Raw genomic sequence first — 111,697 nt, 5'->3', positions numbered from 1 at the left:
TGAACCACTTCAGCGCGTCACGCTCCAAAATGACAGCGAAGCGCCGTTCGGTATCTGAGTCAAACTTCTGGAGCGGGTAGCGATGACATCGGCCAGGGCACTCTTGCCGCTGCCCTTGTTGCCAATGATGGCGACAAGGTCCGGATTGAGCGGTAGATCGCAGCCGTGCAGCCAGTCGCCGATGCCAGCCTTGTTGCCCGTCTTGGCAACTTCGATCGACTCGATGAAGTGAGTCTTGCTTTTCTCCACGGCTTCGAGCTTGGGCGGTTTCACGCCAATGAATGACCGCTTGGCTGGCTCTAGGATGGCCTGTTTGAGCCCCTGAAAGCTACCCTCGGCCACTCTCGGCAAGCAAAGCATTTCAGCTTTCTGAAGCGCGATCGCTTCTTGGGCAAGAGTGGTGATCCCGCACGTCATTTCACAGGTATCTTGACATGGCAAGACGAGAGTACTGAGGCGCGGACGCTGGAAGTTCTTCCCACCGATGAAAAACAAGAACTGGTCAGATACATCCCCCAGAACTACTTCGAAGAGCTCTGCAACGATCACGTCTCTGGCAAGTCAGACGCCTTTGAGCAGGAATTGCGGTCTGTGATCTTTTCGCACACCAGCGAGGAGATGCGTCTTGGTGCCCTCGATTTCGATCAGCTTACTGAACAGCAGGAACAGGCGCTGAGAAACCGGCTGGGGGAGTTCCGCAAGGAGCTGAAGACACTCAACGGCAGGGTCGGACTTGATCCAAGTCTTCTTGTCGGACGGATAGTCTCCGTAGGAGCAGATGACGGGGCCAGACGCCCCCTGAAACGGATTTTGTTGGCCCTGTTTGCGGAAGGCGTTAAAGCTCTTGGCCTCTAGCAGGACGCAGTGCAGGTTGAACTTATCTTGCAGCTCCTGATGCCATTGCTTGCGCAGGTTGGCTGGCACAATGATCAGGATGCGACGGCGGCGCTCAGTCCAGCGCTGAAAGATCACCAGTCCAGCCTCAATGGTTTTTCCGAGGCCGACTTCGTCGGCCAGGATGACCCCGCGCGATAGCGGATTCGCGCAGGCGAATAAAGCCGCTTCAACTTGGTGCGGATTGAGATCAATCTGCGAGTCAACCAGGGTGGGGGCGAGTGACTCTACAGAATCGCCTGCCGCTCGGCGCGTCAACAGCCAAGCGTAGTAGAGGCGTTGATGCTGTGTTAGGAGCTGCTGCATTTACATCAAACCTGAAAACAGGTTTATGCCAACGATGTGGGAAAGAGCGTCAGGCACCCAAACGGAAACATCGAAAAGGCACCTTAGCTTCGCCTCCGGAGTGCTGACATTTTGGTAGGCCGTACAGGACTTGAACCTGTGACCAAAGGATTATGAGTCCTCTGCTCTAACCAACTGAGCTAACGGCCCCCGGGGGTAATCGCATATACGAACCCTGGCGGGTTCGTTGGTTCCGGCGTTGCACCGGAGGGGCGGATTGTAAGCATGCTTGCGTGCCGGCTTCACAAGCCGCCAAGCACCGCTACTTCTGCGACAACGCGTTGCTCACCATCCTCGACGTGATGTCGACGATCTCGATCATGCGGTCGTAGGCCATGCGGGTCGGGCCAATGACGCCCAGCGTCCCGACCACCTCGCCGTCGACCTCGTACGGCGCCGACACGATCGACAGCTCCTCGACGGGCACCACCTGGCTCTCCCCGCCGATGTAGATGCGCACGCCTTCCGCGCGCTCCGACACATCCAGCAGCCGCATCAGCTGCGTCTTCTGCTCGAACAGGTCGAACATCCTTCGCAGGCTCCCCATGTCGTGGCTGAAGTCCTGCACCGTCAGCAGGTTCCTCTCCCCAGAGAGGATCATCGGTTCGTGCTCCGTCACCCCCTGCTGCCCGACGTCCACCGCCGCGCTCATCAGCTTGGCGATCTCCCCGCGCAGCTGATCCACCTCCGACCTCAACCGATCCCGCACCACATCCAGGCTCAGCCCCGCGTAGTGCGCGTTCAGCCGGTTGCTGGCCTCCGTCAGGTCCGACTGGGTCAGGTCTTGCGCCGTGAACACGAGGCGGTTCTGCACATCCCCCGCCGGCGACACCATGATCACCAGCACCCGTCGATCCCCCAGACGCAGGAACTCGATGTGGTGGAACACCGCCGTCTTGCGCGGCGACGTGACCACGCCCACGAAACTCGACAGGCTGCTCAGCAGCTGCGCCGCGTTCGCGATCACCTTCTGCGGCTGGTCGGGCAACAACTGGCTCTCGAAACTGCCCGTGCCTTCGCGCAGGCCGCCCGGCTTGGCCGTGAGCAAGGTGTCCACGAACAGCCGGTACCCCCGCGCCGTCGGAATCCGCCCCGCGCTGGTGTGCGGGCTGGCGATCAGACCCAGCTCCTCCAGGTCCGCCATCACGTTGCGGATGGTCGCCGGACTCAGCTCCAGCCCCGACGCCTTGGACAGCGTGCGCGAGCCCACCGGCGAGCCATCCGCGATGTACCGCTCCACCAGAGCCTTCAGCAGTGTCTTCGCGCGATCGTCGAGCATGTTTTTCATTCTAAAGAACCCGGCGCCACACCCCCTGCGCACCCCCGGTCCCAGCACATCGCTGTGGTGTAATTCCCGCCATGTCCAAGCGCTTCCGCCACGTGGCCATCGTCGGAAAACCCCAGTCACGGGGCATCCGGCCCATCCTGGAAGAGATTGCCGATTTTGTCGCCTCCCAGGGATTGGATGTTTCCCTTGAACAGGCCACCGCCGACAGCACCGGCATCACCGCCCTCCCCGGCCTGTCCCACGCCGAACTGGGCACCCAGTGCGACCTGGCCATCGTCGTCGGCGGCGACGGCACCATGCTGGGCTTCGCCCGCCAGGTCGCCCGCTACAACCTCCCCCTCGTCGGCATCAACCAGGGACGCCTGGGCTTCATCACCGACATCTCCGCCGACCAGTTCAAGGAGTCCCTCGCCCCCATCCTCGCCGGCGACTTCGAGATCGAGCACCGCTCCCTGCTCGAAGGCGCCGTGATCCGCGACGGGGAACAGATCTTCTCCGGCGTCGCCCTGAACGACGTCGTCGTCTCCCGCGGCGCCACCGCCGCCATGGTCGAGCTGCGCGTGGACGTCGGCGACGAGTTCGTCGCCAACATGCGCGCCGACGGCGTCATCGTCGGCACCCCCACCGGCTCCACCGCCTACGCCCTGTCCGCCGGCGGACCCATCCTGCACCCCGGCATCGCCGGCTGGGTCCTGCTGCCCATCGCGTCCCACGCCCTCTCCAACCGCCCCATCGTGCTGCCCGACAACGGCGAGGTCCGCCTCACCATCGTCGCCGGCCGCGACGCGTCGGTGAACTTCGACATGCAATCCCTCGCCTCCCTCCTCCACGGCGACTGCATCACCGTGCGCCGCTCCCAGCACCGCGCCCCCTTCCTCCACCCCCGCGGCTGGTCCTACTACGCCACCCTGCGCCGCAAACTCCGCTGGAACGAAGGCAACACCTGATGCTGCGCCGCCTCGAACTCAAGGACTTCGTCATCGTCCCGGCGCTCGAGCTGGACTTCGTCGCCGGCTTCTCCGCCCTCACCGGTGAAACCGGCGCCGGCAAGTCCATCCTCATCGACGCCCTGCAGCTCGCCCTGGGCTCCCGCGGCGACGCCGCCGTCGTCCGCGAAGGCGCCGCCCGCGCCGAGATCTCCGCCGAATTCGACCGCCCCGCCGTCCTCGCCCCCTGGTTGGAAGAGGCCGGCTTCGAAGCCAGCGTGAACGGGTCCGAAGCGTCGCTGCTGCTGCGCCGCGTCATCGACGCCCAAGGCAAGAGCCGCGCGTGGATCAACGGCGGCACCGCCACCGTGGCCCAGCTGCGCGAACTCGCCGAGCACCTGCTCGACATCCACGGCCAGCACGCCTGGCAAGGCCTGACCCGCCCGGTCAGCGTGCGCGCGCTGCTCGACGACTTCGCCCAGATCGACGGCAAGCCGATGACCGCCGCCTTCACCGAGTGGCGCCAGGCCACCGAGGCGCTGGCCGCCGCGCAGGCTAAGCAGGCCGACCTCGCCCGCGAGCATGAGCGCCTGAGCTGGCAGATCGGCGAGCTCGGCCGCCTCGCGCCCGGCGCCGAAGAGTGGGACGAGCTGAACGCCGAGCACCAGCGCCTGTCGCATGCGCAGTCGCTGATGGACGCCGCCCGCGGCGCGCTCGAACGCATCGCCGAGGCCGAGATCAACGCCGAATCGCTGACCGACGAGGCGATCTCCGCGCTGCAGGACGTGCTGGGCTACGACGCCGGCTTGCAGGACACCGTCACCGCGCTGCTGGGCGCGCAGGCGCAGCTGCAGGACGCGGCGCACAGCCTGAGCTCCTACCTCAACGCCGCCGACCTCGACCCCGACCGGCTGCAGCAGCTCGACGAGCGCGTGTCCGCCTGGGTCACGCTCGCGCGCCGTTACCGCCGTCAGCCGGCGGAGATGGCGGCGCTGCTCGGCGAATGGAAGGCCGAGCTCGCGCAGCTCGACGCCGCCACCGACCTCGACGCGCTGCAGGCCAAGGTGGCCGCCGCGCTGAAGCGCTACCAGAAGGAAGCCAAGGCCGTCAGCGCGGCGCGCGCCAAGGCGGCGCCGACGCTGTCCGACGCCGTCTCGCAGGCGATGCAGCAGCTGGGCATGTCCGGCGGCCGCTTCGAGGTCGCGCTGCTGCCGCAGGACGAGCCGCAGAGCTTCGGCCTCGAGTCCGCCGAGTTCCTCGTCGCCGGCCATGCCGGCAGCACGCCGCGTCCGCTGGCCAAGGTCGCCTCCGGCGGCGAGCTGTCGCGCATCGCGCTGGCGATCGCCGTCACGACCAGCCAGCAGAACAGTGGGGCAGGCACCCTGATCTTCGACGAGATCGACGCCGGCGTCGGCGGTGCCGTCGCGGAGACTGTGGGCCGGCTGATGAAGCAGCTCGGCCAGCGCGCGCAGGTCCTCGCCGTCACCCACCTGCCCCAGGTCGCCGCTTGCGCGGACCATCACTTCCTCGTCGCCAAGGCGCTCAAGGACGGGAAGACCAACTCCGACGTCCGCCCCATCGCCGGCGAGGCCCGCACCGCCGAGATCGCCCGCATGCTGGGCGGCGAACGCCTGTCGTCGACCTCGCTCGCCCATGCGCAGGAAATGCTGGAGCTGTCCGCCAAGGGCGCGCCCTCCTCCAACAGAAAGGTGAAGCCGTGAGCGCCCCCAACACCGCTCCCGTGCCCCCCACGCAAGCCAAGCCCTCCGCCGGCTCCCCGCGTGGCGAGGTCGTGCTCGTCACCGGCATGTCCGGCGGGGGCAAGTCGATCGCGATGCATGCGCTCGAGGACGCGGGCTTCTTCTGCGTCGACAACCTGCCGCCCGAACTGCTGCCGCAGTTCCTCGACCTCGAACGCCAGCGCGGCTGGCGCCGCGTTGCGATCGCGGTGGACGTGCGCAGCGCCGGCTCGCTGCCACAGCTGCTGCTGCACATCAAGGCGATGCGCCAGGAAGGCGTCTCGCTGCGCGCCATCTTCCTGGACGCCGACGACGACACGCTGCTGCGCCGCTTCTCCGAGACCCGCCGCCCGCACCCGCTGCGCGTGGGCAACAGCGAGGCGGACACGCACCGCGCGCTGCAGGAGGCGATCGCACTGGAGCGCGAGCTGCTGACGCCGTTGCGCATGGAGTCCACCGTCATCGACAGCAGCCAGCTGCGCCCCGCGCAACTGCGCGCCTGGCTGCGGGACCTGGTGCATGTCAGCGGTTCATCGCTGACGCTGGTGTTCGAGTCTTTCGCGTTCAAGCACGGCGTGCCGAGCGACGCGGATTTCGTCTTCGACGTCCGCGTGCTGCCCAATCCGTATTACGACCGGGAGCTGCGTCCGCTCACCGGGCGCGATGAACCGGTCGCGTCCTACCTCGAAGTCCAGCCCGAGGTCCGGCTGATGCTCAGCCAGATCGGCGCGTTCATCGCGCAGTGGCTGCCGAACTTCGCGCAGGACCAGCGGAGCTACCTGACCGTCGCGATCGGCTGCACGGGGGGGCAACACCGCTCGGTCTACCTCGTCGAGACGCTGGCCAGGCAGTTCGCCTTCCATGGCCAGGTGTTGAAGCGGCATCGGGAACTCGACGCGCGCTGACTGCACGGCCGCTGGCCCTCACCCCTGCCCTCTCCCGCAAGCGGGAGAGGGAGTCAGCCGGTCTCAGGCCGCGCTGCCAGCGCCGCCTTCTTCCCGCGCCTGCTGTTCGATCTCCTGCACCTGGTTGAAGAGCAGGATGCCCAGCACCACCGAGGCGAAGGGCATCAGCACGACCATCAGGATCGTCCAGAGCACCGTGCTGCGCTCCGCGCGTCTGGCCGCGATGGCCATGTACACGAAGTGCGCGCACAGCCCCGCCGCCAGCCCGAGCGACAGCATCGTCAGCTTGGCCGGATCACCATCGTCGGACGCCTGGGTCTCGCTGATCAGGAACCACAGGCACACGCCGCTGGCGAGCAGCGCGATGAAGGCCGATTCCAGTGCGCTCTTGATGGCCGCGGCCCGGCCCGGCTTGACGTCGTTCGACATGGTGTCCCTGAATGGGGTTGAGACCTGCGCGGACCCGTGCGATCACGCAATCGCCCGAGCATACCGGCAGCGCGGCGCCCCGCCCACCGGCGGAACCCGATCGCCTCGCCCGTCCTTCAGTCCAGCAGCTTCTTCAGCGGCGCCGGCAGCGCGTACTCCGCCAGCCGCTCGCGGGCGACCCACACGCCCTCGCCGGCAGGCCGGGTCTCGCGCGGCAGCACCGCGCGCCGCGGGTGCAGCAACCAGTCGAAGTGCGTCAGCACGTGCTTGACCCGCGGCAGCGTCTCCGGCGCCGCGACACCCAGCGCCGCGCTCTGGGCCGTCAGCGCAGCCTCGTCGTCGAACAGCGGCAGCGTCCACAGCCCGCCCCAGACGCCCTCGGCCGGTCGCTGCTGCAGCCAGATGCGGCCCTCATGCTCCAGCCACAGCCACCAGTTCTCCCGCTGGCCGCGCTTGAGCTTCTTCGTCTTGATCGGGTAGCGCGTGGGATCGCCCTCCGCCAGCCCCGCGCACAGCGAAGCCACCGGGCACAGCAGGCATTGCGGACTGCGCGTCGCGCACAGACTCGCGCCCAGGTCCATCATCCCTTGCGTGTAGGCCGGCATGTCGTCGGGCGAGGCCGGCAACAGCGCCTCCGCCTGGCGCCACAGGCGCTTCTCCTGCGCCGCCGAGGACAGGTCACCGTCGAAGGCCAGCAGCCGGCCCAGCACGCGCTTGACGTTGCCGTCCAGGATGGCGACCCGCTCGCCGAAGCAGAACGACGAGATCGCCGCCGCCGTCGAGCGGCCGATGCCGGGCAGCTCCGCCAGCTCCGCCGCGCTGCGCGGGAACGCGCCGCCGTGGCGCTCGACCACCGCCTGCGCGCACTTGTGCAGGTTGCGCGCGCGGCTGTAGTAGCCGAGGCCGGCCCACGCGGCCATCACCTCGTCGTTGGGCGCGGCCGCCAGCGCGGCCACGTCGGGGAAACGCTCCAGGAAGCGCCGGTAGTAGCCCAGCACCGTCGTCACCTGCGTCTGCTGCAGCATGATCTCGGACAGCCACACCCGGTACGGATCGCGCGTGTTCTGCCAGGGCAGGTCGTGCCGGCCGTCGCGGCGCTGCCAGGCCAGCAGCCGGGGCGCGAAGTCGCCGCGCACCGCCTCGACACGGGCGCTCAGTTCGTCGTGGGTCATCGCTGGGGTCAGGTCTCTCAACACCGGATTCGGGGCGGGCTTCGGGGCTGGCTTCAACAAGGCGGTCATCGCGTCTTCATGGCCGCCTCAGCGCTTCTGGCAGCTCGGGCAGAAGAACGTCGACCGCTGTCCCTGCACGATGCGCCGGATCTTCGTGCCGCAGACGCGGCACGGTTCGCCCTCGCGCCCATAGACGCGCGCCTGCATCTGGAAGCTGCCCGCCACGCCGTGCGCGTCCTTGAAGTCGCGCAAGGTGCTGCCGCCGGCCTCGAGCGCCTCGCCCAGCACCTGCCGCAGCGCGCCCGCCAGCTTCGCCACGCGCGGCTTGCTGAGCTTGCCGGCCGCGGCGCGCGGATCGACACCCGCCATGAACAGCGCCTCGCACGCATAGATGTTGCCCGCGCCGACGACCACGTCGCCGGCCAGGATCGCCTGCTTCACCGCGACGCGACGGCCGCGGAAGCCTTCGTGCAGGTAGGGCCCGTCGAACTCGATGTCGAAGGGTTCCCGCCCGATGCGGGCGAGCAGCTTCGCCGCCGGCCCCACGTCCAGCCCGTCCGACCACACCACCGCGCCGAAACGTCGCGGATCGGTCAGCCGCAGCACGCCGCGGTCGGTGACCAGTTCGAAATGATCGTGCGGACCCGCCGCCGGAGGCTGCTCGCGGAACGCCAGCGATCCCGACATGCCGAGGTGCATCAGCAGCCCACCGTCTCCCTCGTCGGCATGGCCTGGCTGTTCACCCGTCGGCAGCAGCGGCAGCCAGATGTACTTGCCGCGCCGTTGGGCCTCGCCGACGCGGCGGCCCACCAGCCGTTCGGCCGCCACGCCCAGCGGCCAGCGCAGCGGCTTTCCCAGCCGCACGTCCAGCACGCGCGCCCCGGCGATGGCCGGCGCAAAACTTCGTCGTGTAACTTCAACTTCCGGTAACTCGGGCATCCCGGGATCATAGGCGCGGCCTCGTTCCAGGGTCCCTAGAATGGTCCGCGGCCCACGGTTTGCCCCGCGAGCCTTTCCCGCCCAGTTCAGGAGTCACGACATGCCCGCCCTTGTGCGCCACCGCTGGTGGCTCTCCGCCGCCCTCGCCCTGAGCTGCGCCGCCAACGCCCAGACCCTCCAGACCCCCCAGGCTCCCCCAACCGAGGCGCCGCCCGCGCTGGCCGCCGCCGACGCGCCCGCCTCCGCGGCCTCCGCGCCCGTGGCCAATTCCGACCTCGACGCGCCGATGTTCTATCAGCTGCTGATCGGCGAGATGGAACTCCAGGGCGGCGAACCCGGCGTCGCCTTCCAGGTGCTGCTCGACGCCGCCCGTCGCAGCGGCGACGAGGAACTCTTCCGCCGCGTCGTCCAGATCGCGCTGCAGTCGCGCGCCGGGGACCAGGCCGTCATCGCCGCCCGCGCCTGGCGCGACGCGGTCCCGACCTCGCTCGAGGCGCACCGCACGCAGATCCAGCTGCTCGCGCTGCTGAACCGCCCGGCTGAGATCCCGCCCATGCTGCGCTCGCTGATGGCGATGACGCCCGCCGACGGCCGCGGCGCGCTGATCGCGGCGCTGCCCGCGCTGTTCCAGCGCGCGCCGGAGCCGGTGCGCGTCCAGGAAGCCTTCGAGCCGATGCTGCGCGAGACCGCCGCGAAGCCCGAGACCCGCTTCGCCTCGCTGCTGGTGCTGGCCGAGTTCGCCAAGAAGGCCGAGCGCTACGAGACCGCGCTGATCCACGTCCGCGCCGCCGCCAAGGACTTCCCGGAACGCGAGGAGCCGCTGCTGCTGGCGCTGGAGCTGCTGCCGCACCGCCCCGAGGCCGAGGCGCTGATCACCGCCGAGCTGCAGGCCAAGCCCGACCGGCAGTCGCTGCGCCTGGCCTACGCCCGCGCGCTGGCCCGCGCGCAGCGCCCCGGCGACGCGGCGCGCGAGTTCCGCACGCTGACGCAGCAGTCGCCCGACGAGCCCGGCCACTGGCTGGCGCTGGGTTCGCTGGAGCTGGACCTGCAACATCCCGACGTCGCCGAGGCGGCGCTGCAGCGCTACATGAAGCTGGTCGAGCGGCCGGGCGTGTCGCCGCTGGCCGAGCGCGCGATCGCCGCCGCCGGCCTGGACAAGGCCGACCGGGAAGCGAAGCAGCAGGGTCAGTTGTTGCTGGCCCAGGCCGCGGAGATGCGCGGCGACTTCCAGACCGCCGAGAAGCGGCTGTCCGCGATCGACGCGGCGCCGGGCAACCTGGACATCGCCTACCGGCGCGCGTCGCTGCTGGCGCGCCAGGGCAAGCTCGAGGAAGGCCGCAAGCTGCTGCACCAGCTGCCCGCCGACCGCGAGCAGGACCGCCGCGCCCGCACGCTGGCCGAGTCGCAGCTGCTGCGCGACAACAAGCAGTGGCAGGCCGCCTATGACCTGCTCGGCCAGGCGATCACGCAGGCGCCCGAGGACGCCGACCTGATCTATGAACAGTCGATGATGGCCGAGAAGCTCGGCCGCGCGCAGGAGATGGAAGCGCTGCTGCAGAAGGTGATCCAGCTCAAGCCGCAGCACTACCACGCGTACAACGCGCTGGGCTACGCGCTGGCCGATCGCAACGAGCGGCTGCAGGAGGCGCGCGACCTGATCTCGAAGGCGCTGAGCTTCGCCCCGGGCGAGCCCTTCATCGTCGACAGCATGGGCTGGGTGGAGTTCAGACTGGGCCGCCTCGGCGAGGCCGAGCGGCTGCTGCGCCAGGCTTACGGCTCGCGCCCGGATCCCGAGATCGGCGCCCATCTGGGCGAGGTGCTCTGGGCCGCCGGCCAGCAGGACGAGGCGCGACGCATCTTCGCCGACGCCGCCCGCCGCGATCCGCGCAACGAGGCGCTGCAAGCGGCGATGCAACGCCTGCAGGTCCGCCCCTGATGCGGCGGCGGCAGTTCCATGCGGGCGCGCTCGCCGTCCTCGGCACGGCCGTGCTGGCCGGATGCAGCTCGCTGCCCAAGGCGACGGATGCCGCCGCGCTCGCCGACGCGCCACGGCTGACCGGCAAGTTCGGACTCATCGTGCCGGCCGGTGCCGGCGGTCAGCCGCGCGGGCAGAACGTCAACGCCAATTTCGAGCTGCTCGGCGATCCGCGCCGCGGTCAGCTCGAGATGAGCACCCCCCTCGGCAGCCTGGTGGCCCGCGTGACGTGGCAGCCCGGTTCGGCCTGGGTGAAGACGCCCGACGGCGACCGGGCCTACGACGACATCGACGCGTTGACGCAGGAGCTGCTCGGCGAGACGCTGCCGCTGCAGGCGCTCTTCGACTGGCTGCGCGGACGGCCATGGCCGCAGGCGCCGTCGCGGTCGGCCGGGGAGTCCGGCTTCCAGCAGCTCGGCTGGCAGGTCGACCTGCGGCGTTTCGACGTCCAGTTGATCTCCGCCCAACGGCTCAATCCGAACGGCCCCGAGCCGCTGGCGACGCTGCGCCTGAAACTCGACGCGCCGGCTTCGCCCTGAATGCTTCCGATTCCCCGTCCCACGTCCGCGACGTCCATGACCTCCTCCCTTTCCGCCTCGCCGATCCCTGCGCCCAAGGCGCTCAAGGCGCTCTACGACGTGCCGGCGCCGGCCAAGCTCAACCTGTTCCTGCACGTGGTGGGCAAGCGGCCGGACGGCTATCACCTGCTGCAGTCGCTGTTCGTGCTGATCGACTGGGCCGACACGCTGCACTTCGAGCGTCGCGACGACGGCGCCCTGCACCGCCATGACCGCGGCGACGCGCTGCCCGAGGACGACCTGTGCCTGCGCGCCGCGCGCGCGCTGCGGCAGGCCAGCGGCAGCGCGTTCGGCGCGGACATCCACATCGAGAAGCGGCTGCCCTCGGGCGCGGGCATGGGCGGAGGCTCGTCGGACGCGGCCAGCACGCTGCTGGCGCTCAACCGGCTGTGGGGCTTGAACTGGTCGCGCGAGCGTCTGCTGCCGATCGCGCTGAAGCTGGGGGCGGACGTGCCCTTCTTCGTCGGTGGTCGCAACGCCTTCGTCGAAGGCATCGGCGAAGTGCTGACCCCGCTGGAGGTGCCGGAGTTGCAGCTCGCGGTGGTCAAGCCGGGGGCGAGCATCGCCACCAAGGACATTTTTTCCAGCCCGCTGTTGCAAAGGTCTGAAAGCGTGGCTATAGTAGCGGGCTTTCCTGCAGCGAACGACGGACGCAGCAAAGAGGTTCTGGGAACAGAATCTCCGAGTAACGAAGTCAATAGCTGGGGTGGACGCAAAGGCAATATTGCCCGCGATCACCAAACGTCGGAAATACTCGTTCAGCAGTTGTTTGAAGGATGGGGCAGAAATGATCTGCAACCTCCCGCCGAAGCTGCCAGCCACGAAGTATCGAAGGCGCTTGAATGGTTGCAGAGCCGCTACGAAAATTCTCGTATGACAGGTTCAGGCAGTGCAGTTTTTGCTATAGTTCGACCCTCGCTGAATGCAACGCAAAACGCGAAGCAGACCGCAGCGGAAAAGATTGATGCAGTTTCCGGCCTGGAGAGCAATCTCAAGGCGACACCGGAAGGTGAGTTCGAAAAACTCCCCGAAGGTTGGGTCGGAAGAATGTGTCGCAGTCTGTCGGTTCACCCTTTGCGGGGCTGGGCCGAAGATTGAAGGTTGTAGGGTGCTGTTCCACGAACAGTGTCCGGTGTAGGGGAGTCGCCAAGTTGGTCAAGGCATCGGATTTTGATTCCGACATGCGAGGGTTCGAGTCCTTCCTCCCCTGCCAAATTTTCAGTTTCAATCCGGGACCCGCTGGGTTGGCCACCGGGCCATAAGTCTAAGGATGGCCCGCTGTGCTGCTCAATACCGTCCTCTTCACGGGTAACGCAAACCCGACCCTCTCCAAAGAAATCGCCACGCATCTGGGCCTCGAGCTCGGCAAGGCCGTGGTCGGTCGGTTCTCCGATGGCGAGGTGGCTGTTGAGATCCAGCAGAACGTCCGCGCCCGCGACGTGTTCATCGTCCAGCCCACCTGCGCGCCGACGAACGAGAACCTGATGGAACTGCTGATCATGGTCGATGCGATGAAGCGCGCCAGCGCGCGCCGCATCACCGCCGTGATCCCCTACTTCGGTTATGCGCGCCAGGATCGCCGCCCGCGGTCGACGCGCGTGCCGATCTCGGCCAAGGTCGTGGCCAACCTGCTGGAGACCGTCGGCGTCGAGCGCGTCCTGACGATGGACCTGCACGCGGACCAGATCCAGGGCTTCTTCGACATCCCGGTCGACAACATCTACGCCTCCCCGGTGCTGCTGTCGGACCTGAAGGCCCGCAACTACAGCGACCTGGTGGTGGTCAGCCCCGACGTCGGCGGCGTGGTCCGCGCGCGCGCGCTGGCCAAGCAGCTGGGCTGCGACCTGGCGATCATCGACAAGCGCCGTCCGTCGGCCAACGTCTCCGAGGTGATGCACGTCATCGGCGAGATCGACGGCCGCAACTGCGTGATCATGGACGACATGATCGACACGGCCGGCACGCTGGTGAAGGCGGCCGAAGTGCTGAAGGAACGTGGCGCCAGAAGCGTCTTCGCCTACTGCACGCACCCCATCCTGTCGGGCCCGGCGATCGAGCGCATCGCCGGTTCGATGCTGGACGAGGTCGTCATCACCAACACGATCCCGCTGTCGGAGACCGCCAAGGCCTGCGGCAAGATCCGCCAGCTGTCGGTCGCTTTCCTGTTCGCCGAGACCATCCGCCGCATTTCGGACGGCGAGTCGGTGACCTCCCTCTTTAGCGAGCAGAACAACAACTTCTGATCGCCCCCTGAGTTCCGGCCGCGGTCCGCAAGGACGGCGGCTGTTTCGCGAAGGCACCTGGTCGCGGGGCCTTCACCCGGAGCGTCAATCCTGGCGCTCCGTCCATTCTTGGAGATTGATATGAAATTCGTCGCTTTCGAGCGCAAGCTGCAGGGGACCGGAGCGAGCCGCCGCCTGCGCCACGCTGGCAAGGTTCCTGGCATCGTTTACGGTGCTGGCGAGCCGGCCGTCATCGAGCTGGATCACAACGCGCTGTTCCACGCCATGAAGAAGGAAGCTTTCCACAGCTCCATCCTCGACATGGAAGTGGAAGGCAAGACCACGCAAGTGCTGCTGCGTGACTTCCAGATGCACCCGTACAAACAGCAAGTCCTGCACGTGGACTTCCAGCGCGTCGACGCCACGACCAAGATCACCAAGAAGGTGCCGCTGCACTTCGTCGGTGAAGCCGAGTCGCCGGCCGTCAAGACCGACAAGGGCACCGTGAACCACGTGCTGACCCAGATCGAGATCACCTGCCTGGCGCAACAGCTGCCGGAGTTCATCGAAGTCGACCTGAGCGGTCTGACGATGGGTCACTCGATCCACGTGAACGACCTGAAGCTGGCCGATCACATCAAGATCGTCACGCACGGCAAGCCGAACCCGGTGGTCGCCACCCCGGTCCCGGCCGCGGCTGAAGAAGTCATCGTCGTGGCCGCCGCGCCGGTCGACGACAAGAAGAAGAAGAAGAAGTAATTTCTTCGTCTCCGGACGCGCGCCTGACGAGGATCGCGTCCGTTGTCTGGAATGCCCCCTTCGGGGTGGCATCTCCCCCCGAAGAAGGCCCCGCTCGCGGGGCCTTCTGCTTTTGCGCTCGGCACTGATAATCGCGCCCCATGATTCGTCTCTTTGTCGGCCTGGGCAATCCCGGCCCTGAATACGAGGACACCCGCCACAACGCGGGGTTCTGGTGGATCGATGCGCTCGCGCGCGGCCTGAAGGCGTCGCTGCAACTGGACACCAAGTACTCGGGCCTGGTCGCCCGGGTGAACGATGCGCCGGGCGCGCCCGGCCCGATCTGGCTGCTGCAGCCGATGACCTACATGAACCTCTCCGGCAAGTCGGTGGCGGCGCTGGCGCGCTTCTTCAAGATCGCGCCGGAGGAGATCCTCGCCATCCACGACGAGCTCGAGATCGCCCCCGGCGAGTTCAAGCTCAAGCAGGGCGGCGGCAACGCCGGCCACAACGGGCTGAAGGACATGCAGGCCCAGCTGGGCAGCGGGGACTTCTGGCGCCTGCGGCTGGGCATCGGCCATCCGGGCCACCGGGACGAGGTCGCCGGCTACGTGCTGCGCAAGCCGCCGCTGGCGGAGCGCCAGGCGGTCGAGGACAGCATCGGCAAGTCGCTCGAAGCCTTCAAGCTGATGACCGGCGGCGACATGGCCAAGGCCGTCGCGCTGCTGCACGCCAAGCCGCCGCGGCCCAAGCCGCCCAGACCGGCCCATCTGCCGCCCAAGCCGGGCGCCCCCGTTGCCGACTCGGCAACGCCTGCCCCCACGATTCCTCCTGCCCGACCCCCTTCCTCCGGAGACTGACATGTCCGCGCGCGCCGCCCTGATCCTGACGACTGCTGTTCTGGTCCTCATGTCTGGCGCGGCCCGCGCCCAGGACCGGCAGGAGGCGCCCAAGCCTGCGCCGGCGCAGGAGCGCACGCTCGGCTATTACCGTTGCGGCCCGGAAGGTCACGACTTGCGCGAGAGTCCCTGCCCCGACGGCCAGGGCCGGACGGCCGAGGTGGCCAAGGACAAGGTCGATCCCAAGGAGGCCGACGCCGCGCGCAAGCGCACGGCCGCCGAGACGCGCGACCTGGCCGCGCGCGAGCAGGCGCGTGAACGCCAGTCGGCGAAGGCGCCGTCCAAGGCGATCGGCATCGACGGCCGGCTGCCCGCGCAGCGTGCGACCAAACCGGTGAAACCCGCGGATCCGAAGAAGCCCAAGCCCAAGGACCCGAAGAAGCCGCCGAAGAAGAAGCCCAAGGCGCCCAAGACTCCCGATCCGGCCTTGCCGCCGACGCCGACCACGTCCTCGACGGGCACGAGCGCCGCACCTCGCTAGAATGCGCGCCGTTGGTGCTCGTGCGGACATTGCGTCCGTGCAGTTAAACGGGAATCAGGAAGTGGTCGCATCCCCGATGCGCGAACCAACCTGAGCTGTCCCCGCAACGGTAAGTGGCCGCCGGCCGCGCGCCCGGGATCCTGAGCAAGGACCACCGGGCGGCAGCCGGCACTGCCTGTCCCCATGTCCACTGGCGCCTGCGCGCTGGGAAGGACACAGGCAGCGGCCACCAGCCCGGATACCGGCCAACAGGTGGCGTCTCCAGCCGATCGCGACGCGTCCTGCGTGAGTCCTCTTCGAGTGCTCGCCAGGACGACCCGACGACGAGCCGGCGACGCCGTTTCTCAGAGGTCCTGCGGGTGAGCAGGCGTCTGAACTCCGTCGTTGGTCCGTTCCTCATGCTTCCGTTCGTTTCGCGCGCGCGCGCTGGTGCCCGCTCGCTGCCCGTCCTCACCCCGATGGCCGTCGCCCTGTCGACGCTCGTGGCGTTCGCGGGCTTCTCCTCGTCCGCGTCCGCGCAGTCCCTGCCCTCCCCCGCTTCCACTTCCGCATCCCCCGCGACAGCCCCCACGGGCTCCCCCGCCAACCGCCTCGACGATGTCACCGTCACCGGCACGCGCAGCCCGATGAAGCTGTCCGACGTCGCCGCCGACCTCACCGTCATCCACCGCGACACCATCGAACGCCAGGGCTTCGGCAACATCGCCACCCTGCTGCGCAATGTCGCCGGCCTGCAGATGGCCAGCAACGGCGGTCCGGGCAACTCGACCTCGGTCTTCGTGCGCGGCACCGAGACCCGCCACACCGTGGTCCTCATCGACGGCGTGCGCGTGGACGGCCAGTCCTCCGGCGGCGCCAGCTGGCACAACCTGCCGGTCTCGCAGATCGAGCGCATCGAGGTCCTCAAGGGCCCGGCCAGCGCGCTGTACGGCTCCGACGCGATCGGCGGCGTCGTGCAGATCTTCACCCGCAAGGGCGCGGGACGGACGCAGCTGGACCTCGGCATCGGCGGCGGCAACCTCGGCCAGGTGAAGGCCGATGTCGGCATCAGCGGCGGCACGGCGGACTTCGACTACGCCGGCTCGCTCGCGCTCGACCGCGGCACCGGCTTCAACGCCTACCTGAACACGACGGCCAGGAGCTACAACCCCGACGCCGACGGCTGGCGCAACTACAGCGGCAGCCTGCGCCTGGGCGGCCGCGTGGCCGAAGGCCAGCGCCTCGAGTTCCTCGGCCTGAAGAGCCGCAGCAACGCCGGCTACGACGCCGGCAAGAACGCCGACGACCGCGGCATCACCGAGACGCTGGCGGGCAAGCTCAGCCTGAACTCCACCTGGTCCCCGGCGCTGTCCACCCAGCTGTCGGCGGGCCAGTCCGAAGAGAACTACGAGACCAAGCCCAGTTCGCCCTACCTGACGAAGACGCGCATCCGCAGCGCCTCGCTGCAGGGCTCCTACCGGATCAACGAGCAGCACCAGCTCAACGGCCTGCTGGAGCGCCGCGAGGACCGCCTGGTCAACACCGACCTGGTCGGCGGCGGCCAGGGCACGCGCGACCAGAACGCGATCGGCCTGAGCTACCTCGGCACGCTGGGCGCCTTCAGCCTGCAGGCGCACGGCCGGCATGACGACGACAGCGAATTCGGCGGCATCGACACCGGCAGCCTCGCGGCCGGCTTCAAGCTCGGCGGCGGCTGGCGCGTGACGGCCTCGGCCGGCAACGCCTTCCGCGCGCCCACGCTGTACCAGCGCGGCAGCGTCTACGGTCCCGACACGACGAAGGCGGGCGTGGAGGAACTCCGCCCCGAGCGCGCGCAGAACCGCGAAGCCGGCCTGGCCTGGGCGCAAGGCAACTTCGACTTCGCGGTCACGACCTTCCACAACCGCGTCACCGACCTGATCGCCTTCGGCGCGGCCGGCAGCTGCCGCTCGACGACCGGCTGCTACAGCAACGTCGCCCGGGCGCTGCTCAAGGGCACCAGCCTGAAGGGCGGCGCGCAATTGGGTCCCCTGAACCTCAGCGCCACCGCGGACTTCCTGGATCCCACCGACGCCAACAGCGGCCGCCAGCTGCAACGCCGCGCCAAACGCTTCGGCACGCTGCGCGCGGAGACCGCGCTGCAGGCCTGGACGCTGGGCGCGAGCGTCGTCGGCTCCGGACAGCGCTTCGACGATGCCACCAACAGGACCCGGCTGGGCGGCTACGGGCTGCTCAACCTGGACGCGCAGTACGCGTTCGCCAAGGACTGGCGCCTGCAGCTGAACGTCGACAACGCGTTCAACCGCGACTACCAGACGGCCAATTTCTACCAGCAGGCGCCGCGCACCTGGTTCGTCACGCTGCGTTATTCGCCGTCGCTGTGATCCGAGGCGGCTGGCCTTGGCGCTAAGGTCTGCCCTTCGACAAACCCTGGAGATCCCGGATGTCCGCTCATCACCTGATCGTCGGCGGCCAGCGCAGCGGCAAGTCACGCCACGCGGAGCGCCTCGCGCTGCGCTGGGCGCGCACGCCGGGGCACCGCGTCACCGTCGTCGCGACCGCCGAGGCCCATGACGACGAGATGCGCGATCGCATCGCCCGCCATCGCGCCGACCGGCCCGCTGGCTTCGACACCGTCGAAGCGCCGCTGCGTCTGTGCGAGGCCTTGCGTGCCGCGTCCTCGCCGCAACGGCTGGTGGTCGTCGACTGCCTGACGCTGTGGCTGACGAACTGGCTGATGCCGATGGACGGCGCGCCGCGCCTCGAGGACTGGCGCGGCGAATGCGCCGACCTGCAGCGCCTGCTGCCGCAACTGGCCTCGCCGGTGGTCTTCGTCTCCAACGAGGTCGGTTGGGGCGTGATGCCGATGGGGCGCGAGGTGCGCGCGTATGTGGACGAACTCGGGTGGCTCAACCAGCTCATCGCGCGGCAGTGTGCCGAGCTCACCTTGATGGTGGCGGGACAGCCGTGGACCCGGGCGGTCGAGGCCCTGGACGACACCCACCGCGCTGCCGATGCGGCGAACGAAGCGAACGAGGAGAACAACGGATGACGCCGATGGAACGCTGGAAGCAAGGGGTGATCAAGGTCGCCGTCGGTGGCGCACTGCTGGGCGTGTTCGCTGCAACGGCGACCTTCTCGACGCGCGCCGTCGCCGCGCCCATCACGCTGAAGGACGACCGCGGCCACACGGTGACGCTGCCCGACGTCCCGCGCCGCATCGTCAGCCTGCTGCCCTCGCTCACCGAGACCATTTGCGAACTCGGCGACTGCGCCAAGGTGGTCGGCGTCGACCGTTTCTCCAACTTCCCGGTGAGCGTGCAGAAGCTGCCACGCCTGGGCGGTCTCGATGACACCAGCATCGAGGCGCTGGTCGCGCTCAAGCCCGACGTCGTCATGCTCGGCGTCTCCGCGCGCGTCATCGACCGCCTCGAAGGTCTTGGCCTGAAGGTCGTCGCGCTCGAGCCCAAGAGCATGAACGACGTCCAACGCGTGCTGGGCAAGGTGGGGCAGATCCTCGGCAAGGAGGACGAGGCGCGCCGGCTGTGGAACCGCATCGACGGCCACATCGCGCAGAGCGCCGCCACGCTGCCGCCCGGCGCGCGCGGCCTGAGCGTCTATTACGAGGTCGACGCCGGCCCCTACGGCGCGGGCACCGCGTCCTTCATGGGCGAGATCCTGACGCGGCTCGGCGCCAAGAACATCATCCCGGCCGAGCTCGGACCGTTCCCGAAACTGAATCCTGAATTCATCGTCCGCGCCGACCCGCAGGTCATCATGGTCGGCCAGCGCAACGCTGCCGGACTCCCGCAACGTCCGGGCTGGCCAGCGATCCGCGCGGTGAAGAACCAGCGCCTGTGCGTCTGGATCCCGTCGGAATCCGACGTCCTCGTGCGTCCCGGACCGCGCATGTCCGAGGCGGCCGCGCTGATGGCGCGCTGCCTGCGCGAGGCGGCGGCCGGTCCCGTGCCGCTGCCCACCGTGCCCTTCAACGCGCCGCCCGGGGGCATGCGGTGAGGCGGACCGCGGCGCAACTGACCGCGCTGCTGCTGCTCGGCGCCGTCCTGCTCGCGCTGGGCCTGGCCATCGGCAGCATGGGCTGGAGCCCGTGGACCGACGGCGGCGACACCATGCGCATGATCCTCTGGGACATCCGCGCGCCGCGCTCCCTCGGCGCCTGGCTCGCCGGCGCCCTGCTGGCGCTGGCCGGCGCCATCGCGCAGGGCCTGTTCCGCAATCCGCTCGCCGATCCCTATCTGCTCGGCTGCTCCGCGGGCGCCTCGCTCGGCGTCGCGGCGCTGCTCTTCGTCATGGGCGTCTCGCCCGCGGCGGCCGCGCTCGCGCTGCGCGTCGGCATGACCGGCGCCGCCTTCGCCGGTGCCATCGGCGCCGTGCTGCTCACCCTGGTGCTCGCGCGCGGCGTCACCCAGAGCCTGCGCCTGCTGCTGGCCGGCGTCGTCGTCGGCGTCGTGCTCGGCTCGGGCTCCGCGCTGCTCACGCTCATGAATCCGGACATCCTGCGCGCCATGCAGGCCTTCATGCTCGGCAGCACCGGCTACGTCGGCTGGAGCGCCGTGCAGGTCATGGTCGTCGCCATGGTGCTGTGCCTGCTGGTCGCGCTGGGCTGCAGCCGCACGCTCGATGCGCTGACGCTGGGCGAGGACACCGCCCGCTCCCTCGGACAACGGCTCACGCTCATCCGCCTGCTCCTCATCGCCGCCCTCTCGCTGGCCACCGGCGCGGCGGTCGCGCAGTGCGGCCTCATCGCCTTCGTCGGCCTCGTCGCACCGCACCTCGTGCGCAGCTGGGGACCGACGACGCACGGCGCCCTGCTCCTGCTGTCCGCGCTCACGGGCGGCGCGCTGCTGCTCGCCGCCGACATCGCCGCGCGCTGGGTCATCGCGCCACAGGAACTGCCGGTCGGCATCATCACCGCGCTACTCGGCGGCAGTTATCTGCTGTGGCTGATGCATCGACGCAAGGCGCATCTGGGCGGCACCGGAGGCGCGCGATGAGCGCCGCCGGAATCAACCAGGCCCTCCGACCCGCCGATCGCGCTGCGATCGACGGCAACGGCCCCCTGGCGCTCGGCCACGTCCCGTCGCTGCGCATCGACTTGACGTCGCTGTCGCTGGGCCATCGCCCGGTGCTGCACGCGTTGACGCTGGCGCCTACGCCGCGCGCATGGACGGCGATCGTCGGACCGAACGGCGCGGGCAAGTCGACCCTGCTGCGCGCGATCGCGGGCCTGCTGCCCTTCGACGGCACCTTGACCCTCGACGACAAGCCGTGGACCGCGTGGCCGGCGAAGCACCGCGCGCGGCAGATCGCCTGGCTCGGCCAGAACGAGAACGCGTCCGAAGACCTCACTGCCTACGACATCGCGATGCTCGGCCGTCTGCCGCATCAGCCGTGGCTGGCGCCGGCGAGCGCCGCCGATCACGAAGCGGTCGAGCACGCCATGCGCCAGACGCAGAGCTGGGACTGGAAGGATCGCGCGCTGGGCAGCCTCTCGGGCGGCGAGCGCCAGCGCGTCCTGCTGGCGCGCGCACTGGCCGTACGTGCCGGCGTGCTGCTGATGGACGAGCCACTCGCTCACCTCGACCCGCCGCACCAGAGCGACTGGGCGCGCATCGTGCGCGAGCGCGTCGCGGCGGGCGGTGCCGTCGTCAGCGTGCTGCATGAACTCAACGTCGCGCTGCAGGCCGACACGCTGGTGGTGATGGACGGTGGTCGCATCGTCCATGAAGGCGCGCCGCACGAACCGGCGACGCACGACGCGTTGCAGCGCGTCTTCCACGGCCGGCTATTGATTCTCCAAGTGCAAGGGCGCTGGATCGCGCTGAATGAATGAACTCCCGATGACTGCCTGCCCTACCTTCCTGATCAGTGCTCCCGCTTCCGGCCAGGGCAAGACGAGCGTCACCGCCGCGATCGCGCGCGCGGCGCGCCGGCGTGGCCTGCGGGTGCGTGTCTTCAAGACCGGGCCGGACTACCTGGACCCGATGGTGCTGGAGCGCGCGAGTGGCCACACGGTCTACCAGCTCGATCTGTTCATGGGCGGCGAAGCGCATTGCAGGCAACTGCTCGCGAAGGCGGCGTCCGAGGCGGATCTGGTCCTCGTTGAAGGGGTGATGGGTCTCTTCGACGGCAAGCCGAGCAGTGCGGATCTGGCGGCGACCTTCGGACTGCCGGTGATCGTGGTGATGGATGCGTCGGCGATGGCGCAGACCTTTGCGGCGTTGGCGAAGGGTCTGGCGCGATTCCGCGATGACATTCATGTTGCCGGAGTGATTGCCAATCGGGTGGGCAGCGATGCGCATGCGCGCATGGTCGGTGAAGGGTTGCCAAAGGAGCTTCCGTTGATTGCGGCGTTGAAGCGTGATGCGGCGCTCTCGCTCCCTGAACGGCATTTGGGGTTGGTGCAAGCCTTGGAGCTTCCGGACATCGACAAGCAGCTGGATGCGTGGGCGGACGCATGGGAGACCAACGCCCTGCTCGATCTTTTCCAGAGCGTTTCGGAGACCGCCGGGCGGTGGCCCCTTTTCGGAGGTCAAGGAGGGAATTCAGTTGCCGGCAGGCAACTGAAGGAGGGACACGGAGAAAAGGGGCCACCGCCCGGCGGTCTCGCGCTCGGTCGCCCGTTGGCGGGCAAGCGCATCGCCGTCGCCACTGACGCGTGTTTCTCCTTCATCTACCCGGCGAATCTCGACCTGCTTCGCGAGCTTGGGGCGGAGATCCGCGCGTTCAGCCCGATCGCGGGCGACGATGTCCCCGAGTGCGACGCCCTGTGGCTGCCGGGCGGTTATCCCGAGCTGCATGCGGAGGCGCTCCGCGAGCACCCGCGCTTCTTCGGCGCGCTGCGGGGTCACTTGGAAGCGGCCAAGCCGCTGCTGGCCGAATGCGGCGGCATGCTGGTGCTGCTTGATGAGCTGAGCGATGCCGAGGGTGGCGCGCAGGCGATGGCGGGGCTGATGCCGGGCCGCGCCTCGATGCAGAAGCGGCTGGCTGCGCTGGGCCTGCAGACGATCGTGTGGCCTGAGGGCGAGTTGCGCGGCCACACCTTCCATTACTCCGCGATGGAGACGCCGCTCTCTGCCATCGCCACCGCAACGAATCCGGACGCCGGCCGCGCCGCCGAGCGTCTGTACGACTTCGGCACGCTGCGCGCGAGCTACGTCCACCACTACTTCCCGTCGAACCCCGTCGCCATCGCGGCGTTCTTCGGCGGCGCCGATTCTTCTTCCAGGCATTGAGCCCAACGACCATGTTCCTCGAATCCGGATTCGCCCACATCGCGCAGGCCCTGCTGTGGCCCGTGCTGATCCTTGTTGCCTTCGGCTTCGTCTATGCACTGTGGACGGCGGGCGCCACCGTGATGGAGGCGGTGCAGCGCCGCCGCCCCGACTACCGCCGACTAAAGGTGCATGCGACCAGCACCCTGGAAACGCTGGAGCTGCAGATTGTCCGCAGCCTCGAAGCGCCTCGCCTGCTCGGGCGCGTCGCGCCGCTGCTGGGGCTGATCGCCACGATGGTCCCCCTCGGACCGGCGTTGCAGAGCGTCGCCGCCGGTCAGGGCCAAGCGGCGCTGGCGGTGTTCAGCTCGGCGTTCTCCGGCGTCGTGCTCGCGCTGGCCGCGGCGGCGATCGCGCTGGTCGTGTACTCGATCCGCCGTCGCTGGCTGCTCGCCGAGCTGCTGGTCATCAAGGCCGAACAGGGCTGGGCATGAGCGCCCGCCGCATTTCCATCCTCGCCGAGGAGGATGACGATCCGATGCTGTCCGCCGTCAACCTGGTGGACGTGTTCCTCGTGCTGGTCGTCGCGCTGCTCACCGCGGTCGCGCTGCAGCAGCAGTCGCACGCGGACGAGACGGTGATCCGCAATCCCGGCCAGCCCGGGATGGAAATCATCGTGCGCAAGGATGGCCAGGAGATCAAGTACCGCGGCAACGGCGGCAACGCCGAAGGCCAGGGCGAGCGTGCCGGCGTTGCGTACAAGATGAAGGATGGATCGATCATCTACGTGCCCGAGGCCGGGGAAGCACCCAAGCCATGAGGATCGCGCCCCTGATGGTTCGCGGCCTCGCGGTCGCGGCCTTGTGGCTGTGCGCGCCGATCGTCGCGAACGCGGCGAACGCGGCGAGCCCGGCGAACACGATGAACGCGGCGAACGCGGCCTCTCGCGTGCTGTTCCTCAGCGTCGACATCACGCCGGCCGCCAAGCATGCGCTGATGGCGCGCGAGGGCAAGGCCCTCGGCTTCGACGTGCGGCAGATCGAGTACCCGCTGCGCGGCGCACCGGTCGACAAGGATCCTGCGCTCGATCGCGCGCTGCGCGACGCGGACCTCGTGTGGATCGACATCCCGCACCCGACGGCGGAAGCGCGGCTGCATCAGATCGTCGACGCCGCGCTGCAGCGCGCCGCCCTGCCCGCCCAGCGGGTGTTGTGGATCCCCGCTGGCGAGCCTGCGGCGAGTGATCGCAGTCTGCGCGGCTATCTGCAGGCCGGCGGTCCCACCAACACGCGTACGGCGTTCGCGATCGCGCGGGCGCAGCTCGATGGGAAGCAGGCTCCGGACCTCGGCCCGCCGCAGTTGATCCCGCAGCGCGGCATCCACTATCCCGGCGCACCGAAGCTCTTCGCCGACGCGGCAGAGTTCCGCGCCTGGGCCGCGCAGCAGGGACTGCGCGGCGAGCCCGTCGCGATCCTGCTGCATCGCTATCACTTCGTCCAAGGCAACACCGCGTGGGTCGATCGTTGGCTGGCGATGTTCCGGCAGCAGGGGCTGCTCGCGTACGCCGCCTTCAGCGGTCAGCTCAGCGACAAGCCGCTGTCCGACCTGCTCGAGCGCGACGGACAGGTCCAAGCCCGCGTGATCGTCAACCACAGCCTGCTGCCGCAAGGCGCGACGCTGCAGCCGACCTTCGAGCGATGGGGCGTGCCGGTGCTGCAGACGCAGCCCTACCGCCAGGACGAGGCGGCCGTGTGGGAAGGCAGCGAGACCGGTCTCGCGCAGGTCGACATCCCGTTCTACTTCGCGCAGCCGGAGGCCGCCGGGCTCATCGATCCGGTCGTCGTCGTCGCGCATCCGAAGCGCGGCGAGCCCGAGCTCATCGAGCGTCAGGCCGCCAGCGTCGCCGGCAAGGCCGCGCGCTGGGTCGCGCTGCAGACCAAGGCGAACGCCGACAAGCGCCTGGTCGCCTTCGTCTACAACTACCCGCCCGGCGGCAGCAACTTCGGCGCGTCCTTCCTCAACGTGCCGCGCAGCCTGGCGCGCGTGAGCACCGGTCTGAGGGATGCGGGCTACGCCGTCACGCCGATCGCCGAGGCCGACTGGATCTCCGGCCTCAAGCCGATGCTGTCCGCGTACTACCCGGGCACCGACCTGCAGGCGCTGCTCGATGCCGACGAGGCCGAGGCCTTCCCGCTCGCGCGCTACACCGCGTGGTTCGACGCGCTGCCCAAGGCGGTGCGCGATCCCATCGTCGCGCGCTGGGGCACGCCCGCCAGCAGCCGCTACGTGCTGCGCGTGCGCGGCGAATCCGTCTTCGTGATCCCGCGACTGAAACTGGGCGCGCTCACCGTGCTGCCGCAGCCGCCACGCGAGGAGACGCTGCGCAACGGGCAGGACCCGTTCATGCATCGCAGCAAGACGCCGCTGTCGCACCACTACCTTGCCACCTACCTGTGGGCGCGGCAGGCCGACGCCATCATCCACTTCGGCACGCACGGCACGCAGGAATGGGCGCCGGGCAAGATCCGCGGGCCCGACGTCATGGACCCGGTGTGGCTGCCGCTCGGCGACACGCCGGTGATCTATCCCTACATCGTCGACAACCTCGGCGAGGCGCTCACCGCCAAGCGCCGCGGTCGCGCGCTGATGGTGAGCCATCGCACGCCGAGCTTCGCGCCGGCCGGATTCAACGCGCAGATGGCCCACATGCATGAGCTGATGCATGAGTGGGAGACCGTCGATCCCGGTCCGACGCGCCAGGGCCTGGAGCGGCAGATGATCCAGCAATTCGTCGAGCACAACCTGCATCGCGACCTGGGCTGGACCGCCGAGCAGATCGCGGCGAACTTCAGCGGGTATCTGGAACTGCTGCATCCCTACCTGGACCGGCTCGCGCAGAGCTCGCAGCCCAAGGGGCTGGCGGTGTTCGGCGTCGTGCCCGACGAGGACCAGCGCCGCGGGTCCATCCTGCAGCTGCTGCGCGTGCCGCTGATCGAGGCGCTCGGCGAGGACATCGACGAGGCCTTCCTCATCAACCATGAAGGCGTCGCGACGGCGCGGCCCGGGCGCTGGCTCGATGTTGCGCTGAAGGACGCGGAGGCCGCGAGCAAGCTGGACCTGCGGCCGTCGTCCGACATCGCGGCCTTCGTCCCCAACCGCGCCGCGCGCAAGCCGATCGACCAAGCCGCGCTGTACCAGCTCGCACTGCGCGCGCAGGAGATGTCGACACGCCTCTCGACCGAAGGCGAGATGCCGGGGCTGCTGCGCGCGCTCGACGGCCACTTCATCCCGGCGGCCTACGGCGGCGACCTGCTGCGCAATCCGGAGAGCCTCCCGACCGGCCGCAACCTCACGGGCCTCGATCCCAACCGGCTGCCGACGCGTCAGGCCTTCGAGGCCGCGCAGGCGCTGTTCAAGCGCTGGTACGAGGAGCAGGCCAAGGCCGGCACCGCGCCGCGGCGGCTCGCGCTGTCGCTGTGGGCCGGCGAGACGCTCCGCCATCAAGGGATCATGGAGGCGCAGGCGCTGGTGGCGCTCGGCGCGATGCCGGTGTGGGACGCGACCGGACGGCCGACCGCGATCAAGCTGCTCAGCCGCCAGGAGCTCGGCCGCCCGCGCGTGGACGTGCTGCTGTCGATCACCGGCTCCTATCGCGACCAGTTCCCGGCGCTGATGAAGCTGATCGACCAGGCGGTCGCCGCAGCCGGCGAGGCCGAGTCCGACAACGCCATCGCCAGCAACAACCGCGCGATCGCCGGCGAGCTGCGCAAGGCCGGGCTGAAGCCCGCGCAGGCGCAGGCCCTGGCGCAGGCGCGCGTGTTCGGCAACCCGGCCGGCGACTATGGCACCGGCATCGCCGACGCGGTGCAGGACAACGGCCTGAAGGGCCAGGACGGCAAGACCGACCCACGACTCGGTCAGCTGTTCCTGTCGACGATGAGCCAGCCCTACGTCGACGGCGAGCCGCTCAGCGTGCCGCCGGCGCAGGCGCAGCAGGCGCTCGGCGCGCACCTGCGCCACACCGACGCGGCGCTGATGTCGCGCAGCAGCCATCTTTACGCGATGGTCAGCAGCGACGACCCGTTCCAGTACCTCGGCGGCCTGGCCGCCGCGGCGAAGGTCGCGGGCAGCACGAAGGACATCGCGCTGCACGTCAGCCAGCTGCAGGACGCCGCCGAGCAGCACACCGAGACTGCCGCGCAGGCGATCGCGCTGGAGATGCAGAGCCGCTACCTCCACCCCGGCTGGCTGAAGGCGCAGCAGGCGGAGGGCTGGTCCGGCGCGCTGCAGGTGCTCAAGGCGGTGCAGTACAGCTTCGGCTGGCAGAGCATCGCGCCGGGCACGGTCCGCGCGGACCACTGGCAGAGTTTCTACGACGTGCTGGTCAAGGACAAGCACCAGCTTGGCGTGCCGGAATGGCTCAAGCAGAACCCGCAGGCGTATGCGCAGGCGCTGGAGCGCCTGGTGCAGGCCGAGCGCATGGGCTACTGGAAGCCGGACGCGCAGACGAAGCAGGAGATCGCGTCGCTGTACCGCGACCTGACGAAGGCGGCGCCGTTGAACAACGAGCTGGCGGCCGTGCGTCGCTGGACGGCGGATCAGCTGCCGCAGGACGTGCCGGCGGTGCAGCCGGCTTCGCCCGCCGCGCCGCGGCCCGCGGACAAGGCGCAGAAGCCGCCTGAACGACGCGCGCAGCCGGCCGTGCCGCCGGTGCCCACCGTGCGCGGCCTCGCGCTCCAACGCGTGCCGGAACCGACTAAGCCCAAACCGGCCACGCCAACGGCGCAGCGCCTCGAACAGGCGCTCGCCTGGATCGCGATGGCGCTGCTGATGTGCGGCGGCGCGATCTGGCAATCGCGTCGAGCGAACCCGCCGCATCGAGCGGGTCTGACTCTCCATAACGACAACAACTTGATCCCCCAGGGAACTGCATGAACTCGAAGAACGGCAAGCCCATGGCGTGGACCGCCATCGCCAGCGCGATGGCCCTGGCCGCCTGCGCCGCACAGGCGCAGAGCGCGCAGCAGGCGACCGCTCCGAACGCCTCCGCCGACGCCACGACCTCGCGCACGCTCGACACCGTCCGCATCAGCAGCCGCGCGCAGCTCGGCGAAGCGGAGAGCGCCTCCGAGGGCGAGGTCGGCGTCGAGCGCCTCGCGCTGCGTCCGCTGCTGCGTCCGGCCGAGCTGCTCGAAGCGATGCCCGGCATGACCGTCACGCAGCACAGCGGCGACGGCAAGGCCAACCAGTATTTCCTGCGCGGCTACAACCTCGACCACGGCAGCGACTTCGCGACCTTTGTGCTCGGCATGCCGGTGAACATGGCCAGCCATGCGCACGGGCAGGGCTACATGGATCTGAACTTCCTGATCCCGGAGTTGGTGGACAGCCTGCGCTACCGCAAGGGTGCGTTCAACGCCGAGGACGGCGACTTCGCGACCACGGGCGCCGCGCGCATCGGCTACATGAGCGAGATCGAGCGCCCCTTCGCGCAGGTGACGGCGGGCCCCTACGGGTATCGCCGCGCGCTGACGGCGGGCAGCACCAAGCTCGGTGGGGGCTGGTCGCTGCTGGGCGCGGCCGAGGGCAGCGTCTACGACGGCCCGTGGGACCAGGCCGAGGACCTGCATCGCCGCAACGCGGTGCTGCGCCTGACGCGCGGCGACGAGCGCAACGGCGCGCACGTCGACCTGCTGAGCTACAGCGCCGCCTGGCGCGCCAGCGAGCATGTGCCCGAGCGCGCCATCGACAGCGGCGAGATCGGTCGCTACGGCACGCTGGTGGCCAACGACGGCGGCCGCACGCACCGCCACAGCCTGAGCGGCGGCATCGCCTACAACCAGGGCAGCGGCAAGTGGACCGCCGACGCCTGGGTGGTGGACTACGCGCTGAACCTGTTCTCCGCGCCGTCGGGCTTCATCAACGGACCGGACGGCGATCAGCATGAGCAGGCGGACCATCGCAAGCTCTGGGGCGGCTCGCTGAAGCATCAGCTGCCGGCCGCGTGGCTGCCGGCCGATCAGCAGCTGACCTGGGGCCTGCAGTGGCGCCACGACAAGATCGGCACGCTCGGGCTGTACGACACCGTGGACCGCGTGCGCACGCACACCGTGCGCGAGGACCGTGTGAGCCAGGACAGCGCCGGCGTCTTCGTCGAGCTGGGCAGCCGCTGGACCGACTGGCTGCGCAGCACCGTGGGCGGGCGCTGGGACACGATGCGCGCGACGGTCTCGCCCACCGGCGGGGAATTCAACCTGGGCAACGGCGGCAAGGCCAGCCAGTCGCAGTTCAGCCCGAAGCTGGGCCTGATCGCGCGGGTCGCGGCGGATACCGAGCTCTATCTGCACTGGGCGCGCGCCTTCCGCTCGAACGATGCGCGCGGCGCGACGACCACGGTCAACCCCGCCGACGGCAGTCCGACCGACACGCTGCCGCTGCTGGCGCGCACCAAGAGCACCGAGCTGGGCCTGCGCACCAAGCCGGTGAAGGGATGGACCACCAGCCTGGCGCTGTGGCAGGCCAACCTGGCGTCGGAGCTGGTCTTCGTCGGCGACGAGGGCGTGACCGAGGCGCGCGGTGCGTCCAAGCGCGTGGGGCTGGAATGGTCCAACGACGTGCAGGTCGGTCGCGACTGGCTGATCGACGCGGACGTGGCCTGGTCGCGGGCGCGCTTCGTCGAGGCGACGGAGACGGAGTTCGGCAGCGGCAAGCGCGTGCCCAACGCGGTGCCGTGGTCCGCGTCGATGTCGGCGAACTGGGCGCCTGCGGGGCCGTGGTCGAGCGGCTTCAAGCTGCGGTACCTGGGCGCGTATGCGCTCGAGGAAACCGGCACGCAGAATTCCAAGGCGGTGTTCACCGCCAACTGGCGATTGGGCTACCAGCTCAGCGATCGCTGGCAGCTCGGCCTCGACGTGCTGAACCTCTTCGACACCAAGGCCAACGACATCGAGTACTGGGGCGCGGCCTGCACGCGCGCCGAAGGCGCGGGCTGCAACAGCGGCGAGGGCATCAACGGACGGCTCGTGCATCCGATGGAGCCGCGCACCTTCCGCCTCAGCCTGCGCGCGCGGATCTGAAGAGGATTCAGGACTTCCACCGCCGCTGGCCCTCACCCCTGCCCTCTCCCGCAAGCGGGAGAGGGAGCCAGAGGACCACAGCGCTTCTACTGCCGTAGACGCTTGACACGGTTGCTCTTCCGCAAGCGGGAGAGGGAGTAAGAAGGGAGCCGGTCGGACTCCCTCTCCCGCTTGCGGGAGAGGGTGGGGGTGAGGGCCAGCGGCCTCACGCCGTCAGCAGGTCAAAGTTTTCAAGGCACATCGCCGCTCTGGAGCACCGACATGGAAATCGAAAAACCGCCCGTCGACCGCGTGCGCATCATTCCCGACGGCGAACGCCGCGGGCTGGTGATCGTCCACACCGGCAACGGCAAGGGCAAGAGCACCGCCGCCTTCGGGCTGGCGCTGCGCGCGCACGGGCGCGGCAAGCAGGTCCACATCTACCAGTTCATGAAGGTGCCGAGCGCGCGCTTCGGCGAGCACCGGCTGTTCGAGCAGATCGGCGTGCCGATCGAAGGTCTGGGCGATGGCTTCTCGTGGAAGAGCAAGGACCTGGACCATTCGGCGCAGCTCGCACGCGACGGCTGGGAACGCGCGAAAGCCACGATCCTCGGCGGCGAGCACTTCCTCGTCGTGCTCGACGAGATCATGTATCCGCTGCGCTACGGCTGGCTGCCGCTGGAGCCGGTGCTGGAGACGCTGCGCGACCGGCCGGCGCATGTGCACGTCTGCCTGACGGGCCGCAATGCGCCGCAGGAATTGATGGATCTGGCAGACACGGTGACGGAAATGACAATGGTGAAACACCACTTCAAGGCAGGAGTGCCGGCCCAACGCGGAATTGAGGATTGACTTCTCTCCGATGGTCTTCTGACCGCTAAGCTGCGCGCCAGATTTCATCGCCGCCTTCTCCGTCACTCGACGTCCTTCCACGCCTCACGACGCTTCTCGTTGCTCATCTCATGAGTCCGATGTCCTGGCTGCTCGCCCTCGCGATCCCGATCGCCCTGCTGCTCGACCGCTGCTTCGGCGAGCCGCCTGCCGCCGTGCATCCGGTCGTGGGCATGGGGCGTTTCCTGGGGCTCTTCGGCGACCGGCTCTGCGGCATGTCGGCGAAGGCGGCGTTCATCGGCGGGGCGCTCGCGTGGAGCGCGGGCATCACGCTGTCCGCCGTCGCCGCCTGGGCGATCGAGCACGCGATCATCGCGGGGCTCGAGCCGTGGTTCGGCGGCTGGCGACTCGCAGTGGCGGCGCTGCTGCTGGGACTCGCGCTGAAGCCGATGCTCGCGTGGCGCATGCTGCGCGACGAGGTCGGCGCCGTCGAGACCGCGCTGTCTCGCTCGCTCGACGAGGGCCGCGCCCAGCTGTCCCGCCTGGTCAGCCGCGACACGACGCAGCTCTCCGCGCGCGACATCCGCGAGACCGCCATCGAGACGCTCGCCGAGAACCTCAACGATTCCGTCATCGCGCCGCTCTTCTGGTTCATGATCGCCGGCCTGCCGGGCGCGGCGGTCTACCGCTTCGCCAACACCGCGGACGCGATGTGGGGCTACCGCGGTCGTTGGGAATGGGCCGGCAAGTGGGCCGCACGCGCCGACGACGTGCTGTCGTGGATCCCGGCGCGGCTCACGGGACTGGCGCTCGTCGCGTGGCGGCCGGCGCTGCTCGCGCCGCTGCTGCGCGAGGCCGCGCGCACGCCCTCGCCCAACGGCGGCTGGCCGATGGGCGCGATGGCGCTGCGGCTGGGCCGCGTGCTGAGCAAGCCCGGCCACTACCGGCTCAATCCGTCCGGCGGCGACGTCGTCGCCGAGGACATGGTCACCGCGCAGCGCCTCGCCGCAGGGGCGATGCTGGGCCTGGCCGCGCTGCTGGTGCTGGGCGCCGCGGCGCTGCGCGGCGGCTTCGCGTTCGTCTTCGTGCTGGGGGTCGGCGGCATCGTCGACAGCATGGCCCCCGGCATTGCCGTCGGGCGCGCGCGATGAGCCGCTTCCAATCGCTCATGCACGGCGGCACCGACGCCGGGCCGCCGGTGCGCCACGACTTCTCGACCAACGCCCATCCGCTCGGGCCGCCGCCGGCCGCGCTCGACGCGGTGCTGCGCGCCGACCGGCTGTGTTATCCCGATCCCGCCTACGCCGCGTTGCGCGCCCGTCTGGGCGACTGGCATCGCGTCGAGCCCGACCGCGTGCTGCCGGCCTCCGGCGGCTCAGAAGCGATCCGCCGCCTGACGCTCGCCGCGATGCTGTCCGGCGTGACACGCGTCTGCGTGCCGCAGCCCGGCTTCGGCGACTACGCGGCCGCCGCGCACGCGCTCGGCCTGCAGGTGACCGGCTACGACGACGCCTTCGAGCTGGCCGACGCGCTGACCCTGCCCTCGCTGGTCTGGGTCTGCGATCCCAACAACCCGACCGGCGCGAGCTTCGGCCCCGCCGAATGGACGGCCGTGGCGCTCGCGCTCGGACAGAGCGGCTCGCAGCTCGTCGTCGACCAGGCCTACGACGCGCTGCGCCTGGCCGGCGCATGCGCGCTGCCGCAGCCGATCGCCGACGGCGCGTGGCGGCTGGTCTGCCCCAACAAGGCCTTCGGGCTCACCGGCGTGCGAGGCGCCTACCTCATCGGCCCCCGCGACGGACTCTGGATCGACCGCGTCGCGGAACTCGCGCCGAGCTGGGTCCTGTCGTCCGAGGGTCAGGCCTTGCTCGAGGCCTGGACCACGCCGTCGATCCGCAACGAACTTGAAGCCTCGCTCCCGCTGCTGCGCGAATGGCGCGCGGCGCAATGGGCGCGCATGGCGACAATGGGCTTCGACCAGATCGACGGCGGCGTCGCCAACTTCTGGCTCGCCGCCCTGCCGTCACCGTGGCACGGCGTGCCGGAAGCACTGCTCGAAGGCCTGCGCGCCCTCGGCATCAAGCTGCGCGACGCGAGCTCCTTCGGCCTGCCAGGGCTGGTCCGCGTGTCGGTGCAGTCGCCGGAAGCGGTCGACGCGCTGGCCACCGCGATGTCCACCTTCGGCGGACACACGCCGTTGCCATCGCCGCCGTCGCGCCATGGGGCGTTCGATACGACGCATCCTTCTGGAGAAACACTGTGAGCGGTCCTGGGTCGGATGATGTCGGCCGTGCGGCCAAGCGCGGGCTCTCCACGGGGCATGGGGGATCCCTCCAGGACCCCCAAGCCCCATTCCGGCCCCAGGGGGGCTCGCTGACTCCGGATCGGGCGTCGGGGCAGCGGCGGGGGCGGGCCGTGATGGTGCTGGGCACCACCAGCGGGGCGGGCAAGAGCTTCCTCACCACGGCGCTGTGCCGCTGGTACGCGCGTCAGGGCCTGCGCGTCGCGCCGTACAAGGCGCAGAACATGAGCAACAACGCGCGCGTCGTGCCGGGTCTCGACGGGCGTCAGGGCGAGATCGGCTCGGCGCAGTACTTCCAGGCGCTCGCCGCCCGCGCGCGGCCCGAGGTGCGCATGAACCCGGTGCTGCTGAAGCCGGAGAAGGACACCGCCTCGCAGGTCGTCGTGCTCGGCGAGGTCGACGAGGCGCTCAGCCGCGCGCCGTGGCGCGAGCGCAGCGAAGCGCTCTGGGCCCGCGCGCGCGGGGCGCTGCATGCGCTGCTCGACGAGAACGACGTCGTCGTCATCGAGGGCGCCGGCTCGCCCGCCGAGATCAACCTGCACAGCAGCGACTACGTGAACATGCGCACCGCGCGCGAGGCCGGCGCGGCCTGCCTGCTGGTCACCGACATCGACCGCGGCGGCGCCTTCGCCCATCTGTACGGCACGCACGCGCTGCTGCCGGCGGACGAGCGCGCGCTGATCCGGGGCTTCGTGCTAAACCGCTTCCGCGGCGACGCGGCGCTGCTGTCGCCCGGTCCGGAGATGCTGCAGCAGATGACCGGCGTGCCCACGCTCGCGACGCTGCCGATGTGGCGCGGGCACGGGCTGCCCGAGGAGGACGGCGTCTTCGACGACCGCACGACGGGCGGCCTCGGCACGGGCACGGGCACCGGCACTGACGACCGCGGACGCGCTCCGATCCGCGTGGCCGTGATCGCCTATCCGCGGCTGTCCAACCTCGACGAATTCCAGCCGCTGCGCAACCTGCCCGACGTGCGTCTGAGCTGGGCCCGCACGCCGGCCGAGCTCGACGGCGTCGACTGGATCATCCTGCCGGGATCGAAGGCGGTGGCGGCGGACCTGGCGTGGCTGCGCGCGCAGCGGCTGGACGTCGCGGTCGCGGCGCATGCCGCCGCCGGCCGGCGGGTGCTGGGCATCTGCGGCGGCCTGCAGATGCTGGGCGAGGCGCTGGTCGATCCGCACGGGCTCGACGGCAACGCGCCCGGCCTGGGCCTGCTGCCGCTGGTGACGCTGTTCGAGCGCGAGAAGCTGCTGCGCGAGGCCGAGTGCCGTTTCGCGCCGACGCTGGACGCGCCGTGGTCGTCGCTGAACGGGCAGGTGGCGCGCGGCTACGAGATCCACCACGGCCGCACGGCGCAGCATCCCGGCCTGCCCGCGGCGCGGCCGGTGCTGTTCGACGCCCTCGGCGAGCCGGTCGGCTGGCAGCACGGGCCGGTGCTCGGCCACTACCTGCACGGCCTGTTCGAGGACGACCGCGTGCTGGCCGCGCTGTTCGACCGTCCGGCCCGGCCGCTCGACCAGGTCTTCGACGAGTTGGCCGACTACATCGACCGCCACTTCGCGCCCGGCGTGCTGATGGGGCTGCTGTCGCCCGCCGCGACGCCGCCATCGCCATCGCCATCGCCGTTGCCGTAGCCCTCTTCGCAGGCCGCGCCGCTCCCCTTTCCCTTTGAAGTCCGAGAAGTCCCCATGACCAAGCAAGACCTGATTCCCGCGATTCCCTCGCTGCACGACGCGGCGCTGGCCGCGGCGCTGCAGCACCGCATCGATCGCAAGACCAAGCCGCTGGGCTCGCTGGGTCGGCTGGAGGGGCTGATGCTGCGCCTGGGCCTGATCCAGGGCACGGAGCAACCGAAGCTGGTGGAGCCGCAGATGATGGTCTTCGCAGCCGATCACGGCCTGGCGGCGCACGGCGTGTCGGCCTTCCCGTCGGACGTGACCTGGCAGATGGTCGAGAACTTCCTGGCGGGCGGCGCGGCGGTGTCCGTGCTGGCGCGCCAGCACGGGCTGCAACTGAGCGTCGTCGACGCCGGCGTGCGCCACACCTTCGAGCCGCGTCCGGGCCTGCTGATCGCCAAGATCGCGATGGGCAGCCGCGACATGCTGGCGGGACCGGCGATGACGGTCGACGAATGCGCGACGGCGATCGCCGCCGGCAAGACGCTGCTGCAGAAGCGGCCGGGCAACGCGCTGCTGCTGGGCGAGATGGGCATCGGCAACACCTCGTCGGCGGCGCTGCTGCTGTCGCGGCTGGGCGGGTATCCGCTGGCGGACTGCGTGGGACGCGGCACGGGGCTGGACGACGCGCAGCTGCGTCACAAGCTGGCCGTGCTGGCGCGCGTGCTGGAGAAGCATCCGCGCGCCATCGAGCCGCTGGCGGCGCTGGCCGCGCTGGGCGGGCTGGAGATCGCGATGATGGTCGGCGCGGTGCTGCAGGCGGCGCTGGAGCGCCGGGTGATCGTCGTGGACGGCTTCATCACCGGCGCGGCGGTGCTGGTGGCGGCGAAGCTGCAGCCGGCGGTGCTGGAGCGCTGCGTCTTCGCGCACCGTTCCAACGAGCAGGGCCACCGGTTGATGCTGGACACGCTGCAGGCGCAGCCGCTGCTGGACCTCGGCCTGCGCCTGGGCGAAGGCTCCGGCGCGGCGCTGGCGTGGCCGCTGCTGGAGTCGGCCTGCCGCGTGCTGGCCGAGATGGCGAGCTTCGATTCGGCGGGTGTGAGCGACAAGGCCTGACCCGGAGGGAAATGCAGCCGTATCGAGCGCATGCGGCGGTAGAAGTGCTGTCGTCCGCTGTCTGCCGAGGCCGCTGGCCCTCACCCCCGCCCTCTCCCGCAAGCGGGAGAGGGAGTCCGACCGGCGCCCTTCTTACCCTCTCTCCCGCTTGCGGGAGAGGGAGTCCGACCGGCGCCCTTCTTACCCTCTCTTCCGCTCGCGGGAGAGGGAGTCCAACCGGCGCCCTTCTTACCCTCTCTTCCGCTTGCGGGAGAGGGAGTCCGATCGGCGCCCTTCTTGCCCTCTCTCCCCCTGCGGGAGAGGAAGTCCGACCGGCACCCTTCTTACCCCCTCTCCCGCTTGCGGGAGAGGGCGGGGGTGAGGGCCAGCGGCGGTGGCAGTGCCGAAGCCCCTGCGCCCTGCCCGCATCGCGCAAGCACAGCGCCGCTATGCTCGCTGCACCACCTCATCCCTCACGATCCCGTTCCGCCATGTCCGACGCCGAACGCTCACTGCTCGACACAATCCGCTCACTGGAAGTCGAGCTCCACCATCCCGGCGTGCGCTGCAGCGCCGAGCGCCTGTCGCAGCTGCTGCACCCGGACTTCCACGAGGTCGGCCGATCCGGCCGGCAGTACGACCGCGACACCATCATCCGCTGGCTCGCCGACGACCACGAGCCGCCGAAGGTCGCGCCCGACGAGTTCCGCATCGCGCCGCTCGCGCCTGATGCGGCCTTGCTGACCTACCGCTCCGCGCATCGGCAGGAGGACGGCTCGCTGGCGCATCACACGCTGCGGTCCTCGCTGTGGCTGAAGACGGCGCAGGGCTGGCAGATGCGGTATCACCAGGGCACGCCGGCCGCACAGGTCTGGTGAGGCGCACGGCCTCGGGTTCGACGTGGTGCAGGCGCGCACGCTTCGCGTGCGACGCCGGGTCAGGGGACATCGGCGCGGGAGTGGACGAAGGTCACGTCCCGGGAACCCCGATGGGCGCTAGATTCGCGGCGGCTCCACTGCTGTCCAGAGCAGCGGGGCTGGCCGGGTCCAGCCGGTCGTTGTACCGACTCCCCTGCTCCTCCCATGATCGATCCGACCGACTTCGCCGCGCCCTTCGGCGACCTGCCCGTTCCCGAGTCCCTGCTCGCGTTGCTGCGCTTCCAGAATGACATCGGCTACGGCAACTACTCCGCAGCGCTGACGCTGACCGACGACGACCACGACGGCCTGCGATACGGCTGGTCGGAGGATCCCGCGTTCCTGTCGCGGCTGATCCCGTTTGCGCGGGCGACGGCGTCGGGGTCGTTCTATGCGCTGTGGAATCCAGACCCGTCGCAGCCGCCGATGCCGGACCGCTGGCCGGTGGTGGCCTTCGGCGACGAAGGCGGCGAGTGGATCGTCGCGCGCGACGTGCGAGAGTTGCTGCGCGTCAGCAGCTGCGACGTGGAACCGCGCATCGACTTCGACCGCATCCACTACTTCCGCAGCGAGCACCACTATCGCAAGAGCGAAGGGCTCGACGCCTACATCGAGTGGCTGAGAGAGCAGTTGCAGGTGGCGCCGGTCGACGATCCGGAGCCCATCCTCGTGGCCGCGCAGCAGGAGTGGCAGGACGAATTCGAACGGTGGATCCTGCCGTTCCTCCAAGGATGAGGACGCGCGCGGCGGCTTGCGTCCAGCCTGGAAAAAGCGTCCCGCGATCGGTGCGGCCATGCCGGCATCGCCCCCGGCGTTGGCAACGGTCCGGGTCGCCGTCTCGACGGGGCGCGTTCGCGCGGTACGTCGCGCCAGCAATTCGCGCGAGCCGATGCGACACGCGGGACTTCTGATCGAGGGACGTCAGCGCCCCCTGGTCAAGCTCACTCGCCCTGTCTTGGACTGAAGGTCCGCGGAAACACCACCGCGCTCTTGCGGTCCAGGAGGCGATAACCCATCGCGGGGCGGTTGGCGTCGCCGGCCATCGGCCCTGCTTCTTCGAGGAACCCGGCCGCGAGCATGCGCGTCCGGAAGCCGCTCTTGTCGACCGGTCGGCCCAGAACGACCTCGTACATCCGTTGCAGCTGCGGCAGCGTGAAGGCCACGGGCAACAGGAAGGCCGGCAGCGACGTGTACTCCACCTTGCCGCGCAGCCGCTCGACGGCGGTCTTCAGGATGGCACCGTGGTCAAAGGCCAGGCGCGGACGCTTCAGCAGGGTCTCCACCTCGAACCATCCCACGTCGGCGGCGTTCGCGCCCTTGGCCAGCTTCACGCCGTCGGCGGGGATCAGCGCGAAATACACGTGGGTCGCGGACCACCCGCGCGGATCGCGGTCCTTGCCACCCCAGCTGCCAAGTTGCTCCAGATACGGACTGGCAACGCCCGTCTTTTCCGACAGCTTGCGCCGCGCGCAGGCCTCCAGATCGCGGTCGCGGTCGATGTTCACGAAGCCGCCCGGCAGGGCCCAACGTTCAGGGAACGGCTCGTCCTCTTTCGATGGACGCTGCACCAGCAACACCCGCAGTTGATCCTCGACGACAGAAAAGATCACCACGTCGACCGTCGTGAACGGCAGCGGAAAGGAGGGGCTCGCGGGAGCGGGCTGTGGTTTCCGGCGCGAAGGTTCGGTTGTCATCGTCGTTCGGGCTTGATGGGATCGCTGGAGAGTTGTATTGTGCAACCTTCGAAGAGTTGCACTATACAACTCATATGACTCTGGGAGAACAACAATGAAACCAGCAAGCGAGACGCGGGACATCCGCAGTCTGATCGAGTCCGTGCAAGCAGGGCAACCGGTCGAGTACGTGCTCTTCTGGGGGCATCAACCTCCCAAGGACCGTGGGGTGAGCGCCGCCTGCTTCAGCCAGTGGTACGACGCATCGTTCCAGGTTGGCAAGGAGACCTTCCGCACGGCGGAGCACTTCATGATGGCCGGCAAGGCCGAGCTCTTCGGCGACCAGGCGCTGCGCCAGCAGATCCTGGAGGCGAAGACGCCCGATCTGGGGAAGCAGCTCGGTCGCAAGGTGGCCGGCTTCGACGAGCGTCGATGGGCCGAGCACCGCTTCGACATCGTCGTCGCCGCCAACATGGGCAAGTTCGGCGGCAACGGCCCGCTGCGTCGATTCCTCTTGAGCACCGGCGAGCAGGTGCTGGTCGAGGCCAGCCCCGTCGATCCCGTCTGGGGCATCGGGCTGGCGGCGAATGATGCCGACGCCCGCAACCCTGCGCGCTGGAAGGGACTGAACCTGCTCGGCTTCGCGTTGATGGAAGTCCGGGCGCGACTGAAAGCAGCCAAGGATGCGGCCGATGAGTGCGCAAATTGAAAGCAATTTCATGACCTCCCCCACCCTCACCCTCTTCCGGCCGACCGGCCCACAAGAGCTGGCGCTCGTGGCGCAATCGGGCTACCGCCGGTGGCCACCACGTCTGCCGGATCAGCCGATCTTCTACCCCGTCACGAACGAGCAGTACGCCGTCGAGATCGCGCGCGACTGGAACGTGCCGGCCAGCGGCGAGGGCTTCGTCACCCGCTTCGAAGTCCGCAAGGACTTCATGGACCGCTATCCGGTCCAGCAGGTCGGCGGCGCCCATCACACCGAGTGGTGGGTACCGGCGGAGGAGCTGGAAGCGCTGAACGATCACATCGTCGGGACGATCGCGGTGCTGACGCGCTTCGATCAGGATGGCTCACATTCCGTCATTCAAACCGCCCCCTGAACCTCTAACATCCGACCCCGCCGTTGCAGTCGTACCCAGAAACATGGGGTTGCTGCGGTCACACAACGGCCATCAGAGGGAGGAACTCATCATGAAGCTCAAACGCATCGCGACGGCCACCGTCGCGTCCCTGGCGCTGGTCGCGTCGACGGCGCACGCCAACTACTCGTGCGGCGGCGCTGTGACCTACCTAGGCATTGACATGGGCGGCGATGTCACCGTCAGCGTCACCGGCACCCCCATCCACAAGATCTGCAACCTCAACGGCGGCGCTGGCCGAGCGTCTGCAGCCACTTGCAAATCCATCTACGCAACATTGCTGACGGCCCGCTCGACCAGCAAGAACGTCGCGATCTACTACGACGACAACGGCTACACCTGCAGCAGCCTGCCCGCCTGGGCGTTGGTGCCGTCGGTCTACTTCGTCCAAGGCCCGGAGAATTGAGCCCTCCGCGCGTCACGAGACGTGATCGATAGAATCCCACCCGTGACCCGCTGGCTCCGCATCCTCGTCCTGACGATCCTCGTCCCCGCGTACGGCATCGCCGCCGCCGGCGTGACGATGTTCGCCGCGGGCGTCGCGCATGCGCAGCATCTGCTGGTCGACGGGCAACCGGCCGATCCCGCGACCGTCGTCAGCGCCGCGGCGCAACCAGGCGCCGACGACGACCACGCCGCCGACATTGCTGCCCTGCTCTTCGAGCTCGGCGACACCTCGGACGACATGTCCGATCACTGCAAGCCCGACGCGCGTCCGCTGCGCATCGCGCCGCCGCAGGCGAGCCCGCTTCCCACGCCCCAGCTGCACGAGCCCCAGCGCTGCACGCAGCCGCTCCTGCGGCCGCCGCGCGTCTGACGCGACCCGTGTAGCCCGCTCCGAGGCGCCTCGCCGCCTCCACACCCCTGCCCTTCCCCTTCGGCACGCGCCGCGCCTTCCGCGCTCGCGTGCGTCTGCGCCGTCCCCGTCGCGCGCCTCGTCCTCGAGGTCCGGCGGGCCGGCGTTCCTTCCCCATCCATCATGGAAATCGCCTTACTCTTCTTCCTCATCCTGCTCAACGGCCTGTTCGCCATGTCCGAGATCGGACTGGTCACCGCGCGCCGAGCGCGCCTGCAGAAGCTCATCGACGACGGCGACAGCGCCGCCGCCGCCGCCGTCAAGCTGGGCGAGGACCCCACCCGCTTCCTGTCGACGATCCAGATCGGCATCACCTCGATCGGCGTGCTCAACGGCATCGTGGGCGAGGCCGCGCTGGCCGGGCCGCTCGCGCTGTGGATCACCTCCCACGGCGTGCCGGCCGAGTACGCCAGCGGCGCCGCGACCGGCCTGGTCGTCGTGCTGATCACCTACTTCTCGATCGTGCTCGGCGAGCTGGTGCCCAAGCGCCTGGGACAGTCCAACCCCGAGGCCGTCGCGCGCCTGGTCGCGCGCCCGATCGCGGCGCTCGCCGTGGCGACCAAGCCCTTCGTGCGGCTGCTGTCGGGCTCGACGAACGCGCTGCTGCGCCTGCTCGGCGTGAAGCAGTCGGCCGCCTTCAACGTCACCGAGGAAGAGATCCACGCCGTGCTCGCCGAAGGCACCAGCGCCGGCGTGATCGAGTCGCACGAGCACGCGATGGTGCGCAACGTCTTCCGCCTGGACGACCGCCAGATCGGCTCGCTGATGGTGTCCCGCCGCGACGTGGTCTGCCTGGACCTGAACGATCCGATGGAGACGACGCTCGCGCGCATCGAGGCCTCGGACCATGCGCTGTTCCCGGTCGTGCGCGGCGGGCTGCATGACATCGTCGGCGTCGTGAACGCGCGCCAGGTGCTGTCGGAAATGCTGCGACAGCGCCAGCCGCGCCTGGACCAGCACCTCGCCCCGCCGCTGTACGTGCCGGAGACGCTGACCGGCATGGAGCTGCTGGCCAACTTCCGACTGTCCGCCGTGCACATGGCCTTCGTCATCGACGAGTACGGCGAGGTGCAAGGCCTGGTCACGCTGCACGACCTGGTCGAGGCGATCACCGGCGAGTTCCAGCCGCGCGATCCCGCGTCCGCCTGGGCGGTGCAGCGCGAGGACGGCTCCTGGCTGCTCGACGGCCACATCCCGGTGCCGGAACTGAAGGACAGCCTGGGTCTCGACGAGGTGCCGGAGGAAGAGCGCGGCCGGTATCACACGCTGAGCGGGATGATGATGCTGCTCACCGGCCGCCTGCCGCGCGAGGCGGACACGGTCGAGTGGGAAGGCTGGCGCTTCGAGATCGTCGACATGGACGGCAAGACGATCGACAAGGTGCTGGCGTCGCGTGTCGTGGAGGTGCCCGATGTCGTGGCGTGACGGTGCGTGGCCCGTCGCGACCCTGCTCAAGACGGACAAGTGGACCTATGCGACGCAGGGGAGCCTGCTCGTCGATCTGCTGATCAGGGATTGCGCAGCAGGCGCCACCGCACGATCGCCTCGAACGACGGGAACTCCGCATGGCCCGCGTCGGTGGACAGCTTGAGGAGGTAGTACACCACCCCCTGCCCGTGCGTGACTTCCAGTTGGAGATCTCGAACACGCGGAGGCATGGGAGCGAAGAAGCCTTCGCGAGGCACGCCATCGCGATCGAGGAGGTCGCCCAGGATGGGCTGGATCGCGAACAGCTCGATCTCGATGCGCGCCTGCAGCGAGATCCGCTCCGCGGCACGTCGCAGGCCGAGCGCCGCCAGCAGGCGCTTCTTCCGGCCCGGCCAACTCGATCCGGCCAGCGTGCAGTCGATGGCGAGCCGGAAGTGATTACCCCGCTCGTCCTCGAACGGCCCCAGCGACCGCAGCCACCGATCCGGTTCGATCGGCGGCAGGCCCGCGAAGACGTCGTCGCTCATCGGCGGCCTACTTCGAGTAGCCCATGTCCTTGATGAACACGGCGCGTTGCTTGTCGCCGTTGAACGCGAAGAGCACCCGCTCCTGGTCGCCGTTCTCGCGCTCGACGACCATGGCCCAGCGGTCCAGCCGGTAACGGCCAACGAAGTCGCCGCCGTTGCGGCGCTGCCGCTGGGCGCCTCCCGCACCGGCACCGACCGCGCTGACCGACGAGGTCGTCGTGCTGCCGCCGCGCGAGTAGGTGTTGGTCGCCATGCCCGCGACGCCGTTCGCCGCGGCCATGCCGCCGGTGCCGAACACGGACTTGCCTGTCTGCTCGAAAGTGCCGTCCGATTCAAAATGGAAGCGGTTTTGCGAGCTGCCGCCGCCGAGGATTGAGTACCAGGAGTGCGTGAACGTGCCGTCGATCTTCTGTCCCACCGAGGCCGGCGTCGCGGGCGTGCCGCTGATCGTGCGCCAGTCCTTGTCGTCGTGGTCCTTGATCTGCCAGTCGCCGCCGCTGCGGCGCCACTGGAGGACGCGCTCCGGCTTGAAGCGGCGCGCCGCAGCCATGTCGAGCTCGTCCGGCGGCAGGTCGAGGTTGCGGTAGCCGGTGCCGTCCTTGAGCAGCAGATGCAGGTTCTCCACCAGGCTCTCGCCGCTGGGCTGGTACCAGGTCCAGAGCAGGAAGGCGATGTCGCGCTCCGCGACGCCCTTGCCCGGCGCCACGTGGATCGCGCGATCGGCGGCCGCGCGACGCTCCAGCGCGGCGGTGCGTTCGGCTTCCTCACGGCGCTTGCGCTCGTCGCCGGCCAGCGCCTTGAGCGCCGGCCACAGTTCGTTGGACTTCCCGGTGAGCGCTTTCAGGCCGCCGCCGAATTGCTGAAGCAAGGCCTCGTCCTGGGAGAACGCCAGCCTCAGCCATTCGACCTGGCCGTTGCGCGCCGGGCGCAGGTAGACCTGCGTCTCGACAGTCGCGCCGTTGACGGTCGCCACGCAGTTCTGGAGCACCACGCCAGCCTGCAGCATCTGCGGCGGCTTGCAGGTTGGCTGGCCGGTCGCGCCCAGCCCGCGCATCGGATCCTTGAGGCGCGCGAGTGCGGCCACGCCCTCGTCGCGCCCCACCTCCATCGGCGGCGCGACCCACAGCTGCATCACCTTGCCGGGCGGCAGGTCGGCGGGCTGCAACAGCAGACCGTCCTCGTGGACACGTTGTGTCCAGCCCGACGGCACGTCGAGGGCATGCGCCGGCGATGCGACGACGGCGAAGGTCGCGATCCACGCGCCGGCCAGCCAGCGGCGAAGGGTCGAGGAGCAAGGTCGGGCGACTTCCAGGCGCATGGGGCTCGTGCGGCAATGAGGAAGGCGCAGTGTCGCGGCCGAACGCGCCTGCGGGTCCCCCAAGGGCTAGGGAGTCCGTCCGAGTGACGCGGGTCCAGGTCTTGCCCCCCGGCTCGCGTTTCCAACCCACCAATGCAAAACGGACCCGAAGGTCCGCTTGCTCACCAGGATCCGGAGGGATCGCTCAGATCGAATACCCCAGCAGCATCGCCACGCCGGCTTCGCGGTTCGGGCGCTTGAAGCCGTCGCGCGTCAGGCGGTTCATCGGGATCGACAGCGCCGAGGTCTGGAACCACTTGTTGTAGAGCTGCTCGATCTCGCCGCTGCCGTAGACGCGGCTCAGCGCGCGGTCCACGGCCGCCGCCAGCTTGGCGTCGCCCTTGCGCATCATGATGCCGTAGGGCTCCACCGAGAAGGCCATCTGGCCCAGGCTCAGGCTGTCCAGCGCCTTGTCCTTGGACGCCAGGCCCAGCAACAGCGCATCGTCCTGCGCGAACGCGCGGGCCTTGCCCTCCCGCAGCGCCTTGAACGCGTCCGTGTTGTTGGGGTACTGGACCAGCTGCATCTTGGCCTCGCCGGAGTTGTTCAGCTGCGTGAACAGCTTCTCCGAGGTCGTGCCCTTGGCCAGCGCGATCGTCATGCCGTCCAGGTCCTTGATCGAGTCGACCTTGGCACCGCTCGGGATCAGCACGCGCATGCCCGCGACGAAGATCGTGTAGCTGAAGTCGACCTGCTCCTGACGCGCCTTGGTGTTGGTCGTCGAGCCGCACTCCAGGTCGATCTCGCCCTTCTGCAGCTTCGGGATCCGGTCGGCGCCGGAGACGACGACGTAGTTGACCTTCAGCTCGGGCAGCTTCAGTTCCTTCTTGATCTCGTCGACGGCCGCCAGGCACAGGTCGACCGAGTAGCCCTGACCCTGCTTCTGCTCGTTGACGAAGGAGAAGGGCCGCGAGGCCTCGCGCACGCCCAGCGTGATCGTCTTGGAATCCTTGATGCGGGCCATCGTGTCGACGGCCGGGCCGGCGGCGCGCGCCGACAGCGACGTCAGCGCCACGGCCGACAGGACGAATGCGCCGCTCAGGCGCCGGATCGCGGAGGACATGATCGAATTCCGGGTCGGTGAAAACCCTGAATTCTAGGGAGCGGATGTTCCGCACGTGTAAGCAATGCCCCCCGCTCGAGGGCCCACTCTAGACGGATCGACAAGAAGCTCGCGCCCTCCGTGACTTCCGTCACGGACCGCCAATCGAACTCAGCCGGCCTTGACCGGGGCGGGCACGCCCGCCGCGCGCCCGCCGCGCACGAGCTGGCGCATCAGCAGCGCCGCGACCAGCGTGGACGCGATGACGACGTAGCCCACGTACGGGAAGTCGTTCACGTGACCGTCCGGACCGATGTGCACGATGTGCCCCGCCACCAGCGAGGCCAGGCCCCCGGCCAGCTGCTGCAGCGCCGAGTTGATCGCGTTGAACGAGCCGCGCTGCTCCGGCGCCGGCACGCCCGCGAGCGTCACCTGGGCCGGGATCATGCGCGAGAAGATGCCCACGAACATCACCACGTTGACCACGATCAGCACCCACAGCGGCGACGTCCCCAGGTGCGTGTAGAACGCGACCGTCGCGATGGTGATGGCGCAGCCGGCGTAGAACACCGGCATCGCGCCGACGCGGTCGGACAGGCGGCCGATCAGCGGCGAGAACACCAGGGTGCAGATGCCGGTGATCAGGTAGATGATGGGCAGGTGGTCCAGCGGGATGCCGACGTTGTGCACGACGAAGGCGCTGGCGAAGGGCATCAGCATGAAGCCGCCCGTGGTCAGCAGCGCGGTCAGCGCGAAGGCCAGTTGCTGGCGCGGGATGCGCACCGTCTGCAGCAGGTGCCGCGCCGCGCTGTGCTGGCCGGTGCCCGCCGCGCCGAGGTGCGCGTTCACCGGTTGCAGCTTGAAGGCGATCACCAGCGCCGCGAGCAGCCCGAACAGCACGATCGCGATGAACGGCGCATGCCAGTCGAAGCGCGAGGCCAGGAAGATCGAGAACGGCAGCCCCAGCACCTGGCTGGCCGCGAAGCCGCCCTGCAGCAGGCCCATCACGCGGCCGCGCTGCGACGGCGGGAACAGGTCCGCGGTGATCGCCATGACGATGGAGCCGATGACGCCGCCGAACAGGCCGGTCACGATGCGCGCCGCCAGCAGCGAGGCGAAGCTCGTCGCCAGGCCGCACCACAGCGTGCCCAGCAGGAAGCCGCAGAAGAAGAACAACAGCAGCCGCTTGCGGTCGAAGCGGTCGGCGAATCCCGCCGTCAGGAGCCCGGCGATGCCGGCGCTGAAGGCATAGGCGGAGACGGCCAGGCCGAACTCGCCGGAGCTCATCCGCAGCGCCGGCATGATCATGACGCCCAGCGGCGACATGATCATGAAGTCCAGCACGACGGAGAACTGCAGCAGCGCCATCAGCCCGGCGGCCAGCTTCTGATAGGGCGTGAACGGCACGATCGCTGGGGGAGCGGCGGCAGCGGCGGCAGCCGGGGAGGATTTGTTTTCTGACATGGGGCGCGATTCTGCGCATGCCTCGTATCCGCAGCGTAAAGACATGGCTCCCATCGGGAGATTCCCCGAGGCCGGCGCTGCCGCCTCGCAACGTCACCGGAAAGAGGGGGTGAATCGCGCAGGCCCCCGGTCTAGACTGGCGGCAACGACGGCAGGTGGTCCCGCGCAACGACGCACCCAGTGCGCGCGCGGCGGTGGCCGGCGTGGGCCAGGGAGCGGGTCTTTTCGGGGCGGTCGATGCCGAGCCGGGACGCACTCCTGCGCATCATCGAGATCCACAGCCAGGTCGCCCAGCTCGGGCTAGACCTGGCGGGCGTGATGTCGCTGTCGGTCCACGGCACGCTGGAACTCGTCGACGCCGACGGCGCCGCGATCGAGCTGGCCGAGGGCGAGGACCTGGTGTATCGCGCCGTCGCCGGCGCCGCCAGCCACCAGCTCGGCGTGCGCGTGCGCCGCGACGGCAGCCTCTCCGGCACCTGCCTGCGCCAGGGCATCCCGCTGATCTGCGACGACGTCGACATCGACAGCCGCGTCGACCTCGAGGCCTGCCGGCGCGTGGGCCTGCGCTCGATGGTCGTGCTGCCGCTGGCGCACCAGGGCACGCCGGTCGGCGTGCTCAAGGCCTTCTCGTCGCGCGCGGGCAACTTCGGCAACCGCGAGGTGCAGGTGCTGTCGCTGATGTCCAAGGTGCTGGGCGCCGCGATGTACTGGGCGACCCGCTACGGCCGCGACGACCTCTTCCACCGGGCCACGCACGACGACATGACCGGCCTGGCCAACCGTTCGCTGTTCATGGACCGGCTGCGCCACGCCATCGCAGAGGTCGAGCGCGGCGATCCGCCGATCGCCGTCGTGCTGCTGGACATGGACGGCCTCAAGCACATCAACGACACGCTCGGCCACGCGGCCGGCGACGCCGCGCTGGTCGAGTTCAGCCGCCGGCTCGCCGGCACCACGCGCGAGTCGGACACGGTCGCGCGGCTGGGCGGCGACGAGTTCGCCCTCCTCCTGACCCATGCAGGATCGGCGACGACGCTGGAGGCGACGCTGGAGCGCATCCATGCGGCGGTGGAGGGGCCGTTCCCCTACCTGGATCGTGTGCTGCCGCTGCGGGCCAGCATGGGGGCGTCCCGCTGCCCGGAGGACTGGCGCGACGCGACCGCGCTGATGGAATGCGCCGACATGCGGATGTACGAGGCCAAGCGCACGCGGCAGGGCCGGGACCGCTCCGGGCCGATGCCGCTGGAGCCGTCCTGCTGAATCCACGCTTCCCATGTCGACCCGGCTGTTGATAATGGCCCGCGACAAAATCAAGCAGGGAGGAACCGATGACCGACATGGTGTTCGCCGACGAGCTGCCCGATCCCGCCGAGGACGCCCGCACGCGCACGCTCGATCCGTGGCTGGTGATGATCGTCGACGACGATCCGGCGGTGCATCAGGTGACCCAGCTGGTCATGGCGGACTTCGAGTTCGCAGGACGGAAGCTGCAGTTCCTCAATGCCTACAACGGCGCGGAAGCGCGCGACCTGCTGCGAGACCGCCAGGACATCGCGCTGATCCTGCTGGACGTGGTGATGGAGTCGGAACACGCGGGGCTGGACGTCGCCCGTTTCATCCGCGAGGAACTGCGCAACAACCACGTGCGCATCGTGCTGCGCACCGGGCAGCCGGGCCAGGCGCCCGAGGAACACGTCATCAAGACCTACGACATCAACGACTACAAGGAGAAGACCGAGCTGACCAAGCGCAAGCTGATCACGGTCTTCTACTCGGCGCTGCGCTCGTACCGCGACATCGTGATCCTGTCGCAGTCGCGCGCGGCGCTGCGGCGCTCGATCGACGCGATCACGCAGATCCACGACTCGAGCAACCTGCGCCACTTCGCGTCGGCGCTGCTGGAGCAGGTCGGGCACATGCTGGGTTACGAGGCCCGGGGGCTGTGCGCGAGCCGCATGTACGCCGCCTCCCACGCGCAAGGCCACCTGCAGGTGCTGGCCGCGACCTCGGAGTACCAGGGGCTGCTCGCCGACGCGCAGGTGTCGGACCTGCCCGCCGACGTGCGCGAGGCGCTGGACCGCGCGCTGGCGACCCGGCAGAGCAGCTTCGAGGACGGGCGCTTCATCGGCTACTACCGGACGCACTCGGGCAACGAGAGCCTGCTGTACATGGTGCTGTCGGATCCACTCGACGACGAAGGGCGGGAGATGCTCGACATCTTCTGCGCCAATGTCGCGATCGCGTATGAGGGGCTGCTGGAGCGGGATAGGAAGCGTCCGGTGGCGTGACCCACTGCGCGAGGCCTGGCGCGGGCTCTCCACGGGGCATGGGGCCTCGCGTCCGCGAACCCCAAGCCCCATTCCGGCCCCACCCGCGCTCGCTGTCCGCGCTTACTGCGAAGAGCGACTCGTATCATCGCGGCCGGTTCTGCCTCACGCGTCCATGCATCAAGTCCGCCTCTTCTTCGTCGCCCTGCAGTTCTTCACGCGCGTGCCGGTGCCGCGCTGGGTCGGGTTCGAACCCGCGTGGCTGCAGCAATGCGCGCGCTTCTTCCCGCTCGTCGGCGCGGTCGTCGGCGGCTTCTCGGCCCTGGTGCTGTGGGGCACGCTGCAGCTCTTTCCGGCCACGGTCGCCGTGGGGCTCGCGATGGCGGCCAGCGTCTGGCTGACCGGCGGCTTCCATGAGGATGGGCTGGCCGACAGCTGCGATGCGCTCGGCGGCGCGGTCTCGCGCGAGAAGGCGCTGACGATCATGAAGGACTCGCGCATCGGCAGCTACGGTGCGCTCGGGCTGATCCTGGTGCTGGGCCTGAAGGCCACGGTGCTGCTGGGCCTCGCGGACATCGACCCGACGCTCGCGATGCTGGCCCTGGTGTGGGCGCACGTCGCCTCGCGCGCGGCGCCGGTGTGGCTGCTGCACGCGCTGCCCTACGCCGGCGACGCCGAACACGCCAAGGCCAAGCCCCTGGCGATGCAGATCAGCGGGCCAGGTCTTGCCATCGCGCTGGCACTGGTGGTGCTCGCGACGCTCGCCGGCGCCTGGATCACGCCGGAGAACGTCCCGGAGATGCTGGCGGCGGTGGTGGTCTGCGCAGGGCTGACCTTCTACATGCAGTCGATGCTGGAACGGCGATTGAACGGCTACACCGGCGACACGCTCGGCGCCACGCAGCAGGTCGTAGAGCTGGGCGCGTTGCTGGCGTTCCTGGCGATGGCGCCGCTGTTCCCGGCGGATTGACCATGAGCGGCAGTGAGATCGCCGGCATCGTCGTCTGGCGGCATCCGCGGCCCGAAGGGGCGAAGGGTCTGTGCGTCGGCGCGCGCTGCGACCTGCCGGTGGAACGACGCCGCGCCAAGCGGCTCGCGCGGCGCATCCAGGCTCATGCGAGGCGACATCGGATGCCGCATGAGGTGTGGACGTCGCCGCTCCAGCGCTGTGCCGATGTCGGCCGGTGGCTGACGCGTTGGGGATGGCGGCATCGCATCGATGCGGCGCTCGCGGAGATCGACTTCGGCGCGTGGGACGGCCGGCCATGGACGGACATTCCGAAGAACGAGATCGACGCCTGGGTCGCGGACTTCGCGAGCTTCGCACCGGAGAGCGGCGAATCCCTGACGACGCTGCTCGAACGCGCCTCGACGTGGTCGGGCGGCGCGCTGGTCGTCAGTCACGGCGGGTGGATGCTGGCGAGGCGCTGGGCGCGGGAGCATCCCGACGCCCCGCCCCAGGCCGCCCAGTGGCCCACCCCGCCGGCCTACTCGGAGCGCTGGGCACTCTGAGTTCCGACGTCCGCCGCGGGCCCATTTTCAGCCTCATCCTCAGCTATCGAGACGTCTCTCCAACACGGCCACGAGGCCGGCTGCAAAGATGTCTCGGTAGCTGCCGACACGGCCTTCGGCGATGAGCTGGTCGGCGTCCTCGATCTCTGTGCCATCGATGACCGGCATGACGATCGCGCTGCCCCGCTGGTCGCGGCGCCATTGCAGCGCAGCGGCAAGATCGCCCGCGCATCCGCAATCGCGTTCGCAGCTCTTCGCCATCACCTGCGCCACCTCATGCCGCAGCGCGGTCACCTCGCAGCCGAGCGGCTTGGACAGACGGACCTTGTAGTCGTTGAACTTGCTAGGCTGCGCGTTGTGCAGGGGATCGAACAGCACGATCTGGAAGATGGCTTCTTCGTCGAAGAAGCCGATCAGACGCCCCTCCGCCTTGGATACCGCCAGTTGAATCAAGGAGAACTCGCGTCCAGGAGGATGATCCGCCTCCACGATCCAATCGATGTTCTCAGGCCCGAGGGGCGTGTTCCGGGCTGACCAATCGATGTCATGGATGCGGAGCGTTCCTTCTCGAACGCCTGCGTCGCGCATCACGTCCATCACCCGCAAGCCAGAGAGTTCTCCCAAGCGATAGAACATGGAGACCATCCAACGCTTGTCGATCTCCGCCGAATCAAAGCCGAAGAACTTGATCTCGCGGAAGAACTTCATTCCGAAGGACCACTTGGGATTGCCTGAGGATCGCGTCTGTCGCCCCTGCGGTGTCGGCCTCTCTGCGACTGGCGCAGGATCTGCAGCCCGCATCCGCGGCGGGTCAGACCTGCGCAGGTATACCTTGGGCTTCATGCTCCTGCTCCATTTGCGACTTGAAGAACTTCCGCATGCAGTCCTCGTCAAGCTCACGATCGCATTGATCAGCAAGAGGCAGGTGGCCTCGCGCCTTGAGCCAAGGCAACTCCTCACGGGACATCCGCATCAACTGGAACGTCGGGTAAATGGCGTACTCGTCGAGGATGCGATCGATGTGATTGCGTTCGACCTCGCTGAAGACATCGAACGAAAAACCTTCGCGTACGTCGCGAAGCTCGACGGCGCCGTACAGGGAACGATCCCAAGAGAAGCGATCAAACAGCGGCTTGCAGATGGGTCCGTGGATCCAAGCCTGGAACCGCTCCGGGAAGAGCGGGCGGTCGTGCACGACCAGATGCCAGCCCTGCACGTAGTAGAGCAGCTTGTGCAGCCGATGCACGCTGGGACGCTCGCCGGCCTCCCAGAGCTTCACGATCAAGTAGTCCGCCACATCATGGATGTCCGCCATCTCACCTTCCTTCCGATGAAGCGATCCCGGCCCGGCGATCGGCAACTGCACGACGCTCAGAAGGGTTCCGGAATCAGAAGGCGGTGATCTTGCGCCGTGGCGTTCGGCGCTTCAATTGCCCGTTCAAGTAGGCGAATGACTCAAGCTGTCTGCTGGGTCAGACGAACGTACTTCTGCATCAGCGTCTCGCGCGATTCGACGTGCTCAGGATTGACCGGAATGCAGGCCACCGGACACAACATCGCGCACTGCGGCTCGTCGAAATGCCCGACGCACTCCGTGCACTTGCTGGGCTCGATCTGGTAGTACTCCTCGCCCATCGAGATGGCGTGGTTGGGGCACTCCGGCTCGCAGACGTCGCAGTTGATGCACTCGTCGGTGATCATCAGGGCCATGGCTTACTGCTCCACGCGGTTCTTGGCGACGCGCTCCGCCAGGCGCTCCCGGACCAGCGGCGAGACGAACTTGGCGACCTCGCCGCCGAGGCTGGCAATCTCCCGCACGAAGGTCGAGGAGACGAACTGGTAATGGTCCGACGGCGGCAGGAAGACCGTCTCGACCTCGGGCATCAGCTGCCGGTTCATGCCGGCCATCTGGAACTCGTATTCGAAGTCCGACACCGCCCGCAAGCCGCGCACCACCACCTTGCCGCCGTTCGCGATCACGAAGTGGCTCAGCAGGCCGTCCAGGGCGACCACCTCGACATTCGGATAGGGCGCCACCAGTTGACGCGCCATGTCCAGCCGCTCGTCGATGCTGAACATCGTCTTCTTGTGATGGCCCGCCGCGACCGCCAGCACCAGGCGCTCGAACAGCCGGCTGGCGCGACGCACCAGATCCTCGTGGCCGAGGGTCATCGGGTCGAAGGTGCCGGGGTAGACGGCCGTCAGCAGGATCTGGGAGGTCATGGGCGCGGATTATCCGCCGCGGCGCAGCAGGCGGTAATGCACCGCCCCGGCCCGCCCTTCCTTCCACACGGACAAGCCCAGCGCCGCGGGCGCTTCGATCGCTTCCGGCGACTCCAGGTAGATCAGGCCGTTCTCGGCCAGCAACGGCGCGGCCGCGGCGAGCGCGTCGACGAAAAGACCGTCCGCGAACGGGGGGTCCAGGAAGATCAGGTCGAACGATCCCGGCGTTCCGCGACGCATCCAGGCGAGCGCATCGGCGTTGGCGATCGTCATCGGCACCGTGCCGTCCTTGTCCAGCCGCTTGAGGTTGGCGCGCAGCGCGTTCGCGAGCGTCGCATCGCGCTCCAGCAAGGTCACCGCGGTCGCGCCGCGCGACGCGGCCTCGAAGCCGAGCGCGCCGCTGCCGGCGAAGGCGTCCAGCACGCGCCAACCGCCCAGGTCTTGCCCCAGCCAGTTGAACAGCGTCTCCCGCACCCGGTCGGGCGTGGGTCGCAGGCCCACCACATACGGCACCGGCAGCTTGGACCGCTTCCAGACACCGCCGACGATGCGGACCTCGCCCGGCCCCGCGTCGCGCGGACGCGGCTTGACCGCGCCCTCGCCGACCGTCACGCGCGGACCGGGTCGGTTGGCGCGGCGCAGGCCGTCGATGTCGGGGGACTGATCACGCTCACGGCCTTCCCGGCCCTTGCCTCGCCCGCTGGAAGTGCTCATTGGCGGACCGGGATGCCCTGCGACGCCATCAGCGCCTTGGCCTCGCCGACGGTGTGATCGCCGTAATGGAAGATGCTCGCGGCCAGCACCGCGTCGGCGCCGCCCTTCGTGATGCCGTCGGCCAGGTCCTGCAGCGACCCCACGCCGCCCGAGGCGATCACCGGCACGCCCACCGCGTCCGACACCGCGCGCGTCAGCGCCAGGTCGAAACCGCTCTTCGTGCCGTCGCGGTCCATGCTGGTCAGCAGGATCTCGCCCGCGCCGAGTGCGGCCATGCGGCTCGCCCATTCGACCGCGTCCAGGCCGGTGTTCTTGCGGCCGCCATGCGTGTACACGTCCCAGCCGGTGCTGCCATCGGCGTTCTGCCGGCGCTTGGCATCGATCGCGACCACGATGCACTGCGCGCCGTACTTGTCGGAGGCGGCGCGGATCAGTTCCGGATCGGCCACCGCTGCCGAATTGAAGCTGACCTTGTCCGCCCCCGCGTTCAGCAGCCGGCGCACGTCGGCGACCGAGCGCACGCCGCCGCCGACCGTCAGCGGAATGAAGACCTGCGAGGCCACCCGTTCGATGATCGGCAGGATCAGGTCGCGGCCGTCGCTGGTCGCCGTGATGTCGAGGAAGGTCAGTTCGTCGGCGCCCTGCTCGTTGTAGCGGGCCGCGATCTCGACCGGATCACCGGCGTCGCGCAGCTCGACGAAATTGATGCCCTTGACGACGCGACCGCCGGTCACGTCCAGGCACGGGATGATCCGCTTGGCCAGCACCGGTCAGCCCCCGTTCAACTCGTCGGCGCGACGCTGCGCGCCGGCGAAGTCGAGGTCGCCGGTGTAGATCGCGCGGCCGCAGATCACACCGCTCACGCCTTCGGATTCGACCGCGCAGAGCGCGTCGATGTCGGCGATGTTGGACAGCCCGCCCGAGGCGATCACCGGGATGGTCAGCGCCTGCGCCAGCTTCACCGTCGCGTCGATGTTGATGCCGCTGAGCATGCCGTCGCGGCCGATGTCGGTGTAGATCACGCCCTCGATGCCGTAGTCCTCGAACTTCTTCGCCAGGTCGATGACCTCATGGCCGGTCAGCTTGCTCCAGCCGTCGGTGGCGACCTTGCCGTCCTTCGCGTCCAGGCCCACGATGATGTGGCCGCCGAAGGCCGAGGCCGCATCCTTCAGGAAACCGGGGTTCTTCACCGCCGCCGTCCCGATGATCACGTACGACAGGCCGTCGTCCAGGTAGCGCTCGATCGTGTCCAGGTCGCGGATGCCGCCGCCTAGTTGCACGGGGATGTCGTCGCCGACCTCGCGCAGGATGGCCTTGATCGCCGCCTCGTTGACCGGCTTGCCGGCGAAGGCGCCGTTCAGGTCCACGAGGTGCAGTCGCCGGGCGCCGGCGTCCACCCATCGGCGGGCCATCTCGGCGGGATCCTCGCCGAAGGTCGTGGAGTCGTTCATGTCGCCTTGCTTGAGGCGGACACATTTGCCGTCTTTCAGGTCGATCGCGGGAATCAGCAGCATGGCCGAGGCAGTGGGGGTGAAGGAAGGGGACAGGTTCTGGAACACCCGAGAACGGAGCGTGCGGGGCTGGCGGCACCGGACCGGCAGCCGGGCGTCGAGCGCTCAGGGCGTCCAGTGCAGGAAATTCCGATACAGGGCGAGCCCGGACGCGGCACTTTTCTCGGGGTGGAATTGGGTGGCAAAAATGTTATCCCGCGCCACCGCGCAGGTAAAGCGCGGGCCGTACTCGCTGTCGCCGGCGCTGTCGCGCGGGTCCGACGTCTCGGCATAGAAGCTGTGGACGAAGTAGAACCAGCTCTCGTCCGGCACCTCGCCCCAGACCGGATGCGCCCGCGTCTGGTGCACGCGGTTCCAGCCCATCTGCGGCACCTTGTAGCGGCTGCCGTCGGGCTGCACCTGGCCCTCGAGCCGGAAGCGCTTCACGCGGCCCGGGATCAGGCCCAGCCCTGGCGTGTCCTGCTCCTCGCTGTGGTCGAGCAGCATCTGCATGCCCACGCACACGCCCATCAGCGGCTTGCGCGCGGCGGCGTCCAGCACCGCCTCCTTCAGGCCGCTGTCGGCGAGCTCGCGCATGCAGTCGCGCATCGCGCCCTGGCCGGGCAGCACGATGCGCTCGGCGGCGTAGACCTCGTCCGGCTCGGACGTGATGACCACGCGCACGCCCTGGTCCTGCGCCGCGGCGAGCACCGCCTGCGACACCGACCGCAGGTTGCCCATGCCGTAGTCGACGACCGCGACGGTGCGCGGCCGGGAGGACGGGGTGGCTGCGGAGGCGCTCACAGCGTGCCCTTCGTCGACGGGATGACGCCGGCCGACCGCGGGTCCAGCGTCATCGCCATGCGCAGCGCGCGGCCGAAGGCCTTGAACATCGTCTCGCACTGGTGGTGCGCGTTGTGGCCCTTGAGGTTGTCCACGTGCAGCGACACCAGCGCGTGGTTGACGAAGCCCTGGAAGAACTCGTAGGTCAGCTGCGTGTCGAAGGCGCCGACCGAGCCGGCGGTGAACGTCACGTCCATCGCCAGGCCCGGGCGGCCGGAGAAATCCACGACCACGCGCGACAGCGCCTCGTCCAGCGGCACGTAGCTGTGGCCGTAGCGGGTCAGGCCCTTCTTGTCGCCGACCGCCTGCGCGACGGCCATGCCCAGGGTGATGCCGACGTCCTCGACGGTGTGGTGGCCGTCGATGTGCAGGTCGCCCTTGGCCTCGATGTCGAGGTCGATCAGCCCGTGGCGGGCGATCTGGTCGAGCATGTGGTCGAAGAAGCCGATGCCGGTGTTCAGCGAGGCCTGCCCGGTGCCGTCGAGATTCACGCGCACGCGGATCTGCGTTTCCTTGGTGTCGCGGCGGACTTCGGCGATGCGTTCGGAGCTCATGGGGATTCCAGGAAGATCAGGGTCAGGGGACCAGGGGACCAGGGGACCAGGGGAGACAGTGGACCTTCAGGCTTGCGTCAGGCTTGCTTCGATCGCCGCCAGCATCGCCGCGTTCTCGTCCGGCGTGCCGACGGTCAGGCGCAGGCAGCGCGCCAGCAGCGGATGCATGCCCGAGACGTTCTTCACCAGCACGCCGCGGGCCTTCAGGTCCGCGTGGAGGCGGTTGGCGTCGGGCACGCGCACCAGGATCATGTTGCCTTCGCTCGGATAGGCGTGCAGGTCGACGGTCCTTGCCAACGTGGCCAGCGCGGTCTGCAGCTTCTGACGCTCGGCGCGCAACTCGGCCGCCTGACGCTCGTAGACCTCGGCGTGTTCCAGCGCGAAGAGGCCCGCTTCCGCGTTCAGCACGCTGACGTTGTACGGCGGGCGCAGCTTGTCGACGTGACGGATCAGTTCGGCGTTGCCCATCATGTAGCCGATGCGCACGCCGGCCAGGCCGAACTTGCTCATCGTGCGCATCACCAGCACCTGCGGGTGCCGGGCCATCAGCGCCATCGAATCGCGCGCGGCGAAGGGCTGGTAGGCTTCGTCCATGACGACCAGGCCCGGCGCGGCCTGGACGATGCGCTCGATGACGGCGTCGTCCCAGAGGTTCGCGGTCGGGTTGTTCGGATAGGCCAGGTAGACGATCGCGGGACGGTGCTCGGCGATCGCGGCGAGCATCGCGGCCTCGTCGAGCTCGAAATCCGCCGTCAGCGGCACGCCGACGAAGTCCAGGTGCTGGGACCGCGACGACAGCTCGTACATGACGAAGCCCGGCACCGGCGCCAGCACGGCGACGCGCTCGCCGGGCCGGCAGACGGCCATCGCCAGCAGCGAGATCAGTTCGTCCGAGCCGTTGCCCAGCATCAGCGCCTGGCCTGCGGGCAGCCGGGCGTGCGCGGCCAGCGCCTGGGCCAGGTCCTGCGTGCGTTCGCCCGGATAGCGGTTGATGGCGACGGCGCCGAGTCGCTCACCCAGCGCGCGCTGGAGTTCGGACGGCAGCCGGAACGGGTTCTCCATCGCGTCCAGCTTGATGAGGCCGGCGGACGGATGCACCTGATAGGCGTGCATCGCGCGGACGTCCTCGCGCAGGACGCCGAGGGCGCGGTCAAGCGCTCGGGCAGCAGCGCCATCAGAAGCGCCTTCAAGAGCGCCATCAAGGGTGAGGTCGAGGTCAGCGGTCATGGGGCAAGCGCCGGAGACGGCAGGAAGTCGGAGAGGGCAACGCCAGCCGGGAGCGCGCGCAGCGGGTCGACGATGAGCACGCTGTCGAAGAGCTGCCCGTGCGGCAGGGCCAGGCTCAGCAGGGTTTCGCAGCCTTGCGCCTTGGCGGCCGCGACGATCAGCGCATCGGCATAGGGCAGCGAGAAACGGCTTTCGAGCGACCAGGCCGATTCGACCGTCGCGTGATCCGTCGCCCAGGGCGCCCAGCGCTGGTAGCGACGCACTTCGGCCCGCGCATCGCCGTTCGGCATCGCGGGCGTGATGTGCGTCGTCACCGAGCGGTAGAAGTCGTTGAGCACCTGGCTCGAGGTGCGCCCCAGCCGCTGCTGCCACAGGCAGCGCAGCCACGCCAGGGCCTGCGCGCGACGGGCAGGATCGGCACCGTCCTCGCTGAGGATCAGCACCGAGGTGTCCACGAACACCGGCGCCTTCAGTTCGATCGGCGCGCTCACAGCAGCTCCCGCCCCGGGTAGGGCTGGCCGTCGGACGACCAGGTGCGCTCGCGGTGCACCCAGTCCTGCAGCGCCCGCTCGTAGGCGTCGTCGTGGCGCATCTTCTCGGCGAGCAGCTCGCCGACCAGCCGCGAGACGCTGGTGTTGCGCCGCGCCGCCTCCAGCCTCGCCCACTCGGCGACGCTGTCTTCCATGGTGACGGTGACGTTCTTCATCAGGGCTTCAGAGTAACACGAAGTTCGTGTCGCACGAACTTCGTGTCCTTTTGGAGCCACCGCGTTCAGTACGCGAGAACGCGCACCTTCCCCCGGAATACACGGTACGAGAACAGCGAGTAGGCGAGGATCACCGGCATCGTCACTGCCGCGCCGACCAGCAGGAAGCGCAAGGACTCGTCCGCGGCGGCCGCGTCCCAGATCGTGATCCGGTCGATGACGACGAACGGATAGAGGCTGTAGGAGAGTCCGAAGAAGCTCAGTGTCAGCACGACCACCATCAGCGCGAACGGCGCCCAGCTCAGCTTGCCCAGCACGCGATGCGAGTTGAGCATCCCGCGCAGCGCCGCCAGCGCCAGCAGGGCCATCAACGGCAACGGGGCCAGCGCGATCAGGCCCGGCAGGTCGAACCAGCGCGCCCGCACGGTGAGGCTCAGCCAGGGCGAGGCGATGGACACGACCAGCAGTCCCGCCACGACCGCCGGCCACGCCCGCTTGGCCCAGCCGATCGCGCGGTGCTGCAGCTCGCCTTCGGTCTTGATCAGCAGCCAGCTCGCGCCCAGCAGCGCATAGCAGGCGGTCAGCGCGATCGCGATGCCCGCGGCGAAGCACTGCGCCGCCTTGCCTTCCTCGAAGCCGGTCACATAGCGACCGAGCATCCATCCCTGCGTCAGCGAGGCGAGCGCCGATCCGCCCGCGAACGCCGCGTCCCACCCCCGCTTGTGCGCCGGATCGCCCTTGGCGCGGAAGTCGAAGGCCGCGCCGCGCAGGATCAGCCCGAGCAGCATCAGCACCACCGGCACGTAGAGCGCCGTCAGCACCACGCCCTGCGCCTTCGGGAAGGCGATCAGCAGCAGGCCGACGGCCAGTACCAGCCAGGTCTCGTTGGCGTCCCAGAACGGGCCGATCGACGCGACCATGCGGTCGCGATCGCCCTCCTCCGCCGCGGCGGACAGCATCCCCACGCCGAGGTCGTAGCCGTCCAGCACGACGTAGATCAGCAGCGAGAACCCCATCAGGGCCATGAAGATCACGGGCAGCGCGCTCATGGGAAGCTCCTCGAGACCACCGGCGCGGCCACCGGCGCGACGGCCGGACGCGGCGCCTGGGGCGCGCCCTTCTCCGCCATCCGCTTGATCGCGGCGACATAGGCGATCAGCAGCGCGAGGTAGACCGTCGCGTAGCCGGCCAGCGAGGCCGCGACCATGGCCCCCGGGTTGTGCGCCGCGACCTCCTGCGTCCGCAGCACGCCGTAGACGATGAAGGGCTGCCGGCCGATCTCGGTGACGTACCAGCCGGCCACGGTGGCGACCCAGCCGGAGAAGCTCATGAGTGACAGCCCCCACAGCCATGGGCGGGGAAGTCCCTGCCACCCCGAGCGCCGGAACAGCCACCACCCGCCCCACGCGAAGACGAGCATGAGCAGGCCGACGCCCACCATCACGCGGAAGCCGAAGAACAGCGGCTTGACCGGCGGATGCGCGCCTTCGAAGGCTTCGAGCCCGCGGATCTCGCCGTCGGCGTCGTGGGTGAGGATCAGGCTCGCCAGGCGCGGCACGCCGACGGCGAAGCGGTTCTCCTTCGCCTGCTCGTCGGGCAGCGCGAACAGCAGCAGCGGCGCGCCGCGCTCGGTGGTCCACACGCCTTCCATGGCGGCGATCTTCGCCGGCTGATGCTTCAGCGTGTTGAGGCCGTGCAGGTCACCCGCGACGATCTGCAGCGGGATCAGCACCGCGCCCAGCGTCAGACCGAGCCGCAGCACGCGGCGGGTCTCCGGCTTCCCGCTGCCCTTGAGCATCTGCCACGCGCTGACGCCGGCCAGCAGGAAGGCCGCCGTGAGCCCGGACGCCAGCAGCTTGTGGGTCAGCCGGTACGGGAACGACGGATTGAAGACGATCGCCCACCAGTCGACGGCGTGCATGACGCCGTCGCGGATCTCGTAGCCCGTCGGCGTCTGCATCCACGAGTTGAGGCTGAGGATCCAGAACGCGCTCAGCGTCGTGCCGAAGGCCACCGTCGCCGTGGCGATGAAGTGGACGCGCGGACTGACACGTTCCCGGCCGAACAGCATGATGCCGAGGAAGCCCGCCTCCAGGAAGAAAGCCGTGAGCACCTCGTAGCCGAGCAGCGGTCCCGCGATGTTGCCGGCGCGCTCCATGAAGCCCGGCCAGTTGGTGCCGAACTGGAAACTCATCGTCACGCCGCTGACGACGCCCAGCGCGAAGCTCAGCGCGAAAACCTTGGTCCAGAACTGGTAGGCCGCGAGCCAGGGCGACTCGCCGGTGCGCCGCCAGCGCCAGAGCATGAAGAGCACGATCCAGCCCAGCGCGATCGTGATCGTCGGGAAGAGGATGTGGAAGGTGATGTTGAGCGCGAACTGCATGCGCGCGAGGATCAGGGTGTCCATGACCCCGAAGTGTTTCGAAGTCGGCACGATCGGGGAAGGGACAGATCGTCCTAGGACAACTTGCCCTCTTGCTCCCTCTCCCGCTTGCGGGAAAGGGACGGGGTGAGGGTCGGGTGGGGCCGGGGTGGGGCCGGCGGCTGTCGATCACCAGCCGCCGTCGTCGCCCTCACGTTGCGGCTCGAAGCGCTCGAGCAGGAAGTCGACGAGCGCCCGCGTCTTCGCCGACAGCTGCGCGCGCGGCGGATAGATCAGGTGGATGTCCGCCGGCGGCATCGCCCACTCCGCGAGCACCGGCCTGAGCCGTCCCGATCGCAGCATCGGCGCCGCTTCCCAGAACGAGCGCATCAGCACCCCGTGGCCATCGAGTCCCCACGCCAGCACGCTTTCGCCGTCGTTGGCCGCCAGCGGGCCGCGCACCTTCACCGTCTCCTTGCGCGCGCCCTGCTGGAAGTGCCAGGTGCCGAAGGTCTCGTCGCTCTCGCGGATGAAGAGGCAGGCATGACGCGCGAGCTCGCGCGGCGCGGCGGGCTCGCCGGCGCGCTTGAGGTAGGCGGGCGAGGCGCAGAGCACGCGCCGGTTGCGCGCGAGCAGCCGCGCCGTGAGCCGCGCATCGGGCGGCTCGCCGACGTGGACCTCCAGATCGATGCCCTGCTCGATCAGGTTGACCGGCCGGTCGGTCAGCTCGAGCTGCACCTCGACGTCCGGAAACTGGCGCGCGAATGTCGACAGCGCCGGCGCCACGTGCTTGCGCCCGAAGCCGAAGCTCGCCGCCACGCGCAGCAGTCCCTTGGGCGCCGCGCGGCTGCCGGCCACGGTGCGCTCCAGCGCCTCCAGGTCCTCCAGCACGCGCGCGCCGTCGACGAGGTAGGTCTCGCCTTCCGGCGTCAGGCCGATGCGACGCGTGGTCCGCTGCAGCAGGCGCACGCCGAGCCGGCGCTCGATCGCCGCGAGCCGCTTGCTCACCGCCGGCGGCGTCACGCCGAGTTGCTGCGCCGCGGCGGCCAGGCTGCCCTGCTTGACCAGCAGCGCGAAGAAGGCCAGGTCGGAGAAGCCGTCCATTGATGAACCTCCGGAACGAAAGAACTGCCGAAGCGGAAATTATGTGCCCCACGTTCACTTCCAGAATCGGGGCCAACGAGGAGTCGGCCATCGCCGACCGTGCCGCCGCCGATCTCCCCGCCGGCCGGCACGCCCGATCAGGAGACCCCATGCCCGCTGCTTCAGGACACGATGCGCTCGATGCGCTGTACCCCGGCTTCCAGCATCTCAGCCTGCCCACCGCCGACGGCGTCCGCATCCATCTGACGATGGGCGGCACCGGGTCCGCGCTGCTGCTGCTCCACGGCCACCCGCAGACGCGCGCGATCTGGCACAAGGTCGCGCCGACGCTGGCCCGGCACTTCACCGTCATTGCGGCGGACCTGCGCGGCTACGGCGATTCGTCGAAGCCGGAGGTCCCCGAGGCCTTGCAGTCCCCGCCGGCACCGAACGACCACGCCGCCTACAGCAAGCGCGCGATGGCCGCCGACATGCTCAGCGTGATGCGCCAGCTCGGCCACGCGCGCTTCGACGTGCTGGCGCACGACCGCGGTGGCCGCGTCGCGCATCGCCTGGCGATGGATGCGCCGGCCGCGGTGCGACGGCTCGCGCTGCTGGACATCGCGCCGACGCTGGACATGTACGCGGGCACCGACGTCGCCTTCGCGCGCGCCTACTGGCACTGGTTCTTCCTGATCCAGCCGGCGCCGCTGCCGGAGCGCCTCATCGAGGCCGATCCCGGCGCCTACGTGCGCGACGTGATGGGCCGCCGCAGCGCCGGCCTGGCGCCCTTCGACCCGCGCGCGCTGGCCGAGTACAAGCGCTGCCTGGCGCTGCCCGGCACCGCGCACGGCCTGTGCGAGGACTACCGCGCCAGCGCCGGCATCGACCTCGACCACGACCGCGAGGACCGCGCGGCCGGCCGGCGGCTGCGGATGCCGCTGCTCGCGCTCTGGGGCCGCGAGGGCGTCGTCCATCGCTGCTTCGAGCCGCTGGCCCTGTGGCACGGCGTCGCCGACGACGTGCGCGGCGAAGCCCTGCCCTGCGGCCACTACATCCCCGAGGAGGCGCCGGATCAACTGCTCGATCGCGTCCTGCCCTTCTTCACCGCCGACGACACCACCACCAGCGTCAACGCCGCCACCGCCACCGGCACTGCCACCATCGCCACCACCATCGCCGCCCCCCCGTCAGCCGATGGCCAGGAGAGCCAGCCATGACCACCACGCCCCCCGACGCCGGACCGCGCACGCTCTATCGCAAGCTCGTCGACAGCCACACGGTGGCCGGGCTCGATGAACAGAACGTGCTGCTCTTCTGCGACCTGCACCTGATGAACGAGTACACCAGCCCGCAGGCCTTCACCGGCTTGCACGAGCAGGGCCGCGGCGTCCCGATGCCGGGGCAGAACGTCGCGGTGGTGAGCCACATCATCCCGACGCATCCTGTGGCGCCGAAGCTGCGCGTGATCGCCGATCCGCCGTCGGCGCTGCAGGCGACCAACCTGAAGGCGAATTGCGATCGCCACGGCATCCGGCTGTTCGACACGACGGATGCGCTGCAGGGCATCGAGCACGTGGTGGCGCCGGAGCACGGGATGATCCGGCCCGGCATGGTGGTGATCTGCGGCGACAGCCACACGACGACCTACGGCGCGCTGGGCGCGCTGGGGTTCGGCATCGGGACCACCGAGGTGGAACACGTGCTGGCCACGCAGACGCTGGTCTACCGGGTCGCGAAGGACATGCGCATCCGCGTCGACGGCGCGCTGCCCGCCGGCACGACGTCGAAGGACCTGATCCTCGCGATCATCGGCCGCATCGGCGCGCAGGGCGCGCGCGGCTACGTCGTCGAGTTCTGCGGCGAGGCGATCGGCGCGCTCTCGGTCGAGGCGCGCTTCACGCTGTGCAACATGGCAGTGGAGGCCGGCGCGCGCGGCGCGCTGATCGCGCCGGACGCGACGGCGATCGACTACGTGCTGGCCCGCTGTCCCGACCTGGCCGGCGAGTGGCGCGCGCCCGCCCTCACCCACTGGGCGACGCTGCACAGCGACGAGGGCGCGGTGTTCGACGTCGAGCACCGCTTCGATGCCGCCGAGGTCGCCCCGCAGGTGACCTGGGGCACGAGCCCCGACCAGGTCGCCGCGATCGACGCACCGATCCCCGATCCGACGCGGATGGCCGAAGGCCCGGCCCGGGCCAGCGCCGAGCGCGCGCTGCGCTACGCGCGCCTGGACGGCGGCGCGGCGCTGGCAGGCACGCCCATCCAGCACGTGTTCATCGGCTCCTGCACGAACGGCCGCATCGAGGACCTGCGCGCGGCAGCGTCCGTGCTGCGCGGCCGGCACGTGGCGCCGGGCGTGCGCGCGATGGTCGTGCCGGGCTCGGGCGCGGTGCGCGCGATGGCGGAGGCGGAAGGCCTGGACCGCGTGTTCCTCGATGCCGGTCTCGAATGGCGCCAGCCGGGCTGCTCGATGTGCCTGGCGATGAACGACGACGTGCTCGCCGACGGCATCCGCTGTGCGTCGACGACCAACCGCAACTTCGAAGGCCGCCAGGGCCGCGGCGCGATCACGCACCTGATGAGCCCAGCGATGGCCGCCGCCGCCGCGGTGACCGGGCGCCTCACCGATGTCCGCCGCCTGGCCCCCGCGCCCGCGACGCCCGCGGTGCCCACGGCACCTACGTCCGCCAATGCCGCTGCCACGCAGGAGATCCCGCGATGAATCCCGTCCGCCAAGTCGAAGGCCGCACCGCGGCGCTGCGCCTCGAGAACCTCGACACCGACCAGATCATGCCCAAGCAGTTCCTGCGCGGCATCGACAAGCGAGGCCTGCGGGACGGGCTGCTCTACGACCTGCGCTTCGACGCCGAAGGTCGCGAACGCCCGGACTTTGTCCTCAACCGGCCCGAGTACGCTGGCGTGTCGGTGCTGCTCGGCGGCAACAACTTCGGCTGCGGATCGAGCCGCGAGCACGCGGTCTGGGGCCTGCAGCAGGCGGGCATCCGCGCGGTGGTGGCGCCGGGCTTCGGCGAGATCTTCTATTCGAATGCGATGGGCAACGGCTTGCTGCTCGTCGCGCTGCCGGAGGCGGACGTGCTCCGGCTGATGGCCGAGGCGGACCAGGTGCCCGGCAACACGGTCGCCATCGACGTCGACACGCTCACGCTGCGCAGCGCCGGTGGCGTCGAGGCCCGCTTCGACATGCTGCCGCGGCATCGTCGGATGCTGCTGGAAGGCCTGGACGCGATCGGGCTGTCGATGACCTACCGCGCGCAGATCGACGCCTTCGCGGAGGCACACTGGGCAGCGCAGCCCTGGGTGAAGGATGTGGCGAGGCAACGACCGGCCCCGTGATCGCACGATGCGCCGATGCGCCGATGCGCCGACACGGCGATGCGCCGATGCCCGGCTACATCGCCCAGAGGCGGGGAGCGGTGCCGTCCAGGTCCCACAAGACCTGACGCCAGGCGGCCCAGCAGCGGCGCAGCAGCAGCGACACCGGCTCCACCACCGGTCCCAGCGCGCGCACGACCAGCACGCCGTCCTGCGCCGCCGTCGCGCCGGCGGTCAGGCGCAGCGGATCGGCCTCGATCAGCGAGCGGACGGCGTCCAGCGCCCGCTCGCGCCGACCGCGTTCGATCGCGGCGCCGGCCGCGAACACCAGGGTGCCGAGGCAGCGGTGGCCCGCCAGCCCGAGATCGCCGTCCATCAGCAGCGCGTCGCCCGCGTCGAGCAGCCCGCGTTCCAGCCAGACGCCGGGGATCTCGAGGTGCTGCTGGAATCGTCCGGCGTCGAACGGCTGGCCCGCGCCGGGCAGGCCCAGCGCGGTGATGTCCCACGCGAACAGCTCCGCCGTCGGCGCGAGCCTGAAGCGGGCCTCGTTGAGTGCCTCGCAGCCGGGATACGCGATGGCTTCGAGCGGCAGCCACTCCAACCGGGCGCGGTCGCCCAGCGACGTCCGCACGCGTTGCGTGGCCAGCGTGCCCGTCGGACTGCGATAGAAGCGCGTCGCGCCCGGCGTGGTGACCAGCGCGTGGGCGCCCTCACCCACCGTCACCGCCATGTCCAGCGTGTCGCCGCCGACCAGGCCGCTGGGCGGATGCACCAGCACGCTGTGGCAGATCGCGTCGCCCTCGGGGTAGAGGCTCTTCAGCAGCCGCAGCGGTCCCTCGTGCTCGTGGCTGACGACACAGCGTCCGCGCTCGGTCCGGTAATCGGCGCGCAGACGCGCCAGCCATTGCTTCTCAAGGGTCGCCCTCATTTCGGCAGTGTCACCCACGCGTAGTCCAGCCAGTTGTCGGCGCGGTGCACCGCCTTCACGCCTTGACGCACCGCCCACGGCGCGGCTTGCCGGTGCAGGGGCAGGACGTGGATCTGCTCGCGGTAGGCCTGCAGCGCAGCCCGGATCAACTGCTCGCGCCTGGCCGGATCGGCTTCCGTCGAGGACGCGGCCGCCAGCTGATCGAACTTCGGATCCTTCGATCGCCCGTAGTTGTAGTAACCCGCGCCGGAGGACCGGTCGTCGCTGCGGTAGACCGGCGTCAGGATGGTCTCCGCGTCGGTGATCGCGCCGCCCCAGCCCATCAGGTAGAGGCTGGTCTCGTAGCGCTCCAGCTTGGGGAAGTAGAGGACCCGCGGCATCGCGTTGACCTTCACCTTCACCTTGATCTGCGACCACATCGACGCCAGCGCCAGGCAGATCGCCTCGTCGTTGACGTAGCGGTTGTTGGGGCAGTCCAGCGTCACCTCGAAGCCGTTCTCATATCCGGCGTCGGCCATCGCCTGGCGCGCGGCGGCCAGGTCGAAGGGCAGGCGCGTCTCCAGCGCCGGATCGCCGAAGGCGCCCAGCGGCGACGGCGTCAATCCGCCGGTGGGCTGCGACAGGCCGTTCATCAGCCGCTTGTGGATGGCGTCGATGTCGATGGCCTGGTACATCGCGCGGCGCACGCGCAGGTCCTGGAACGGGTTCTTGCCGTTGGGCGCGCGGCCGTAGACCAGCGTGTCGCGCGCCTGGTCCATGCCGACGAAGATCAGCCGGTTCTCCAGCCCCTCGATGACCTGCACGCCGGGCGTCGCGCGCAGGCGCGGCACGTCGCGCGGCGCCGGGTCGAGCAGCAGGTCGACCTCGCCCGACACCAGCGCGGCGAGCCGCGTCGCGTCGTTGGAGATCGGCGTGAACTGCACCTCCTGCACGTTGCCCTCGAAGCGGCCCCACCAGTTCGGATTGCGCTTGTAGACGGTGCGGATGCCGGGCTGCCGGCGGACCAGCATGAACGGGCCGGTGCCGTTCATGTTGAAGCCCGCGAAGCTCTCCTCGTTGTCCTTGAAGCTGAGCGGCTTGGTCACCTTGTGCTGCTCGCTCCAGGACTTGCTCATGATGAAGAGCAGGTCCAGGTGCTGCAGGAAGATCGGATTGAAGCGCGGCTGGGTGATCTCGACGGTCAGGTCGTCGATCTTGCGCGCGGTGCCCACGGCGTTGGCGTAGACGGCGACCTGCGAGGTCGGCGCCTTGGCGCGCTGCAGCGAGAACACGACGTCGTCGGCGGTGAACGGGGTGCCGTCGTGGAACTTGACATTGGGGCGCAGCTTGAAGCGCCAGACGAGCGGACTGACCTGGGTCCATTCGGAGGCAAGACCCGGCACGATGTTGAGCTGGCGGTCGCGGGCGGTGAGCCGCTCGTAGACCTGCGAGTTCATGCCGTTGGTCAGGCTCTCGTTCTGCGAGTGCGGGTCCATCGTCTGGGCATCGCCCTGGCTGGCCCAGCGCAGCGTCTGCGCCTGGACCGCCGGCGCGCCGATGAGCGTCGTTCCAACCGCACCGGCGCACAGCGCCAGCAGCATGAGCCTTCGTGTCATCCCGCGCTCCCCGACGTCGTGTGATGTCGGGGAGTGTAGAGAGCGCAGGATCAGCGGGAGGTCGGGGTCTTTCCGGACGCCCTCTGGCTGGCCGGCTTCCGATTGGGCTCAAACAGCCTGGGGTTCGACGCGATGATGTGGTTCAGCATGCGTCGCTTGGCTTGCATGATCAGGTCAAACGGCAGGGGGGTCTTGAACATGAGAACAGTCCTTGAGGTCAAATGGAAAGGCTTGAAGAGACACGACGGGCAGTGCGCTCCGGGCGCCAGTCGACAGCCAAACGCCATAGCGACTCGCGATAGATCGGAACGGCTCTCCGACGGGCCACACCCTTCGAAACAATGAGCGAGCCTCCTTGCGGTCGATCACGAAGGAGTGCGAGGGATAGTTGGACACAAGCTCTGCCAAGGCTTCCTGTCCGATGTTTCCTCCTCGCTCTGCCAATCGTCGGCCGTATGCATGGGCAATGGACACCGCACGATGCATTTCGGCCATTCGATGTGGATCGACCTGCTCAGCCAAGGGGCGGATCAACTTGCCATCTTTCCAAAGTACTGCCATCAGATGCCCTACAGCGCTGTTCATCAGCGCGAGGTCTGCATCTTCCGGCGGAAGGTTCAGGCGAACCATTGCCTGAACTAGGAGACTTTCGCCTCAGAGATTGCGGAGCACCACCACTCTGTGTCATCAGCGACCACCGAGATGGGTTGCCGTCAACCCGGACCGTCTCTCCCGATACGATCCTTCGCGTTCATTTGGCCGGCGCCTGCCAGAGCTCGTCGAGCCGCTGGAAGCCCCAGGTGGCCGGGTCCTCGCGGCCGACGATGCGATCGCCGGCGTTGGCCGCCGACAGGTCCAGCACCTGCGTCGGGATCGGCATCTGCGACTTGGTCGAATAGAACACCCGCACCCGCGGCGCCGTCAGCGCCGTGGCGTTCTGCTCCAGCACCACCCCCAGCCGGCCGGACTGCAGCTTCACCAGCGTCCCCACCGGATAGATGCCCACGCACTTCACGAAGGCCTGGAACACCCGCGGATCGAAATGCCCCGTCCACTGCGCCATCCGCGCCAGCGACGACGCCGGATCCCACGCGTTCTTGTAGGGCCGGTTCGAGGTGATCGCGTCGTAGACGTCGCACACCGCGCCCATGCGCGACAGCAGGCTGATCTGTTCGCCGGCCAGCTTGCCGGGGTAGCCCGATCCGTCCATCTTCTCGTGATGCCGCAGCGCCACGTCCAGCGCCGCCTCCGGCACCGAGGTGCCCTCCTTGAGCATCTCGTAGCCGCGCGTCGGGTGGTCGCGCATGATCGCGAACTCGTCGTCGGTCAGCGCGCCCGGCTTGTTCAGCACGTTCAGCGGCATCATCATCTTGCCGACGTCGTGCAGCAGCCCCGCCAGGCCGGCCTCGCGCGTCTGCGGCTCGTCCAGGCCCATCTGCCGGGCCAGCGACACCATCAGCGCGCACACCGCCACCGAGTGCATGTAGGTGTAATCGTCCTTGGTCTTCAGCCGCGCCAGGCTGATCAGCGCCGAAGGATTGCGGACCACCGAACTCGCCACCTCCTCCACGAGGGGCAGGCATTGCTCGGCATCGATGGCCTTGCCCAGCCGGGCCTCGCCGAACAGGTGCATCACCGCGCGCTTGGAGCGCTGCATCACCTGCGCCGCGCGCTCCAGCTCGTCGCCCATCGACGCGGGCGCGGTGCCGAGTTCGAGACGGGGCGCGGCGGCAAGGACCACGGGGGCGGCGGGCGGTTCCGTGGCGGCGACCGTCCCGGCGGCCGTCGCATCGACCGGCGCGGGGGCCGGCGGCGCCAGCGCCGCCTTCGGCGCCTCGGGCGCGTCGACGTCCAGGCCCTTGGACGCGTCGATCCAGCAGAACGGCACGCCGCTCGCCTTCAGCGCCTTGAGATCCTCGGGATCGGTGAGGACGAACTTCGTCTTCCAGAAGGGGTGAGACAGCCACGACCCTTCCATCCCTTGCAGAAACATGCCCAGCTTCACCTGGGGCGTGGGGATCTTCTTCAGCATGACTGGCGTTTTCGTCCAGGACAACACAGTATGGCGCCCTCCTCGGCGCACGCACAGTCAGAACAGGCAATAAAAAACCGCCCCGGTGGGCGGTTTGCTACTGCTTTCGCTTGAACCCGAGGCTGGCTCACAGCCTGCCACGTTTCAACGGAACCGCGATTGCGGGACTGTACGTAGTTCGGACGGCAAGCCTGCCAAATACTGCGACAGAAGCTTCAGTTCCGCGTGACTGAATTGCTTCACCTGCCCCGCCATCACCGCGTTGGTGCGTCCGTGATACGGCTTGCCCTCGATCTGGTAGGACTTCAAGGCCACGTAGAGGTAGTCGGCATGCTGGCCCGCGATCTTGGGGTAGGTGCCGTCGATGGGCTTGCTGAAGTTGGCGCCATGACAGCTCGCGCACGCGCCCTTGTCCAGCAGCTTCTTGATGTCGGCGGGCGCCTCGACGGTCGCGGGCACCGGGTCGACCTTGGCCTGGCCGGCGTAGTACTCGGAGATCTCGGTGATGTCCCTGTCGGCCAGGGGCAGCGCGATGCCGCGCATCGTCGGGTGCTTGCGGTCGCCCTTGGCGTAGGACGCCAGCGCCGAGGCGATGTACTTGGCGTTCTGGCCCGCGATCATCGGCACCTTGTGCACCTCGGGGAAGGTCGCCTGGTAGCCGGGGATGCCATGGCAGCCGATGCACATCGCCACCTTGGCCTGCACGTTGGCCTGCGGCCCAGGTGCGGCCTGGGGGCCAGGTGTTGCGGCGGACCCTGCGGTCGCGGGATTGGACGTCGCCGGCGCTTGTCCCGGCGCGGGCGACGAAGAAGCGTTGGACTGAGCGGCCACAACACACGCACTACCGGCCAGCATCAACGCGAGGGAGATCTGCAGTTGTCTTCTCATGGTCCCGATCTTCTAGGATTTGGGGCGGCGCGATTATAGGGGGGGCCCTATATACTGGTTTTCACCCCCTGCGCTAGAGAAGCCCCTCATGAAATTCCAAGGTTCCCCGGACTACGTCGCCACGCCCGACCTGATGCTGGCGGTCAACGCGGCCATCACGCTGACGCGGCCGCTGCTGGTCAAGGGCGAACCGGGCACCGGCAAGACGCTGCTGGCCGAGGAAGTCGCCAAGGCCCTGGGACTGCCGCTGCTGCAGTGGCACGTGAAGAGCACGACCAAGGCCCAGCAGGGCCTGTACGAGTACGACGCGGTCAGCCGGCTGCGCGACAGCCAGCTCGGCGACGACAAGGTGCGCGACATCGCCAACTACATCGTCAAGGGCACGCTGTGGGAGGCTTTCGCGTCGGACACGCCGGTGGCGCTGCTGATCGACGAGATCGACAAGGCCGACATCGAGTTCCCCAACGACCTGCTGCGCGAACTCGACCGGATGGAGTTCTACGTCTACGAGACCCGCGAGTGGGTCCGCGCCAAGCACCGGCCGCTGGTGTTCATCACCTCCAACAACGAGAAGGAGCTGCCGGACGCCTTCCTGCGCCGCTGCTTCTTCCACTACATCAAGTTCCCCGAGGCCGACACGATGCAGGCCATCGTCGACGTCCACTTCCCCGGCCTGAAGAAGGACCTGCTGGCCGCCGCGCTGAAGACCTTCTACGACGTGCGCAAGCTGCCGGGGCTGAAGAAGAAGCCGTCGACCTCGGAGCTGATCGACTGGCTCAAGCTGCTGCTGGCCGAGGACATCCCGCTGGAGGCCCTGCAGACGCAGGACGACAAGGTCGCCATCCCGCCGCTGGTGGGCGCGCTGCTGAAGAACGAGCAGGACCTGACCCTGTTCGAGAAACTCGTCTACATGCAGAGCCGCAACCGTTGACCGCCGCCCGTACGATCCCCGCATGAGTCAAGACTTCAACACCGCCTGGCGCGCGGCGCTGGCCGACGCGCTCGGCTTCGTCGGGGGCGGCGTGATCGGCCTGCTGGCCGGCCGCGCGCTCGGATGGGAATTCATCGGCCAACCCGGCTGGGGACCGACGCAGATCCTGGGCCTGCTGACCATCCTCGTCGGCATGGGCGGCTGCCGCTGGGCGCTGCGCCGGCTGCTGCTCGGCAACAAGGGCTGAGGCGCCGCCCGCCCCGTTCTCATCCCCTCGAACCGCCGGCCGAGGGTCGGCTCGCTTCATGACCGCACCCACCCCCTTCACCGCGCCGGTCACGCTGACCGGCCCGCATGCTCGGCTCGAGCCGCTCTCGCACGACCACCGCGAGGCGCTCGTCGACGCGGTCGCGGACGGCGAGCTCTGGAAGCTCTGGTACACGACCGTGCCCGCGCCCGAGCGCATGGGCGCCGAGATCGACCGCCGGCTCGCCCTGCGCGACGCGGGATCGATGAACCCGTTCACCGTCTTCGACGCCGACGGCCGCGTCGCCGGCATGACGACCTTCATGAACATCGACGCGATCAACCGCCGCGTCGAGATCGGCTCGACCTGGACCCGCGCGTCCAGCCAGCGCAGCGGGCTGAACACGCAGTGCAAGCTGCTGCTGCTGAAGCACGCCTTCGAGACCCTGGACTGCATCGCGGTGGAGTTCCGCACCAACCGCTTGAACACGCAGAGCCGCCGCGCGATCGAGCGCCTGGGCGCGCAGCTCGACGGCATCCTGCGCGCGCACGTGATCATGCCCAGCGGCCTGCCGCGCGACACCGCCGTCTACAGCATCACCGCGGCCGAATGGCCGACCATCCAGACCCACCTGCAGTGGTTGATCGACAAGCCCCGGAGCGCCTGATGGCCACCTCGAAGAAAAAGCAATCCGCCGAACTGAAGACCTTCGACGTCGACGCGCTGTGGGCGCTGGCACGGATCGGCGCGCCGAGCCTGTCGCCGGACGGCGCGCAGGCCGTCGTGCCGGTCACGCGCCACGACATGGAGAAGAACAAGGGCGCGACCTCGCTGTGGCTGTTGTCGACGCTGGGCGGCGAGCCGCGCCCGCTGACCTCCGCCGGCGAGAAGGACGGCCAGCCGCGCTGGAGCCCGACCGGCGACGCCGTCGCCTTCATCGCGCGGCGCGAGCAGGAAGGCGACAAGGACGAGGCGCCGCAGCTCTACGTCATCCCGCCCGACGGCGGCGAGGCGCGCCGCGTGACGAAGCAGCCCTTCGGCGTCGAGTCCTTCAAGTGGTTCCCGGACGGCCAACGCCTGGCCTTCGTGTCCTGGGTCGATCCGGGCCTGAAGGGCCAGGCCGCGCAGGCCGAGCGCCGCAAGGCCGAGAAGGACCGCAAGGAATCGGCCTACGTGACCGAGGAAGGCTTCTACCGCTTCTGGGACCATTCGCTGCCGATGAACCGCGTGCCGCACCTGCACGTGCTCGAGGTCGCCAGCGGCGAGGTCCGCGACCTGTTCGAGGGCACCGACTTCGAGCTCAGCCGCGCCGAGCCCGATGCCGACACCTTCGACATCTCGCCCGACGGTCGTCGCATCGTGTTCAGCTTCGACCCGCACACGCCCAAGACGCTGGAGCACCGCAACGCGCTGGCCGAGATCGACGTCAGATCGGGCCGGTCGCAGGTGCTGCTGCAGGAGCCGGGCTGGGACTTCGTCGCGCCGGTCTACAGCCATGCGGGCCAGCACATCGCCTTCATCGCCACCCATCAGGGCCTGAAGCACACGATGCCGCAGCAGCTGGCGGTGCTCGACACGCACGGCAACTGGGCCGTGCTGTCCGAGGAATGGGACCACGACGTCACCGCCCCGCTGCGCTGGGACGAGGACGACCTGGGCGTGCTCTTCTGCGCCGAGGAACAGGGCCGCCGCCACCTCTACCGCTTCGACGTGAAGACGCTGCACGCGTTCCCGCTGTGCGAGGGCGGCCACGTCGGCGCGTTCGCGCTGGCGGCCGGTACGCTGGTCGTGCTGCACGACAGCGCGTCCTTCCCGCCGCAGGTCTCCGTCGTCGATCGCGAGGGCGACGCCGAGGAGCAGGTGCTGCACCGCATCGAGTCCTTCAACGACGACGCGCTCGCCACGTTCCGCTTCGGCACGGTCGAGGAGCTCTGGTACGAGGGCGCGCTCGGCGAGCTCGTCCAGATGTGGCTCTACCACCCGCCGGGCTTCGATCCGAAGCAGAAGACCAAGGTGCCGCTGATGCAGCTGATCCACGGCGGTCCGCACACGGCGATGGGCGACAGCTGGCACTGGCGTTGGAACCACCAGGCGATGGCGTCGCAGGGTTACGTCGTCGCCTGCGTGAACTACCACGGCTCGTCGAGCTTCGGGAACCGCTTCGCCGACTCGATCACCGGCCGCTGGGGCGAGCTGGAACTGCAGGACGTGGAGATCGCGACCGACCTGCTGCTCAAGCAGCCCTGGGCCGATCCGGCGCGGGTCTTCGCCACGGGCGGCAGTTACGGCGGCTACATGGTCGCGTGGATGAACGGCCACGTGCCGGCCGGCCGCTACCAGGCCTACATCTGCCACGCGGGCTGCTTCGACTGGACGGCGATGTTCGCGAACGACGCCTACCTGTGGCACGCCAAGGAGCTGGGAACGGCGTACTGGAAAGATCCCGCCAAGGTCTCGGCCCAGAGCCCGATCGGCTACGCGCAGCACTTCAACACGCCGACGCTGGTCATCCATGGCCAGCTCGACTATCGCGTCCCCGACGCGCAGGGCCTGGCCTACTACAACACGCTGAAGGCGCAGGGCGTCGACGCCCGCCTGGTCTGGTTCCCGGACGAGAACCATTGGGTCATGAAGCCGCGCAACTCCCGGCTCTGGTACGGCGAGTTCTTCGATTGGCTCAAGCGCCACGACACGGGCGGCGCGAAGGGGCGCGCCAAGGCCGGGGTCAAGACTGGCTCGAAGACCGCCGCCAAGGCCGGGATCAAGGCAGAGAAGAAGGTCGACGCAAAGCCCGTGTCGAAGAAGAAGCGCGCCTGACGACCAGCGTCAGCAACGCGAGGCCAGCGGCGGCCATCGCGAGCGTCGAGGGCTCCGGAACCACCGGCGGCGGCACCTCCTCGACGCGTGGCGGGAGCACGAAGATCGGCGGCGCCGGGACCGAGATCGGCGGACCGGCCGACGGCGGTCCGATCGAGATCCGAGGCGGGCTCGCGAACGATCCGGGCGGGATGTCCGGGATGCCGGTCAGCGAGGACGGCGGCACGGTCGACAAGGGCGGCACGTCCGCGGGCACCGGCGTCGGCGCACCGGCCCCCGGCGGATCGAAGGGCAGTTCGCCCTCGCCCGGCGGCACCGGCCCGCCGCCGCCGCCCGGGACCCGGGCGATGCGGCTCACGTTGCGGCACACCGTCGGCACCATCACGCAGGCGCCGCCCTCGCAATAGACCAGCGCGCGCTCGCGCTGGTCGTCGGACCAGCGATCGCGGCTCACGCTCGCGCAGACGCGGCCCTGACCGAAGTGCATGTCCCGGATCTGCGGCTCGTAGCCCGCATTCCCCTCGATGCGATCGCGCGAGATCTCGACGATGTCGTCGTAGTCGTGCGCCCGCATGCGCGCCTTCAGACGCTCCCGCAACTCCGGTCGGATGTCGGTGTAGCGGTCGACCGCCGCGGGCACGTCCCCCATGAAGCTGTCGTGTCCGGGACGGTCCCATGAACAGGCCTCAGGCGCGGCGGCCCGCGCAGGCACATGGGCGAGGAGCGCCCCCACCGCGAGCGCGGCCAGCAGGGTCTGCAGTCTTGACATGGGAGGGCGATGGCCCTGGGGGACCTCGGCACAGTTGAACTCGAGGGTTCTTCGGCAAGTCCGGGACCCGGGGGGCAGGCCTTGCTACACCTCGTCCCAGTCGAGGTCGCCGCAGAGCACGCGCAGACGGCCGTCCTGCCAGTAGGCGACGGAGACCGTCACGCACATCCTGGCCCCGTGCAGGCTCAGGTAGGGGCGCGTGGTCTGGATCTCGCCGACGGTCTCGACGGCGCGACGGAAGTAGGGGCGGCGCGCCCAGCGCGCATCGCCCGCGCGCTCCATCGGCAGGAAGCGCGGATCGACCTCCGCCGGACCCGAGGCCGGCACCGCGCGCGCACCGATCTCCCGCCCGTCATCGTCCAGCAGGTAGCACATCTGCGCGCCCTCCAGCTTCAGGAAGGGCTGGCAGGCCTCGGCCAGCGGCCGCCCCTGCTGCACCGCCTGCAGCGACAGCGCCAGCGCCGTGCGGAACGGCGTCAGCCGGTCCAGGTGGTCGCGCCGCAGTTGCGCCTGGCGCTCGTTGAACAGGCTCCAGACATCCTCCAGCGCGGACACGCCCTCGCCGTCGCGCAGGAACGGCGCCGGATGACCGAAGGCGAAACCCTGCACCAGGTCCACGTCCGCATCCATCGCGAGCTGCGCGTCCTCGGCCGTCTCGATGCCCTCCAGCAGCACCAGCGAGCCGCATTCGTGCAGCAGCGCCACCATCTGCGACAGCACCCGCGCCATGCGCCGCGATCCGCGCGAACGCATCAGCAGCGACCGGTCCAGCTTGACGATCTCCGGCCGGATCCGCCAGATGCGATCGAAGTTCGAATGCCCCACGCCGAAGTCGTCCAGCGCCAGCAGGCAGCCGGTGGCGCGCGCGGCCTCGACCGCCTCCTCGAAACTGTCGTCGCGGGCCATCACGTCCTCGGTGACCTCGAAGACCAGCCGGTGCGTGGGCAGGCCCAGCTGATGCACGACCTCGACCGCGCGCGCCAGCATGCGCACCTGCAGCGCCGCATGCATGAAGACGGCCGGATGGATGTTCAGGAACAGCCAGCAGTCGGGCTGCCGCTGCGCGACGAAGTTGTGCACGTGCAGCAGCCGGCACAGGCGGTCCAGCCAGATCTGCTGCTCGAAGTTGCCGACGCCCTCGAAGGCGGTGACCGGCGTGATCGGGCGGCCGAGTTCGTCCTCGACGCGGATCAGGCCTTCATAACCGACCGGCCGCCGATGCGGATAGCTGTAGACCGGCTGGAACGCGCTGGTCAGCCGGTAGTTCTGGAAACTGCCGACCCAGCGCCCGCGCTCCTCGCCGACGGCGCCGTACAGCGCCTGCAGCATGCCTTCGACTTCGGCGTTGTCGTCGCCGCCGCCTTGCCCGTGATCCATTCGCCCGACCCCAACGTTGGAGGCTGCGCGGTTCCGCGACCGCAGAGCCGTGTTTGGCGCCGATGCTACGCCTGCGGCCCGCCGGGCGGCATGGATAATGCCCTGATGCCCCGGAGTCCAGGGGGAGGCCCATGCTGATCCAGTTCTTCTACACGCTGCGCGCCGCCAAGCTGCCCGTCTCCGTCAAGGAGTACCTGACCCTGCTCGAAGCGATGAAGGCCGGGGTGCTCGACGACACCGACATCGGCGGCAGCGGCCCCACGGTCGACAAGTTCTACGCCCTCGCCCGGACCTCGCTGGTCAAGGACGAGGCGCTGTTCGACAAGTTCGATCGCGCCTTCGCCGCCTACTTCAAGGGCGTCGAGCTGATGGGCGACCTGTTCAAGGCGCTGCCCCAGGACTGGCTGACGAAGCAGCTCGAGCGCGAGCTGACGCCCGAGCAGCTCGCCCAGCTGAAGGCCCTGGACTGGGACGAGCTGATGGACACGCTGCGCCAGCGGCTCGAGGAACAGCAGGAACGCCACGAAGGCGGCAGCCGCTGGATCGGCACCGGCGGCACCAGCCCCTTCGGCAACGGCGGGGCCAATCCGCGCGGCGTCCGCATCGGTGGACAGGGCGGCCAGCGCAGCGCGGTCAAGGTCTGGGACCAGCGCGCCTACAAGGACTACGACGACAACATCGAGCTGGGCACGCGCAACATCAAGGTGGCGCTGCGCCGGTTGCGGCGCTTCGCGCGCGAGGGTTCGGAACTGGAACTCGACCTGGACGACACCATCCACAAGACGGCGGCCAACGCCGGCATGCTCGACATCCGGATGATCCCGGAGCGCCACAACAAGGTGAAGCTGCTGCTGCTGATGGACGTCGGCGGCACGATGGACGAGCACGTGCACCGCGTCGAGGAGCTGTTCTCCGCCGTCAAGAGCGAGTTCAAGCACCTGGAGTTCTTCTACTTCCACAACTGCGTCTACGACTTTGTTTGGAAGAACAACCGGCGCCGATTCAGCGAGAAGACCTCGACCTGGGACCTGATCCACAAGTACAACCGGGACTACAAGCTGATCTTCGTCGGCGACGCGACCATGAGCCCCTACGAGATCCTCCAGCCCGGCGGCAGCGTCGAGTACAACAACGAGGAAGCCGGCGCCGAATGGCTGCAGCGGCTCACCGCCCATTTCAACAAGCACGTCTGGATCAATCCGGAACCGGCCGGGGTCTGGCAGTACCGCCAGAGCATCTCCCTGATCCAGCAGTTGATGCAGCAACGCATGATGCCGCTCACGATGGGCGGCCTCGAACAGGCGATGCGCGTGCTCAATCGATGACGGCGACAGTTCCGACGATCGCGAAGCTTCCGGTGATCCGATGGCTGCGGCGCCTGCCGCCGATCCTCACGATGGTCGCGGCGCTCGCGCTGCTGGGCGGCTGCTCGCTGCTGCCGACCGAGCGCAAGGCGCAGGTGAAGGTCGCGGCGACCGAAGAGGCCGACGTGAACAACCCCTATGTCACCAGCACGCGCAAGCTCTCGGCCTACGAGCTGACGGTGGAGGCGCCGCCCGAGCTGCGCGCGCTGCTGCTGGAGCACCTGGACCTGGCGCGCTTCCGCGACACGCCGGAGGACATGCGGCTGACCGCGGGCGAGCTGCGCCGGCTGGCCGCCGTCGCGCCCGAGCAGGCCACCAAGCTGCTGGAAACCGCCGGCTACTTCAACGCCAAGGTCCGGACCGAAGAGGTGGGCGACCTGTCCGACGGCGTGCGCAACCTGCGCCTGATCGTCGACACCGGCCCGCGCGCGCTGGTCCGTCAGATGGACCTGCGCATCGAGGGGCCGCTGAAGGCCGCCAGCGAGCGCGGCGACAAGCTCGCGACCGCGCTGGACCGCACGCTGACGCAGAGCTGGCTGCTGCCGCCGCAGACCGGCTTCAGCCAGGGCGACTGGGCCGCGGCCAAGAACGCGCTGCTGACGCGCGCCCGGGCGCAGGGGTATCCGCTCGCCCGGATGACGCACAGCGAGGCCGTCGTGCAGGCCGACGACAACCAGGTCGACATCGCCGTGACGCTGGAGAGCGGTCCGCTGTTCACGCTCGGCGAGCTGACCGTCGAGGGCCTGAACCACCAGCCCGAGGAAAGCGTGCGCCGGCTGGCCGGCTACCAGCTGCACCAGCCCTACAACGAGAAGCTGCTGCTCGACTTCCAGGAGCGGCTGGTGGGCACGCAGCTGTTCGACAGCGCCAGCGTCGAGATCCAACCCGAGAGCGTCACGCCGCCGCCCGGCGCCGAGACGGTCGAGGTGCCGGTGACCGTGAAGATCCGCGAGGCCGCGCGACAGCAGGTCGTGCTGGGCGTCGGTTACCGGACCGTCGACGGTCCGAGCGCCAACATCGAATACACGCACCGCAAGCCCTTCGGCCTGAACATCCGCGAGCGCAGCAAGCTCGAGCTGTCCCGCGTGCGCCAGGCGCTGGACACGGAAATCAGCTCGCACCCGCAGCCCAACATGCAGCGCAGCCTGGCGCTGGTGAAGGTCGAGCGCATCGACGACAACGACCAGGTCAACCTCAACCTCAGCACGCGCTTCGGTTATGCGAAGGAAACGGAGCCCGAGGACCGGCTGACCTACATCGAAGTGATCCGCGCCTGGGAACACAAGCCCGACATCCCGACGACGGTGGCCGGCGCGCTGTCGCTGAACCAGCAGATGACCTGGCGCCGGCTGGACTCGCGCGTGCTGCCGACCAAGGGCTGGAGCGCCACGGCCACGGTGGGCGGCGGTTGGGCCGACAGCTCGTCGGAGAAGAACGGCCCGTTCGCGCGGGCGACCGGCAAGATCTACTGGTACGCGCCGCTGTCGGGGCGCTGGCTGTTCTCGACCCGGCTCGAGGGCGGACAGATCTTCGCCAAGGGCAAGCTGGGCCTGCCCGAGGCGCTGCGCTTCCGCACCGGCGGCGACGACAGCGTGCGCGGCTACGGCTACAACGACCTGGGACCGGTGAACTCCACCGGCGCGCAGACCGGCGGCCGCGTGATGCTCAACGGCAGCGTCGAGGTCTCGCACCCGCTCACCCCCCGCATCCCGCAGCTGATGGGCGCCGTGTTCCTCGACGCCGGCCAGGCCGCCCAGAACTGGGGCGACTTCCACCCCGCCTGGGCCTACGGCACCGGCCTGCGCTACCGCAGCCCGGTCGGCGTGCTGCGTTTCGACTTCGCCAAGGGCAACCTGGTCGACAAGTGGCGCCTGCATTTCAGCGTCGGCATCAACCTGTAATCCGATGAGCGACCCGAGCGACGACCTTCCCACGCCCTCGTCCGCGTCTGCGGACGCGGCGCCCGGCGACGTGCCCGCGACGGCGCCGGCGGCATCCGCCGCGGCAGCTTCGGCTTCGGCGACCGCCGAGGCCAAGACCGCACCGCGTCGCCGCCGTCGCAGCCGTGGCCTGCTGTGGATCCTCCTCGCGGTGCCGGTGCTGATCGGGCTGGTGGCGCTCGCGCTGACCTGGGCGCTGAAGACGGAAGGCGGCACCGCCTACGTGCTGGCGAAAGTGCCGGGTCTGTCGCTGCAGAATGCGCGCGGCCGGCTGCTGGGCGATTTCGACGTCGAGCGCGCCGAACTCGTCCTGCCCGGCACCGAGGACCGCATCGTGCTCGAGCAGTTGCAATGGCGGAACGTGCGGCTGGCCTGGAACCGGTCGCCGCTGCTGTGGGGCGAGGTCCGGGCCGACCGGCTGTCGATCGCCCGCCTGCGGGTGCAGGTCGCGACCAGCGCGTCGACCGAACCGGCCAAGCCGCCGCCCAGCCTGCTGTCGCCGGTCGCGATCACGATCGCGGACCTGGAGATCGGCGAGGTCTTCGCCCCCGGCCTGACGCAGCCGCTGCGCGGTCTGCGCGGCAGCGCGGCGCTGGGCACGGACGGTGGCAAGGCCCACGCGCTGACCGTCAAGTCGCTGGGCTGGCAACAGCTGACCCTCGCCGGCGAGGCCCGGATCGCCACGCAGGACCAACTGACGCTGACCAGCCGCTGGACCTTGAGCCAGCCGACCGGCGACCTGCCGTGGACCGCGCCGTTCCAGCTCGACGGTCCGATCGCGGACCTCACGCTGAAGGGTTCGCTCGAAGCGGCGAAGCAGCAGCTGCAGGTGCAGGCGCGCTTGCAGGCGTTCGCGCCCTTCCCCGTCGCGCAACTGGCAACGCAGGCCAAGGACCTGGACCTCGCCGCCTTGCTGCCCGGCATCGACGGCGTGCCGCGCACCGGCCTGACCGGCAAGGTCACGATGACGCCGAACGCGGACAAGTCGCTCACCGTCAAGGCGGACCTGGACAACAGCGCCGCGGGCCGCCTGGACCAGGGCCGCCTGCCGCTGCGCGAGCTGCAGCTCGACCTGCTGCTCGATCCCGCGAACTGGACCCGGCTGCGCCTGCCCCGACTGGACGCGCTGCTGGCCGGCGGCGGCCGCTTGCAGGCCGCGGGCCAGACCAGCCAGGCCGACGGCAGCGTGCTCACGTTGCGCCTCACCGGCCTGGACAGCCGCCAGATCGACGCGCGCTGGCCGGTGGTCCAGGCGCGGGGCGAACTCAAGCTCAGCACCCAGGCCAACCTCGTGAAGGCCTCCGCGGACCAGTCGCTGCAGGTCGAAGGCGATCTGGCCGGACAGCTGGGCCAAGGCAAGCTGCAGGCGCCCTTGTCGGTGACGCTGGCCGCGGAACTGCGCACGCAGTCCATCGATCTGCAACGACTTCAGGCGCGCTCGGGCCCCGCCACGCTGAACGCCGAGGGTGAGTTCACGCTGAACGAGGCGCTGGACTTCGCCTCGGGCTGGAAGACGCGGGTGGAAGCCTCGGTGCAAGGCCTGGATCCGCGCCGCCTCAGCCCCGGGCCGCTGCCGGAAGCGGCGGCACCGCAGGCGATCAACGGCCGCTTGAAGGCTGCGCTGCAGTCGGTGCGCGGCAGCCTCTGGCCGCAAGGCAAGGCCGAACTCGACCTGCAGCCCAGCCAATGGCAAGGCCTGCCCCTCAGCGGGCAAGTCCGCTACAGCCGCAACGGCAGCGCCGCGCCGGACCTGCTCGCCGACCTGCGCCTGGCCGACGCGACGCTGCAGGCGCGCAGCCGCATCGACGCCGCGGCGCGCCGCGAGCAGGTCGACCTGTCGATCACCGCGAGCGCTCCCAGGCTCGTCAGCCTGCAGCCGATGCTGCGCGCGCAGTTCCCGCAGGCGACGATCGTCGGGAGCGCGCAGGCGCAGGCCACCGTCGTGCTGATCCAACCCGGCGCGCGCCAGGCGCAGTACGGCAGCGACGGCAAGTGGCAGCTGCAAGGCTTGGGCCTCTCCGGCGTACCCGGTCTGCCGGCCAACTCCGGCAGCCGGCCGGCGCTGCAACTGGACAACGCCTCGGGCCAATGGACGCTGTCCAGCCTCAGGGACGCGAAGCTGGCGTGGACCACGCAGCTGCGCAACCTGCGCCTGCCGCAGCAGAGCACGCGGCTCGACGAGCTGCAGCTGGAGCTCTCCGGCAGTTGGGCCCAGCACCGCCTGACGCTGACCACGCAGGGCCAGGTGCCGCTGCCGCCGGTGCTCACGCAGCCGACGTCGACCAAGGTGATGGCGCGGGCCCAGGCGGCGAGCGCGAACGGTTCGGCCCTTGCGCAAACGGTGCCGCTGGATCCGCAGGGCGCGCGCGCGCGGCTCGCGCTCGACGGCGCGCTGGAGGCGGATCCGCTGCAGGCCTGGCGCCAGGGCGCGACGTGGCAGGCGCGCGGGCTGACGCTCGCGCTGGAGGCCAGGCAGCAGCCCACGCCGCTGCTGAAGGCCGGGCCGCTGGCGCTCGCGCTGCGGCTGGATCCGGGACTCGATCCGCGTCAGGCGACGCTGGCGCCGGGGCGCATGGAGCTGCTCGGGGCCGGCCTCCGCTGGGACCGGATGATGTGGCAGAGCTCGACCCTGCCCCACCTGCCCTCGGGCGAGTGGGACGTGCAGGCGGCGCTGGAGCCGCTGGCCGCCGCGCCGGTGCTGAACAAGCTGCAGCCCGACTTCGGTTGGGGCGGCGACCTGCAGATCGAGGGCCGCTTCAAGTCCCGCCGCGACGCGCGCGGCCTGACGGTGGACGCGATGATCGAGCGCACCAGGGGCGACCTGACCGTCACCGACGAAGTCAGCACGCAGCGCCTCGCGCTCACCGATCTGCGGCTGGGCGTGCTCGCCGACCAGGGCGTGTGGCACCTGGTGCAGGGCGTGGCCGGCGAGAACATGGGCGCCATCGGCGGCGCGGTGACCTTCCGCACCGCCAACGCGCACGCGCTGCCGACGCCGGGCGCCAAGCTCGAGGGCGGCATCGAGGCCAAGGTCGACAACATGGGCAACTGGGGCCCGTGGCTGCCGGCCGGCTGGCGGCTGGGCGGCAGCCTGGCCGCGACGCTCAACTTCGGCGGCACGCTGGGCGCGCCGGAAGTCCGCGGCCAGGCCGGCGCGCAGAAACTGTCGCTGCGCAATCCGCTGATGGGCGTGGACATGCAGCAGGGCGAGCTTGCGCTGACGATGAGCGGCCGCGAAGCGAAGCTCGAGAAATTCACCGCGCGCGCGGGCAACGGCACGATCAGCATGGACGGCACGCTGCGCTTCGGGTCGCAGCCGAGTGCGGAACTGTCGCTGAAGGCGGACACCTTCGCACTGCTGCAGCGGGTGGACCGGCGCGTCGTCGCGACCGGCGCCACGCAGCTCAAGGCCAGCGCGCAACTGCTGGACCTGAAGGGGCAGTTCGTCGTCGTCGAGGGCCTGTTCGACTTCTCGCGCGGCGATGCGCCGCAGCTCGACAGCGACGTGCAGGTGGTGCGCCAGAACGCGCCGCCCAAGGCGGTCGACGGCAGCGGCAAGCCGATGCGGCTCAAGCTCGACCTGGACCTGGACCTCGGCCGGCGGCTGCAGCTCAAGGGCTACGGCATCGACACGAAGTTGCGCGGCCTGCTGCACCTGGCGCAGGACGGCCAGCCGCGGCCGCAGATGACCGGCGAGGTCCGCAGCGAGGGCGGCACCTTCAACGCCTACGGCCAGAAGCTGGTCGTCGAGCGCGGCGTGTTCAGCTTCGTCGGGCCGCTGGACAACCCGCGGCTGGACGTGCTCGCGATCCGCCCCGACATGGAGAACGAGGCCGTGCGCGTCGGCGTGACGGTCACCGGCACGGCCAGCAGCCCGCGGATCAAGCTCTATTCCGAGCCCGACATGAGCGAGACCAACAAGCTGTCGTGGCTGGTGCTGGGACGCTCGCCGGACAACCTGGGCCGCAGCGACACCGCGCTGATGCAGCGCGCCGCGATGGCGCTGATCAGCGGCGACGGCGAGAGCGCCAGCGACAAGCTCATCCACAACATCGGCCTGGACGAGCTGTCCTTCAGCGGCGAAGGCGACGACGCGCGCGGCACCGTGGTGCGGCTGGGCAAGCAGGTCAGCCGCAACGTCTTCGTCGCCTACGAGCGCGGCCTGAACGCGACCACCGGCTCCTGGCAGGTGATCTACAAGCTGGCGCAGCGGTTCACGCTGCGGGCGCAGGCCAACGAGTACCAGCAGGGCCTGGACGTGATCTGGCAGTGGAAGTGGGAGTAGCCCTGGGCGCGGGCGGGGTCGCCTGCGCATCGGCGCTGGATGGCCCACTGAGATGAGCGGCTTCCATGCGAGAATCCGCCGCTTTCGCGGACAGGCCGCCCTGCGGCCGGTTCACGCGGGCTCTCCGTAGTTCAATGGATAGAACGGCCGCCTCCTAAGCGGCAAATACAGGTTCGATTCCTGTCGGAGGGACCAACGCCCGGCGTCGGTCCCGGCGCGCCCGGTGCCGCAACGGCGCTGGCGCTACCGCTTCAGCACGATCGTCACCAGCGCCGACGCGTCCACCACGCCGGTCACCGCGTGCACCACGCCCCCTTCCAGATAACACAGCTGCCCCGCGCGCAAGGCATGGCGCTGCTCCGCGCCGTCGCGCTGGACGCTCAGCTCGAGTTCGCCTTCCAGGCAGTGCAGCGTGATCTCGCCGTCGACCTTGTGCGACGGCAGCGACTTGCCCTTGGGCAGGACGACGCGCATCACTTCCAGGCCTTCCGACTTGAACAGCGCCGAGGACGGCGTCGAGGTCAACGCGGCGCCCAGCGGCGCGACGTCGATGGGCTGGGCGGGGGCGGCATGCGGCAAGGCCATGGAACTGCTCCTGGTGGGCGGGCGACTGCGGCGCATCGGGGTCGCGCCGCGGCTGGCATCCCGTCGATCATGGCACCGACCGTGCCCGCCCGTCTCCGCGATCCGGCAACCCCCTGCCGGAAGTCATTCCACCGCCACGCGCCGTGGCCACGACGTGTCCGGCATGCGCGCGCAGGGCTTGCGATACGCGTAAATGCGGGGTAAACCGGCTTTTCATGCCGGGCCGGTTTTTTGCCGGACACATATACTGGGAACGCCTTTGTTCCGTCCCGCGCAATGGGGACGGACCATGCGGCGCCAAGCAGCCAGGCTGTACTGATTCAAGGTTTTTCATCATGGGCGCCAAACTGAAAGTCGCGGGCTGGGTCGCATTGGGTGCGATGGCCGGTGTCATGACGACGATGCAACTGCAGGCCAACGCCCGCAGCACCCCCAGCCCCCTTCCGCTCGAGGAACTGCAGCAGCTCGCCGCGGTCTTCGGGATCGTGAAGTCCGATTACGTCGAGTCCGTCGACGAGAAAAAGCTGATCAACGACGCCATCTCCGGCATGGTCAGCGGTCTGGACCCGCACTCCCAGTTCTTCGACAAGAAGAGCTTCAAGGAATTCCGCGAAAGCACCTCCGGCAAGTTCGTCGGCGTGGGCATCGAGATCGGCATGGAAGACGGCCTGGTCAAGATCGTCTCCCCGATCGAAGGCAGCCCCGCCTTCCGCGCCGGACTCAAGAGCGGCGACCTGATCAGCAAGATCGACGACACCGCGGTCCGCGGCCTCACGCTCGATCAGGCGGTCAAGAAGATGCGCGGCGAACCGGCCACCAAGGTCACGCTGTCGATCTTCCGCAAGTCGGAGAGCCGCACCTTCCCCGTCACGATCAGCCGCGAGGAAATCCGCGTCCAGAGCGTGCGCGCCAAGCTGGTCGAGCCGGGCTACGCCTGGGTCCGCGTGAGCCAGTTCCAGGACCGCACCGTCGAGGACTTCACCCAGAAGCTGGCGGATCTCTACAAGCAGGACCCGAAGATCAAGGGCGTCGTGCTGGACCTGCGCAACGACCCGGGCGGCCTGCTCGAGGGCGCGGTGGCGATCTCCGCGGCCTTCCTGCCCAAGGGCGTCGAGGTCGTGTCGACCAACGGCCAGCTCGCCGAATCCAAGGCGAGCTACCGCGCCGATCCGGACTTCTACGCCCGCCGCGGCTCCGGCGATCCGCTGCGCCGCCTGCCCGACGCGATCAAGAACGTGCCGATGGTGGTGCTGGTCAACGAGGGCTCCGCCTCGGCCAGCGAAATCGTCGCCGGCGCGCTGCAGGACCACAAGCGCGCGACCGTGATGGGCCTGCAGACCTTCGGCAAGGGCTCGGTGCAGACCGTGCGCCAGCTGGGCCCGGACACGGCGGTCAAGCTGACCACCGCCCGCTACTACACGCCGAGCGGCCGCTCCATCCAGGCCAAGGGCATCGTGCCGGACATCCCGCTGGACGAGACCGCGGAAGGCAACGTGTTCGCCGAACTGCGCATGCGCGAAGCCGACCTCGAGAAGCACCTGCACGGTTCGGACGAGAAGACGGAAGAAGCGCGTTCCAAGGAACTGGAGAAGATCCGCGAGGAGCGTCGCCAGAAGCTGGAAGCCGATTACGCCAAGCGCGCCGAAGCGCCGAAGCCGCTGCCCGAGTTCGGCAGCGCCGAGGACTTCCCGCTGCGCCAGGCGCTGAACCAGCTGCAAGGCAAGCCGGTCGCGGTCTCGAAGATCGCTCAGGAACGCAAGGCGGAAGCGAAGACCGAATAAGTCGCTTCAGGCTTTCAAAGACAAACGCCCGGTGCTTGCATCGGGCGTTTTGCTTGGTGGGTGCTGAGACGTCGGGTGGGGGGGCCGCTGGACTCCCTGAGGCCAAGCGCGGGCTCTCCACGACTCAGGGGGCGTCCCTCCGGGAACCCCCAGAGTCATTCCGGCCCCACCGAGACTCGTTGACGCCGGGCCTTTGACTGCGTCATGCGTGCAGGCGGAACTGCGCGACGACGTGCTGCAGGCTGCCCGCCTGCTCGCGCAGCGATTCGGAGGCGGCCGAGGATTCCTCGACCAGCGCCGCGTTCTGCTGGGTGACCTCGTCCAGGCGCTGCACGGCCTGGCCCACTTCCATCAGGCTGGTGCTCTGCTCCTGCGTGGCCGAGGAGATCTCCTGGATGATGTCCGTCACCCGCTGCACGGCGGACACGATCTCGCGCATCGTCTCGCCGGCGTCGCTGACCAGGCGTGACCCGGCATCGACGCGCTCGACACTGGCGCCGATCAACGTCTTGATCTCCTTGGCCGCCTCGGCGCTGCGCTGCGCCAGCGAACGGACCTCGCTCGCGACCACGGCGAAACCGCGCCCCTGCTCGCCCGCGCGGGCCGCCTCCACCGCCGCGTTCAGCGCCAGGATGTTGGTCTGGAAGGCGATGCCGTCGATCGTGCCGATGATGTCGGAGATCTTGCGCGAGGACCCATTGATCTGGTCCATCGTGCTGACCACCTCGGACACGACCACGCCACCGCGGTCGGCGACCTGGCTGGCGTTGAGCGCGAGCTGGCTGGCCTGGCGCGTGGCGTCGGCGTTCAGGCGCACCGTGTCGGTCAGCGCGTGCATGGTGGCGGAGGTCTCCTCCAGGCTCGACGCCATCTGCTCGGTCCGCGCCGACAGGTCGCTGCTGCCCGCGGCGACCTCGGCGCTGGACATCGCAATGCTCTCGGCGCTGGTGCGCACCGCCGACAGCGAGCGGCTCAAAGCCCCCTGCATCGCCGACAGGGCCTGGGCCAGCTGGCCCAGCTCATCGCGGCGCGAGGTGTCGATGTCGACGGTCAGGTCGCCCTCGGCGACACGCCGGGCGACGCTCACCATGTCGTTCAGCGGCCGGACGGTGCTGCGGGTCAGGTAGAACGCGAGCACGCCGCCGGCCGCCAGCGCGGCTACGATCAACACCGCCATCGTGGTGATCACGGCCTTGAAGGCGGTGCGAGATTCCTCGACGCTGGTCGCGGCGCCTTGCGTGTTGATGTCGGCCAGCTTCTGCACGGACTCGGTCAGCGCGGCGAAGGCCTGCTGGGATTCGCCGTTGACGGTGGACTGGTACTCGCCCCGGTTGCCCGCCTTGCGCGCGGCGATCAGCTTGTCCTGGACGCTGAGGAAGGCGGCGTACTTGCCCTTCGCGTCCTTCCACTGCGCGTCTTCCTCCGGCGAGGACACCAGCGCGTCATAGCGCTTGGCCAATTCCGGCAGGACCTTGTCGCGCAGCGTCTTGATGCGTTCCTGCTCCTGCTCGACCTCGAGGATCACGTCCTTGAGACACATCGCCATCTCGGCGCGGCGCAGTTCATTGAGCTGGCCGCGGATGTCGTTGGCCGTGTTGATCGAGGGGATCCAGTCGCCCCCCATCTCTTCCACGTTGCCCTGGATCACCTGCATCCGATTGATCGCGACCAGGCCCACCAGCACGGTGGCCAGCAAGACGGCCGCGAAACCCAGGGAGATGCGTACCCCGACGCGCAGATCCGAGACCTTCATGATTCGACGTCCTGTGATGAAGATGTTCGAAGCATGCTAGGCCTTCGCACGGATGGGCGAACCGCGAAACGGCGGCAAATGTGGCGGTTTATCCGCGATCCAGGGTTTGCCCGGCGCGGCGGTGTGACATCTGCGCGACCCTGCGGCCCTCCGTTCGCCGGGAGATGTCGGCTGGCGCCGACAGGTTCAGCGCTTGAGCCGGAACTCCGCCGCCTGCGCGTGCGCCTGCAGGCCTTCGCCGTAGGCGAGGGTCGCGGCGATCGGACCGAGCGCCTGGGCGCCGGCCTCGCTGACCTCGATCAGGCTGGAGCGCTTCTGGAAGTCGTAGACGCCCAGCGGCGAGGAGAAGCGCGCCGTGCCGGAAGTCGGCAGCACGTGGTTCGGGCCGGCGCAGTAGTCGCCCAGCGACTCGCTGGTATAGGCGCCGAGGAAGATCGCCCCCGCGTGGCGCAGCAGCGGCTCCCAACGGTGCGGATCGGCGCTGGAGACTTCCAGGTGTTCCGGCGCGATGCGGTTGCTGATCTCGCAGGCCTCTTCCATCGAGCGCGTCTGGATCAGCGCGCCCCGCCCTTCCAGCGACGCGCGGATCACGTCCCGGCGCGGCATGCCGGGCAGCAGGCGCTCGATGGCGTCGCGGACCTGGGCGATGTAGCCGGCGTCGGGGCACAGCAGGATGCTCTGCGCCATCTCGTCGTGCTCGGCCTGGCTGAACAGGTCCATCGCGACCCAGTCCGGCGGCGTCGTGCCGTCGGCCAGCACGAGGATCTCGCTCGGGCCCGCGATCATGTCGATGCCGACCTGGCCGAAGACGTTCTTCTTGGCGCTGGCGACGTAGGCGTTGCCCGGGCCGGTGATCTTGTCGACACGCGGCACCGTGGCCGTGCCGTAGGCCAGCGCGGCCACCGCCTGCGCGCCGCCTATCGTGAACGCACGGTGCACGCCGGCGACGTAGGCCGCGGCCAGCACCAGCGGGTTCTTCTCGCCGCGCGGCGTCGGCACGACCATGACGATCTCCGGCACGCCCGCGACCTGCGCCGGGATGGCGTTCATCAGCACGCTCGACGGATAGGCGGCCTTGCCGCCCGGCACGTAGATGCCGACGCGGTCCAGCGGCGTGACCTTCTGGCCCAGCAGCGTGCCGTCCTCGTCGCGGTAGCTCCAGCTCTCGCCGCAGGCCTGCTTCTGGCGCTCGTGGTAGCTGCGCACGCGCGCCGCGGCCTGCGTCAGCGCCTTCGCCTGCTCGACGGGCAGGCCATCGAAGGCAGCCTTCAGTTCCTCGCGGGTCAGTTCGAGCGACGCGAGCGAGCCGGCTTGCAGGCCGTCGAAGCGCGCGGTGTAGTCGAGCACCGCTGCGTCGCCCCGGGCGCGCACGTCGGCCAGGATCTCGGCGACGCGCGTCTCGATCGCGGCGTCGGTCTCGGCCGACCAGTGCAGCACGCGCTGGAACTGGGTCTCGAAGTCGGCGTCGGCGGTGTTGAGGGTGCGAAGGGACGTCGTCATGTCAGTACTCCAGGGGCGCTGGCGGCCACGGTTCAGGCGGCGGGTCAGGCAGGGACCCAGGCAAGGACCCGGGCAGAGGGTCAGGCAGCAGGGATGGCCGAAGCGATCGCGTCGATCAGCGGCTTGAGCGCCTCGCGCTTGAGCTTGAGCGCCGCCTGGTTGACGACCAGCCGCGAGGAGATGTCCATGATCCGTTCGACCTCGACCAGGCGGTTCGCCTTCAAGGTGCTGCCGGTGGAGACCAGGTCGACGATCGCATCGGCCAGCCCCGTCAGCGGCGCCAGCTCCATCGAGCCGTAAAGCTTGATCAGGTCCACGTGCACGCCCTTGTCGGCGAAATGCTGGCGCGCGATGGTCGTGTACTTGGTCGCCACGCGCAGCCGCGAGCCCTGGCGGACGGCGTTGTCGTAGTCGAAGTCGTCACGCACCGCGACGCTCATGCGGCACTGCGCGATGCGCAGGTCCAGCGGCTGGTACAGGCCCGCGCCGCCATGCTCGATCAACACGTCGCGGCCGGCCACGCCGATGTCGGCGCCGCCGTACTCGACATAGGTCGGCACGTCGGTCGCGCGCACGAGCACGACACGGACTTGGGCCTGGTTGGTCGGGAGGATCAGCTTGCGGGAGCTGTCCGGGTCCTCGAGCACCTGGATGCCGGCGGCGGCCAGCAGCGGCAGGGTCTCTTCGAAGATGCGGCCCTTGGAAAGTGCCAGGGTGATCATGCGGGGTCCTCGGTGAACGCGCGCCTCCCGGATGTCTCGGGAAAGCGCCTCGGGCGGTGGCCTCGGGTGTTCAGGGGGACGGCAGCGGGTTCACCGGACGGGGACACACCGCCACCCGCCTGCAGGCCGGGTGGCTGTCAGTGATGGTGGTGCGCGGTGCCTTGCTGCGCGAATTCGTCGGGGGTCAGCGTCTTCATCGACAGCGCGTGGATCTGCTCGCGCATGCGATCGCCCAGCGCCTGGTACACGCGCTGGTGGCGCTTGATCCGGCTCAGGCCCTCGAACTCGGCCGACACGATCGTCGCGAAGAAATGGCGTCCGTCGCCCTCGACCTGGAGCTCGCTGCAAGCGAGTCCCTGGGCGATGTAGCTCTGGACTTCTGCGGGGGTCGGATCGGCCATGATGGAGCGGGATTCTACCCGGGTGCTTTCCGCACCCGGTTTCGTGCTTGGAGAGGCCGGGCTTGCACGGGCCGGCCAGGGACGGGTCAGTGACGGATCTTGTAGCCGCGGCGCAGCAGCTCCAGCGCGATGGCCGCGACCGCCGCGAACGCGACGGCGACGACACCCAGGCTGACCCACGGCGAGACGTCGCTGACGCCGAAGAAGCCGTGGCGGAAACCGTCGATCATGTAGAAGAACGGGTTCAGGTGGCTGACGCCCTGCCAGAACGGCGGCAGCGAGTGCACCGAGTAGAAGACGCCCGACAGGAAGGTCATCGGCATGACGATGAAATTCTGGAAGGCGGCCATCTGGTCGAACTTCTCCGCCCACAGGCCGGCGATCAGGCCGAGCGATCCCATCAGCCCGGCGCCCAGGATGGCGAAGGCCAGCACCCACAGCGGGTTGGCCATGCCCGGCGGCGCGAACCAGACGGTGGCGATGAACACACCCGCCCCCACCATCAGGCCGCGCAGGATGGACGCGCCGGCATAGGCCAGGAACCAGGCCCAGTGGGACAGCGGCGTGACCAGCAGGAACACCAGGTTGCCGGTGATCTTGCTCTGGATCAGCGAGGAGCTGCTGTTGGCGAAGGCGTTCTGCAGCACGCTCATCATCACCAGGCCGGGGATGAGGAAGCTGGTGTAGCCGACGGTGCCGTAGACCTTGACGTGGTCCTCCAGCACGTGGCCGAAGACCAGCAGGTACAGCACGGCGGTCAGCACCGGAGCGCCGACGGTCTGGAAGCCGACCTTCCAGAAGCGCAGCACTTCCTTGTAGAAGAGCGTGCGCGCTCCTTCGAGGCGGATGGGGAAGTGGCTGGCGCTCATGTGTGCTCCCTCTGCTTCGCAGGTCCCTCCAGGAGGGACGCAGCACGCCCTTCGGGCGGCCGTGCGGACGTGCTCATGGGCGGTTCCCCTGCATGATTTCGATGAAGACGTCCTCGAGGTCGGCGCGGCCGATCTCCAGGTCTTCGATGGGGACGGCGGCTTCGCGCAGCGTGCCGAGGATCTGTTCGACCTCGGCGGCGTCGTGCGCGGTGAGCTGGACGATGCGGCCCGTGATGCGGGCACGCTCGGACAGGGCCAGCGGCAGCGCCGAGTCGGTCTTGAACTGCAGCATCGTGGACGCGGTGCCCGCCAGCAGTTCCGACGTGCGGTTGAGCGCCACGATCCTGCCCTGCTTCAGCATCGCGATGCGGTGGCAGAGCGCCTCGGCCTCTTCCAGGTAGTGCGTGGTCAGCAGGACGGTGTGGCCTTCGCGGTTCAGACGCGCGATGAACTGCCACAGCGTCTGGCGCAGTTCGACGTCGACGCCGGCGGTGGGTTCGTCCAGCACGATGACCGGCGGGCGGTGCACCAGCGCTTGCGCGACCAGCACCCGGCGCTTCATGCCGCCCGAGAGCTGGCGCATGTTGTTGTGGGCCTTGTCGGCGAGGCCGAGGTGGAGCAGCAGCTCGTCGATCCAGTCGTCGTTGTTGCGCACGCCGAAGTAGCCGGACTGGATGCGCAGCGTCTCGCGCACGCTGAAGAAGGGGTCGAAGACCAGTTCCTGCGGGACGATGCCGAGCTTCTTGCGGGCCTCGGCGTAGTCGTCGACGACGTCATGGCCGAGCACCGAGACCTGTCCCCCGCTGGCGCGGGACAGGCCGGCGAGGATGCTGATCAGGCTGGTCTTGCCCGCGCCGTTGGGGCCCAGCAGGCCGAAGAATTCGCCGGGCTGGATGTCGAAGCTGACGCCGTCCAGCGCGCGGAACTGGCCGTCGCGGTAGGTCTTGCTGACATTGCTGAAACGCAGGGCGGGCGGACCGCCGGCCGGCACGGACATGGCGGCCGACTGTTGTGGGGGGCTTGCGGGCATGGGCGGCGATTGTAGGCAGCGGGCCTGTCCCGCGCCCGCCTGGGGTCATGACAGAATGCGCCCACCTCCCCCGCCGTCCACCCCTCAACGCCCCCGGGCCCATGGCCACCAAGAAGCCGCGCCGCACTGCCGAACGCATCCTCGAAGTCACGCTGGACCTGTTCAACCGCTTCGGCGAGCCGAACGTCTCCACCACGCTGATTTCGGCGGAGCTCGGCATCTCGCCCGGCAACCTGTACTACCACTACCCGGCCAAGGACGAGCTGATCAACGCGCTCTTCAACCGCTACGACAAGGCCTTGTCGGAGCTGCTGGGCGCGGTGGGCAACGTGCGCAACGTGGAGGACGCCTGGCTGTTCTTCCACATGCTGTTCGAGCTGATCTGGCAGCACCGCTTCTTGTACCGCGACCTCAACGACCTGCTGTCGAAGAACCGCAAGCTGGAGACGCACTTCCAGCACGTGCTGGAGCAGAAGACGCAGGCGATGGTGGGGCTGCTGGGCGGGCTGCAGGCCAGCGGCGCGCTGACGATGCAGGTCCGCGAGGCGGTGCCGACGGCCAACGCGATGGTGGTACTGCTGAGCTACTGGCTGAGCTACGAATACGTGCGCGACCCGCGCAACGCGCTCGAGCCCGAGCAGGCCGGCGAAGCGCTGATGCGCGGCGCCTTCCACGTGCTGGGACTGCTGCTGCCCTACCTGGAACCGACCTCGCGCGACCACCTGTTCCAACTGGCGGGGAAGTATCAGCCGCAGGCGGGCGCAAGCACGACCTGACCCCGACCGGCCGACGCGCTGAGCAACGCGCCGGCTAACACCGCGACCGGTCGCGGACCTCCGAAGAAACCCTGGATTCGTGCGAAGCCGGACCCCCTGGTCGCGGTTGGCGGCGAAAAACGACACCCTATAAATTAGGGATATCGCATCCACCGACATCAAGGGACCGATTCCATGAAGCGCATCCTGACCACCGCCGCCCTGCTGGCCCTGATCGCCCCGATGGCCCACGCCGCCACCGCCGAGAACGCCGACGCCAAGGCCCTGCGCGCCGAGTGCGCCACCCAGCACGCCGTGAAGTTCGAGCAGCCCGCCGCCACCAACGAGTACCGCTTCGTCTACAACCGCGGCGAGTACCGCGGCGAAGCCACCACCGGCCAGGCCGTCTCCTGCGGCCAGACCCAGTACGCCGAGTACCTGGCCAGCGCCGACCCGGTCCGCGTGATGTCCGCCTACCCGACCGCCGCGGGCCGCCCGCAACCGGCCAAGAAGGCCGCCAAGTAATCGGAGACCCGGCCCCGGCGCGCCGGGGTCAGTCCTTGACCTCCCACGGCAGCATCAGCGCAAGCGTGAGCAGTTGCTGGAACTCGGGCGCGAAGTGGGCCACGATGCGTTCCGGATCGGGACACAGGCCGGCGTCGGCGATCAGCCCGAACTGCACCTGACCGGCATAGGTCAGGATGCTGATGCCCAGGCTCATGTCGCCCGCCTGCGGCGCCCAGAACATCACCCGCTCGACGGCCGAGCCGCACAGCTGCAAGGCCTGCGCCGGCCCCGGCACGTTGGTCATCAGCGCGGTGGCCTTGCGCGACAGCGTCTTCAGCATCGCCCGCTGCGCGGCTTTCTCGACCGAACCCGAGGTCGCCATCAGGCCCATCGACAAGGCCGGCTGCAGGCTGTTCTTGAGCGCCTGCGTCTGCGCATGCACGGCGTAGAGCCGCTTGACCGGATTCGTGATGCCCACCGGCAGCGGCAGCGGCACCATGCCGAAGCGGTTGCCCAGTTGCCACGCCGTTTCCAGCGGGCGCAGGTTCACCGGCACCAGCGCGCGGATCTCCTGGCCCTCCGTGTCGTCGCCGTGGTCGCGCAGGTACAGCCCGAGGGCGCCGGCGACGCAGTTCAGCAGCACGTCGTTCACCGAGACGTTCATCGACTTGCCGACCGCCTTGACGGCGTCCAGCGGCAGCGGCGCGCCCCAGGCGACGCGCTTGGCGCGGCCGGCCTTGCCCTTGAGGCGGGTCTTCGCGTCGTCCGGCGCTTCGGTGAGCGCGGCGGCGTCCTTGAGGACCTGCTTGCCCAGACGCTCGGCCGGCGAGGCGTCCGGCTGCCCGGATCCGGCGTGCTCCTGGATCTCGCGAACGGTCCAGGCGTTGATCGGCTTGACCATCGCGTCGGCGAGCCATTCAGGCTCGGCATCGTCGACGGCGGCCTTCGCGCCCTTGCCCACCTTCCCGGCCTTGCCCGACTTCGTCGTCGGCAATGCCGCCGGCACCTCACCGCCGTCGGTGATCGACAGCAGCACCGCGATCAGCGCGATGCCGTCGGCGATGCAGTGATGCACGCGCGCGATGAGCGCGCTGCTGCCGTCGTAGTGCTCAATGAGGTGCAACTGCCAGAGCGGGCGCGACGGGTCAAGCGGCTCCGCGGCGAGATCGGCGAGGCGATCCTGCAACGCGCCCTCGAGCGGCCGGCCGCGACGACGATGCAGGGTCTCCGGGACGACGTGCCGCGTGATGTCCACCTCGGCATCCTCGACCCACCAGGCGCTGTCGCCGGCCTCGACGACGCGCTGCCTGAAGCGCGGGAAACGAAGCAGCCGTTCGGCGACGCGCGCGCGCAGGTCATCGAGCGACACGTGCGGTTTCAGCAGCAGCACGCCGTGGATGATCATCCGGTTGGCTTCGGTGTCCAGGCGCAGCCAGGCGGTGTCGACCTTGGACATCGCCTCGGCGCCCTTGGGCAGGCCGTCCGGCCGGTCGGCGCCCTTCGACCCCTTGACGCTCCCGTTGACGTGTCCATTCCCGGAAGCCTCGACCACCGTCTCTGCGGCGGGCGCACGCGTCGCGGGGGCGGCCTTCGACGACTTGGGCTTGGCGCTCCGCAGGGGGGACGGTCTGGACGCGGCGGGGGTGGGCAATGCGGTCTCCTGGACGGACGGGGCGAAGTGCGAAGCGAAGTGCGAAGCGGGGGGCGAATTGCGGGACGAAGCGAGGTACGGGGCGCTGAAGCCTGGATCATCCGCCATCTAGAGAGGCGGCCCCAGTCCGAACCTGGGGGTGGGATGGGTAACATCGCGGCCATCCGTCCCGATTGTCGCCAACGGGACGCCCTGTTCACCGCCACGGGAGACACACCATGAGCCTGAAGGACCAATTCGACGCCGCCGTCGCCGATTCCAAGAATCTGCCCGAGCGCCCGGACAACCAGACGCTGCTGAAGCTGTATGCGCTGTTCAAGCAGGCGACCACCGGCGACGTCGAGGGCGATCGCCCCGGCATGACGGACTTCGTCAACCGCGCCAAGTGGGATGCCTGGAAGACCCTCGAAGGCAAGACCAACGATCAGGCGATGCAGGACTACATCGATCTGGTCGAAGGCTTGAAGTAAGCCCTCCAGGGCCGGCGCTGAGCCGGTCATACCTTGAAGCCGCCCCGCGAGGGCGGCCTTGTTGTTTCCGACAGCGAGTTGACGAACGACGCGGCGCGTGGTTCAGCGCGCCAACTCGGCCCGCCGCTCCTCCTTCGGCAGCTTCGCCAGCCGCTGCACCTCGGCATAGAAGCGTGGCCAGTCCGAGCCCTGCCGTTCGAAGAGCCGGACGAAGTCCGGCACCAGGTCCGTGTAGCTGCCCTGGATCGCCAGCGCCGGCGTGTTCAGGCCCAGCACCCAGCGGTCGAAACGCGTGTCGCCGTTCCAGCGGTCGCGCTTGATCGCCTCGTAGTCCGCGCGCAGCTTGGCGAAGGCCGCGGCCTTGCCCGCGCGTTTCTCGTCGTCGCTGGCGGTGCTGCGGAACACCTCCTGCAACTGCTCCCGCGTCGACTTGAGCAAGACCTGGATTTCATCCTGGCGGCGCCGCGACTGCTCGTCGTCGCGCAGCGCCTCGGGCCGGTCCTTCAGCCAGCGCGCCACGCCGATCTGCTCGACCGCCGTCGCGAAGCTCTCGTTGAACGCGGTGTCGTCGTTGGCATACGCCACCTGGTGCGCCAGCTCGTGGAAGATCATCCGCGCCAGTTGCGCCTCGGGATACCGGATGAAGGTGTTCAGCAGCGGATCGCCACCCAGCCAGTTGCTCCATCCCAGCGACGAGTAGGCAGGCACACCGTAGACATAGGGCTCGAAACCGTCCTTGCGGAGTTCCTGCGCCAGCTCGCGCGCATCGTGCGGATCGAAGTAGCCGCGGTAGCCCGCACAACCCATGATCGGATAGCACCAGGTCCTGAGCTGTAGGCTCAGCTCCGGCGTCGCGACCACGTTCCACACCGCCGCGCCGCGTTTCAGGTCGGCGTAGCGCCGGTAGCTGTCGTTGTCCGGCAGCTTCAGCTCCGACGACGCATAGTCGCGCAGCGACTTCGACAGCTCGAGCTGCTTGCGCACTTCCGGATCCAGGTCTTGCTGACCCAGCCACTCATCGACCGGCTTGGCCGAGCGCACCAGCGACAGGTGCCCCGACAGCGACTGTCCGTAGTACGACAGCTGCGCGCAGCCGCCGAGCGCCGTCATCGCTAGCAGCAACGGCGCGGCCAGCAGGGCCAGGAGCCATCGTCGCGCGCGCTTCGTCATCGTTCCGGGCATCGTTACGGGCATCGTTCGGTGAGTCTTCCCGCGACGCTCAGGCCGCGGTCACGTCGACCAGGCAGTCGTAGAAGCACGGCGCGCGGCCCAGGTCGGTCAGCCGCTGGTGCGTGACCTCGTTGACGTTGCGTCCGTCCGCACCCAGCTTGCGCCACCAGATGCCCAGGCCGTGCACGACGCCCTCGCGGGCGCGGGCGCTGACGTCCAGCCGGCATGCATAGCTGCCGCGATCGTTGAACACGCGCACCAGCTGGCCATCGCCGAGTCCGCGCGCCGCGGCGTCGGCGGCGCTCATCTCCAGGGCCTGCTCGCCCTCGATGTCGCGCAGGCTCTTCACGTTCACGAAGGTGCTGTTCAGGTGGTTGCGCGCCGGCGGCGAGATCATCGCCAGCGGATAACGCGCCGCCAGCGCCGGGTCGCTCGTCCGGCTCTCGTAGTTGGGCACGTAGTCCGCGCCACGCGCGTCGGCCTTGCCGTTCGCCGATGGGAAGCCGCCGTCGGCGAACGGCGCTTCCGCCAACGGCAGCTTGAACCAGCCGCGCTCGCGCAGCTCGGCGAGATCCACCTCGTCGCGGAAGGCCTGCCGCAGCAGCGCCTCGTCATCGTCGTGGAAGGCGGGCTCGTCGAAACCCATCGCCGCCGCGAGTTCCCGGAAGACCTGCGTGTTCGGCCGGGCCTCGCCCACCGGCGCGATCGCCGGCTCGTTGACCAGCACGTCGGTGTGGCCGTAGCTGGTGTGGATGTCCAGGTGCTCCATCTGCGTCGTCGCCGGCAGCACGTAGTCGGCCAGATCGGCGGTGTCGGTCATGAAGTGCTCGAGCACCACCGTCAGCAGGTCTTCCCGCTGGAAGCCCGCCACCACCTTGGGCGACTCCGGCGCCACCGCGACGGGGTTGCTGTTGTAGACGACCAGCGCCTCCACCTTCGGACCGAATCCGGGGGAGGACGCCCGCAGCAGGTCGTCGCCGATCGTGCTCATGTTGATCGTCCGCGACGGCCGCCCGGCACGCAGGTCCGGGCGCTCCAGCGCCGGGTTCTTGAACGGCGCGAACCAGCCCGAGCTCGACAGCAGCAGCCCGCCTGCGCGATGGCGCCAGGCGCCGGTCAGGCAGGGCAGCAGTGCGATCAGCCGCACCGCATTGCCGCCGCCGCGCACGCGTTGCATGCCGTAGTTCAGCCGGATCGCCGCCGGCGCCAGCGTCGCGTAGTCCCGGGCCAGGCCGCGGACCTCGTCCGCCGTGAGGCCGCATTCGGTCGCCGTGCGTTCGGGCGTCCATGCGAGCGCCCGCGCGCGCAGCTCGTCCCAGCCGTCCACGTATCGGGAGAGGTAGTCATGGTCGAGCCAGTCGTTGGCGATCAGCTCGTGCATCAGCCCCAGCGCCAGCGCGCCGTCCGTGCCCGGCAGCAGTGCCAGGTGTTGATGGCACTTGTCGGCGGTCTCGGTCTTGCGCGGATCGATGCAGACCAGCTTCGCGCCGTTGCGCTTGGCCTGGTTGGCGAAGGTCCAGAAATGCAGGTTGGAGGCGATCGAGTTGCTGCCCCAGATCACGATCAGCCGGGACTCCGCGAAGTGCGGCAGGTGCATGCCGACCTTGTGCCCGTAAGTCGCCGCCAGCCCGGCGCCGCCCGCCGACGCGCAGATCGTGCGGTCCAGGCAGGACGCACCCAGCCGGTTGAAGAAGCGCCCCGCCATCGCCTCGCCCTGCAGCATGCCCATCGTGCCCGCATAGCTGTACGGCAGGATCGCCTGCGGATCGCGCGCCGCGATGGCCTTCAGCCGACCGGCGATCTCGGCGATCGCCTGGTCCCAGCCGATGCGCTCGAATCGCGGCGCCTCATGTTTCGCGCTGACGCGCTTGAGCGGATGCAGCACCCGCTCCTCGTGGTACGTCCGCTCGGGGTAGCGCGACACCTTCGTGCACAGCGCGCCATGGGTGCTCGGATGCTCGGGCTGCCCCTGCACCTTCACGACCTTGCCGTCCTCGACCGTGATGCGCAGCGCGCAGGTGTCCGGGCAATCGTGCGGGCAGGCGCCCTTGACGACACGTGTGCCGCGATCGGCGGTTTGTGGCGGGAGATTCACGATGGGTTCGGAGAGCACGGACGACATGCGTCAACTATTGCACAGGCGCCACACCCTTTCCTTTTCTTACCCAAGTCGGCGACAGCGCCCCACCCATGAACCGCTAAGCTCGCGCGCCAGGAGGCCGAAATAGGTCGTGTCGAGTCTCCTGGCGCGCTTGCCGTCCGGCGGACGCCACAATATCAATTCGCACCCTCTGGGAGTCCCCCTTGGATCGCCGCCAACTTCTCGCCTCCGCCAGCGCCCTGGGCGCGCTCGCCACCCTGCCCCTCCCGACGGCCGTCCGCGCGCAAGGCAAACGCCTGGTGCTGGGCCAGTCGGTGCCGCTGACCGGCGCGGCCGCCCAGCTGGGCATCCAGATGCAGGCTGGCGCCAAGTTGTTCTTCGACGCCCAGAACGCCGCCGGCGGCGTCAACGGCACGACCATCGAACTGCGCACGCTGGACGACGGCTACGAGCCCGACCGCTGCAAGGCCAACACCGAGAAGCTGATCGCCGACGACGTCTTCGCGCTCTTCGGCTACGTCGGCACGCCGACCTCGCTGGCCGCGCTGCCCCTGGTCAACCAGGCCAAGATCCCCTTCGTCGCGCCCTTCACCGGCGCCGAGGCGCTGCGCGACCCGTTCAGCCCGTGGGTCTACCACGTGAGAGCCTCGTACTACGACGAGACCGCCCTGATCGTGAAGCAGCTGACCCAGCTGGGCCTGATGCGCATCTCGGTCTTCCACCAGAACGACGCCTACGGCAAGGCCGGCCTGGACGGCGTGCTGCGCGCGATGAAGCCGCTGGCGCTCCAGCCGCAGGCCATGTCCACCGTCGAGCGCAACAGCGTCGACGTCGCCAAGGCCGTCAAGGACCTGGTGCAGAGCGGCTCGCCGCCCGAGGCGATCGTGATGATCAGCGCGTACAAGAGCTGCGCCGCCTTCATCCGCGCCGCGCGCAAGGCCGGCTACGGCGGCGTGTTCTACAACGTGTCCTTCGTCGGCACCCAGTCGCTGCTGGACGAGCTGGGCGCGGACGCGATGGGCGTGGTCGTCAGCCAGGTCATGCCCTACCCGTTCGGCTCCCAGGTCGGCGTGGTCCACGAGTACCAGCAGGCCGCCACCAAGGCCGGCCAGAAGTTCAACTACACCGCCATCGAGGGCTACATCGGCGCCAAGGTCCTCAGCGAAGGCCTGCGCCGCATGGCCCGCCCGACCCGCGAAGGCCTGGTCGCGGCGCTGGACACGCTGTCGAACTACAACGTCGGCGGCTTCAACGTGAACTTCAAGCCCAACAAGCATGTGGGCTCGAGCTTCGTCGAGATGACCATGCTGACCAACGACGGGCGCGTGAAGCGCTGACCTGCCGTCCCCGGGTGGCCCCGGGCAGACCCGGGCCTGGGATCGCACGCCACCGGCGGCGCCGATCCGGCCCCGCGGGTACACTGGTCCGACACAGCGGCGCCGCCCTGAGCGGCGCCGCGGCCTTTCTGGCTCGCGGCAAGCCCGACGCGCTGTCGCGACGACATCGGAGTGCCCGCACATGAAGCTGATCGAACCCATCCTGGCCGACGCCCCGGCCATCGCCAAGCTGCGACGTGACCTGCACGCGCATCCTGAACTCTGCTTCCACGAGGACCGCACCGCCGACGTGGTGGCCCAGGCCCTGACCGACTGGGGCATCGAGGTCCACCGCGGCCTGGGCAAGACCGGCGTGGTCGGCATCATCCGGGGCCGCGACGGCGGCGCCAGCGGCCGCACGCTGGGGCTGCGCGCCGACATCGACGCGCTCCCGATCACCGAGCACAACACCTTCCCCCACGCCAGCAAGCACCCCGGCAAGATGCACGCGTGCGGCCACGACGGCCACACGGCGATGCTGCTGGCGGGGGCCAAGCACCTGGCGGCGCAGCGCGACTTCGACGGCACCGTCTACGTCGTGTTCCAGCCGGCGGAGGAAGGCGGCGGCGGCGCCCGCGAGATGATCAAGGACGGCCTGTTCACGAAGTTCCCGATGGAAGCCATGTTCGGCATCCACAACTGGCCGGGCATGGCCGCCGGCCAGTTCGCGCTCAAGAGCGGACCGGTCTTCGCCTCGAGCAACGAGTTCAAGGTCCGCATCAAGGGCAAGGGCGCGCACGGCGCGATGCCGCACCTGGGCACGGACCCCGTGGTCGTGGCCGCGCAGCTGGTACAGGCCTACCAGACCATCATCACCCGCAACAAGCGGCCGATCGACGCGGGCGTGATCTCGGTGACGATGATCCATGCCGGCGAGGCCACCAACGTCATCCCTGAGACCTGCGAGCTGCAGGGCACCGTCCGCACCTTCACGCTGGAGACGCTGGACCTGATCGAACGCCGCATGAAGCAGATCACCGAGGCCACCGGCGACGCCTTCGAGGTCCAGTGCGAGTTCTCGTTCCACCGCAACTACCCGCCGACGATCAACCACGCCGCCGAGACCGCGTTCGTCCGCGGCGTGCTGACCGAGATGCTGGGCTCGCCCAACGTGCAGGAGTTCGAGCCCACGATGGGTGCCGAGGACTTCAGCTACTACCTGCAGGAAGTGCCGGGCTGCTATTTCCTGATCGGCAACGGCGACGGCAGCCACCGCGAGGGTGGCCACGGCCTGGGCCCCTGCATGCTGCACAACCCGAGCTACGACTTCAACGACGAGCTGATCCCGCTGGGCGGCTCGATGTGGGTCCGCCTGGTGGACGCCTGGTTCAAGCAGCCCCGGCCCGCCCAGGCCTGAGCCTTGGCGCCTCCATTCCCGACAACGTCCAGCCTCCCGCCCGATGACCGCTCCGATCGCGCCCGACCAGGAAAAGACCGTTCTCGACGACACCCACCGCTGGTTGCAGCGGGCGGTGATCGGCCTGAACCTGTGCCCCTTCGCCAAGAGCGTCGAGGTGAACCAGCGGCTGCGCACCGTGGTCAGCGCGGCGCGCACGCCCGAGGACCTGCTCAAGGACCTGGCGCATGAGTTGCTCTCGCTCAACCGCGCCGATCCGGACGAGACCGAGACCACCCTGCTGGTCCATCCCTGGGTGCTGAACGACTTCCTGGACTTCAACGACTTCCTCGGCGCGGCCGATGCGCTGGTGGAAGACCTGGACCTGGACGGCGTGCTGCAGGTCGCGAGCTTCCATCCGGACTACCAGTTCGACGGCACCGAGGCGGACGACGTCGACAACTTCAGCAACCGGTCGCCCTACCCCACGCTGCACCTGCTGCGCGAGGAGAGCATCGAGCGCGCCGTCGAGACCATGCCCGACACCGACGCGATCTACGAGGCCAACATCGACACGCTGCGCCGCATCGGCCGCAAGGGCTGGGACGCGCTGGACGTCGAGGCGAAGCTGCCGCTGGCCCAGCGCACCACGCGCGAGGACTGAGCCTCTTGCTCCCTCTCCCGCTGGCGGGAGAGGGCGGGGGTGAGGGCTGCGGTCGTGGCAAACCTGATGTCCTGATTTGACCGCGACTGGTCCGCCGGCGGCGCGACGGCAGAGGCCTTCGCCGGCACGATGACAACCATCAACCCACCGATGGAGTCCTCGATGACCACCGCCTCGAACGCTGCCCCCACGACCGCCGTCCTGCTGATCGACGTCCAGGAATCCTTCCGCCACCGCCCCTACTGGGACGAAGCCACCTGGCCCGCCTTCCAGGAACGCACCAACGCCCTGCTCGATGGCGCCGCGGCCCGCGGCCTGCCGATCATCCGCATCCTCCACAGCGACGGTCCGGAGACGGCGGACAACCCCTTCTCGCTGCTCAGCGGCCACGTCCGGCCGCTCGACGGCCTGGCGCAGGTGCCCATCGCCGCCGAATTCCTCAAGCGCCGCCACAGCGCGCTGGTCGGCACCGGGCTGTCGGTGTGGCTGACCGAGCACGGCATCCGCCGGCTGATCGTCGCTGGCATCCGCACCGAGCAGTGCTGCGAGACCACCACCCGCCACGCCAGCGACGAGGGCTGGACCGTCGACTACGTGACCGAGGCGACGCACACCTTCCCCATCCCGCACGCCAGCGGCGTCGTGGTCGGCGTCGACGACCTCAAGCTGCGCACCGAGGTCGCCCTGCAGGGCCGCTTCGCCGACATCGTGACCGTCGAGCAGGCGCTGGCGCGCGCCGCCTGAGCGCATACTGCGGCGATGTCCCTTTCCGACTCCGATCGCGCCGCGGGCGACCTCATGGACACCGACATGGACACCGACATGGATGCCCACCCGGACGCCGGACCCCTCGACGTCTGGATCCTGGTCGAGCGCCACACGCTGCTGCTCGACCTCGCCGGCGCCGCCGAGGCGCTCCGACTCGCCAACCAGGCCCTGCGCCGGCGCGGCGAACCGGAGGCGTTCCGGCTCCGCTACTGCGCCGCGGCCGATTCCGCCTTGAGCTCGGTCGGCCTCACCCTCGCCGCGCTCGAGCCGCTGCCGGCGCTCGGCGGGCGGGACTGGCTGATCCTGAGCGGCCGACGCCACCCGCATCCGGACGATCCGCCGCCAGCTACCGCTGACCGGGAGGACGACCTGCGCATCGAGCGCTGGCTGCATCGCGAAGGCACCGCGCTGCTGGCCGGCGGCCAGGGGCGGCTGCTGAGCATCTGCGCCGGCGCGCTGCTGGCGGCGCGGGCCGGCCTGCTGGACGGTCGCCGCTGCACCACCCACCACGAGGCGCTCGACGCGCTGCGAGACGCCGCGCCTCGCGCAGACGTCCAGGCCAACCGCGTGTTCGTGCTCGACGGCCCGCTGGCCAGCAGCGCCGGCATCACGGCCGGCATCGACCTGGTGCTGGCGCTGATCGCCGAACATTGCGGCGAGGCGATCGCCGCCTCGGTCGCGCAGGTGATGGTCGTCTACCTGCGGCGCGGCGCGCAGGATCCGGAGCTCTCGCCGATGCTCGCGAACCGGCACCACCTCCATCCCGCGCTGCACCGCGTGCAGGACGCGGTCTGCGCCGACCCGCGCGCCGACTGGAGCCTCGCCCGCATGGCCGAGGTCGCGCATGTCACGCCGCGCCACCTCACCCGGCTGTTCACCCAGCACGGCGGCACCACGCCCCTTGATTACCTGCGCGCGATCCGGCTCGAACTGGCGCGGCGCGAACTCCAGCGCGGCGTGCGCCCGGCCCAGGCGGCGTTGGCGGCCGGTTTCAGTTCAGACCAGCAGCTTCGCCGCACGCGCCGCCGCCTCACCGCCGCGCCCTGAACCCTCAAACCGAGACCCTCTTCGACCTGCATCAAGACGGCGGAGCCGGTGCCCCTCTGAACGAACCCTGAGCGAAGCGAAGACTGTGAGAGAGGAGGGGCACCGGCTCCGCCGTCTGTGCTCCCTGCGAAGGCAGCGTTGGGGCTGGCCCGACGATTGCCCCGCGCCCCCCAGCGCCACCGAGCGCCTACCGACTTAGCACAAACTGCATAAATCCAAGTCAAGCGGGTTTCGTGCACTTCTGGTAACTTGCGCGCCCACAGCGAACGAGGAGCGGCATTTGAACGATTGGTTGAAGCGACTGGAGGCCCTGGATCCGGCCCGTCTGGCGGGCATGCGCCGCGGCGTGGAGAAGGAGAGCCTGCGCGCGCAACCGAGCGGCGGCACCCTGGCGCTGACGCCGCATCCGACGGCGCTCGGCTCCGCGTTGACGCACGAGACCGTCACCACCGACTTCAGCGAATCGCAGCTCGAGCTGATCACCGGCGTGCACGCGTCCGCCGAGGACTGCGAACGCCAGCTCACCGAGATCCACCAGGCGGTCTACCGCTGCCTGGGGAACGAACTGATGTGGGCGTCCAGCATGCCCTGCCTGCTCCCCGCCGACGAGACCATCCCCATCGGTCGTTACGGTGCCTCCAACATCGGCCGCGCCAAGAGCGTCTACCGCATGGGCCTGGGCCACCGCTACGGCCGGCGCATGCAGACGATCTCCGGCATCCACTACAACTGGTCCATGCCGGGCCTGGACAACGCGGACCACTTCGCGCTGATCCGCAACTTCCGCCGCCATTCCTTCCTGCTGCTGACGCTGTTCGGCGCCTCGCCGGCGCTGTGCGCGAGCTTCGTGGCCGGCCGCGAGCACGGCCTGCAGCCGCTGACCGACGGCACGCTGCACATGCCCTACGGTACCTCGCTGCGCATGGGCCGGCTCGGCTACCAGAGCGACGCGCAGTCTTCGCTGGCGGTGAGCTACAACAGCATCGACGGTTACGCCGCCTCGCTGCAGGACGCGTTGACGCGGCCCTATCCCGCCTACGAGAAGGTCGGCGTCGTCAATCCGGGCGGCGAGTACAACCAGCTGTCCACGACGCTGCTGCAGATCGAGAACGAGTTCTACGGCACCATCCGTCCCAAGCGCACCATCCGCTCGGGCGAGCGGCCGCTGCATGCGCTGCGCGAGCGCGGCGTCGAGTACATCGAGGTCCGCTGCATGGACCTGGATCCGTTCGAGCCGGTCGGCATCGCCGCCGGGACGATGCGGTTCCTCGACCTCTTCCTGCTGCACTGCTGGCTGACCGACAGCCCGAACGACACGCCGGACGAGCTCGGCGCGCTGGCGCGCAACCAGCATCGCACCGCCTCGGCCGGCCGCGAGCCCGGCCTGAAGCTGGAACGCCGCGGCGGCGACGTGCTGCTGCGCGACTGGGGCCGCGAACTGCTGACCGAGTTCGCGCCGATCGCGGCCAAGGTGGACGCGGCGCTGGGCGGCTCGCTGTACCGCGAGGCGCTCGCGCAGGCGGTCGAGCGCTGGGACGATCCCGACCAGTTGCCGTCGGCCCGCGTGCTGGCGGCGATGCGCGCGCAGCACGCGTCCTCGCACCTGGACTTCGTCGCGGCGCAGTCGGCGCTGTCGCGCCGCCATGTGCTGGAGCGACCGCTGCCCGAGGGCCTGATGAAGCGCTTCGACCAGTCGGCGCACGCCTCGCTGGAGGCGCAGGCGGCGATCGAGGCGGCGGACACCATCGACTTCGAGACCTTCCGCCAGCAGTACCTCGATCCCGCGCAACTGCAAGGTTGACGCGGTGCCGCCGGCTCAGCCCGGCAGCGACGAACTCCGCAGTTCGTCATGGCGCTTCTGCAGCTCCTGGCGCAGCTTCTTGCGCTCGAGCGCCGCGTCCCAGCGGCGCTTCTCGTCCGCGGTCGTCGGCGTGCGCGGGGGCACCGGCACCGGGCGGCCGTCCTCGCCCACCGCCACCATCGTGAAGAAGCAGCTGTTGGCGTGCCGCACCACCTGGTCGCGGATGTTCTCGGTGACGACCTTGATGCCGATCTCCATCGACGAGGTGCCGGCGTAGTTCACCGTCGCCAGGAAGCTGACCAGTTCCCCGACGTGGATCGGCTGGCGGAACATCACCTGATCCACCGACAGCGTCACCGTGTAGCGGCCCGCGTACCGGCTGGCGCACGCGTACGCGACCTGGTCGAGCAGCTTCAGGATGGTGCCGCCGTGCACGTTGCCGGAGAAGTTGGCCATGTCCGGCGTCATCAGCACCGTCATCGTGAGTTGGTGGGAAGGCAGGTCCATGGCGCGGGATCCGGCGTCGGATCGTGGAGTGGGAGAGTGGCCGTCATGGTGCCAGAGTCCGGGGGCGTGAGGGGTGGACGGGGCGGCTCCCTCTTCTGGCGCTTGCCGCTGACACGGGCGTCGGTTAGGGTGCGCGGCAGGAGGTTCCATGGTCCAGGTCCAGCAGCCCAGCATCGTCGACACGCGCGGTGCCCAGATGTTCCCCGCGCTCGGCGTCGCCGACATCGCGCGCGTCGCGCGATTCGGCCGGTTCCGGCGTTATTCCCAAGGCGAATGGGTCGTGCGTGCCGGCGACACCGGCATGGGCATGATCCTGATCCTCAGCGGTGAGATCACCGTGTCGCAACGCGACAGCCTCGGCCATGTGACGCCGATCCACCGGCACGGGCCCGGCGGCTTCCTGGGCGAGGTCGGCCAGCTCAGCGGCCGGCCCTCCTTCATCGACGCGATCGCCGAGACCGAGGTCGAGGCCGTCGACGTCAGCCCCCCGCAGTTGCGCGCGCTGCTGATCGGCGAGGCCGACCTGGGCGAGCGCCTCACCCGCGCCTTCATCCTGCGCCGCGTCGGCCTGATCGAGGCCGGGGCCAGCGGCGCCACGCTGATCGGCCGGGGCAAGTCCGCGCCGGTCATGCGGTTGCGCAGCTTCCTGGGCCGCAACGGCTATCCGCACCAGCAGCTGGAGCCCGACCAGAACGAGGACGCCAAGGCCCTCGCCGACCAGTACATGACCGAGGGCGTGCAGATGCTGGTCATCTGCCCCGGCGGCGAGGTGCTGGTCGATCCGTCGGACGACGAGGTCGCCCGCTGCATGGGCATCGTCGACATGCGCGAGCGCACCGAGCTCTACGACGTCGCCATCATCGGCGCCGGCCCCGCCGGGCTGTCGTCCGCCGTCTACGCGGCGTCCGAGGGCTTGTCGGTGCTGGTGCTGGACTGTCGCTCGTTCGGCGGCCAGGCGGGCGCGAGTTCGCGCATCGAGAACTACCTCGGCTTCCCCACCGGCATCTCCGGTCAGGCGCTGGCGGGCCGGGCCTTTGTCCAGGCCCAGAAGTTCGGCGCGGACATGCTCATCCCCGCCAAGGTCACCCGGATGAGCTGCGAGCGGCAGGGCGAGGGGGATGAACTCCATCTCACGCTCGAGGACGGCCGCAAGGTCCGCACCCGCACGGCGGTGATCGCCACCGGCGCCCGCTACCGCCGGCCCGAGATCGAGGCGCTGACCCGCTTCGAGGGCCGCGGCGTCTGGTACTGGGCCTCGCCGATCGAGGCCCGCATCTGCAGCCGTCAGACGGTGGTCATCGTCGGCGGCGGCAACTCGGCGGGACAGGCGGCCGTGTTCCTCGCCAACCACGCAACCAAGGTCATCATGCTGATCCGCGGCCCGGGACTGGCCGCGACGATGTCGCGCTACCTGATCGACCGCATCCAGGGCACCGCCAACATCGAACTGCAGCCGCACCAGGAGCTCAAGGAGCTCGAAGGCGGTGACTCGCTCGAGGCGGTGAGCTGGCGCGACCGCCGCAACGGACAGGAGCGCAGACTCGCCCTGCAGCACCTGTTCATGTTCATCGGCGCCGAGCCGGAGACCGGCGTGATCGCCGAATGCGGCCTGGAACTCGACCAGGCCGGTTTCATCATCACGGGCCGCGCCTGCGCCTGCCCGCTGTCCGAATACAAGCCGGAGCCCCTGGAATCGAGCATCCCCGGCGTGTTCGCGGTCGGCGACGTGCGCTCGGGGTCGGTGAAGCGCGTCGGCGGCGCGATCGGCGAAGGCGCGCAGGTCGTCGCCAGCATCCACCAGTACCTGGCCCGCCAGGATGCGGCGCGGGCGGAGCAGCTCAGTCCCGCCGCCGTGGCCCGCGCGACGGTCTGAGCCCAGGGGCCGACGCCCCACTTCCTCACGCCCTGCCGCCCCGCCTGTCGGGGCGGCGGCGCTTTCATCGCCTCCCCGATCGGCGGTCGGCCCCATTCACCGGGAACAGCACTTCGCCATAGAATGCGAATAATTGTTATTTGCAAACTGGGCGCCGTCCGATGCTGTCTCCCGAATCCCGCCGTCTCTGGACCTGGCCGATCGCACTGGGCCTGCTCAGCACCTCCGGCCTGCTGACCGCGCTGGTCTCCGACGCGTGGGGTGACGCCTGGTCGTGGGTCGGCCTGGGCGTGCCCGTCGCGGTCATCGCCTGGTTTGCCTGGCGCCCGCAGCGCGCCGAGCGCAAGGCCTGAGGACACGACGATGCTGAGCTCGCGCGCCATCCGCGTCTGGACCTGGCTCCACAAGTGGACCAGCCTGGTCTGCACGCTGTTCATGCTGCTGCTGTGCCTGACGGGCCTGCCGCTGATCTTCCACCACGAGATCGGTCACCTGCTCGGCGACGAGATCGAGGCGCCCGAACTCCCCGCCGCGATGGACACGCAGCGCGTGTCGCTGGACGTGATGGCCAAGGCGGCCAACGCGGTCCATCCCACGATGGTGATCCAGTTCGCCGGCGAGAACGAGGACGACCCGCGCCTGTGGTGGTTCACGCTCGCGCCGACGCCGGCGCCGACCGACCAGTTCAAGTCGGTGGCCGTCGACGCCCGCACGGGCCTGGCGGTGCGGGAGTACCGCATCGGCGAAGGCTTCATGGACCTGATGTTCCGGCTGCACGTCGATCTGTTCGCGGGCCTGCCGGGCAAGCTCTTCCTCGGCCTGATGGGCCTGCTGCTGCTGATCGCGCTGGTCAGCGGCGTGGTGCTGTACGCGCCGTTCATGCGCAAGCTCGACTTCGGCGCCGTGCGCAAGGACCGTTCGACGCGCGTGAAATGGCTGGACCTGCACAACCTGATCGGCATCGTCACGCTGGTGTGGTGCTTCGTCGTCGGCGCGACCGGGATGATCAACACCTGGGCGGAGCTGCTGGTGCAGTACTGGCAGTACGACAAGGTGACCGCGCTGCTGGCGCCCTACAAGGACCAGCCGCTGCTGACGGTCGCGGAGCGGGCGCCGCTGCAGGCCTCGATGGACACGGCGATGCAGGCCGGCGACAAGCGCAAGGTCTCGTTCATCGCCTTCCCGGGCACCTCTTTCTCGAGCCCACACCACAACACCTTCTTCCTGAAGGGCACGACGCCGCTGACCTCCAAGCTGCTGCAGCCGCTGCTGATCGACGCGAAGACCTCGCAGCTGACGGCCGCGCCGGAACTGCCCTGGTACCTGACGGCGCTGCTGGTGTCGCAGCCGCTGCACTTCGGCGACTACGGCGGCATGCCGATGAAGATCCTGTGGGCGCTGCTGGACGTGGCGACCATCGTCGTCCTGGGCAGCGGCCTCTACCTGTGGCTGCGCAAGCCGCAGGGCGCCAGGAAGGACAGGAAGGGTGCCACGTCCGCCGATGCCGCCGACGAGCGCGACGACGCCAAGAATCCCGAAACCGCGGCCGCCTGATCGCCAGTCCGCACGATCACACTCACCGCACATGCCTGACTCGCACAAGCCCGGATTCCCCAAGCCCGACTCCCCCAAGCCTGATTCTCCCAAGCCTGATTCCCCCAAGCCCGACTCCCCCAAGCACCAGATCGAGAGCCTGCAGTCCAGCGGCCTGAAGGCCACCCTGCCCCGCATCAAGGTGCTGCAGATCTTCGAGCAGTCGGACCAGCGCCACCTCAGCGCCGAAGATGTCTACCGCCAGCTGCTGCTGGAGGGCGCGGACATCGGCCTGGCGACGGTGTACCGGGTGCTGATGCAGTTCGTCGAGGCGGGGCTGCTGGCGCGTCAGCACTTCGAATCGGGCAAGGCCGTGTTCGAGCTCAACTCCGCCCAGCACCACGACCACATGGTGTGCCTGGCCTGCGGCCGGGTGGAGGAGTTCTACGACGCCGGCATCGAACAGCGCCAGCGCGAGATCGCCGAGGAGCGCGGCTACGAGCTGGTCGAGCATGCGCTCGCGCTGTATGGGCTGTGCTCGAACCCGGAGTGCCGGGCGAAGCGCAGTCGCTGAATCCGAAGCGACCGCACAATCCGGCACTTCCCTGTTGAATACTGTATTTGCATACAGTACATTTCCATCCATCGCAGCCAACTCGGCTGCAGCAGGAGATGGTCATGCAGATGCTCAAGCAAACGGTCTGGTCTTCGTTGAACAACGCGGATGCCTGGGTGGTCGGCATCGGCGTCATGTCCTGCCTCGGATTGGCGACGGGCCTGCTGGGTTGAGATCCTAGCGCGACTCGTCGCCTCCCGCGTTCCGTTCGCGGAGCCACGGTCCCTGCTTCGAGGGGCCACTTTCAGTTCTCAACGCCTTCGTCCGCTCGACTTGAGCAACGCCTGACCCCGGTCCTGGACGTTGCTCAAGCGGCGGACTTTTTTTGTCCGCTGCTGCCTGCCTGCACCTCCTTCACGAAGTCCACGAAGGCGCGCAGCGGCGCGGGCAGGTAGCGCCGGCCCGGGTAGTAGAGGAACGGGCCGCTGAAGGACACCCACCAGTCCTCCAGCACCGGCACGAGGGCGCCGCTGTCCAGGTGGGGCCGCACCCAGTCCTCGAAGGTCTGGATGACGCCGCAGCCGGCGACGGCGGTCTCGATCGCGAGATCCAGTCCGCCGCCCAGGCGCACGATCAGCGGCCCGTCGGGATCGACAGTGACGGTCTCGCCGTCGTGCTCGAACTCGAAGGCCGGCACCGTGCCGCTGGGGAAGCGGCCCCGCAGGCAGCGATGGGACAGCAGCTCGCGCGGATGCGCCGGTCGGCCATGTTCGGCCAGATAGGCCGGCGCGGCCACCGTCGCCATGCGCTGCGTCCGCGGACCGATGGGGACGGCGATCATGTCCTGCTCCAGCCGCTCTTCGTAGCGGATGCCGGCGTCGCAGCCGGCGGCCAGTACGTCGACGAAGCTCTCGTCGACCGTGACGTCGAGCTTGATGTCCGGATAGGCCTTCAGGAACGCGGGAACGATGGTTGGCAGCACGAGCCGCGCGGCGCTCGCCGGCACGTTGAGCCGCAGCGTGCCGGCCGGCCGCTCGCGGAAGCCGTTGACGACATCGAGCGCGGCCTCGACCTCGCCCAGCGCCGGCCCGAGCCGGTCCAGCAGGCGAGCGCCGGCTTCGGTCGGCGCGACGCTGCGGGTGCTCCGGTGCAGCAGCCGCACGCCGAGCTTCGCCTCCAGGCGCCGCACCGCTTCGCTCAGCCCGGACGGGCTCAAGCCAGACTGCCGGGACGCCTCCCGGAAGCCGCCCGATCGCGCCACGGCGAGGAAGGCCGACAGATCACCGAGTTCCATCTCACTGTCCTTGATTCCGCACAGCCCGTGCGGATTCGATCCCCTTATCGTACGACCGCGCGCTGCCTACAGTCCTTCCACGACGTCGACGACCCCTCCGAACCT

General features: G+C 69.3%; 103 protein-coding genes, 3 tRNA genes, 3 pseudogenes and 1 riboswitch (1 of these 110 cut by a window edge). Of the genes and pseudogenes, 63 read left to right on the top strand and 46 right to left on the bottom strand.

The features are described 5' to 3' along the window. Positions 1–82: pseudogene (locus tag AC07O8_RS05690) on the bottom strand (type III restriction endonuclease subunit R) (its annotated part extends 305 nt beyond the left edge of the window); the annotation flags it as partial. Positions 83–327: 245 nt separating this feature from the next. On the opposite strand from AC07O8_RS05690, the pseudogene AC07O8_RS05685 reads away from it, so the two are divergent. Then, positions 328–720, top strand: a pseudogene (locus AC07O8_RS05685) (TrlF family AAA-like ATPase); the annotation flags it as partial. A 48-nt stretch (positions 721–768) separates the two neighbouring features. On the opposite strand, the pseudogene AC07O8_RS05680 reads toward AC07O8_RS05685, so the two are convergent. The 3 genes and pseudogenes from AC07O8_RS05680 to hrcA all read right to left on the bottom strand — a co-directional run. Continuing rightward, positions 769–1,200 (bottom strand): annotated as a pseudogene (locus tag AC07O8_RS05680) (SNF2-related protein); the annotation flags it as partial. 112 nt (positions 1,201–1,312) lie between these two features. Then, positions 1,313–1,389 (bottom strand) — tRNA-Ile (locus tag AC07O8_RS05675). Positions 1,390–1,501: 112 nt separating this feature from the next. Further along, complete coding sequence (gene hrcA / locus AC07O8_RS05670; protein WP_495047113.1) at positions 1,502–2,518, bottom strand: heat-inducible transcriptional repressor HrcA; 1,017 nt, start codon at positions 2,516–2,518, stop codon at positions 1,502–1,504. A gap of 80 nt (positions 2,519–2,598) precedes the next feature. Here hrcA and AC07O8_RS05665 point away from each other — a divergent pair, with 80 nt between their 5' ends. The 3 genes from AC07O8_RS05665 to rapZ are packed head-to-tail and all read left to right on the top strand — an operon-like array spanning position 2,599 to position 6,097. Next, entirely contained in the window at positions 2,599–3,474 is an 876-nt protein-coding gene (locus tag AC07O8_RS05665; RefSeq protein ID WP_297532729.1) for an NAD kinase, read from the top strand. Next, positions 3,474–5,174, top strand: coding sequence for a DNA repair protein RecN (gene recN, locus AC07O8_RS05660; protein WP_495047112.1), 1,701 nt, complete (start codon positions 3,474–3,476; stop codon positions 5,172–5,174). The genes AC07O8_RS05665 and recN overlap by 1 nt, the downstream gene beginning before the upstream one ends. Then, positions 5,171–6,097 carry an RNase adapter RapZ gene (gene rapZ / locus AC07O8_RS05655; protein WP_495047111.1) on the top strand — a complete coding sequence of 309 codons (927 nt, stop codon included), beginning with the start codon at positions 5,171–5,173 and terminating at the stop codon, positions 6,095–6,097. The genes recN and rapZ overlap by 4 nt, the downstream gene beginning before the upstream one ends. A gap of 63 nt (positions 6,098–6,160) precedes the next feature. Here the strand turns inward: rapZ and AC07O8_RS05650 are convergent, their stop codons facing one another. The 3 genes from AC07O8_RS05650 to mutM all read right to left on the bottom strand — a co-directional run bounded on the left by AC07O8_RS05650 (position 6,161) and on the right by mutM (position 8,637). Next, positions 6,161–6,526: a hypothetical protein gene (locus tag AC07O8_RS05650; protein WP_495047110.1), complete on the bottom strand. Its 366-nt coding sequence runs from the start codon at positions 6,524–6,526 to the stop codon at positions 6,161–6,163. Between the two features lie 116 nt (positions 6,527–6,642). Then, on the bottom strand, positions 6,643–7,755 hold the full coding sequence (gene mutY / locus AC07O8_RS05645) for an A/G-specific adenine glycosylase (RefSeq protein ID WP_495047605.1): 1,113 nt from the start codon (positions 7,753–7,755) through the stop codon (positions 6,643–6,645). A 30-nt stretch (positions 7,756–7,785) separates the two neighbouring features. Beyond that, positions 7,786–8,637: a bifunctional DNA-formamidopyrimidine glycosylase/DNA-(apurinic or apyrimidinic site) lyase gene (mutM, locus tag AC07O8_RS05640; protein WP_495047109.1), complete on the bottom strand. Its 852-nt coding sequence runs from the start codon at positions 8,635–8,637 to the stop codon at positions 7,786–7,788. Positions 8,638–8,737: 100 nt separating this feature from the next. Here mutM and AC07O8_RS05635 point away from each other — a divergent pair, with 100 nt between their 5' ends. The 25 genes from AC07O8_RS05635 to AC07O8_RS05515 all read left to right on the top strand — a co-directional run bounded on the left by AC07O8_RS05635 (position 8,738) and on the right by AC07O8_RS05515 (position 37,298). Further along, complete coding sequence (locus AC07O8_RS05635) at positions 8,738–10,573, top strand: tetratricopeptide repeat protein (protein WP_495047108.1); 1,836 nt, start codon at positions 8,738–8,740, stop codon at positions 10,571–10,573. Continuing rightward, on the top strand, positions 10,573–11,151 hold the full coding sequence (locus AC07O8_RS05630) for a lipoprotein insertase outer membrane protein LolB (RefSeq protein ID WP_495047107.1): 579 nt from the start codon (positions 10,573–10,575) through the stop codon (positions 11,149–11,151). Before AC07O8_RS05635 ends, AC07O8_RS05630 begins: the two co-directional genes overlap by 1 nt. Before the next feature lie 36 nt (positions 11,152–11,187). Further along, entirely contained in the window at positions 11,188–12,288 is a 1,101-nt protein-coding gene (gene ispE, locus AC07O8_RS05625) for a 4-(cytidine 5'-diphospho)-2-C-methyl-D-erythritol kinase (protein ID WP_495047106.1), read from the top strand. Between the two features lie 38 nt (positions 12,289–12,326). After that, positions 12,327–12,403: transfer RNA gene (locus AC07O8_RS05620), tRNA-Gln, on the top strand. Positions 12,404–12,470: 67 nt separating this feature from the next. Continuing rightward, a complete protein-coding gene (locus AC07O8_RS05615) occupies positions 12,471–13,433 on the top strand; it encodes a ribose-phosphate pyrophosphokinase (RefSeq protein ID WP_088408386.1) in 963 nt (320 codons plus the stop codon). Between the two features lie 120 nt (positions 13,434–13,553). Further along, on the top strand, positions 13,554–14,171 hold the full coding sequence (locus tag AC07O8_RS05610) for a 50S ribosomal protein L25/general stress protein Ctc (RefSeq protein WP_495047105.1): 618 nt from the start codon (positions 13,554–13,556) through the stop codon (positions 14,169–14,171). A gap of 140 nt (positions 14,172–14,311) precedes the next feature. Next, positions 14,312–15,010 (top strand): aminoacyl-tRNA hydrolase, encoded by a 699-nt coding sequence (gene pth, locus AC07O8_RS05605; RefSeq protein ID WP_495047104.1) that lies wholly within the window; start codon positions 14,312–14,314, stop codon positions 15,008–15,010. Position 15,011: 1 nt separating this feature from the next. After that, complete coding sequence (locus tag AC07O8_RS05600) at positions 15,012–15,530, top strand: hypothetical protein (RefSeq protein WP_495047103.1); 519 nt, start codon at positions 15,012–15,014, stop codon at positions 15,528–15,530. Next, a riboswitch (cobalamin riboswitch) is annotated at positions 15,526–15,794 on the top strand. Its footprint overlaps the gene before it by 5 nt. Before the next feature lie 194 nt (positions 15,795–15,988). Further along, positions 15,989–17,893 carry a TonB-dependent receptor domain-containing protein gene (locus tag AC07O8_RS05595; RefSeq protein WP_495047102.1) on the top strand — a complete coding sequence of 635 codons (1,905 nt, stop codon included), beginning with the start codon at positions 15,989–15,991 and terminating at the stop codon, positions 17,891–17,893. 59 nt (positions 17,894–17,952) lie between these two features. Next, positions 17,953–18,561 (top strand): bifunctional adenosylcobinamide kinase/adenosylcobinamide-phosphate guanylyltransferase, encoded by a 609-nt coding sequence (cobU, locus tag AC07O8_RS05590; protein WP_495047101.1) that lies wholly within the window; start codon positions 17,953–17,955, stop codon positions 18,559–18,561. Then, a complete protein-coding gene (locus tag AC07O8_RS05585) occupies positions 18,558–19,526 on the top strand; it encodes an ABC transporter substrate-binding protein (RefSeq protein ID WP_495047100.1) in 969 nt (322 codons plus the stop codon). The genes cobU and AC07O8_RS05585 overlap by 4 nt, the downstream gene beginning before the upstream one ends. After that, complete coding sequence (locus AC07O8_RS05580; protein ID WP_495047099.1) at positions 19,523–20,524, top strand: FecCD family ABC transporter permease; 1,002 nt, start codon at positions 19,523–19,525, stop codon at positions 20,522–20,524. Before AC07O8_RS05585 ends, AC07O8_RS05580 begins: the two co-directional genes overlap by 4 nt. Continuing rightward, entirely contained in the window at positions 20,521–21,363 is an 843-nt protein-coding gene (locus AC07O8_RS05575; RefSeq protein ID WP_495047098.1) for an ABC transporter ATP-binding protein, read from the top strand. The genes AC07O8_RS05580 and AC07O8_RS05575 overlap by 4 nt, the downstream gene beginning before the upstream one ends. Before the next feature lie 7 nt (positions 21,364–21,370). Continuing rightward, the gene (locus AC07O8_RS05570) at positions 21,371–22,765 is read left to right on the top strand and encodes a cobyrinic acid a,c-diamide synthase CobB (RefSeq protein ID WP_495047604.1); all 1,395 of its coding nucleotides are present in this window, start codon (positions 21,371–21,373) and stop codon (positions 22,763–22,765) included. An 11-nt stretch (positions 22,766–22,776) separates the two neighbouring features. Then, positions 22,777–23,238 carry a MotA/TolQ/ExbB proton channel family protein gene (locus tag AC07O8_RS05565; RefSeq protein WP_495047097.1) on the top strand — a complete coding sequence of 154 codons (462 nt, stop codon included), beginning with the start codon at positions 22,777–22,779 and terminating at the stop codon, positions 23,236–23,238. Continuing rightward, complete coding sequence (locus tag AC07O8_RS05560) at positions 23,235–23,564, top strand: DUF2149 domain-containing protein (RefSeq protein ID WP_431263559.1); 330 nt, start codon at positions 23,235–23,237, stop codon at positions 23,562–23,564. Before AC07O8_RS05565 ends, AC07O8_RS05560 begins: the two co-directional genes overlap by 4 nt. Further along, the gene (cobN, locus tag AC07O8_RS05555) at positions 23,561–27,679 is read left to right on the top strand and encodes a cobaltochelatase subunit CobN (protein WP_495047096.1); all 4,119 of its coding nucleotides are present in this window, start codon (positions 23,561–23,563) and stop codon (positions 27,677–27,679) included. Before AC07O8_RS05560 ends, cobN begins: the two co-directional genes overlap by 4 nt. Then, positions 27,676–29,820 carry a TonB-dependent receptor gene (locus tag AC07O8_RS05550; protein WP_495047095.1) on the top strand — a complete coding sequence of 715 codons (2,145 nt, stop codon included), beginning with the start codon at positions 27,676–27,678 and terminating at the stop codon, positions 29,818–29,820. The genes cobN and AC07O8_RS05550 overlap by 4 nt, the downstream gene beginning before the upstream one ends. A gap of 261 nt (positions 29,821–30,081) precedes the next feature. After that, positions 30,082–30,651: a cob(I)yrinic acid a,c-diamide adenosyltransferase gene (cobO, locus tag AC07O8_RS05545; protein ID WP_495047094.1), complete on the top strand. Its 570-nt coding sequence runs from the start codon at positions 30,082–30,084 to the stop codon at positions 30,649–30,651. 110 nt (positions 30,652–30,761) lie between these two features. Further along, positions 30,762–31,781, top strand: a complete 1,020-nt coding sequence (gene cbiB, locus AC07O8_RS05540; RefSeq protein WP_495047093.1) for an adenosylcobinamide-phosphate synthase CbiB — start codon at positions 30,762–30,764, stop codon at positions 31,779–31,781. Next, entirely contained in the window at positions 31,778–32,893 is a 1,116-nt protein-coding gene (locus AC07O8_RS05535) for a pyridoxal phosphate-dependent aminotransferase (protein ID WP_495047092.1), read from the top strand. Before cbiB ends, AC07O8_RS05535 begins: the two co-directional genes overlap by 4 nt. Positions 32,894–33,048: 155 nt before the next feature. Continuing rightward, positions 33,049–34,569: a cobyric acid synthase gene (locus AC07O8_RS05530; protein ID WP_495047091.1), complete on the top strand. Its 1,521-nt coding sequence runs from the start codon at positions 33,049–33,051 to the stop codon at positions 34,567–34,569. A 54-nt stretch (positions 34,570–34,623) separates the two neighbouring features. Then, on the top strand, positions 34,624–35,667 hold the full coding sequence (gene cobT, locus AC07O8_RS05525) for a nicotinate-nucleotide--dimethylbenzimidazole phosphoribosyltransferase (protein WP_495047090.1): 1,044 nt from the start codon (positions 34,624–34,626) through the stop codon (positions 35,665–35,667). A 470-nt stretch (positions 35,668–36,137) separates the two neighbouring features. Next, on the top strand, positions 36,138–36,524 hold the full coding sequence (locus tag AC07O8_RS05520) for a nuclear transport factor 2 family protein (RefSeq protein ID WP_495047089.1): 387 nt from the start codon (positions 36,138–36,140) through the stop codon (positions 36,522–36,524). A 204-nt stretch (positions 36,525–36,728) separates the two neighbouring features. Next, a complete protein-coding gene (locus AC07O8_RS05515; RefSeq protein WP_495047088.1) occupies positions 36,729–37,298 on the top strand; it encodes a hypothetical protein in 570 nt (189 codons plus the stop codon). 206 nt (positions 37,299–37,504) lie between these two features. Here the strand turns inward: AC07O8_RS05515 and AC07O8_RS05510 are convergent, their stop codons facing one another. Continuing rightward, positions 37,505–38,257 carry an NUDIX hydrolase gene (locus AC07O8_RS05510; RefSeq protein ID WP_495047603.1) on the bottom strand — a complete coding sequence of 251 codons (753 nt, stop codon included), beginning with the start codon at positions 38,255–38,257 and terminating at the stop codon, positions 37,505–37,507. Positions 38,258–38,351: 94 nt separating this feature from the next. On the opposite strand from AC07O8_RS05510, the gene ybiA reads away from it, so the two are divergent. From ybiA to AC07O8_RS05485, 5 genes are all read left to right on the top strand, one after another. Next, positions 38,352–38,945 (top strand): riboflavin biosynthesis intermediates N-glycosidase, encoded by a 594-nt coding sequence (gene ybiA, locus AC07O8_RS05505; RefSeq protein ID WP_495047087.1) that lies wholly within the window; start codon positions 38,352–38,354, stop codon positions 38,943–38,945. Beyond that, on the top strand, positions 38,929–39,339 hold the full coding sequence (locus tag AC07O8_RS05500; protein WP_495047086.1) for a hypothetical protein: 411 nt from the start codon (positions 38,929–38,931) through the stop codon (positions 39,337–39,339). The genes ybiA and AC07O8_RS05500 overlap by 17 nt, the downstream gene beginning before the upstream one ends. Positions 39,340–39,430: 91 nt before the next feature. Further along, positions 39,431–39,784, top strand: coding sequence for a hypothetical protein (locus AC07O8_RS05495; protein ID WP_495047085.1), 354 nt, complete (start codon positions 39,431–39,433; stop codon positions 39,782–39,784). Positions 39,785–39,826: 42 nt separating this feature from the next. Beyond that, entirely contained in the window at positions 39,827–40,195 is a 369-nt protein-coding gene (locus AC07O8_RS05490) for a hypothetical protein (protein ID WP_495047084.1), read from the top strand. 162 nt (positions 40,196–40,357) lie between these two features. Beyond that, the gene (locus AC07O8_RS05485; RefSeq protein WP_495047083.1) at positions 40,358–41,659 is read left to right on the top strand and encodes a hemolysin family protein; all 1,302 of its coding nucleotides are present in this window, start codon (positions 40,358–40,360) and stop codon (positions 41,657–41,659) included. 83 nt (positions 41,660–41,742) lie between these two features. On the opposite strand, the gene AC07O8_RS05480 is transcribed toward AC07O8_RS05485, so the two are convergent. The 4 genes from AC07O8_RS05480 to AC07O8_RS05465 form a co-directional block, all read right to left on the bottom strand. Continuing rightward, a complete protein-coding gene (locus AC07O8_RS05480) occupies positions 41,743–42,189 on the bottom strand; it encodes a hypothetical protein (RefSeq protein WP_495047082.1) in 447 nt (148 codons plus the stop codon). Positions 42,190–42,196: 7 nt separating this feature from the next. Beyond that, positions 42,197–43,507 carry a hypothetical protein gene (locus AC07O8_RS05475; RefSeq protein ID WP_495047081.1) on the bottom strand — a complete coding sequence of 437 codons (1,311 nt, stop codon included), beginning with the start codon at positions 43,505–43,507 and terminating at the stop codon, positions 42,197–42,199. Positions 43,508–43,691: 184 nt separating this feature from the next. Next, positions 43,692–44,609, bottom strand: coding sequence for an amino acid ABC transporter substrate-binding protein (locus AC07O8_RS05470; RefSeq protein WP_495047080.1), 918 nt, complete (start codon positions 44,607–44,609; stop codon positions 43,692–43,694). A gap of 150 nt (positions 44,610–44,759) precedes the next feature. Further along, complete coding sequence (locus tag AC07O8_RS05465) at positions 44,760–46,052, bottom strand: MFS transporter (protein WP_495047079.1); 1,293 nt, start codon at positions 46,050–46,052, stop codon at positions 44,760–44,762. Between the two features lie 237 nt (positions 46,053–46,289). On the opposite strand from AC07O8_RS05465, the gene AC07O8_RS05460 reads away from it, so the two are divergent. The 4 genes from AC07O8_RS05460 to AC07O8_RS05445 all read left to right on the top strand — a co-directional run bounded on the left by AC07O8_RS05460 (position 46,290) and on the right by AC07O8_RS05445 (position 49,831). Continuing rightward, a complete protein-coding gene (locus AC07O8_RS05460; RefSeq protein ID WP_495047078.1) occupies positions 46,290–47,312 on the top strand; it encodes a diguanylate cyclase domain-containing protein in 1,023 nt (340 codons plus the stop codon). 68 nt (positions 47,313–47,380) lie between these two features. Then, on the top strand, positions 47,381–48,340 hold the full coding sequence (locus AC07O8_RS05455) for a DUF3369 domain-containing protein (protein WP_495047077.1): 960 nt from the start codon (positions 47,381–47,383) through the stop codon (positions 48,338–48,340). A 154-nt stretch (positions 48,341–48,494) separates the two neighbouring features. Further along, positions 48,495–49,289, top strand: a complete 795-nt coding sequence (locus tag AC07O8_RS05450) for an adenosylcobinamide-GDP ribazoletransferase (RefSeq protein WP_495047076.1) — start codon at positions 48,495–48,497, stop codon at positions 49,287–49,289. 2 nt (positions 49,290–49,291) lie between these two features. Continuing rightward, the gene (locus tag AC07O8_RS05445; RefSeq protein ID WP_495047075.1) at positions 49,292–49,831 is read left to right on the top strand and encodes a histidine phosphatase family protein; all 540 of its coding nucleotides are present in this window, start codon (positions 49,292–49,294) and stop codon (positions 49,829–49,831) included. Between the two features lie 39 nt (positions 49,832–49,870). Here AC07O8_RS05445 and AC07O8_RS05440 read toward each other — a convergent pair whose 3' ends face one another. From AC07O8_RS05440 to AC07O8_RS05370, 15 genes are all read right to left on the bottom strand, one after another. Further along, complete coding sequence (locus AC07O8_RS05440) at positions 49,871–50,539, bottom strand: hypothetical protein (RefSeq protein ID WP_495047074.1); 669 nt, start codon at positions 50,537–50,539, stop codon at positions 49,871–49,873. 103 nt (positions 50,540–50,642) lie between these two features. Then, positions 50,643–51,197 carry a Panacea domain-containing protein gene (locus AC07O8_RS05435; RefSeq protein ID WP_495047073.1) on the bottom strand — a complete coding sequence of 185 codons (555 nt, stop codon included), beginning with the start codon at positions 51,195–51,197 and terminating at the stop codon, positions 50,643–50,645. Positions 51,198–51,286: 89 nt separating this feature from the next. Further along, on the bottom strand, positions 51,287–51,541 hold the full coding sequence (locus AC07O8_RS05430) for a YfhL family 4Fe-4S dicluster ferredoxin (protein ID WP_495047072.1): 255 nt from the start codon (positions 51,539–51,541) through the stop codon (positions 51,287–51,289). Positions 51,542–51,544: 3 nt separating this feature from the next. Further along, the gene (coaD, locus tag AC07O8_RS05425) at positions 51,545–52,054 is read right to left on the bottom strand and encodes a pantetheine-phosphate adenylyltransferase (protein ID WP_495047071.1); all 510 of its coding nucleotides are present in this window, start codon (positions 52,052–52,054) and stop codon (positions 51,545–51,547) included. A gap of 9 nt (positions 52,055–52,063) precedes the next feature. Continuing rightward, positions 52,064–52,768 carry a 16S rRNA (guanine(966)-N(2))-methyltransferase RsmD gene (gene rsmD, locus AC07O8_RS05420; RefSeq protein WP_495047070.1) on the bottom strand — a complete coding sequence of 235 codons (705 nt, stop codon included), beginning with the start codon at positions 52,766–52,768 and terminating at the stop codon, positions 52,064–52,066. Continuing rightward, a complete protein-coding gene (gene hisF / locus AC07O8_RS05415) occupies positions 52,765–53,535 on the bottom strand; it encodes an imidazole glycerol phosphate synthase subunit HisF (protein ID WP_495047069.1) in 771 nt (256 codons plus the stop codon). The genes rsmD and hisF overlap by 4 nt, the downstream gene beginning before the upstream one ends. A 3-nt stretch (positions 53,536–53,538) precedes the next feature. Then, complete coding sequence (gene hisA / locus AC07O8_RS05410) at positions 53,539–54,282, bottom strand: 1-(5-phosphoribosyl)-5-[(5-phosphoribosylamino)methylideneamino]imidazole-4-carboxamide isomerase (RefSeq protein ID WP_495047068.1); 744 nt, start codon at positions 54,280–54,282, stop codon at positions 53,539–53,541. A gap of 102 nt (positions 54,283–54,384) precedes the next feature. Continuing rightward, entirely contained in the window at positions 54,385–55,062 is a 678-nt protein-coding gene (gene hisH / locus AC07O8_RS05405; protein ID WP_495047067.1) for an imidazole glycerol phosphate synthase subunit HisH, read from the bottom strand. Then, positions 55,059–55,655, bottom strand: a complete 597-nt coding sequence (hisB, locus tag AC07O8_RS05400; protein ID WP_495047066.1) for an imidazoleglycerol-phosphate dehydratase HisB — start codon at positions 55,653–55,655, stop codon at positions 55,059–55,061. The genes hisH and hisB overlap by 4 nt, the downstream gene beginning before the upstream one ends. A 66-nt stretch (positions 55,656–55,721) precedes the next feature. Continuing rightward, on the bottom strand, positions 55,722–56,882 hold the full coding sequence (hisC, locus tag AC07O8_RS05395; RefSeq protein WP_495047065.1) for a histidinol-phosphate transaminase: 1,161 nt from the start codon (positions 56,880–56,882) through the stop codon (positions 55,722–55,724). Next, positions 56,879–57,373, bottom strand: a complete 495-nt coding sequence (locus AC07O8_RS05390) for a PIN domain-containing protein (RefSeq protein ID WP_495047064.1) — start codon at positions 57,371–57,373, stop codon at positions 56,879–56,881. Before AC07O8_RS05390 ends, hisC begins: the two co-directional genes overlap by 4 nt. Continuing rightward, positions 57,370–57,588 (bottom strand): DUF6364 family protein, encoded by a 219-nt coding sequence (locus tag AC07O8_RS05385; RefSeq protein ID WP_297531321.1) that lies wholly within the window; start codon positions 57,586–57,588, stop codon positions 57,370–57,372. The genes AC07O8_RS05390 and AC07O8_RS05385 overlap by 4 nt, the downstream gene beginning before the upstream one ends. A 65-nt stretch (positions 57,589–57,653) precedes the next feature. After that, entirely contained in the window at positions 57,654–58,637 is a 984-nt protein-coding gene (locus AC07O8_RS05380; RefSeq protein WP_495047063.1) for a cytochrome d ubiquinol oxidase subunit II, read from the bottom strand. Continuing rightward, a complete protein-coding gene (locus AC07O8_RS05375) occupies positions 58,634–59,995 on the bottom strand; it encodes a cytochrome ubiquinol oxidase subunit I (RefSeq protein ID WP_495047062.1) in 1,362 nt (453 codons plus the stop codon). Before AC07O8_RS05375 ends, AC07O8_RS05380 begins: the two co-directional genes overlap by 4 nt. A 144-nt stretch (positions 59,996–60,139) precedes the next feature. Beyond that, positions 60,140–61,054, bottom strand: coding sequence for a LysR family transcriptional regulator (locus AC07O8_RS05370; RefSeq protein ID WP_495047061.1), 915 nt, complete (start codon positions 61,052–61,054; stop codon positions 60,140–60,142). A gap of 149 nt (positions 61,055–61,203) precedes the next feature. Between AC07O8_RS05370 and AC07O8_RS05365 the strand changes: the two genes are divergently transcribed. From AC07O8_RS05365 to leuD, 3 genes are read left to right on the top strand one after another with little or no spacing between them, the layout of a single operon-like run. Further along, positions 61,204–62,253 carry an alpha/beta fold hydrolase gene (locus AC07O8_RS05365; protein ID WP_495047060.1) on the top strand — a complete coding sequence of 350 codons (1,050 nt, stop codon included), beginning with the start codon at positions 61,204–61,206 and terminating at the stop codon, positions 62,251–62,253. Continuing rightward, entirely contained in the window at positions 62,250–63,758 is a 1,509-nt protein-coding gene (gene leuC, locus AC07O8_RS05360) for a 3-isopropylmalate dehydratase large subunit (protein ID WP_495047059.1), read from the top strand. The genes AC07O8_RS05365 and leuC overlap by 4 nt, the downstream gene beginning before the upstream one ends. Next, a complete protein-coding gene (gene leuD / locus AC07O8_RS05355) occupies positions 63,755–64,390 on the top strand; it encodes a 3-isopropylmalate dehydratase small subunit (protein WP_495047058.1) in 636 nt (211 codons plus the stop codon). The genes leuC and leuD overlap by 4 nt, the downstream gene beginning before the upstream one ends. Before the next feature lie 55 nt (positions 64,391–64,445). Here leuD and AC07O8_RS05350 read toward each other — a convergent pair whose 3' ends face one another. The 5 genes from AC07O8_RS05350 to AC07O8_RS05330 form a co-directional block, all read right to left on the bottom strand. Beyond that, the gene (locus tag AC07O8_RS05350; RefSeq protein ID WP_495047057.1) at positions 64,446–65,297 is read right to left on the bottom strand and encodes an urease accessory protein UreD; all 852 of its coding nucleotides are present in this window, start codon (positions 65,295–65,297) and stop codon (positions 64,446–64,448) included. Continuing rightward, positions 65,294–66,892 carry an ABC transporter substrate-binding protein gene (locus tag AC07O8_RS05345; RefSeq protein ID WP_495047056.1) on the bottom strand — a complete coding sequence of 533 codons (1,599 nt, stop codon included), beginning with the start codon at positions 66,890–66,892 and terminating at the stop codon, positions 65,294–65,296. Before AC07O8_RS05345 ends, AC07O8_RS05350 begins: the two co-directional genes overlap by 4 nt. Positions 66,893–66,942: 50 nt before the next feature. Beyond that, positions 66,943–67,092, bottom strand: coding sequence for a hypothetical protein (locus AC07O8_RS05340; RefSeq protein ID WP_495047055.1), 150 nt, complete (start codon positions 67,090–67,092; stop codon positions 66,943–66,945). Positions 67,093–67,643: 551 nt separating this feature from the next. Continuing rightward, positions 67,644–68,924, bottom strand: a complete 1,281-nt coding sequence (locus AC07O8_RS05335; protein WP_495047054.1) for a cyclic di-GMP phosphodiesterase — start codon at positions 68,922–68,924, stop codon at positions 67,644–67,646. Between the two features lie 144 nt (positions 68,925–69,068). Further along, positions 69,069–69,812, bottom strand: a complete 744-nt coding sequence (locus tag AC07O8_RS05330; RefSeq protein WP_495047053.1) for a c-type cytochrome — start codon at positions 69,810–69,812, stop codon at positions 69,069–69,071. A gap of 88 nt (positions 69,813–69,900) precedes the next feature. Here AC07O8_RS05330 and AC07O8_RS05325 point away from each other — a divergent pair, with 88 nt between their 5' ends. From AC07O8_RS05325 to AC07O8_RS05310, 4 genes are read left to right on the top strand one after another with little or no spacing between them, the layout of a single operon-like run. Beyond that, positions 69,901–70,743, top strand: a complete 843-nt coding sequence (locus AC07O8_RS05325; protein WP_495047052.1) for an AAA family ATPase — start codon at positions 69,901–69,903, stop codon at positions 70,741–70,743. A 22-nt stretch (positions 70,744–70,765) separates the two neighbouring features. Beyond that, positions 70,766–70,990 (top strand): hypothetical protein, encoded by a 225-nt coding sequence (locus tag AC07O8_RS05320; protein ID WP_297531985.1) that lies wholly within the window; start codon positions 70,766–70,768, stop codon positions 70,988–70,990. A 58-nt stretch (positions 70,991–71,048) separates the two neighbouring features. Beyond that, positions 71,049–71,657, top strand: a complete 609-nt coding sequence (locus AC07O8_RS05315) for a GNAT family N-acetyltransferase (RefSeq protein ID WP_495047051.1) — start codon at positions 71,049–71,051, stop codon at positions 71,655–71,657. Next, positions 71,657–73,807: a S9 family peptidase gene (locus AC07O8_RS05310; protein ID WP_495047050.1), complete on the top strand. Its 2,151-nt coding sequence runs from the start codon at positions 71,657–71,659 to the stop codon at positions 73,805–73,807. Before AC07O8_RS05315 ends, AC07O8_RS05310 begins: the two co-directional genes overlap by 1 nt. On the opposite strand, the gene AC07O8_RS05305 is transcribed toward AC07O8_RS05310, so the two are convergent. Beyond that, positions 73,752–74,576 carry an MHFG family PEP-CTERM protein gene (locus AC07O8_RS05305; protein ID WP_495047049.1) on the bottom strand — a complete coding sequence of 275 codons (825 nt, stop codon included), beginning with the start codon at positions 74,574–74,576 and terminating at the stop codon, positions 73,752–73,754. The two genes, AC07O8_RS05310 and AC07O8_RS05305, sit on opposite strands and share 56 nt — an antisense overlap. Positions 74,577–74,660: 84 nt before the next feature. Then, positions 74,661–75,953, bottom strand: a complete 1,293-nt coding sequence (locus AC07O8_RS05300) for an EAL domain-containing protein (protein ID WP_495047048.1) — start codon at positions 75,951–75,953, stop codon at positions 74,661–74,663. 131 nt (positions 75,954–76,084) lie between these two features. Here AC07O8_RS05300 and AC07O8_RS05295 point away from each other — a divergent pair, with 131 nt between their 5' ends. From AC07O8_RS05295 to AC07O8_RS05280, 4 genes are all read left to right on the top strand, one after another. Further along, positions 76,085–77,278: a vWA domain-containing protein gene (locus AC07O8_RS05295; protein ID WP_495047047.1), complete on the top strand. Its 1,194-nt coding sequence runs from the start codon at positions 76,085–76,087 to the stop codon at positions 77,276–77,278. After that, on the top strand, positions 77,275–79,218 hold the full coding sequence (locus tag AC07O8_RS05290; protein ID WP_495047046.1) for an autotransporter assembly complex protein TamA: 1,944 nt from the start codon (positions 77,275–77,277) through the stop codon (positions 79,216–79,218). The genes AC07O8_RS05295 and AC07O8_RS05290 overlap by 4 nt, the downstream gene beginning before the upstream one ends. 4 nt (positions 79,219–79,222) lie before the next feature. Next, positions 79,223–83,542 carry a translocation/assembly module TamB domain-containing protein gene (locus AC07O8_RS05285; protein ID WP_495047045.1) on the top strand — a complete coding sequence of 1,440 codons (4,320 nt, stop codon included), beginning with the start codon at positions 79,223–79,225 and terminating at the stop codon, positions 83,540–83,542. 120 nt (positions 83,543–83,662) lie between these two features. Continuing rightward, positions 83,663–83,737 (top strand) — tRNA-Arg (locus AC07O8_RS05280). Positions 83,738–83,785: 48 nt separating this feature from the next. Here AC07O8_RS05280 and AC07O8_RS05275 read toward each other — a convergent pair. After that, positions 83,786–84,127 carry a cupin domain-containing protein gene (locus AC07O8_RS05275; protein ID WP_495047044.1) on the bottom strand — a complete coding sequence of 114 codons (342 nt, stop codon included), beginning with the start codon at positions 84,125–84,127 and terminating at the stop codon, positions 83,786–83,788. A gap of 335 nt (positions 84,128–84,462) precedes the next feature. Between AC07O8_RS05275 and AC07O8_RS05270 the strand changes: the two genes are divergently transcribed. Then, complete coding sequence (locus AC07O8_RS05270) at positions 84,463–85,908, top strand: S41 family peptidase (protein WP_495047043.1); 1,446 nt, start codon at positions 84,463–84,465, stop codon at positions 85,906–85,908. 202 nt (positions 85,909–86,110) lie between these two features. Here AC07O8_RS05270 and AC07O8_RS05265 read toward each other — a convergent pair whose 3' ends face one another. From AC07O8_RS05265 to AC07O8_RS05240, 6 genes are all read right to left on the bottom strand, one after another. Continuing rightward, a complete protein-coding gene (locus AC07O8_RS05265) occupies positions 86,111–87,661 on the bottom strand; it encodes a methyl-accepting chemotaxis protein (RefSeq protein WP_495047042.1) in 1,551 nt (516 codons plus the stop codon). A 186-nt stretch (positions 87,662–87,847) separates the two neighbouring features. Beyond that, positions 87,848–89,161 carry a histidinol dehydrogenase gene (hisD, locus tag AC07O8_RS05260; protein WP_495047041.1) on the bottom strand — a complete coding sequence of 438 codons (1,314 nt, stop codon included), beginning with the start codon at positions 89,159–89,161 and terminating at the stop codon, positions 87,848–87,850. An 80-nt stretch (positions 89,162–89,241) separates the two neighbouring features. Then, positions 89,242–89,883 (bottom strand): ATP phosphoribosyltransferase, encoded by a 642-nt coding sequence (hisG, locus tag AC07O8_RS05255; protein WP_297532269.1) that lies wholly within the window; start codon positions 89,881–89,883, stop codon positions 89,242–89,244. A 137-nt stretch (positions 89,884–90,020) separates the two neighbouring features. Further along, entirely contained in the window at positions 90,021–90,284 is a 264-nt protein-coding gene (locus AC07O8_RS05250) for a BolA family protein (protein WP_088408428.1), read from the bottom strand. Positions 90,285–90,370: 86 nt separating this feature from the next. Next, entirely contained in the window at positions 90,371–91,153 is a 783-nt protein-coding gene (locus tag AC07O8_RS05245) for an ABC transporter permease (RefSeq protein ID WP_495047040.1), read from the bottom strand. Between the two features lie 73 nt (positions 91,154–91,226). Then, entirely contained in the window at positions 91,227–92,183 is a 957-nt protein-coding gene (locus tag AC07O8_RS05240; protein WP_495047039.1) for an ABC transporter ATP-binding protein, read from the bottom strand. Between the two features lie 101 nt (positions 92,184–92,284). On the opposite strand from AC07O8_RS05240, the gene AC07O8_RS05235 reads away from it, so the two are divergent. Continuing rightward, on the top strand, positions 92,285–92,959 hold the full coding sequence (locus tag AC07O8_RS05235; RefSeq protein ID WP_495047038.1) for a TetR/AcrR family transcriptional regulator: 675 nt from the start codon (positions 92,285–92,287) through the stop codon (positions 92,957–92,959). 174 nt (positions 92,960–93,133) lie between these two features. Then, positions 93,134–93,463, top strand: a complete 330-nt coding sequence (locus tag AC07O8_RS05230; protein ID WP_495047037.1) for a hypothetical protein — start codon at positions 93,134–93,136, stop codon at positions 93,461–93,463. 28 nt (positions 93,464–93,491) lie between these two features. Here the strand turns inward: AC07O8_RS05230 and AC07O8_RS05225 are convergent, their stop codons facing one another. Continuing rightward, positions 93,492–95,096 carry a wax ester/triacylglycerol synthase family O-acyltransferase gene (locus AC07O8_RS05225; RefSeq protein ID WP_495047036.1) on the bottom strand — a complete coding sequence of 535 codons (1,605 nt, stop codon included), beginning with the start codon at positions 95,094–95,096 and terminating at the stop codon, positions 93,492–93,494. A gap of 218 nt (positions 95,097–95,314) precedes the next feature. Here AC07O8_RS05225 and AC07O8_RS05220 point away from each other — a divergent pair, with 218 nt between their 5' ends. Next, positions 95,315–95,566, top strand: coding sequence for an acyl-CoA-binding protein (locus tag AC07O8_RS05220; RefSeq protein ID WP_297525887.1), 252 nt, complete (start codon positions 95,315–95,317; stop codon positions 95,564–95,566). Positions 95,567–95,668: 102 nt separating this feature from the next. Here the strand turns inward: AC07O8_RS05220 and AC07O8_RS05215 are convergent, their stop codons facing one another. Together AC07O8_RS05215 and AC07O8_RS05210 are read right to left on the bottom strand one after the other, a co-directional pair. After that, the gene (locus AC07O8_RS05215) at positions 95,669–96,736 is read right to left on the bottom strand and encodes an aminopeptidase (protein WP_495047035.1); all 1,068 of its coding nucleotides are present in this window, start codon (positions 96,734–96,736) and stop codon (positions 95,669–95,671) included. Positions 96,737–96,785: 49 nt separating this feature from the next. After that, positions 96,786–98,858: a molybdopterin-containing oxidoreductase family protein gene (locus tag AC07O8_RS05210; protein WP_495047034.1), complete on the bottom strand. Its 2,073-nt coding sequence runs from the start codon at positions 98,856–98,858 to the stop codon at positions 96,786–96,788. Between the two features lie 182 nt (positions 98,859–99,040). Here AC07O8_RS05210 and AC07O8_RS05205 point away from each other — a divergent pair, with 182 nt between their 5' ends. The 6 genes from AC07O8_RS05205 to gshA all read left to right on the top strand — a co-directional run bounded on the left by AC07O8_RS05205 (position 99,041) and on the right by gshA (position 105,829). Continuing rightward, complete coding sequence (locus AC07O8_RS05205) at positions 99,041–100,174, top strand: ABC transporter substrate-binding protein (protein WP_495047033.1); 1,134 nt, start codon at positions 99,041–99,043, stop codon at positions 100,172–100,174. Positions 100,175–100,355: 181 nt separating this feature from the next. Next, a complete protein-coding gene (locus tag AC07O8_RS05200) occupies positions 100,356–101,570 on the top strand; it encodes a M20 aminoacylase family protein (RefSeq protein ID WP_495047032.1) in 1,215 nt (404 codons plus the stop codon). Between the two features lie 43 nt (positions 101,571–101,613). Continuing rightward, positions 101,614–102,213 carry a DUF1415 domain-containing protein gene (locus AC07O8_RS05195; protein WP_495047031.1) on the top strand — a complete coding sequence of 200 codons (600 nt, stop codon included), beginning with the start codon at positions 101,614–101,616 and terminating at the stop codon, positions 102,211–102,213. Between the two features lie 162 nt (positions 102,214–102,375). Continuing rightward, positions 102,376–102,957, top strand: coding sequence for a cysteine hydrolase family protein (locus AC07O8_RS05190; RefSeq protein WP_495047030.1), 582 nt, complete (start codon positions 102,376–102,378; stop codon positions 102,955–102,957). A gap of 15 nt (positions 102,958–102,972) precedes the next feature. Continuing rightward, on the top strand, positions 102,973–104,028 hold the full coding sequence (locus tag AC07O8_RS05185) for a GlxA family transcriptional regulator (RefSeq protein ID WP_495047029.1): 1,056 nt from the start codon (positions 102,973–102,975) through the stop codon (positions 104,026–104,028). A gap of 334 nt (positions 104,029–104,362) precedes the next feature. Then, the gene (gene gshA, locus AC07O8_RS05180; protein WP_495047602.1) at positions 104,363–105,829 is read left to right on the top strand and encodes a glutamate--cysteine ligase; all 1,467 of its coding nucleotides are present in this window, start codon (positions 104,363–104,365) and stop codon (positions 105,827–105,829) included. Positions 105,830–105,844: 15 nt separating this feature from the next. Here the strand turns inward: gshA and AC07O8_RS05175 are convergent, their stop codons facing one another. Next, positions 105,845–106,336 (bottom strand): acyl-CoA thioesterase, encoded by a 492-nt coding sequence (locus AC07O8_RS05175; RefSeq protein WP_495047028.1) that lies wholly within the window; start codon positions 106,334–106,336, stop codon positions 105,845–105,847. Positions 106,337–106,484: 148 nt separating this feature from the next. Between AC07O8_RS05175 and AC07O8_RS05170 the strand changes: the two genes are divergently transcribed. From AC07O8_RS05170 to fur, 4 genes are all read left to right on the top strand, one after another. Next, complete coding sequence (locus AC07O8_RS05170; protein ID WP_495047027.1) at positions 106,485–108,209, top strand: FAD-dependent oxidoreductase; 1,725 nt, start codon at positions 106,485–106,487, stop codon at positions 108,207–108,209. Positions 108,210–108,370: 161 nt separating this feature from the next. Further along, complete coding sequence (locus tag AC07O8_RS05165) at positions 108,371–108,562, top strand: hypothetical protein (protein ID WP_495047026.1); 192 nt, start codon at positions 108,371–108,373, stop codon at positions 108,560–108,562. 10 nt (positions 108,563–108,572) lie between these two features. Further along, the gene (locus tag AC07O8_RS05160) at positions 108,573–109,763 is read left to right on the top strand and encodes a PepSY-associated TM helix domain-containing protein (RefSeq protein WP_495047025.1); all 1,191 of its coding nucleotides are present in this window, start codon (positions 108,573–108,575) and stop codon (positions 109,761–109,763) included. Positions 109,764–109,794: 31 nt separating this feature from the next. Beyond that, the gene (fur, locus tag AC07O8_RS05155; protein WP_495047024.1) at positions 109,795–110,316 is read left to right on the top strand and encodes a ferric iron uptake transcriptional regulator; all 522 of its coding nucleotides are present in this window, start codon (positions 109,795–109,797) and stop codon (positions 110,314–110,316) included. A 349-nt stretch (positions 110,317–110,665) separates the two neighbouring features. Here the strand turns inward: fur and AC07O8_RS05150 are convergent, their stop codons facing one another. Beyond that, on the bottom strand, positions 110,666–111,592 hold the full coding sequence (locus AC07O8_RS05150; RefSeq protein WP_495047023.1) for a LysR family transcriptional regulator: 927 nt from the start codon (positions 111,590–111,592) through the stop codon (positions 110,666–110,668). Between the last annotated feature and the right edge of the window lie 105 nt (positions 111,593–111,697).

Source organism: Roseateles sp. GW821-FHT09G09, assembly GCF_059415965.1.
Note: the sequence above shows the minus strand (reverse complement) of the source record. Positions and strands in the feature narration are given on the sequence as shown.

Coding starts and splice junctions, on each gene's coding strand:
- AC07O8_RS05300 (WP_495047048.1), bottom strand. CDS start 75,953: ATGGATCACGGGCAAGGCGGCGGCGACGACAACGCCGAAGTCGAAGGC.
- AC07O8_RS05270 (WP_495047043.1), top strand. CDS start 84,463: ATGGGCGCCAAACTGAAAGTCGCGGGCTGGGTCGCATTGGGTGCGATG.
- mutM (WP_495047109.1), bottom strand. CDS start 8,637: ATGCCCGAGTTACCGGAAGTTGAAGTTACACGACGAAGTTTTGCGCCG.
- AC07O8_RS05550 (WP_495047095.1), top strand. CDS start 27,676: ATGAACTCGAAGAACGGCAAGCCCATGGCGTGGACCGCCATCGCCAGC.
- recN (WP_495047112.1), top strand. CDS start 3,474: ATGCTGCGCCGCCTCGAACTCAAGGACTTCGTCATCGTCCCGGCGCTC.
- hisG (WP_297532269.1), bottom strand. CDS start 89,883: ATGATCACCCTGGCACTTTCCAAGGGCCGCATCTTCGAAGAGACCCTG.
- coaD (WP_495047071.1), bottom strand. CDS start 52,054: ATGACCTCCCAGATCCTGCTGACGGCCGTCTACCCCGGCACCTTCGAC.
- AC07O8_RS05325 (WP_495047052.1), top strand. CDS start 69,901: ATGAAATTCCAAGGTTCCCCGGACTACGTCGCCACGCCCGACCTGATG.
- AC07O8_RS05485 (WP_495047083.1), top strand. CDS start 40,358: ATGGAAATCGCCTTACTCTTCTTCCTCATCCTGCTCAACGGCCTGTTC.
- AC07O8_RS05305 (WP_495047049.1), bottom strand. CDS start 74,576: ATGTCAAGACTGCAGACCCTGCTGGCCGCGCTCGCGGTGGGGGCGCTC.
- AC07O8_RS05315 (WP_495047051.1), top strand. CDS start 71,049: ATGACCGCACCCACCCCCTTCACCGCGCCGGTCACGCTGACCGGCCCG.
- rsmD (WP_495047070.1), bottom strand. CDS start 52,768: ATGAGCACTTCCAGCGGGCGAGGCAAGGGCCGGGAAGGCCGTGAGCGT.
- leuC (WP_495047059.1), top strand. CDS start 62,250: ATGACCACCACGCCCCCCGACGCCGGACCGCGCACGCTCTATCGCAAG.
- AC07O8_RS05510 (WP_495047603.1), bottom strand. CDS start 38,257: ATGACAACCGAACCTTCGCGCCGGAAACCACAGCCCGCTCCCGCGAGC.
- AC07O8_RS05295 (WP_495047047.1), top strand. CDS start 76,085: ATGCTGATCCAGTTCTTCTACACGCTGCGCGCCGCCAAGCTGCCCGTC.
- AC07O8_RS05230 (WP_495047037.1), top strand. CDS start 93,134: ATGAAGCGCATCCTGACCACCGCCGCCCTGCTGGCCCTGATCGCCCCG.
- cobU (WP_495047101.1), top strand. CDS start 17,953: ATGTCCGCTCATCACCTGATCGTCGGCGGCCAGCGCAGCGGCAAGTCA.
- AC07O8_RS05200 (WP_495047032.1), top strand. CDS start 100,356: ATGAAGCTGATCGAACCCATCCTGGCCGACGCCCCGGCCATCGCCAAG.
- AC07O8_RS05475 (WP_495047081.1), bottom strand. CDS start 43,507: ATGCGCCTGGAAGTCGCCCGACCTTGCTCCTCGACCCTTCGCCGCTGG.
- AC07O8_RS05440 (WP_495047074.1), bottom strand. CDS start 50,539: ATGAAGTTCTTCCGCGAGATCAAGTTCTTCGGCTTTGATTCGGCGGAG.
- AC07O8_RS05500 (WP_495047086.1), top strand. CDS start 38,929: ATGAGTGCGCAAATTGAAAGCAATTTCATGACCTCCCCCACCCTCACC.
- AC07O8_RS05175 (WP_495047028.1), bottom strand. CDS start 106,336: ATGGACCTGCCTTCCCACCAACTCACGATGACGGTGCTGATGACGCCG.
- AC07O8_RS05600 (WP_495047103.1), top strand. CDS start 15,012: ATGTCCGCGCGCGCCGCCCTGATCCTGACGACTGCTGTTCTGGTCCTC.
- AC07O8_RS05370 (WP_495047061.1), bottom strand. CDS start 61,054: ATGGACGGCTTCTCCGACCTGGCCTTCTTCGCGCTGCTGGTCAAGCAG.
- hisD (WP_495047041.1), bottom strand. CDS start 89,161: ATGACGACGTCCCTTCGCACCCTCAACACCGCCGACGCCGACTTCGAG.
- AC07O8_RS05365 (WP_495047060.1), top strand. CDS start 61,204: ATGCCCGCTGCTTCAGGACACGATGCGCTCGATGCGCTGTACCCCGGC.
- AC07O8_RS05235 (WP_495047038.1), top strand. CDS start 92,285: ATGGCCACCAAGAAGCCGCGCCGCACTGCCGAACGCATCCTCGAAGTC.
- AC07O8_RS05575 (WP_495047098.1), top strand. CDS start 20,521: ATGAGCGCCGCCGGAATCAACCAGGCCCTCCGACCCGCCGATCGCGCT.
- AC07O8_RS05275 (WP_495047044.1), bottom strand. CDS start 84,127: ATGGCCTTGCCGCATGCCGCCCCCGCCCAGCCCATCGACGTCGCGCCG.
- AC07O8_RS05345 (WP_495047056.1), bottom strand. CDS start 66,892: ATGACACGAAGGCTCATGCTGCTGGCGCTGTGCGCCGGTGCGGTTGGA.
- AC07O8_RS05455 (WP_495047077.1), top strand. CDS start 47,381: ATGACCGACATGGTGTTCGCCGACGAGCTGCCCGATCCCGCCGAGGAC.
- AC07O8_RS05165 (WP_495047026.1), top strand. CDS start 108,371: ATGCTGTCTCCCGAATCCCGCCGTCTCTGGACCTGGCCGATCGCACTG.
- AC07O8_RS05210 (WP_495047034.1), bottom strand. CDS start 98,858: ATGTCGTCCGTGCTCTCCGAACCCATCGTGAATCTCCCGCCACAAACC.
- AC07O8_RS05265 (WP_495047042.1), bottom strand. CDS start 87,661: ATGAAGGTCTCGGATCTGCGCGTCGGGGTACGCATCTCCCTGGGTTTC.
- AC07O8_RS05320 (WP_297531985.1), top strand. CDS start 70,766: ATGAGTCAAGACTTCAACACCGCCTGGCGCGCGGCGCTGGCCGACGCG.
- AC07O8_RS05465 (WP_495047079.1), bottom strand. CDS start 46,052: ATGTCAGAAAACAAATCCTCCCCGGCTGCCGCCGCTGCCGCCGCTCCC.
- gshA (WP_495047602.1), top strand. CDS start 104,363: ATGCGCCGCGGCGTGGAGAAGGAGAGCCTGCGCGCGCAACCGAGCGGC.
- AC07O8_RS05215 (WP_495047035.1), bottom strand. CDS start 96,736: ATGACGAAGCGCGCGCGACGATGGCTCCTGGCCCTGCTGGCCGCGCCG.
- AC07O8_RS05430 (WP_495047072.1), bottom strand. CDS start 51,541: ATGGCCCTGATGATCACCGACGAGTGCATCAACTGCGACGTCTGCGAG.
- AC07O8_RS05150 (WP_495047023.1), bottom strand. CDS start 111,592: ATGGAACTCGGTGATCTGTCGGCCTTCCTCGCCGTGGCGCGATCGGGC.
- AC07O8_RS05445 (WP_495047075.1), top strand. CDS start 49,292: ATGAGCGGCAGTGAGATCGCCGGCATCGTCGTCTGGCGGCATCCGCGG.
- AC07O8_RS05245 (WP_495047040.1), bottom strand. CDS start 91,153: ATGAGCGCCAGCCACTTCCCCATCCGCCTCGAAGGAGCGCGCACGCTC.
- AC07O8_RS05285 (WP_495047045.1), top strand. CDS start 79,223: ATGAGCGACCCGAGCGACGACCTTCCCACGCCCTCGTCCGCGTCTGCG.
- cobT (WP_495047090.1), top strand. CDS start 34,624: ATGACCAAGCAAGACCTGATTCCCGCGATTCCCTCGCTGCACGACGCG.
- AC07O8_RS05250 (WP_088408428.1), bottom strand. CDS start 90,284: ATGGCCGATCCGACCCCCGCAGAAGTCCAGAGCTACATCGCCCAGGGA.
- hrcA (WP_495047113.1), bottom strand. CDS start 2,518: ATGCTCGACGATCGCGCGAAGACACTGCTGAAGGCTCTGGTGGAGCGG.
- AC07O8_RS05190 (WP_495047030.1), top strand. CDS start 102,376: ATGACCACCGCCTCGAACGCTGCCCCCACGACCGCCGTCCTGCTGATC.
- AC07O8_RS05495 (WP_495047085.1), top strand. CDS start 39,431: ATGAAGCTCAAACGCATCGCGACGGCCACCGTCGCGTCCCTGGCGCTG.
- cbiB (WP_495047093.1), top strand. CDS start 30,762: ATGAGTCCGATGTCCTGGCTGCTCGCCCTCGCGATCCCGATCGCCCTG.
- AC07O8_RS05460 (WP_495047078.1), top strand. CDS start 46,290: ATGCCGAGCCGGGACGCACTCCTGCGCATCATCGAGATCCACAGCCAG.
- AC07O8_RS05185 (WP_495047029.1), top strand. CDS start 102,973: ATGTCCCTTTCCGACTCCGATCGCGCCGCGGGCGACCTCATGGACACC.
- cobO (WP_495047094.1), top strand. CDS start 30,082: ATGGAAATCGAAAAACCGCCCGTCGACCGCGTGCGCATCATTCCCGAC.
- AC07O8_RS05585 (WP_495047100.1), top strand. CDS start 18,558: ATGACGCCGATGGAACGCTGGAAGCAAGGGGTGATCAAGGTCGCCGTC.
- AC07O8_RS05380 (WP_495047063.1), bottom strand. CDS start 58,637: ATGAGCGCGCTGCCCGTGATCTTCATGGCCCTGATGGGGTTCTCGCTG.
- AC07O8_RS05665 (WP_297532729.1), top strand. CDS start 2,599: ATGTCCAAGCGCTTCCGCCACGTGGCCATCGTCGGAAAACCCCAGTCA.
- AC07O8_RS05635 (WP_495047108.1), top strand. CDS start 8,738: ATGCCCGCCCTTGTGCGCCACCGCTGGTGGCTCTCCGCCGCCCTCGCC.
- hisC (WP_495047065.1), bottom strand. CDS start 56,882: ATGACCGCTGACCTCGACCTCACCCTTGATGGCGCTCTTGAAGGCGCT.
- ybiA (WP_495047087.1), top strand. CDS start 38,352: ATGAAACCAGCAAGCGAGACGCGGGACATCCGCAGTCTGATCGAGTCC.
- AC07O8_RS05560 (WP_431263559.1), top strand. CDS start 23,235: ATGAGCGCCCGCCGCATTTCCATCCTCGCCGAGGAGGATGACGATCCG.
- AC07O8_RS05515 (WP_495047088.1), top strand. CDS start 36,729: ATGATCGATCCGACCGACTTCGCCGCGCCCTTCGGCGACCTGCCCGTT.
- hisB (WP_495047066.1), bottom strand. CDS start 55,655: ATGAGCTCCGAACGCATCGCCGAAGTCCGCCGCGACACCAAGGAAACG.
- leuD (WP_495047058.1), top strand. CDS start 63,755: ATGAATCCCGTCCGCCAAGTCGAAGGCCGCACCGCGGCGCTGCGCCTC.
- AC07O8_RS05570 (WP_495047604.1), top strand. CDS start 21,371: ATGACTGCCTGCCCTACCTTCCTGATCAGTGCTCCCGCTTCCGGCCAG.
- cobN (WP_495047096.1), top strand. CDS start 23,561: ATGAGGATCGCGCCCCTGATGGTTCGCGGCCTCGCGGTCGCGGCCTTG.
- AC07O8_RS05480 (WP_495047082.1), bottom strand. CDS start 42,189: ATGAGCGACGACGTCTTCGCGGGCCTGCCGCCGATCGAACCGGATCGG.
- AC07O8_RS05290 (WP_495047046.1), top strand. CDS start 77,275: ATGACGGCGACAGTTCCGACGATCGCGAAGCTTCCGGTGATCCGATGG.
- AC07O8_RS05240 (WP_495047039.1), bottom strand. CDS start 92,183: ATGCCCGCAAGCCCCCCACAACAGTCGGCCGCCATGTCCGTGCCGGCC.
- AC07O8_RS05630 (WP_495047107.1), top strand. CDS start 10,573: ATGCGGCGGCGGCAGTTCCATGCGGGCGCGCTCGCCGTCCTCGGCACG.
- AC07O8_RS05160 (WP_495047025.1), top strand. CDS start 108,573: ATGCTGAGCTCGCGCGCCATCCGCGTCTGGACCTGGCTCCACAAGTGG.
- AC07O8_RS05310 (WP_495047050.1), top strand. CDS start 71,657: ATGGCCACCTCGAAGAAAAAGCAATCCGCCGAACTGAAGACCTTCGAC.
- AC07O8_RS05375 (WP_495047062.1), bottom strand. CDS start 59,995: ATGGACACCCTGATCCTCGCGCGCATGCAGTTCGCGCTCAACATCACC.
- AC07O8_RS05170 (WP_495047027.1), top strand. CDS start 106,485: ATGGTCCAGGTCCAGCAGCCCAGCATCGTCGACACGCGCGGTGCCCAG.
- AC07O8_RS05535 (WP_495047092.1), top strand. CDS start 31,778: ATGAGCCGCTTCCAATCGCTCATGCACGGCGGCACCGACGCCGGGCCG.
- pth (WP_495047104.1), top strand. CDS start 14,312: ATGATTCGTCTCTTTGTCGGCCTGGGCAATCCCGGCCCTGAATACGAG.
- AC07O8_RS05470 (WP_495047080.1), bottom strand. CDS start 44,609: ATGTCCTCCGCGATCCGGCGCCTGAGCGGCGCATTCGTCCTGTCGGCC.
- AC07O8_RS05595 (WP_495047102.1), top strand. CDS start 15,989: ATGGCCGTCGCCCTGTCGACGCTCGTGGCGTTCGCGGGCTTCTCCTCG.
- AC07O8_RS05385 (WP_297531321.1), bottom strand. CDS start 57,588: ATGAAGAACGTCACCGTCACCATGGAAGACAGCGTCGCCGAGTGGGCG.
- hisA (WP_495047068.1), bottom strand. CDS start 54,282: ATGCTGCTGATTCCCGCGATCGACCTGAAAGACGGCAAATGTGTCCGC.
- AC07O8_RS05220 (WP_297525887.1), top strand. CDS start 95,315: ATGAGCCTGAAGGACCAATTCGACGCCGCCGTCGCCGATTCCAAGAAT.
- AC07O8_RS05450 (WP_495047076.1), top strand. CDS start 48,495: ATGCATCAAGTCCGCCTCTTCTTCGTCGCCCTGCAGTTCTTCACGCGC.
- ispE (WP_495047106.1), top strand. CDS start 11,188: ATGACCTCCTCCCTTTCCGCCTCGCCGATCCCTGCGCCCAAGGCGCTC.
- AC07O8_RS05350 (WP_495047057.1), bottom strand. CDS start 65,297: ATGAGGGCGACCCTTGAGAAGCAATGGCTGGCGCGTCTGCGCGCCGAT.
- fur (WP_495047024.1), top strand. CDS start 109,795: ATGCCTGACTCGCACAAGCCCGGATTCCCCAAGCCCGACTCCCCCAAG.
- AC07O8_RS05335 (WP_495047054.1), bottom strand. CDS start 68,924: ATGCTGAAGAAGATCCCCACGCCCCAGGTGAAGCTGGGCATGTTTCTG.
- AC07O8_RS05610 (WP_495047105.1), top strand. CDS start 13,554: ATGAAATTCGTCGCTTTCGAGCGCAAGCTGCAGGGGACCGGAGCGAGC.
- AC07O8_RS05520 (WP_495047089.1), top strand. CDS start 36,138: ATGTCCGACGCCGAACGCTCACTGCTCGACACAATCCGCTCACTGGAA.
- AC07O8_RS05330 (WP_495047053.1), bottom strand. CDS start 69,812: ATGAGAAGACAACTGCAGATCTCCCTCGCGTTGATGCTGGCCGGTAGT.
- AC07O8_RS05650 (WP_495047110.1), bottom strand. CDS start 6,526: ATGTCGAACGACGTCAAGCCGGGCCGGGCCGCGGCCATCAAGAGCGCA.
- AC07O8_RS05565 (WP_495047097.1), top strand. CDS start 22,777: ATGTTCCTCGAATCCGGATTCGCCCACATCGCGCAGGCCCTGCTGTGG.
- AC07O8_RS05195 (WP_495047031.1), top strand. CDS start 101,614: ATGACCGCTCCGATCGCGCCCGACCAGGAAAAGACCGTTCTCGACGAC.
- AC07O8_RS05340 (WP_495047055.1), bottom strand. CDS start 67,092: ATGTTCAAGACCCCCCTGCCGTTTGACCTGATCATGCAAGCCAAGCGA.
- AC07O8_RS05530 (WP_495047091.1), top strand. CDS start 33,049: ATGGTGCTGGGCACCACCAGCGGGGCGGGCAAGAGCTTCCTCACCACG.